Here is a 115343-nt window from a genome sequence, read left to right as displayed (position 1 = left end):
GCGACAGTTATTTCAATACCAAGGATATGAATATGAGTACCAATACGATCCGGCGCCGATGCTCAGTTGCGGCCGTCATTTATGAACTCCTTAATCCAATACCATATGGTTTTTTCTGCGCGGCGTTAATTTTTGATGTTATTTATCTCTATAGCACCAACGTTATGTGGGAAAAGAGTGCGGCCTGGTTAATTGCGCTGGGGCTTATTTTGGCCATTATTCCCCGGCTGATTAATCTTTTTCAGGTGTGGGTCGGGCAGTCATCGCCGGCCCTCTCCGCGGTGAAGATCAATTTCTGGTTAAACGTTGTTGCCATCATTTCAGCAATCCTCAACGCCTTTGTGCATAGCCGCGATGCCTACGCCGTGGCGCCGCAGAACGTGGTTTATTCTGTGATTACGGTTGTGTGCTTGCTGATCGCCACGCTGGTTTTATCCTGCAGCGGGGAAAATAGTCGAGGTGAACGCCATGAATAAATTTTTCCTGATGGTGCCGCTGGCCTTCGCACTGTCTACCGTTCTTAGCGGCTGTGATGAAAAAGCGCAACTGACGCCAGACCAGCAAATCGGCCCCGATCCCATTCTACCGAAAGCGCAGGATTTCCTCGTGCCGCCGATGCAGGTCCCTTCCGGGGTGGGCTGGAAATCAGGGATGGTCCCCAAAGTAGCGGCCGGGCTGAAAATTGAGAATATCGCCAGCGGCCTGATGCATCCGCGCCAGGTTTATGTATTACCGAACGATGACGTTCTGGTGGTAGAAAGCAATAGTCCGGGAAGCGAACCGCTGACCACGCCGAAACAGCTTATTGCCGGCATAGTAAAAAATCAGTCAGGTAAAGGCGGAAAAGGCGGTAACTCGATCACCCTGCTGCGTAAAGGCCCTGGCGGTTGGGAAAAACATCTGTTCCTTCAGCATCTGCATTCGCCTTTTGGCGTACAGCTTATCGGCGATAACCTGTACGTCGCCAATACCGACAGCATCATGCGTTTCCCTTACCAGACGGGGGAGACCTCGATTAGCGCGCCGGGAACTGAACTTGCCGATCTTCCGGATAAGATCAACCACCACTGGACCAAGGCGCTGTTAGCCAGTCCGGACGGGAAAAAGCTGTACGTCGGGGTCGGTTCGAACAGCAACATCACCGAAAATGGCATCGATGTCGAGTATCGACGAGCCAACGTGCTGGAAGTGGATGTCGCCACCGGCGCCAGCCGTATTTTCGCCAGCGGTATTCGTAACCCCACGGGCCTGCAGTGGGAACCGCATAGCGGCAAGCTCTGGGCGGTGGTCAATGAGCGCGATGAGATCGGCGCGGATCTCGTGCCTGACTATATGACGTCGGTACAGGACGGGGGATTCTACGGCTGGCCGTGGAGCTATTTTGGCCAACATGTCGATCGCCGCGCCCGACCGCCGCGTCCGGACATGGTGGCGAAAGCGATTAAGCCGGATTATGCGCTGAGTTCGCATGTGGCGCCGCTGGGGCTACTGTTCTATACCGGCGCCATGTTGCCGCAGAAGTACCAGGGCGGGGCCTTTATCAGCGAGCACGGGAGCTGGGATCGCTCGCCGCTGAACGGTTACCAGGTCTCATTCGTCGCCTTTAAAGATGGCAAGCCGGTAGGTAAACCCGAAACGGTGGTCAGCGGCTTTGTCTCCGATGATGAGAAAGAGCTGTATGGCGCCCCGGTTGGCCTGGCTCAGGACAATGAGGGCGCTCTGATCATCGCTGACGATGTCGGCAACGCCGTCTGGCGCGTGACGACCCGGTAAACACAGCGCCAGGGTAACCAGACAATGCTCTTTGTTGAAGACCGTTGCGCTGGTTATCTTTTTACCCGCGAGCGCCGGCGCGTCGGCTAAATATCTTTTGTAGGGCCGAATCCATCGCCGCTTTTTTTCGGAATGCCGTATGCCTGAATATGTCTATCTGTTCTCACAGAAACGCAGCTGCTGGTTCATCATTGCCGGCAGCGCGTTATTAATGGGCGCGTTGATGTTATTTTTTGCCGCCTGTGGCCTGATTGCCGCTGACCGCATCGGGTATGAGGAATACGCGCTATGCGGCATCGTGGTTGCCGGCATGGTCGGCGCTTATGCCCCCGAAAGCCGCCTGCGCTACGGCGCGCTGGCGCTGTGGTTTATCAGCACCTTCGAGGGGGTACGCCTCTCTCTGGAGCAGTTTCTGAGCCCGGTTTCTGCCGTGGAAGAGCTGAGTGACGGTATGCCAAAACTGCTGCCGGTCTGGCTTATATCGCTGAATGAATTTATGCACGGCAATATCCGGAATCCTATTGCCAGCAATCCCGACAGGTATTTTCTACCGGAAGAGATAGCCAAATGGCTGCTGTTATTTTTTACCTTTCATTTGGCGATCGCCATTCTGACCACATTTTCCCAACTCTCTTCTTTCAAATCCGCGCGTTGATATTTTTTAAGGAAATAATGCATATCCAAACCAGTATTCTGATTTCAATTTTGTCTAAACTCGCCAAAATATATCCATGCTGTGCGGACGAACATCGCTATCAGCAGTATGTTGCTGAGGAAGCCAGCGAGGCGATATTTATTGGTCACTTGCTGTATCTGGCAGAAAAGGGCCTGATTGAGACCGATCTGCACTGGGACCTGGAACGTCGGCAATATCAGCTGAATCCGGGCCTGTTGCGGATTAACTGTTATGGCCTCGACCTGCTGAAAGAGCAGGCAAGAGGGCTGTAGCCATGCGCCGCCGCTAAGGCGACGTTTCCCCGCGGTTTTCCGCATGAGCTGGCCAACGCCAGGGAGCAATGAGCGGCAATTTTCGCGCGCATTGCTCCGCTTCTCCTCCCCGCTGGTCGTTAGCTCCAGCCCTCCAGACGCATCGCCGAACGAATAAGACGCTGCTCTTCCAGCTCAATGTCATGGAGATTTTTTTTCACATTCATGACGTGATCGCGGGCGGCACGCTGGGCGACTTTGGGCAGCCGCTGCAGTACGGCGTGGTAAACCCGTGCGTGCTGTCTGTCGATCTGTTTTTTCTGCGCCGGACGGTGATACAGGTTATTCACGCAGGCAAATACCGAATTGAGCATCAAATCGGTCAGCGACTGGAGGGTGAAAACCAGTACCTGGTTGTGCGACGCCTGGCAAATCGCCAGGTGAAAGGCGTGATCGAGGCGGGCATGTTCAATGAGGGTAATTTCGTTGTCGCCTTCGCTGGCGGCCAGCATTTTCTCATAACATCGGGTGATCAGCACAAAATCAGCCTGAGTGCCTAGCTGGGCGGCAAGCCTGGCGGATTCCCCTTCCAGCAGCGCGCGCACGTCGAGCAGATCGTACAGGGTGCGTGGTTGAGAGTTAAACAGGTGTATGAGCGGCGTGGTGTCCTGCATTTTGTTCAGACGGGCGACGCGGGAATCGCGGCCCTGGGCGGTTTCGATAATCCCGCGGCCGCGCAGCACGGTAAGCCCTTCACGCAGAGCCGAACGGGAGAACCCGAGCTTCTCACACAGGCGACGCTCTGAAGGAAGTGGCTGTCCGACTTTTAACACGCCATCAACGATCAACCGTTCGATACTTTCCGCAACAACTTCACAAATAGGGCGACGAGTCGAGCTATGTTCATCTTTCATAAACGGACCTCGGTTGCTGGTAGGACCAATTTTGCTGTTATGTTCTTATCGTAATAGTTACATACCGGAAGTTTTATTATCACAGTCATTTAACACCAAATTAACCATTGCGCGTCAATCATTGATGAAAAAAAAGTGGTCTGACCGCCAGATAAAGTGATAGACGGCAGGTCATTCCCCACCTAAAAACTGATCGCAGAAGCAGCGGGCAAACGAACTGCTGCCACATAACACGATTACAAAGTGAACCCTACTCATGAATATCTTATACGACGAGCGCCTTGATGGCGTTTTACCCGATGTCGAGCGGACATCGGTATTGATGGCACTGCGTGAGCATGTCCCCGATCTGGATATTCTCCACACCGATGAGGAGATGATTCCCTACGAATGCGACGGCCTGAGCGCCTATCGTACGCGGCCGATGCTGGTTGTCCTGCCTAAGCGTATCGATCAGGTGATCGCTATCCTGGGTGTTTGCCATCGGCTACACGTCCCGGTGGTCACCCGCGGCGCGGGAACCGGTCTTTCCGGCGGCGCCTTGCCGCTCGAAAAGGGCGTATTGCTGGTCATGGCGCGGTTTAATGAGATCCTCGATATCAACGTCGCCGGACGCCGGGCGCGGGTACAGCCGGGCGTGCGTAATCTGGCGATTTCTCAGGCGGTTGCGCCTTACGATCTCTATTACGCTCCCGATCCCTCTTCCCAGATTGCCTGCTCTATCGGCGGTAACGTTGCGGAAAACGCCGGGGGAGTACACTGCCTGAAATATGGCCTGACCGTACATAATCTGCTCCGACTGGAAGTGTTAACCCTCGAGGGCGAGGCGCTGACGCTCGGCTCCGACGCGCTGGATTCCCCCGGTTTTGATTTACTGGCGCTGTTTACCGGTTCTGAAGGCATGCTGGGGGTGGTGACCGAAGTCACCGTTAAGCTGCTACCCAAACCGCCGGTCGCCCGGGTGCTGATGGCCAGCTTTGACTCGATCGAAAAGGCGGGTCTGGCCGTCGGCGATATTATCGCCAATGGCATCATTCCCGGCGGTCTGGAGATGATGGATAACCTCTCTATTCGCGCCGTGGAAGATTTTATTCATGCCGGCTATCCCGTCGAGGCGGAGGCCATTCTGTTATGCGAGCTCGACGGCGTGGAGTCCGACGTGCAGGAGGACTGCGAACGGGTCAACGAGATCCTGCTGCAGGCAGGCGCGACAGAGGTCCGCCTGGCGCAGGATGAAGCCGAGCGTATCCGCTTCTGGGCCGGGCGCAAGAACGCCTTCCCGGCGGTGGGGCGCATCTCGCCCGATTACTACTGTATGGACGGAACCATCCCGCGCCGCGCGCTACCGGGGGTGCTGGAAGGCATCGCCAACTTATCGCGTCGCTACGAGCTGCGGGTGGCGAACGTCTTCCACGCCGGCGATGGCAACATGCATCCCCTGATTCTGTTTGATGCCAACACGCCTGGCGAGTTCGAACGCGCAGAAATCCTCGGCGGCAAAATCCTTGAGCTTTGCGTGCAGGTGGGCGGCAGCATCACCGGCGAACACGGCGTCGGCCGTGAAAAGATCAATCAAATGTGCTCGCAGTTCAACAGCGATGAAATTACCACTTTCCATGCGGTAAAAGCGGCTTTCGACCCTGACGGTCTCCTGAACCCTGGTAAGAATATTCCCACGCTGCACCGCTGCGCAGAATTTGGCGCCATGCATGTTCATCATGGCCATCTGCCTTTTCCTGAACTGGAGCGCTTCTGATGACAGGCGAATGTAATTACAGCAAAGAGCTGCTGGAACAGGTGAACGATGCCATCGGCAATAAAACGCCGTTAGCGATTCAGGGCAGCAACAGCAAGACCTTTCTGGGGCGTGAGACTTGCGGCCAACTGCTGGATGTGCGTTATCACCGCGGCATCGTTAACTACGATCCTAAAGAGCTGGTGATTACCGCCCGCGCCGGCACGCCGCTGGCGGAAATTGAAGAGACCCTGGGCAACGCGGGGCAAATGCTGCCCTGTGAGCCGCCGCACTTTGGCGCTGGCGCAACATGGGGCGGGATGGTGGCCAGCGGCCTGGCCGGCCCGCGGCGGCCATGGAGCGGGGCGGTGCGTGATTTTGTGCTGGGGACCCGCGTCATTACCGGCCGCGGCAGGCATCTGCGCTTTGGCGGCGAGGTGATGAAAAACGTCGCCGGATACGATCTCTCGCGGCTGATGGCGGGAAGCTACGGCTGCCTCGGCGTGTTAACCGAAGTCTCCATGAAGGTGCTGCCTAAGCCACGGGCGACGATGAGCTTGCGTCTTGAGCTTAACCTGCCTGTGGCGATGGGCGAGATCGCCAAGTGGCAGCAGCAGCCGCTGCCGATCGGCGCGCTATGTTATTACGATAATGCGCTGTGGATCCGTCTGGAAGGGGGAGAAGGTTCGGTGAAAGCGGCGCGCGAGCGGCTCGGCGGCGAGACGGTCGCCAATCAGTTCTGGTGGCAGCTCCGCGAGCATCAGCTACCCTTTTTCCGCCTGCCGGCGACGCTGTGGCGAATCTCGCTGCCGATCGATGCACCGGTTATCGGCTTCCCGGGCGAGCAGCTGATCGACTGGGGCGGCGCCCTACGCTGGTTGAAATCCGACGCCGATGCAGGGCTGATTCGCCTGATGGCCGCGGAGGCGGGCGGCTACGCCACCCGTTTTAGCGCCGGCGATGGCGGCTTCTCACCGCTTGCCGCGCCGCTACTGCACTATCACCAACGGCTAAAAATGCAGCTCGACCCTCACGGCGTGTTTAATCCGGGGCGGATGTACGCGGAAATATAAGGATTAATCATGCAAACCAACCTTAATGAAGAAATGCGGCACAACGCGCGCGCCGACGAGGCGGAAAGCATCCTGCGCTCCTGCGTTCACTGCGGCTTCTGCACGGCAACCTGTCCGACCTATCAGTTATTGGGCGATGAGCTGGACGGGCCGCGTGGGCGAATTTATCTGATCAAACAGGTCCTGGAAGGTAACGAGGTCACGCTAAAAACCCAGGAGCATCTGGATCGCTGCCTGACCTGCCGTAACTGTGAAACAACCTGCCCGTCGGGCGTGCGCTATCACAATCTGCTGGATATCGGCCGCGAAATCGTCGAAGAGAAGGTGAAGCGGCCGCTGCCGGAACGCATGCTGCGGGAAGGATTGCGGCAGATCGTCCCGCGGCCGTCGGTTTTCCGCGCGCTCACCCAGGTGGGTCAGGTGTTCCGCCCGATGCTGCCCGCGGTGCTGAGGGCCAAGCTACCCGCGGCGGCGGCGGTGGCGAAAGCGCGCCCGCCGCAGCGCCATGCGCGCCGGGTACTGATGCTGGAAGGCTGCGCGCAGCCCACGCTGTCGCCCAATACCAACGCGGCGACGGCCCGGGTGCTGGACCAGCTTGGCATCAGCGTGCAGCCGATTGCCCAGGCCGGCTGCTGCGGCGCGGTGGATTATCACCTGAATGCGCAGCAGAAGGGGCTGGCGCGCGCAAGGCAGAACATTGATGCCTGGTGGCCGGGGATTGAAGCGGGGGCAGAGGCCATTTTACAAACGGCCAGCGGCTGCGGCGCTTTTGTTAAAGAGTATGGCCATCTGCTGAAAGACGATGCGCGGTACGCGGAAAAAGCGCGCCGGGTGAGCGAACTGGCGATTGATTTAGTTGAGCTGCTGCGCAATGAGCCTTTGGAAAACCTGCGCATACGCGGAGACAAAAAGCTGGCATTCCACTGCCCCTGCACGCTGCAGCATGCGCAGAAACTCAATGGCGAGGTCGAAAAGGTGCTGATCCGGCTGGGATTCAGTTTAACGGCGGTCCCGGATAGCCACCTGTGCTGCGGTTCGGCAGGCACCTATTCCATTACGCATCCCGAGCTGTCGCGTCGGTTACGGGATAACAAGATGAACGCGCTGGAAAGCGGGAAACCCGACCTGATCGTCACCGCGAATATCGGTTGTCAAACGCATCTGGCCAGCGCCGGGCGGACGCCCGTGCGCCACTGGATTGAAATGGTAGAAGAAGCCCTTGAACAGGAACAGCACAATGAAGACTAAAGCGATCCTCAGCCAGCAGCTGGCTGCCCCGATAATTGCCGCGGGCCATGAAGAAGCATTGAAACATAACTGGTCGGTTGCCCTGGCGGTGGTGGACGACGGAGGCCATCCGCTGGCGTTAACCCGCATGGATAGCTGCGCTCCAATCGCCGCCTATATCGCACAGGAGAAAGCGCGGACCGCCGCGCTGGGCCGCCGTGAAACGCAGGGATATGAAGAGATGGTGAATCATGGCCGCACCGCGTTTGTGACCGCGCCGCTATTAACCCCGCTTGCAGGCGGCGTGCCGATTATCGTTGATGGCCAGGTCATCGGCGCGGTAGGTGTGTCCGGCTTAACCGGCGCGCAGGATGCCCAGGTGGCGAAAGCGGCGGTCGCGGGTCTGGTAACGGCAACGAACGAGTCATAAGGAGCGGAATATGAGTGAGATGATAACCCAGGGCACTTTACGCGTTGACGCCGATTTTAAGCGCTTTGTTGATGAGGAGGTCCTGCCCGGCACCGCCGTGCAGCCCGCGGCGTTCTGGCGCGATATCGAGGCGTTAATCCACGACCTGACCCCGGAAAACCGCAAACTGCTGGCGGAGCGCGATCGTATTCAGGCGGCGCTGGATAACTGGCACCGCACGTTTCCCGGTCCGGTGAGCGATAAGGCCGCCTGGAAATCTTTCCTCCGCGAGCTGGGGTATCTGGTGCCGCCGCCGCCGCGCGTCGAGGTGGCGACAACCGGTATTGACGAAGAGATTAGCGGGCAGGCCGGACCGCAGCTGGTGGTGCCGGTGATGAACGCCCGCTATGCGCTGAATGCGGCGAATGCCCGTTGGGGCTCCCTGTACGATGCGCTGTACGGCAGCGACATTATTCCCCAGGAGACGACGTCCGGCAGCGGTTACGATCCGGTTCGCGGCGCGCAGGTGATCGCGTGGGTTCGCCGCTTTCTTGACGAGACGCTGCCGCTGGAAAGGGGCAGCTACCACGATGCGCTGGGCTTTACCGTGGTGCAGGGGCAATTGTGTATTCAGCTGCGTACGCAAGGCGAAACGACGTTACGCACCCCGGCGCAATTTATCGGCTATCGTGGAGAACCGGCGGACCCTGAGGTGATTTTGCTCAAGAATCACGGCTTGCATATCGAACTGCAGATTGATGCCGGGGGGCGAATCGGTCAGGGCGATCCGGCGCATATTAATGATGTGATTATCGAGTCGGCGATCAGCACCATTCTTGACTGCGAGGATTCGGTCGCCGCCGTCGATGCGCAGGATAAAATAGTGGTGTATCGCAATCTGTTGGGGCTGATGACCGGAACGCTGCGGGAGACGATCGTTAAAAATGGCCAGCAAATCGTGCGTCGGCTCCATGACGATCGCCGCTACACCGCCGCCGACGGCTCGGCCCTGACGCTGCCGGGCCGCGCTTTGCTGTTTATCCGCAACGTCGGCCATTTAATGACCACTCCCGTTATCCAGGATAGCGCTGGCCACGATATTCCGGAAGGTATCCTCGATGGCGTCATGACGGGCGCGATCGCCTTACATGACCTGCAGCGCAGGCAAAATTCGCGCGCCGGTAGCGTATATATCGTCAAACCTAAGATGCATGGCCCGCGCGAGGTGGCGTTCGCCAACCTGCTGTTTACGCGTATCGAGGCAATGCTGGGGATGGCGGAGAACACGCTGAAAATGGGGATTATGGATGAGGAGCGGCGGACATCGGTCAACCTGCGCAGCTGTATTGCCGAGGCCCGTCACCGGGTGGCGTTTATTAACACCGGCTTTCTCGACCGCACCGGGGATGAGATCCATTCGGCGATGGAGGCGGGGGCAATGCTGCGTAAAAATCAGATGAAATCGACCCCGTGGATTCAAGCCTACGAACGCAATAACGTTCTCTCCGGCCTGTTCTGCGGCTTACGCGGCCAGGCGCAGATTGGCAAAGGAATGTGGGCCATGCCCGATATGATGGCCGCGATGCTGGAACAAAAGGGCGAACAGCTGCGCGCCGGGGCCAATACCGCATGGGTGCCTTCGCCGACGGCGGCAACGCTGCATGCTCTGCATTACCACCAGATCGATGTCCGCAAGGTGCAGGCCGATATCGCAGGGGCTGATTTTAGCGCCGAGTTCGCGTCGCTGCTGGACGATCTGTTGACGGTACCCGTAGATGAAAAAGGCGGCTGGTCGGCGGAGGAGATTCAGCAAGAGCTGGATAATAACGTGCAGAGTATCCTTGGCTACGTCGTGCGCTGGGTTGAGCAGGGAATCGGCTGCTCTAAGGTGCCGGATATCCACAATGTGGCGCTGATGGAGGACCGCGCGACGCTGCGCATCTCCAGCCAGCATATCGCCAACTGGCTACGGCACGGCGTGCTGAGCCGGGAGCAGGTGCAGGCCTCGCTGGAGAATATGGCGCAAGTCGTGGATAGGCAGAATGCGGGAGACGCCGCCTATCGACCGATGGCGACGGATTTTTCCGCCTCCAGCGCGTTTAAAGCGGCCAGCGATCTGATTTTTCTCGGCGCGGAACAACCGAATGGCTATACCGAACCGCTGCTGCATGCCTGGCGTTTACGCGATAAGCAGCATGCATCGCGCTGAATAACGGATAGAGACCTCGCGGCGCCATCAATGGCGCAATAAAAAATAAAAAGCCCCCGGCGATATTCTCTGCTGGGGGTTACTGCAGATAATGCGGTAGCGCGACGATGCGCTTTTTATGCTGATGATCTGAGCGGCGAACCGCACGCTGAGGTCAAAATAAAAATAAAGAAACTCGCGCAGTTTTATTTTGTGACTGACGCCGGGTGGTATGAAGAACATGGACATCTTAATCTCCTTCTGCGCATTCGTGTGCTGAAGAACTCCTCTTACCAACATATATCAGGTGTGCTGGCAGGTATCTTTATGAGTCGTAACGGCAAAATATATTAAATTATATTTGCAGTTGCTCAGGATGCCCGAAACATACCAGGTATATAAAATAATTAGAGACTGAAAATATGCTTACCTGGAATCAAATGTATACACCGTCAGGCAGTCTGGGGGTATCAGCACTGATCGCCTTAATACCGATTATATTCTTCTTTATTGCCCTGGCGGTATTAAGATTAAAAGGTCACGTCGCCGGGACGATTACCTTAATATTATCGATGGTGATTGCGATTTATGCTTTTCATATGCCGGCCAAAATGGCGTTTGCGGCCGCTGGCTATGGCTTTTTGTACGGTCTATGGCCGATCGCCTGGATTATTATCGCCGCCGTTTTCCTGTATAAACTGACGGTGATCAGCGGCCAGTTTGATATTATTCGCAGTTCGGTACTGTCGATCACCGATGACCAGCGTCTGCAGGTTTTGCTGATCGGTTTCTCTTTCGGCGCGCTGCTGGAGGGGGCCGCCGGTTTTGGCGCACCGGTGGCGATTACCGGCGCGTTGCTGGTCGGGCTGGGGTTCAGACCCTTATACGCCGCTGGCTTATGTCTGATTGCCAATACGGCGCCGGTGGCGTTTGGCGCTCTCGGCGTGCCGATTCTGGTCGCCGGGCAGGTGACAGGGATTGATCCATTCCATATCGGCGCGATGGCCGGGCGCCAGCTCCCGCTGCTATCGGTGATGGTGCCTTTCTGGCTGATTGCGATGATGGACGGCTGGAAAGGCATTAAGGAGACATGGCCCGCGGCGCTGGTGGCCGGCGGCAGCTTTGCCGTTACGCAGTTTTTTACCTCTAACTATATTGGCCCGGAGCTGCCGGATATTACCTCGGCGCTGGTCAGCATTGTTTCACTCTCGCTGTTCCTCAAGGTCTGGCGGCCGAAAAATACCGAAGCGTCGCTGAGTATGGGACAGTCCGCCGGGGCGATGGCGCTACAGAGACCGATTTCTACCGGTCCCGTACCTTCTGAATACCATTTTGGGCAAATTCTTCGTGCCTGGTCGCCGTTTTTGATTCTCACGCTGCTGGTGACGATCTGGACGATGAAATCCTTTAAAGCGCTGTTTATTCCCGGAGGGGCGCTGTACTCCCTGGTCTTTAATTTCCAGATCCCGCATCTGCATCAGCTGGTCATGAAAACCGCGCCGATTGTCGCACAGCCAACCCCGATGGACGCGATATTCAAGTTTGATCCGCTCTCGGCCGGGGGAACCGCCATTTTTATTGCCGCGATTATCTCGATGTTTATTTTAAAGGTTGAGGTAAAAAAAGGCGTCAGGGTATTTGGCGAGACCCTGGTCAGTTTAAAATGGCCCATATGGTCGATTGGCATGGTGCTGGCCTTTGCCTTTGTGACCAACTACTCCGGGATGTCGACCACGCTGGCGCTGGTGCTGGCCGGAACGGGCGTGATGTTTCCCTTTTTCTCACCGTTCCTCGGCTGGCTGGGGGTCTTTCTTACCGGTTCTGATACCTCTTCTAACGCGCTGTTCTGCTCATTGCAGTCTACGACGGCGCAGCAGATTCATGTTTCAAATACGTTGCTGGTGGCGGCGAATACCAGCGGTGGCGTAACAGGAAAAATGATCTCTCCGCAATCCATCGCCGTCGCCTGCGCCGCGACGGGAATGGTGGGGAAGGAATCTGAACTGTTCCGTTTTACCGTTAAGCATAGCCTGATCTTCGCCTGCATTATTGGCATTATTACGTTGCTCCAGGCATATGTATTTACGGGGATGCTGGTTCATTAATGTCATACCGCGTCGGGTATTCTGCTGAAGATTACCCGACGTATTTTCGGGCTGAGTCAATTAATCCTGACTGTGTGAGTGATTTAACATCAATATGAGGTTTATATGTCTTACGATAAGCAACGTTCAGCGCTGGATTATCATCAATATCCGCTACCGGGGAAAATAAGCATTGCCCTGAGTAAACCGGCCGATAATGCCGAGCATTTAGCGCTGGCGTATAGTCCGGGCGTCGCTGAACCGGTTCGGGAAATTGCGCGGGATCCGGAAAACGCCTGGCGTTATACCGGCAAGGGCAATCAGGTGGCGGTGATTTCCAACGGTACGGCGATTCTGGGATTAGGCGATTTAGGTTCTTTGGCCAGTAAACCGGTAATGGAAGGTAAAGCGCTGCTGTTTAAACGCTTTGCCAATATTGATGCGATTGATATTGAAATTAATACCAAAGACCCGGCGCTGTTTATTCAGACCGTGGCGCAGATCGCCGATACGTTTGGCGGTATTAATTTAGAAGATATTAAAGCGCCGGAATGTTTTGAGATTGAACGGCTGTTAAAGCAATCTTGCGCCATTCCGGTGTTTCATGACGATCAGCACGGCACGGCAATTGTTACCGCCGCCGGCATGCTGAACGCGCTGGAAATTCAGGGGAAAACCCTCGCCAGCGCCAAAATTGTCTGCCTGGGCGCCGGCGCGGCGGCCATCGCCTGCATGCGGCTATTACGCCAGCTTGGCGCCCGGGCGGAGAATTTGTATATGGTCGATCGCGCCGGGGTGATCTATGCCGGGCGTGCCGGCGTTAACCGCTTCAAGGAAGAGTTTATCAATAACAGCGGCCCACGCACCCTGCGGGAGGCGATGCAGGGCGCCGATGTTTTTTTGGGGCTATCCGGAGCGGATCTGCTTGGCGCGGAGGACCTGCGCGCGATGGCGGAAAAACCGGTGGTGTTCGCCTGCTCTAACCCGGAGCCGGAAATTGCGCCAGCGCTGGCGCACGCCACGCGCAGCGATATGATTCTGGCGACCGGACGATCCGACTACCCTAACCAGGTGAATAACGTTCTCGGATTTCCGTTTATTTTTCGCGGGGCGCTGGATGTTCGTGCCCGGGATATTAACCAGCCGATGATGATTGCCGCGGTGCATGCTCTGGCGGCGTTGGCAAAAGAGCCGGTTCCGGAGGCCGTGCTGCGCAGCAGCCAAAGCGGGGCGCTGACGTTTGGGCCAGAGTATATCTTACCGAAACCGATGGATGAGCGGCTGTTGGGACGAATCGCCGGCGCGGTGGCCCAGGCCGCGGTGGCCAGCGGCGTCGCGCAGTTGGATTACCCGGCGCATTATCCGTTATAAGGTAAAAAAAGCGGCGCGAGAGCATCGCGCCGCAGCCCCATAATGGGCAAGACCCCGCAATCAGCTATCGGGCTGAGTAATAAGAATCGCCCGGAAGTCGTTAACATTAGTGCGCGTCGGTTCGGTGACAATCAGATCGCCCAGCGCGGAAAAGTAGCCGTAGCCGTTGTTGTTATCCAGCTCATGGCGCGCGCTGAGGCCGATCGATGCCGCCCGCTGCCAGCTTTGTGGCGTCATGATCGCCCCCGCGTTGTTTTCTGAACCGTCGATGCCGTCGGTGTCGCCGGCCAGCGCCCAGATCCCCGGCTGTCCTTTGAGCTCATTGGTCAGGCTTAACAGAAACTCGGCGTTGCGCCCGCCGCGCCCGCTGCCGCGCACGGTGACGCTGGTTTCACCGCCGGAAAGAATCACCGCTGGCGCGGCAATCGGCTGACCATATTTTTGAATTTGCCGCGCAATCCCCGCGTGTACGCGGGCGACTTCACGGGATTCTCCTTCCAGGTCGCCGAGGACGATCGGCGTGATGCCCGCGGCTCTGGCGTAGCTGGCGGCCGCGTCGAGGGCCATTTGCGGCGTGGCGATCAGCTGATAGTGGCTGCGCGCCAGACGCGGATCGCCGGGCTTAACGGTTTCAGATTGCGGGTCTGACAGCCACTGTTGAACGTGTTCGGGGATCTGAATGGCGTAGCGTTTGACGATCTCCAGCGCGTCAGCAGAGGTGGTGGCGTCTCCCCACGTCGGGCCGGAGGCAATAACCGCAGGGTCATCGCCAGGGACGTCGGAAATGGCGTAGGTGTAGACGCTGGCTGGCCAGCAGGCCGCCGCCAGGCGTCCTCCTTTGATGGCGGAGAGATGCTTACGCACGCAGTTTATTTCACTGATGCTGGCGCCGGAGCGTAGCAACGCTTTATTGATCTGTTTCTTATCTTCGATAGTGATGGCCGCGCAGGGAAGGGCTAGCAGCGATGAACCGCCGCCGGAAAGCAGGAAAATAACCCGGTCTTCTGCGGTGAGGCCGCTGACCATCTCTAATACGCGCCGAGCGACGCGTTCGCCGGCGTCGTCCGGGACCGGGTGCGCCGCTTCAACCACTGCAATTCGCTGGCAGCTGACGCCATGTTTATAGGGGGTCACGACCAGGCCGGTGAGCTCTCCTGGCCACTCTTCCTCCACGACGGCCGCCATCGCGGCGGCGGCTTTACCGGCGCCGATCACCAGCGTTCTGCCGCTGGCGGGAGCGGGCAGGTAGGGCTTCAGGGTCTGACGCGGATGAGCGGCGGCGATGGCGGTGGTAAATAATCCCGTGAGAAACGATTGGACATTGAAGGACATAGCGATCTCCTGTACGCGCTGCCCGACGGCTGCAGCGCGAATGGCGTCTTATTTTTACGCTTTATTTGACATGTGCCCGATGGGCGTAGGGTACGTCAGTAAGGGCTCTTCTTTCAGCAAAAGCCGGCGGGTTTCCCGCATCCGGCATACGCTTCAGGAGGAGAATTGTTGCCTATTTCTGACCGTCAATGGTGAAATTCGCCATATGTTCGAGTCCTTTTACCAGCGCCGAGTGATCCCACTCCGCGCCGCCCAGCGCAACGCAGGTGCTAAAGACCTGCTGTGCATTGGCCGTGTTGGGCAAATTCAGGCCCAGCTCTTTTGCGCCAGCCAGCGCCAGATTGAGATCCTTCTGGTGCAACGCGATACGAAACCCGGGGTTAAAGGTCCGTTTGATCATCCGCTCCCCGTGGACTTCGAGAATTTTTGATGAGGCGAACCCGCCCATCAACGCCTCGCGCACTTTGGCCGGATCGGCGCCATTTTTCGCCGCAAAAACTAACGCTTCCGCCACGGCCTGAATATTGAGCGCGACGATGATCTGGTTGGCGACTTTGGCGGTTTGTCCATCGCCGTTGCTGCCAACGTGAGTGATATTTTTGCCCATCGCCTGTAGCAGCGGTAGCGCGCGCGCAAAGGTGACCTCATCGCCGCCCACCATGATTGACAGGGTTCCGGCCTGTGCGCCGACCTCGCCGCCCGATACCGGGGCGTCGAGATAAGCGGCGCCCAGCGCGTTTACCCGGGCTGCGAACCCTTTCGTCGCGCCGGGTGAAATTGAGCTCATATCAATCACCACCTTACCGCTGCTCAGCCCCTGAGCGACGCCGCCATCGGCAAAAAGCACCTCTGCAACCTGCGGCGTATCCGGCACCATAATAATGATGAATTCGGCATCCCCGGCCACCGCTTGCGGTGTCGGCAGGGCGATGCCGTGTTCGCCCAGCAGCTCGGTGGGTGCCGGCCGGTGATGTTCAGAGAACAGCAGGGTGTGACCGGCTTTTTGCAGATTCTGCGCCATCGGTTTGCCCATGATGCCGGTTCCGATAAATCCAATACGTGCCATAATCGCGGTCTCCGTTAAGAAATAGTGTGCGTTTTCATCCAGCCCAGACCGGCTTCGGTCGTCGTGGCGGGTTTGTACTCGCAGCCGATCCATCCCTGATAGCCAATCGCTTCCAGATGGGCGAAAAGAAACGGATAATTAATTTCGCCGGTTCCCGGTTCATGCCGCCCCGGGTTATCCGCCAGCTGGACATGATTGATGAGCGTCAGGTTTTCCTGCAGCGTTCTGGCTAAATCGCCTTCCATAATCTGCATGTGATAAATGTCATACTGGATAAACAGATTAGGATGGTTAACCCGGGAGATGATTTCCAGCGCCTGGCGGGTGTGATTAAGGTAAAAACCGGGGATGTCGCGGGTATTCACCGGCTCCATAACCAGCTTGATGCCCGCCTGCGCCAGTTTGTCGGCGGCATAACGCAGGTTGTCGATAAAGGTTGTCGCGATGACCTCATCGTCGTAGCCTTGCGGCTTAATGCCGGCCAGGCAGTTAACCTGGTGATTCCCCAGAATATGGGCGTAAAGAATCGCCTGCTCGACGCCATCGCGGAACTCCGCCACCCGCTCAGGCAGGCAGGCGATGCCGCGTTCGCCGGCGTTCCAGTCGCCGGCAGGCAGGTTAAATAGCACCTGAGTGAGCCGATGCTCATCGAGCTGCGTTCTCAGCTGAGCCGCGCTGTAATCGTAGGGGAAGAGATATTCCACCCCCTTAAAACCGGCCCTGGCGGCAAGAGAAAAGCGTTCGATAAAATCTACTTCGGTAAACAACATGGACAGGTTTGCAGCAAAACGTGGCATCGTGTGCTCCTTGTTTTTACGGGTCAGAGACGCTAATCAGTTAAATGGCGGAACCGAAGTGGGCGCATCGGCCGCACTTTCCGCCAGCTCTTCAAACTCATTGATCGCGTTGATTTCCGTTCCCATCGCAATGTTGGTGACACGCTCGAGAATAATTTCCACCACCACCGGGACGCGATATTGCCGCATGAGCTCCTGCGCCTGACGCAGCGCCGCCGGAATCTCGCCGGGGTTGAATACGCGCAGCGCTTTACAGCCGAGACCCTCCACGACCGCCACGTGATCGACGCCGTAGCCGTTAATCTCCGGCGCGTTGATATTTTCAAACGACAGCTGGACGCAGTAGTCAATATCGAAGCTCCGCTGCGCCTGGCGGATGAGCCCCAGGTAGGAGTTATTGACCAGAATGTGGATATAGGGGAGGTTGAACTGTGCCCCGGCAGCCAATTCCTCGATCATAAACTGAAAGTCATAATCGCCGGACAACGCCACCACCTGGCGCTGCGGATCGGCTTTGACCACCCCCAGCGCCGCGGGAATCGTCCAGCCTAGCGGGCCGGCCTGACCACAGTTGATCCAGTGGCGCGGCCTGTAGACGTGTAAAAACTGCGCGCCTGCAATTTGCGACAAACCGATGGTGCTGACATAGCAGGTTTCCTGACCGAAGAATTTATTCATCTCTTCATAGACGCGCTGGGGTTTTACCGGCACGTTGTCGAAATGGGTTTTGCGGTGCATCGTCCGTTTACGCGCGGCGCATTCGCTGGCCCAGGCGCTGCGATCCTTGAGTTTGCCCGCGGCCTTCCATTCGCGGGCCACCTCCAGGAAACGCTCCAGGGCAGCGCCGGCATCCGAGACAATGCCAAAATCGGGGGTGAAGACCCGGCCGATTTGCGTCGGTTCGATATCGACATGAATAAAGCGGCGACCTTCGGTGTACACCTCCACCGAACCGGTATGGCGATTGGCCCAGCGGTTACCAATGCCGCACACCACATCGGCGGCCAGCAGCGTGGCGTTACCGTAGCGATGCGCGGTTTGTAATCCCACCATTCCGGCCATCAGCGGGTGATCGTCAGGGATCGTGCCCCAGCCCATAAGGGTGGGAATAACCGGAATGCCGGTCATTTCCGCAAAGGCGACCAGCTGTTCGCTGGCGTCGGCGTTGATAATACCGCCGCCGGCGACGAGCAGAGGCCGCTCGGCTGCGTTAAGCATCGCCAGCGCTTTTTCCGCCTGGGCCCGGCTTGCCGCCGGGCGGTGTACCGGTAATGGCTCATAGGTGTCGATATCGAATTCAATTTCCGCCATTTGCACATCAAACGGCAGATCGATCAGCACCGGCCCCGGACGCCCGCTGCGCATTTCGTAAAATGCCTTCTGGAAGGCGTAAGGAACCTGGCCCGGCTCCATCACCGTCGTCGCCCATTTGGTCACTGGTTTGACGATGCTGGTGATATCGACAGCCTGAAAATCTTCTTTATGCATTCTGGCGCGTGGCGCCTGGCCGGTGATACACAGCAGGGGAATCGAATCTGCGCAGGCCGAATAGAGCCCGGTGACCATATCGGTACCTGCCGGGCCGGATGTGCCGATACAGACGCCGATATTGCCGGCGTTGGTGCGGGTATAGCCCTCAGCCATGTGTGAAGCGCCTTCCACGTGACGAGCCAGTACATGGTCGATACCGCCGATTTTCTGCATCGCGGCGTACAGGGGATTAATCGCCGCGCCGGGTACGCCGAAAGCCGTATCCACCCCCTCGCGCCGCATTACCTGGACAGCGGCTTCGATTGCTCTCATTCTGGTCATGATTAACTCCTGATAGTCGATATTTTAATTATCGTCTTCAGCATAAAATAGGCTATATGTTACTTGAATGACCTAAAATCGGTTTCTGTCGATACTGGAGGTATGGGGTGGGGCGCTACACCGAGCTGAATACATTTGTGCAGGTCGCGGAGAAGGGGAGCTTTGCGGCGGCCGCTGTCAATGAAGGCGTGACCCCGGCGATTCTGGGGCGGCGGCTGGACGCGCTGGAGAGGCGGCTGGGCGTCAAGCTGATGCATCGTTCAACCCGCGGACTCAAGCTTACCGAAGCCGGCGAACGCCTGCTGGAACGCGCGAAAACCGTGCTGCATGAGTTCGATGAAGTTGAGGGCGATATCAGCAACAGCAACCTGGCGGTGAACGGGCAGCTCTCCGTATCGGCGCCGGCGGCATTTGGCCGTCGCCATATTGCGCCGCATGTCTACGCTTTCAAACAGCGCTACCCGGAGCTTAATCTTAATTTCAACTTCACCGATACGGTTCTCGATCTGGTCAATGACGGTTTTGATATGAGTATCCGTATCGGCGAGATTCTGGATCCCACCTATGTGGCGATTAAGCTATTTCCAAACCAGCGGGTGGTGTGCGGTACCCCGGAGTATTTTTCCCGCTGCGGTATGCTGCACTCGCTTGATGATTTAGCAAAACATAACTGTCTGGCCTTTAGCATGCAGGGCGGGCAACAGCGCGGCTGGACGTTTCAGAACCAGGGCCGGCAGGTGGCGATTAAGGTTCGCGGCGACCTGGCATGTAATGATGGCGAGCTTTTACTGTCGTGGGTAAAACAGGGGTTGGGGATTGGTTGGCGTTCGACCTGGGAGATTCATGGTGAACTGCAGCGCGGCGAACTCATTACGGCGCTGGATGAGTATGCGTTGCCGGCATACAACATCCAGGCCGTTTTCCCCCAGCAACGTTATCTGCCGGCGAAGGTGAGATTATTTATCGATTATCTCAAGGCGCTGTATCAGACTCCGGGGTATTGGGACAAGACTTATCCATTAATCTGAAACCGTTGTTCGGGTAGAGATAGGGATGCTGCGTGTATCGGCATGCGCAACGATACGGGAAACTGTTACCGGAACTCGCAGGCATGTCTGTTATTCCGGGGATGGTGTAATTGCAGGCTGTCCAGCTGGCTGCGCCAGCTGTCGAACCCCGGTCGGGGCTTCTCATCTCCCCCCTGGTGGGGTACAACATGCGAAAAAAAAGCCCGCACTTGCGTACGAGCTCTTCTTAAAATATGGCGGTGAGGGGGGGATTCGAACCCCCGATACGTTGCCGTATACACACTTTCCAGGCGTGCTCCTTCAGCCACTCGGACACCTCACCATATTGTCGTTCCCTTGCTGCCGGGAACGGGCGCTAATTTAGGGAAATACGTATCTCTCGTCAATCAACTTTTTCAAAAAAACGTGCGTTTAGCCAAACTTCGCGCAACTTGCTTTTTAAATGCGCGACAATCGATTTTTTTGCCACCACTCTCTTTTTATCTGACAGCAAAGTGAAATTTGTTATGCTGGCAACCTAATAGAAAACAACAAGTAAAATACGACGCTTGGCTTAGCCTGGGTAAAGCGTCAGCGATCAGGAGTCACTATGGACATTATCTTTTATCACCCGACGTTTGATACCCCGTACTGGATTGCCGAGCTGGAAAAACAGCTGCCAGGATCGCGCGTTCGCGAGTGGAAACCCGGCGACAACCACCCTGCTGACTACGCGCTGGTGTGGCATCCCCCGGTAGAGATGCTGCAGGGACGCGACCTGAAAGCCGTCTTCGCCCTGGGGGCCGGCGTTGACTCCATTCTGAGCAAACTGCGTGAGCACCCGGAAATGTTGCCGCTGTCGATTCCGCTATTCCGCCTGGAAGACACCGGCATGGGCCTGCAGATGCAAGAATATGCCGTGAGCCAGGTATTGCACTGGTTCCGCCGCTTCGATGACTATCAGGCGCTAAAACAGGAAGCTCGCTGGCAGCCGCTGGCGGACTACCGCCGTGACGAGTTTACCGTCGGGATTATGGGCGCGGGCGTACTCGGGGCGAAAGTCGCCGAGGCGCTACAGGCGTGGGACTTCCCGCTGCGTGTCTGGAGCCGGAGCCGCAAATCCTGGCCGCAGGTGCAAAGCTTTGCCGGGGCGGAGGAACTGGGGGAATTCCTCGGCGGTACGCGCGTGCTGATCAACCTGCTACCGAATACGGCGGAAACCGCCGGTATAATTAATCAGCAGCTGTTGGCGCAGCTTCCGGATAACAGCTATGTTCTCAATTTGGCCCGGGGCGTTCACGTCGTCGAAGACGATCTCCTGGCGGCGCTGAACAGCGGTAAGCTTAAAGGCGCGATGCTGGATGTCTTTAGCCGCGAACCGTTACCGGCTGACAGCCCGCTGTGGGCGCATCCTCGGGTGGCGATGACGCCGCATGTCGCGGCGGTGACGCGTCCTCAGGAAGCCATTACCTATATTGCCGGGACCATTGGCCAGCTGGAGCGGGGCGAAACGGTGAACGGGCAGGTCGATCGCCAGCGCGGATACTAAGAGAAAACCCCGCTGAGGCGGGGTTTTTGCTCATCATACGCCCTGATACCTGCTATTCTTGCCACAAACAGAGAAGGAGAATGTGATGTATCCTGTTGACCTGCACATGCATACCGTCGCCAGTACCCACGCCTACAGCACCCTGCACGATTATATTGCGGAAGCAAAGCGTAAGGGGATCAAACTTTTCGCCATTACCGACCATGGTCCGGATATGGCCGATGCGCCGCACTACTGGCATTTTGTCAATATGCGCATCTGGCCGCGGCTGGTGGACGGCGTCGGCATTTTGCGCGGGATTGAAGCCAACATTAAAAATATCCACGGCGAAATCGACTGTTCCGGCCCGATGCTCACCTCACTGGACCTGTTCATTGCGGGTTTCCACGAGCCGGTCTTTCCACCGCAGGACAAAGCGACTCATACCGAGGCGATGATCGCCGCGATGGCCAGCGGCGCGGTGCATATTATTAGCCATCCGGGTAACCCTAAATTCCCCGTCGATATCCCGGCGATTGCTGAAGCGGCGGCGAAATATCAGGTGGCGCTGGAAATCAACAACTCATCCTTCATTTCTTCCCGCGTGGGCAGCGAAGATAACTGTCGGGCCATTGCTGCCGCGGTGCGCGATGCCGGAGGTTGGGTGGCGTTGGGCTCCGATTCGCACACGGCATTTACCCTCGGTGAATTCAGAGAGTGTCGTAAAATCCTTGATGAAGTGAACTTCCCGGAGGAGCGGATCCTGAACGTTTCTCCGCGTCGGCTGCTGGATTTCCTCGAGTCTCGCGGGATGCCGGCGATTCCTGAATTTGCTGACCTTTAATTTGAACAACTGGAATAAATGAATGAACGAGTTTTCAATCCTCTGCCGCGTGCTGGGCTCTTTGTACTATCGCCAGCCGCAAGATCCGCTTCTGGTACCGCTGTTTACCCTGATTCGTGAAGGGAAACTGGCGGCGAGCTGGCCGCTGGAGCAGGATGAGCAGCTGGAGCGTCTGCAACAAAGCTGCGACGTGCAACCGCTGGCCGCGGACTACAACGCGCTGTTTGTTGGCGAAGAGTGTCGCGTTCCTCCTTATCGTAGTGCCTGGGTCGAGGGGGCGAGCGAAGCGGAAGTGCGCGGTTTCCTCAGCGCGCACGGGATCCCCACCGGAGAAGGCAACGCGGACCATATTGGCTCGTTGCTGCTGGCCGCTTCATGGCTTGAAGACCATGCCCCGGAGGATGAAAGCGAAACGCTGGAAACGCTGTTTGCCGATTACATTCTGCCATGGTGCGGCACTTTCCTCGGTAAGGTCGAGGCCCATGCCGAAACGCCATTCTGGCGCACGATGGCGCCGCTGACGCGCGATGCGATCTCGGCCATGTGGGATGAACTGCAGGAAGAAACTGAAGAATAAAGTGTGATGCATCTCGCATAATAAATGCAATTGATATTCTGATGTTGCATGTAATGTGCTCCAGATCGCATTTGAGCGCCGCGTATCTGCTATGATACGCGGCATGAACATACTTCTCGCAATCGCAATCACCACAGGCATTCTCTCCGGTATTTGGGGATGGGTGGCGGTCGCGCTCGGCCTGCTGAGCTGGGCGGGCTTTCTCGGCTGTACGGCCTATTTCGCTTGTCCGCAGGGCGGGCTGAAAGGCCTGCTGATTTCAACCTGCACGGTGATGAGTGGGGTGGTGTGGGCGCTGGTCATTATATATGGCAGTGCGCTGGCGCCGCATCTCGAGATCCTGGGCTACATGATGACCGGCGTCGTCGCCTTCCTGATGTGCATTCAGGCTCGGCAACTGCTGCTCTCTTTTGTCCCCGGTACCTTTATTGGCGCCTGTGCCACCTTTGCCGGTAACGGCGACTGGCGTGTGGTGGTGCCTTCGCTGGCGCTGGGGCTGGTATTCGGCTATGCGATGAAAAATAGCGGGCTATGGCTGGCGGCGCGAGCGCGCAAGCAGAAATCATCTCTGGGCAATGAAACGCCCGACCGGGTATAAGCTGACTCGCTCCGCACGCATAAACAGGGCCTCGGGCCCTTTTTTTTTACTCCCCGCCGTTAATGTTCCGTAACATACCCTTGCTATTCTGCACATTGATTATCAGTGACATGCGCACGCCCAGGCTTTCGTCCCAGAGGTTATCGTGCCATATTATCCGCTATGCTTTATGTAAAGACGTTTGCCGACAGGAGGCGAAATGACGGTTAAACCTGAGGTTATTCTCGGCGACATCACTACGCTGCACGTCGATGTTATCGTCAATGCCGCTAACCCCTCGCTACTTGGCGGGGGCGGGGTCGATGGCGCGATTCACCGTGCCGCCGGGCCGCAACTGCTTGCCGCCTGTCAGGTCGTTCGCCAGCAGCAAGGAGAGTGTCCGCCGGGGCATGCGGTGATTACGGCCGCGGGACAGCTGCCGGCCAGCGCGGTTATTCACGCCGTCGGGCCGGTCTGGCACGGGGGCGATCGGCAGGAGGCGGAGCTGCTGGCGGATGCCTATCGCAATAGCCTGCTGCTGGCGGCAGCAAATAACTATCGCTCGATTGCCTTCCCGGCAATCAGCACCGGCGTTTATGGTTATCCTAAGCAGGCGGCTGCGGAAATCGCCGTGCAGACGGTGAATACCTTTCTGACGCGCTACAACCCGCTGGAGCGGGTCTGTTTTGTCTGTTTTGATGAGGAAACGGCCGCTATCTACCGTCGCCTGCTGGCGCCGCAGTGAGGACGCTGGAAGGACGGGGCAGGCCGATCGCCGCCTGAAACAAGCGGACGATCGGCCTGGCTCAGCTGGTGGAAACCTGCGGTTTAGCCGCTTTTTGCTGGAACTTCCCCGAAAAAAGAAAGCGTAGCAGCGGGATGCGCAGATGAATTTCATACAGCACGACGGCAATACCCACCACGAAGATTAAACCGGCAATAAATCCTAAGGCGTTGGATTTAATCGCCGGCGCGATCCAGGCGCCGTAGAGCAGGGTCAACGGGTGGTGCACCAGATAAATAAACAGCGAAGCGTTCACAAAGTAGGTCACGCGCGCGGACTGGAAGTTGAGCAGACGGTGGCCGAGAGAAAACACCACGTTCACCATCCACAGGCCGAGCACCATGGTAATGATCGATTCGGTTTCGTACATCCAGCCCTCACCGGAGCCGTACTGCTGATTCAGGCGGTAGGCGATAAAGCCCAGCAGCGCGCCGACAAAGCACCATGGCGATGGGGTGGTGAACATCGTTTTCAGACGCTGATTGATAAACACCTGCGCGCCGAGAATAAAAAAGGGCAGGTAAAACAGCGTTTGCATGACGATAAAGTTAAACAGGCCGTTGCTGAGCAGCGGCGCATATAGCACAAACAGCGTGCGGCGGATCACTGCGTACAGCACGCCAAGCGCCAGAAAAATCATCGACAGCTGGCCTAATGTGACGGTGTCACCGAAGCGGGGGGTGCCTTCACTTCGGCGACCGGTCAGCCACTTAAAGAGCACCACGCCCAGCGAAGTCAGGACCACCAGCACCAGCAAAAACCACAGGTGCGAAATCAATTCCCACGCCAGGGTATTAAATTTGTCATAGCCCGAGAGGCTGTGCCAGCTATCGGCCTTGCCGTTGACGTACTGCAGCATAATAAACTGCGGGAGGGTCAATAGCGGAATGGCGGTCAGCATCGGAATACCTACACGCTCAACGCGCACTTTCCACCATTTTTTGAGCGGATAGCGCAGGAACAGCATGTAGGAAAAATAACCCGAAATGACGAAGAAGACCTGCATGCGGAAAGCATGAATAAAGTCGTTAAACAGGGTCAGCCCCCAGGACGGATCGACGCTATTCACATGCCAGCTGTGACTGGAATAGATCAGCGAGATGTGAAACGGAATCCCCAGCAACATCAACCATGCGCGGATGCTGTCGAAGAAATATTCACGTTGTACTGGCGTATTATTCATACAATATCACTACATTCTCAGACAATTCGTCTTATCACTCAAGGTGATAACGTTTAAATTCTCAGCAACCCTACATCAACTCTGGATAACTGTCTCCAGGATAAGTACGCAAAGTGCAAATGTGGCAGTTAACTGTCTATTACCTGCGCCGCTAAGGTGAACAAAGCAGGGATTATGTTGTCGGATTGCCTGAATTACCATTAAAATAGATCGGATCGATTTAAGCACACAAAGGGGGAAGTGCTTACTTATATGAAACTTAAACCACAGATGATGAAAATGCGCTGGTTAAGCGCAGCCGTAATGTTGTCCCTGTGTACTTCATCTGCATGGGCGTTTAGCATTGATGACGTTGCAAAAGAGGCCAAAGCGTTAGCCGGGAAAGGCTATGAAGCGCCGAAGAGTAACCTGCCCTCCGCTTTCCGCGACATGAAATACGCGGACTATCAACAGATCCAGTTTAATCACGATAAGGCTTACTGGAACAACCAGAAGACCCCGTTCAAACTTGAGTTTTATCATCAGGGCATGTATTTCGACACGCCGGTCACCATTAACGAAGTGACCGCCAGCAGCGTGCGTAAGATTAAATATAACCCGGATTACTTCAATTTTGGCAGCGTCCAGCATGACAAAGATACGGTGAAAGACCTGGGCTTCGCCGGTTTCAAAGTACTGTACCCGATCAATAGCAAAGATAAGAACGACGAAATCGTCAGCATGCTCGGCGCCAGCTACTTCCGCGTTCTGGGTCAGGGCCAGGTTTACGGGCTATCCGCTCGCGGCCTGGCTATCGATACCGCACTGCCTTCCGGCGAAGAATTCCCGCGTTTTCGTGAGTTCTGGATTGAGCGTCCAAAAGCCACGGATAAACGTTTGACGATTTATGCACTGCTGGATTCCCCACGCGCCACCGGGGCATACCGTTTTGTGATCATGCCGGGCCGCGATACTGTCGTAGACGTACAATCGAAGGTGTACCTGCGCGATAAGGTCGGCAAACTGGGCGTGGCGCCGCTGACCAGCATGTTCCTGTTCGGGCCGAATCAGCCTTCTCCGGCGACCAACTACCGTCCGGCGCTGCACGATTCTAACGGCCTGTCGATTCTGGCCGGCAACGGCGAATGGATCTGGCGTCCGCTGAATAACCCGAAACACCTGGCCGTCAGCAGCTATGCGATGGAAAATCCGCAAGGGTTTGGCCTGCTGCAGCGTGGCCGTCAGTTCTCCCGCTTTGAAGATCTCGACGATCGTTATGACCTCCGTCCAAGCGCGTGGATCACCCCGAAAGGCGATTGGGGCAAAGGGAAAATCGAACTGGTTGAAATCCCAACCAACGATGAGACGAACGATAACATCGTGGCCTACTGGACGCCGGATCAGCTGCCGGATCCGGGTAAAGAGATGAACTTTAAATACTCGATTACCTTTAGCCGCGATGAAGACAAGCTGCATTCACCGGATAACGCGTACGTTATGCAGACCCGTCGTTCCACGGGCGATGTGAAGCAGTCAAACCTGATTCGCCAGCCGGATGGCACGATTGCGTTTATCGTCGACTTCACCGGCGCTGAGATGAAAAAACTGCCGGCGGATACCCCGGTAACGGCGCAGGCGAGCATCGGCGACAACGCAGAGATCGTTGAAAATACCGTGCGTTATAACCCGGTCACCAAAGGCTGGCGTATGATTCTGCGCGTGAAGGTGAAAGATCCGAAGAAAACCACGGAAATGCGCGCTGCGCTGGTCAATGCTGACCAGACGCTGAGTGAAACCTGGAGCTATCAGCTGCCTGCCAATGAATAAGATAACGAAGTACATTGACGCGTTGCCGCTGTCGGATGCTGAAAAAGCCGCGCTTCCTGACACGAGCCTGCAAGCCGTACACGAAGCGCTGGATGCCGAACATCATACCTTTACGCGTGAAGACGATTCCCCGCTGGGGTCTGTCAAATCGCGGCTGGAGCATAGCTGGCCGGGTTCTCTGGCCGGCGATCAGCTGATTAAAGATGATGAAGGGCGTACCCAGCTGCACGCGATGCCGAAAGCGCAACGCTCCTCTATGTTCCCGGACCCCTGGCGTACCAACCCGGTTGGTCGCTTCTGGGATCGGCTGCGTGGGCGTGACGTCACGCCGCGCTATCTTTCTCGCCTGACTAAGGAAGAGCAGGAGAGCGAACAGAAGTGGCGTACCGCCGGTACCATCCGCCGCTACATCCTGCTGCTGCTGACGCTGGCGCAGACGGTAGTGGCGACCTGGTATATGAAAACCATTCTGCCGTATCAGGGTTGGGCGTTAATCAATCCGGCGGACATGGTTGGGCAGAACCTGTGGGTCTCCTTCATGCAGCTGCTGCCGTATGTGCTGCAGAGCGGGATCCTGATCCTCTTTGCGGTGCTCTTCTGCTGGGTCTCCGCGGGCTTCTGGACCGCGCTGATGGGCTTCCTGCAGCTGCTGATGGGGCGCGATAAGTACAGTATTTCCGCCTCTACCGTCGGTGATGAGCCGCTAAACCCTGAACACCGCACCGCGCTGATCATGCCTATCTGTAACGAAGACGTCGATCGGGTGTTCGCCGGGCTGCGTGCGACCTGGGAATCGGTGAAAGCGACGGGCCAACAGCAGCATTTCGACGTTTATATCCTGAGCGACAGCTACAACCCGGATATCTGCGTGGCTGAGCAGAAGGCGTGGATGGAGCTGATCGCGGAAGTGCAGGGCGAAGGGCAGATTTTCTACCGTCGCCGGCGCCGTCGTGTGAAGCGTAAAAGCGGCAACATTGATGACTTTTGCCGCCGCTGGGGCAGCCAGTATAGCTACATGGTGGTGCTGGACGCCGACTCGGTGATGACCGGTGAATGTCTGACCGGGCTGGTGCGTCTGATGGAAGCTAACCCGAACGCCGGGATTATCCAGTCATCGCCGCGCGCCTCCGGGATGGATACCCTGTATGCCCGTTGTCAGCAGTTCGCGACCCGCGTTTACGGCCCGCTGTTCACGGCCGGTCTGCACTTCTGGCAGCTTGGCGAATCGCACTACTGGGGTCACAACGCCATTATCCGCGTGAAGCCGTTTATCGAGCACTGTGCGCTGGCGCCTCTGCCGGGTGAAGGCTCCTTTGCCGGCTCGATTCTGTCGCACGACTTCGTGGAAGCCGCGCTGATGCGCCGCGCCGGTTGGGGGGTGTGGATCGCCTACGATCTGCCGGGTTCCTATGAAGAGCTGCCGCCGAACCTGCTGGATGAGCTCAAGCGCGACCGCCGCTGGTGTCACGGTAACCTGATGAACTTCCGCCTGTTCCTGGTGAAAGGCATGCACCCGGTGCACCGGGCGGTGTTCCTGACCGGCGTGATGTCCTACCTGTCGGCGCCGCTGTGGTTTATGTTCCTTGCCTTGTCGACCGCGCTGCAGGTCGTGCATGCGCTGACCGAGCCGCAGTACTTCCTGCAGCCGCGACAGCTGTTTCCGGTATGGCCGCAGTGGCGACCGGAGCTGGCCATCGCGCTGTTTGCCTCCACCATGGTGCTGCTGTTCCTGCCGAAGTTGTTGAGTATTATCCTGGTGTGGTGCAAAGGCTCGAAAGAGTACGGCGGATTTATCCGCGTCACGCTCTCTCTGCTGCTGGAGGTGCTGTTCTCCGTGCTGCTGGCCCCGGTGCGTATGCTGTTCCACACCGTGTTTGTGGTCAGCGCGTTCCTTGGCTGGGAAGTTGTCTGGAACTCTCCGCAGCGTGATGATGACTCCACGCCGTGGGGTGAATCCTTTATGCGCCACGGTTCGCAGCTGCTGCTGGGCCTGGTGTGGGCGGTGGGGATGGCGTGGTTGGATCTGCGCTTCCTGTTCTGGCTGGCGCCGATTGTCTTCTCGCTGATCCTGTCACCGTTTGTGTCGGTGATTTCCAGCCGGGCGACCGTTGGTCTGCGCACCAAACGCTGGAAGTTATTCCTGATCCCGGAAGAGTACGCGCCGCCGCAGGTACTGAAGGATACCGATGCGTATCTGACCATGAACCGTCAGCGTTCGCTGGACGATGGCTTTATGCACGCCGTGTTTAATCCATCGTTTAACGCCCTGGCGACGGCGATGGCAACCGCGCGCCACCGTCACGGCCATATCCTGGAAATTGCCCGTGAACGCCACGTCGAGCAGGCGCTGAACGAGACGCCGGACAAGCTTAATCGCGACCGTCGTCTGGTGCTGCTGAGCGACCCGGTCACTTTGTCACGCCTGCACTATCGCGTGTGGGCTGCGCCGGAGAAATACTCTTCGTGGGTAAGCGCGTATCAGCAGGTGACGCTCAACCCGCAGGCGCTGAAAATAAAGTAAGCCGTACGTGAAGGAAAATACCGGCAATATTGCCGGTATTTTTTTATCTGAGAACTGAGGTAGCAGATGAGAATTTTACTGATTATCGCCATGACGCTGGTGCTCAGCGGCTGCGGCAGCATTATTAGCCGCACGGTGCCGGGGCAGGGACACGGTAACCAGTATTACCCCGGCGTGCAGTGGGACGTGCGTGATTCGGCATGGCGCTATATCACCATTCTCGATCTGCCTTTTTCACTGGTCTTCGATACGCTTCTGTTACCGCTGGATGCCAGTCACGGGCCCTATAATTAACTAGCGTTCATCCCACTCGTCGGCGGCGGTCTGACCCTCTTCGGTGTCCAGAGAGGGTTCCAGCTGGAATTCACCTTCGTCCCATTCATGCAGCGTATTCTCTTCCAGCCACTCCTGGCGTAGTTCAATTTCGTCGTAGTCACCGTCAAACACGCTCTGTGCCGCCTCGCCGCTTAACATCGGCAGGCATTCGCCTTCCCCATCCTCGTCGGCAAAAAATTCGGCTTGCCAGGCAATATCACCGTCCTGCAACACGTACTTCTGGATATTCAACTGCTCAACGTTGGCACTCTCCTCGTCGCTATCCGGATTATTGACAAGGAACTCTTCGCGGGCCGCATCGATAGCTTCTTCGAGCGTGGCATAGAAAATCGAATCCTTTGGCATAGCTAATCCCCTAAGAAGAATGAGAAATGGTCACGATTCAATCTATAGAAGGCGCTGAGCATTGCGTCAAGGGCAACAGCCCTTGACGCAATTAATTTACCGACCGATCGCCAGGGTCCGCTTCCTGCGCGGGTTCCCCAGCAGAAGGGCGCCGCAGGCTGAGGGTGGAATAGACCGCGTTGAACAGTACCACGGCGGCCGTGACGAAAAACACGGCCCGGAAGCCATAGCTGGCGGAAACCGACGCCCCGATCAACGGGCCGGTGACGTTGCCAATATCGCGAAATGACTGGTTATAGCTGAAGATGCGCCCGGCGACCTGACTGGTGGAGTTGTAGACCAGCAGCGTTTGCACGGCAGGCAGCAGCGCCCCGTCGGCGGCACCGAGCAGAAAGCGCAAAATGCCGAGCTGCAGCGGGGTCTGGACGAAGGACATCGGAATCAACAGCAGAACGGAGAGGATCAGCGCCACGATAAGGATTTTTTCCGGCCCGATACGGTCCCCCAGCCTGCCGAGGCGCGGGGCGCTGAGCAGGGCGGCAACCCCGGGAACGGAGGCGATCATCCCACTGAGAAAGGCAATATTATTGACGTCACCGGCGAGGTCTCTGACATAGAGCGTCAGTATCGGGGCTATCGAACCGGTGGCGACCTGAATGATCATGGTGGTGACGAACAGGCTCAGTACCAGTTTCGGACTCTTCAGCGAGGAGAAGACATCCCGGGCGTGAAGCATCTCTTTTTTGTTGACCGGCTCGAAGCGTTCACGGATCAAAAACAGCGTCAGGATAAAGCATGTTAGCAGTACGCTGGCGGTGAGAAAGAAGACGCTGCGCAGCCCCCAGTGGTCAGCGAGGAAACCGCCGGCCAGCGGCCCCAACAGCGCGCCGCTGACGGCGCCCGTTGACAGGGTCCCCAGCGCCCAGCCGCTTTTCTGCCGTGGGATTTGGGTGGCAATCAGGGCGTTGGCATTCGGAACAAAGCCGCCCAACAGCCCGAGCAGGGCCCGCAGGATCAGAAACTGCCAGATATTTTGCGCCAGTCCCATCAGCAGCATGACGATGGCCATTCCAAGGGCGGAACGCAGCAGCATAATCTTGCGCCCCTTACGGTCGGCGAGACCGCCCCAGAATGGTGAAGCGACCGCGGAGAACAGGAAGGTGATGCTGAAGACCAGCCCTGACCACATATTCAGGGCGCTATGGCCGGTCACGCCAAGCTGCTCGACATAGAGCGGAAGAAAAGGCATAACCAGGCTAAACGCCGCGCCGGTTAAAAAGCAACCCAGCCAGGCGACGGTGAGATTTCGCTTCCAGTTGATCGGGGTATCAGCAGACGACATAGGCTTCCATTGGCCTGTCAGGCAGGTCAAAAAATGAAAATATGAGCCTGCTAATTATGCGCCTGAGAAATGATCATCGCAATGGGCGGGGGCGTTTAAAACCGCGGCGAGGGTCTGCGCCTCCGGCAGGTATCGGGTTGCCGGAGGGAAGGTGGTGAAAGCCATCGCGCGTTAATAGCGCGACGGGACTCCCGGCGGCCGGGTCTTAAAACGGCGATGCAGCCACATATATTGTTCCGGCGCCATCAGAATGCACTGCTCGACGATTTTGTTCATCCAGGCGGCGGTCGTTTCCGCATCATCCAGCGGCGGGTCGCACTCCGGCGGCAGAATAATCAGCTCATAGCCTTTGCCGTCAGGTTTACGCCGTGGGACGAAGGGGACAATACAGGCTTTCGACATTTTCGCCAGCATCCAGGTCCCCGATGTCGTCGCTGCCTGTTCGACGGCGAACAAAGGCACAAATACGCTGGCGCCGGGGCCGTAGTCGTGGTCCGGCGCGTACCAGAGCACGTCGCCTTTTTTCAGCGCCCGAATCATCCCCTTCAGGTCTTTACGGTCGATCATGTCCTTATTGGAACGTAAGCGTCCCCAGGTCTGCAGCCAGTCGATGACCGGATTATCATTCGGACGGTAGACGCCAATGCCCGGTTCGTTGATACCAAACATTCGCGCCCCCATCTCGAGGGTGAGAAAGTGGACGCCAATCAGCAGAATACCGCGATTTTGCGCCTGTACCGCCCGAATATGCTCGACGCCGATGGAATCAGTCCAGCGCGCAATGCGGCTGGTAGGCCAGAACCAGGCCATCCCGGTTTCCATTAACCCCATCCCGACGGATTCAAAGTTCTGCACCACCAGCCGGTGGCGTTCCTCTTCGCTCTTCTCCGGAAAGCAGAGCTCCAGGTTCCGATACGCGATTTTGGCGCGACGTTGCATAAAGCGCAGCGCCAGGCGGCCAATCGCCTTGCCAAGGCGGTAAATCAGCGGATAAGGAAGCTGAACAACCAGCCACAGCAGGCCAATACCTAGCCAAAGCAGCCAGTAGCGCGGGTGTAATAACGCCGCGGAGAATTTAGGTAAATGGGTCATCTTATACCTGTTCAATTAAGCAACTTGTTCTATTATCGCATTTTTTAGTGCATCAGCCAAAACGACTGTCCCAGGTGGCATTTATTGTTAAACGGTAGCGAAGGTGGGTGAGTGAAATGTAGCGCAAAATGTGGGGATGTAAATTAACGCCGTTTGCTATATGATGCCGGCCGTTTATTTTACTCATTTCCTATGTCGAGCAGGTACACCATGCCAGTGTTACATAACCGCATTTCAAATGAGACGTTAAAAGCGCAGATGTTAGCCGAGAGCGAACCGCGTACGACGATCTCTTTTTATAAATATTTCACCATTGTGGACCCGAAAGCGACGCGCGATGCGCTGTGGCTCGCGCTCACCGAACTAAACGTCTTTGGCCGCATCTATCTGGCCCGCGAAGGTATCAACGCGCAAATCAGCGTCCCGCAAAGCAAGGTCGAAGCTTTACGCGAGTTCCTGTACGCCTTCGATCCGGCGCTGGATGGCCTGCGCCTGAACATCGCGCTGGACGACGATGGCAAATCCTTTTGGGTGCTGCGCCTCAAAGTCCGCGATCGCATCGTGGCGGATGGGATCGACGATCCGACGTTTGATGCTTCCGACGTCGGGGATTATCTGAAGGCGGCAGAAGTCAACGCCATGCTGGATGACCCCGACGCGGTGTTTATCGACATGCGTAACCACTACGAATATGAAGTGGGGCACTTTGAGCAGGCGCTGGAAATCCCGGCGGACACCTTCCGCGAACAGCTGCCGAAAGCCGTCGAAATGATGCAGGAACATAAAGACAAAAAAATCGTCATGTACTGCACCGGGGGAATCCGCTGCGAGAAGGCCAGCGCCTGGATGAAGCATAACGGCTTCAACAAAGTCTGGCACATCGAAGGCGGTATCATCGAATATGCCCGTCGCGCGCGTGAGCAGGGGCTGCCGGTACGTTTTATCGGCAAGAACTTTGTCTTTGATGAAAGGATGGGAGAGCGCATCTCCGAGGATGTGATTGCCCATTGCCATCAGTGCGGCGCGCCGTGCGATAGCCATACCAACTGTCTGAATGACGGTTGCCATCTGCTGTTTATTCAGTGCCCGAGCTGCGCCGAAAAGTTTGCCGGATGCTGTAGCGAGGCCTGCATGGAAGAGCATAAGCTGCCCGAGGAAGAGCAGCGTAAGCTGCGGGCCGGGCGTGAAAATGGCAATAAGATCTTCAATAAGTCACGCGGTCGGCTGAACACCCGGCTGGGGATCCCGGATCCTGCGACATCAGAAAAACCATAACCAGATAAGATCGACGATCGCCAGCAGCAGCCACAGCGCGAGGTAAATCATAAAGTGCTCGCGGACGTTGTTGACCAGTAAATCATACAGGCGACGCATAAAATCTCTCTGTGATGAACGGCCTCCATCGAGGCCGTTTTTTTGTCTGTCGGTTGGCGGCCCGCCACGCGGGCGATTACGGCTGAAAGCGTGCCAGCGAGAAGGGGGCCAGGTCAAATGCCGGCGTCTCTCCGCGCGCAAACTGGGTGGCAATCTCGCCGAGCACCGGCGCAAATTTAAAGCCATGGCCGCTTAGCCCGCTAATCAACAGCGTGTCAGGGTGGCCGGGCAGCGTATCAATAATAAAGTCCTCATCCACCGTGTTGTCGTAAGTACAGGAAGCGCCGTGCAGGCAGCCGCCGATACCGGGCAGGACGTTGCGCAGGAAATTGAACGACTCGGAACCGTCCGTGGCGACTGTGCCGAACGGCGTGCGCTCCTCAGGGGCGGAGATAAGCTGCCCGCCGTTGTGCTTACCGATTTTCAGTTCATTGTCTTCTGCCGGAAAACCATAGTATTGATCGCCGTTGGGCAGTTCGCCGGTAAACGCCGGGAAGTTGTTTTTGCGACTGTAGCGGCCGTCGGCCTGGAACCAGGCAAAGATTTTACGTACCGGCTGAACCGGCAGGCCCGGAAGCAGACGCGTGACCCACGTTCCGGCGCTGACCAATAGCTTCTTGCCGCGGTAGTGGCCGTCAGCGGTTTCGATAGTCACGCCGTCCGGGTGGTGGTGAATGGCGGTAACCGGGCAGTTAAACAGCTGCGCGCAGCCTGCCTCGCGGGCGAGGCGAATCCAGGTTTCGATGGCCAGTTCGCTGCGCAATACCCCGGACGCCGGTTCGAATATTCCGCGGTAATCTTCCGGGACGCGAATCTCCGGCCAGCGGGCCATAATGGCCGGAGCATCCATCTCTTCAACATCGAGCTGAAACTGGCGGGCGCTGTGAGCGACGTTAGCGAGGAAAGGGGAATTTGCCGGGCCGAGGTTAATCACCCCGGTACGTTCAAAGACCGCCTCGCCGCTGGTGACGGCGAGCTCGTCCCACAGCTGCTGCGCGCGGAGTACCAGCGGGACATACTTTTCGCCCTCGCCATAGGCGTGGCGGATAAGACGCGTGTTGCCGTGGTGACTGCCTTCCTGATGCGGAGGCCGGTGGGCGTCGGTCATCAGGACGTTAAGTCCGGCACGGCGAGCATAATAGCCGGCGGCGGCGCCCGTGGAACCGCTACCGATAATGATGAGATCGTATTGCATGATATGTTCCGGTTTTTTGCTTTATTAGCAGGGTAATTAACAACCTGCACTTATACAAGCCCGAAAATAAATCAGGCACCCGCGGGTGCCTGTTTAGTGTGAGTATATCGATAGCGGCATAATTTTTTAATGCCTGCGGTACTCATTTGCCTGGTATTCACCTGATTCTATCTTCGCAATACCTGCTTCCAGAATAGAAATAAATTGACGTGCGACTTCCGTCGTTAGCCATAGCGTCTGGCCAATTTCAGCTTCGTTACTGCTTTCATGAGTGGGGTTTTGGTAGTGCAGGCGCAACATCATGGCATCGTAGCTATCAACGGTGCTGATGTCCCATCCGACGAGGGGATGGGTCTGGATGACTTCATTATTCTTTTCCATCATAACCCCTTATTCATATGTTAAAAGACAACAATTCTCGAGGTTTAATGCATATTTTTTGAAGCAAGTTAATTATATCAGGAGTTAAGAATAAACTCGAGAAATTAAATCCAGCGGGGCAGATCTTCCCCTGGCTGATGCTTTTTTGCGCAAATTTAGTCCCGCGGGGCATTATTTTTTAAGGAAATAATCAGAAGAATAAAGAAAAGTCTGAGTCTGCGGTAGGGATAAAAAAGCCGGGGCGACCCGGCAAAAAAAGCACAATGAGGGAGCAAATTGAATTTGCTGTATCTGACGCTCTTGCGACGGCCTGCACGCCTGGCAGAATCACCCGGCTGACTTCTGTCACCTCAGCGTGAAAACTGCGCGGGCGCTGTCAGGCTGGCCGCAAGAGTCAGGATACGTCATGGATAAACCAGTCATCAGCGCTTTCCCAGGTTTCCTGCAGGATTTCGCTTATCCGGTCTTTATCTTCTTTCAGGCCGCCAATGACGGACAAATTGTTACTGCTGGCAAAGCGCACCGTGACCTGGCTTGGGTTAGCCGGGAACTGTTGTTCAATACGCCGCGAGAGTTCGGTGTTTAGCGCTTCTAACGCGCCGCTGGGTAAAGCTGTGGATTTGGCGATAGACACTTCGATGCGCATGATGGCCCCCTGTGTAGTATACTGGTTATTTATACAGTATCAAATCTCTGTTTACAACAGGGGGCAACGCTTTTATTTTTTCATGGTCCAGCGCAGGGTTTCGCCGGCGAGGAACGGCACCAGAGTATCGTCCGGCAGCGCGATGCTGTCAGCCACGGTACTCTCTTCCCGCACCAGCTCAACGAAGGTCTCATTAACCGGCAGGCCGTAGAAGCGCGGGCCATTCAGCGAACAGAATGCTTCGAAGTGCTGCAGGGCATTCATCTCTTCAAACACCGTGGCGTAGCTGCCCAGCGCGGTTGGGGCGTTAAAGCAACCGGCGCATCCGCAGCTGGCTTCTTTACGATGACGGGCGTGCGGCGCGGAGTCGGTGCCAAGGAATGCGCGGGTAAAGCCGCTGGCGACCAGCTCACGCAGCGCCTGCTGGTGGATATTACGTTTCAGAATCGGCAGGCAATAGAGATGCGGACGTACGCCGCCAACCAGCATGTGGTTGCGGTTGAACATCAGGTGCTGCGGGGTAATGGTCGCGGCCAGCAGCTCATTGCCGTCACGGACGTACTCGGCGGCATCTTTGGTAGTGATATGTTCAAACACCACCTTCAGACCCGGTAAACGCTGACGCAGGGGTTCCATCACCGTTTCAATAAAGCGCGCTTCGCGGTCGAAGATATCGATATCCGCATGGGTCACTTCGCCGTGAACCAGCAGCGGCATCCCCAGTTTTTCCATCCGCTCAAGCACCGGCATAATGGTATCAACGCTGGTGACACCGTGGCTGGAGTTGGTGGTGGCATTGGCGGGATAGAGTTTTGCTGCCGTGAATACGCCGGCCTGGAATCCACGTTCCAGCTCCGCGGGATCGAGCGTATCGGTCAGGTAGCAGGTCATCAGCGGGGTAAAGTCATGCCCGGCGGGGACGGCATCGAGGATACGCTGGCGATAGGCGATGGCGGCGTCAACGGTGGTGACAGGTGGCACCAGATTCGGCATCACGATCGCCCGGCCATAGAACTCACTGGTGTAAGGGACGACGGTTTTCAGCATCTCGTCATCGCGCAGATGGATATGCCAGTCGTCAGGGCGGCGGATTTTCAATACCTGGGATTGTGCTGTCATGGAAGGCTCCGGCTAATAGGGTCAGTCATCAGGGCTGTTTTTGCCGGGCACTAAGGATAAGCGTAAACGTTTTCCTTTGCATCAACTTCCGTAAAAAAACGGGCGCCGCAGCGCCCGGGCTCTTAATTGGTGAACGGGATAATGATTTCTCCCGGTTTCACCTCAATACCTTTCGCATATTTTTTCGCCAGCGCCTCGCCGGTGCTGGCATCTTCACGCAGCACGTAGGCCGGCTGCTGGTTGAAGTAGCTGCGCAGGGACTGATTCAGATACGGGATCAGCGTCTGCACGACGGACTGCAGCTTTTCAGGCGCCACTTTCGCATCGACCACTTCCATCTCCTGCAGGAAGATGGCGCCTTTCTCTTTATTAAACACCGGCAGCGCCTTGAGCTTCAGATCAATGGTGGCCTTCTGGTTGCCGAATAACGAGTTCAGATCCAGATTGGCGATGCCGCTCAGCGTCACCTTGTTCGGCTCTTCCCGGCCAATAGCGCTGGTCAGATTGTGTAACTCAATATGTGCATCCGCTACGCCCGGCAGGCCGATGTCCTTGGCGAAGTGGTTACGTTTCTGCAGCGCCTGGTTAATTTCCTGCTCGCTAACGGAATATTGCGTTAGCTGGTTACAGCCGCTCAACAGGCCGCTGACGATCAGCGCGGCCACGATAAACATCTTTTTCATTGGGTTCCTTAACGGTCATGCCATGGGCTCATCCTGACATAAAGCAGCATGGCCTGCCAGCGTTGGGCGTACCAGCGGAAAATGCTGAAAATGCGTCTGACCCCGAAGGTAAAGTCAGGTACGCGATTCGAGCATCCCGGAGGTCGATCGCTTCTGACTAAATTGCCACCACAGGGCGATAAAGGTGATCAGGCCGATAATGCTCAGCATCAACCACGGCAGCTCCGGCTGGTTCACCGCTTTACCGGCGTCGAACAACCAGCCGCCGCCGGCGTAGCCAAACGCCCCGCCAAAGGCCAACCCCAGGCGGCTAAACCCCATGTAGCTGCCGCGGGCACGGGCATCGGCCAGCGATGCGCCAAGGGTTTCACGGGCCGGTTCGGCAATGATAGAACCCATGTAGAAGAGACAAATCAGCGTAAAGAGCTGCTGTAAATTGCTGGTTAAGCCAATGGGCAGCATGGCTAAGGTCATGACCAGCAGGCCGGCCATCAGCCGGTGCTCCAGACGAAAGCGCTGTTCGCTCCAGCGCGCGATGGGATACAGCAGGGTGAGCGAGAGGGTCGCTTCGATGGCATACATCCATTTCACCGCGCTGGGGGAGCCGGCGATGTCGTTGACCATAATCGGCAGCATCAGCATCACCTGAACCGCCAGCATATAATAGCCGGTGAGCGTCAGCACGTAGGTGACAAAGCGCCTGTCGCGCAGCACCCGGCCCAATCCCTCACGGACCGGCGTCTTCACCGTTGACAGTTTCCACGCCGGGAGATACCAGGCGTTGAAGGCGGCGCAGGCGACGAACAGCGCCGCCCCCACGCAGCAGACAAGGCGGAAGTCATATTGCAGCAGCCAGCTGCCGAGCAGCGCGCCGATAACCGCCCCGGCGCTGTCCTGCATCATCAGGATGGAAAAGAAGCGCCCGCGCTGATGCGGACGCACCAGTTTAACCACCAGCGCCGCGCGTGGCGGATCGAATAACGTACCGCCGAGTCCTGAGAGAATACATGAGAGCCACAGTACCCAGGGCTCATGCGCGACGGCCATCGCCGCGAAACCGCCCGCGCGCATTAACATCCCGGTGACGATCATCGGCTTGGCGCCAAAGCGATCGGCCACCGCGCCACCAAAAATGCCCAACCCCTGCTGGACCAGTTGACGCAAGCCGAGGGCAATCCCGACCATCAGCGCCGCCCAGCCCATCTGGTCGACAAAACGAATGGAGATCAGCGGAAAGACAACAAAGAAGCCGAGGACGACCAGCATGTTGTCGACTAACAGGAAATATTTACCCAGGTTCCTTGCCTGCGATACGCGGGACATTTCCCCTCCAGGGAAAAGAAAGAGTTGCCCGGATAGTGTGCGGGGAAGGCACTGACTTTCCCAGCTTCCTTGCGATAATATTTTTTTATCAAAATGCAAGATCGATAGAGTCTATTCATCGAAAAGGGGAGATGGTGCAGAAAATGGTATGTTGCTGTTTTCACACAACCGTTCAGGACAGGTATAGTGAAAGGAGCAGGGTGATAAGTCAGGGGAACAGGAGAAGGGAATGTTTGGCTATCGCAGTAACGTACCCAAGGTGCGTTTGACGACGGACAGGCTGGTGGTTCGGCTGGTTTACGATCGTGACGCCTGGCGTCTGGCCGATTATTACGCGGAGAATAAAGGGTTCTTAAAACCCTGGGAGCCGGTGCGCGACGACAGCCACTGCTACCCCTCCGGCTGGCAGGCGCGTTTGTCGATGATTTCGGAGTTTCACAAGCAGGGCTCGGCGTTCTATTTTGCGCTGCTCGACCCGGAAGAGAAAGAGATTATCGGCGTGGCGAATTTTTCTAACGTGGTACGCGGGTCGTTTCATGCCTGCTATCTCGGCTATTCCATCGGCGAGAAGTGGCAGGGGCAGGGACTGATGTTTGAAGCGCTGACCGCAGCGATTCGTTATATGCAGCGCACGCAGCATATCCATCGCATAATGGCCAACTACATGCCGCATAATCAGCGTAGCGGCGATTTACTGGCGCGTCTTGGTTTTGAAAAAGAGGGTTACGCCAAAGATTATCTGCTGATCGATGGGCAGTGGCGCGACCATGTACTGACGGCGTTGACGACAGCGGACTGGACTCCGGGTCGCTAAGGAGAAAGCATGAAATATCAGTTAACCGCACATGAAGCGCGGGTCATTGGCTGTTTGCTGGAAAAGCAGATCACCACGCCGGAACAGTACCCATTGTCGGTTAATGCGGTGGTCACCGCCTGTAATCAGAAAACCAACCGTGAACCGGTAATGTCGCTGAGCGAAAGCGATGTTCAGGAGGTTCTCGACACGCTGGTCAAACGCCATTATCTGCGCACGGTCAGCGGGTTTGGCAACCGGGTCACCAAATACGAGCAGCGCTTTTGTAATTCCGAGTTCGGCGATCTGAAGCTGACCCCGGCGGAGGTGGCGGTGGTCGCCACGCTGCTGCTGCGCGGCGCGCAGACGCCGGGCGAGCTGCGCAGCCGCGCCCAGCGAATGCATGAATTTAGCGATATGGCTGAAGTCGAGAACGTGCTCGACACGCTGGCCAGCCGTGATGACGGCCCGTTCGTCGCCCGCCTGCCGCGCGAGCCGGGGAAACGCGAGTCCCGCTATATGCATCTGTTCTGCGACGATATGGATTCGCTTATCACCGCCGTTGAGGCCGTGTCGCCGCCTACCGATGACCTTCAGAGCCGTGTTGAGGCGCTGGAAGATGAAGTGGCGGAGCTTAAAACGCGGCTGGATTCACTGCTGGCTCACCTGGGAGATTAACCGTGACGGCGACATTACGCGTGGGAGTGGTAGGGCTGGGGGGGATCGCCCAGAAGGCCTGGCTGCCGGTGCTGGGGGCGGCGGACGGCTGGACGCTGCAGGCGGCCTGGTCGCCGGGTAAAGAGAAGGCGCTACGGATCTGCGACACCTGGCGTATCCCCTATGCCGGGTCGCTGGATCGGCTGGCGGCACAGTGTGATGCGGTCTTTGTACACACTTCGACGGCCTCGCATTTTGAGGTGGTCAGCCGCTTGCTGAACGCCGGCGTGCATGTCTGCGTCGATAAACCGCTGGCCGACAAACTCAATGAGGCGGAGTCGTTAGTCGAGCTGGCGGCCCGGCGCAAGCTGACGCTGATGGTGGGCTTCAACCGCCGCTTTGCCCCGCTGTACCGCGAGCTCAAAGCGCAGCTGGAGCGTGCCGCGTCACTACGCATGGATAAACACCGCAGCGACAGCGTGGGCCACGATCTGCGCTTTACCCTGCTGGATGATTATCTGCACGTGGTGGATACCGCCCTGTGGCTGGCGGGAGGAAAAGCCCGCCTGAGCGGCGGGACGCTGCAGACCACCGCCCAGGGGGAGATGCTCTATGCTGAACATCATTTCAGCACCCCGCAGCTGGAGATCACCACCAGTATGCACCGCCGCGCCGGTAGTCAGCGCGAATGGGTGCAGGCGGTTACCGACGGCGGGCTGTATGAGGTCCGGGATATGCGTGAGTGGCAGGAAGAGCGCGGTCAGGGCGTGGTACAGCGGCCGGTGCCCGGCTGGCAAACCACGCTGGAGCAACGAGGGTTTGTCGGCTGCGCGCGTCATTTTATTGAATGCGTGCAAAATCAGACGGTTCCCGAAACGGCTGGCGAACAGGCGCTGCTGGCCCAGCGCATCGTTGATAAACTGTGGCGCGAGGCCATCAGTGAATAATTCGTTGTAACATCTGGGAGTAGTAATTCATTACGAACCCGGTAGACTATCGCCACTTTCCAGCGCCCGCTATCGCGGGCGTTTTACTTCAGGGTTGTGGAATAACACGTTAATGAACCTATTAAAATCACTGGCGGCTGTCAGTTCGATGACCATGTTTTCACGCGTTCTGGGGTTTGCGCGTGATGCTATCGTTGCCCGCATTTTTGGTGCCGGGATGACGACGGATGCCTTTTTCGTGGCTTTCAAATTACCGAATTTGCTGCGACGCATTTTCGCCGAAGGCGCCTTCTCGCAGGCCTTCGTGCCGATTCTTGCCGAATATAAAAGTAAGCAGGGCGAGGATGCGACCCGCGTCTTCGTGGCCTATGTCTCGGGTCTGCTGACGCTGGTTCTGGCGGTTGTCACGGTCCTCGGGATGCTGGCAGCGCCCTGGGTTATCACCGTGACCGCTCCAGGGTTCGTCGATAGCCCGGATAAATTTACGCTGACCACCCAGCTCCTGCGGATCACTTTTCCTTATATTCTGCTGATTTCTCTGGCATCGTTGGCCGGGGCAATTCTCAATACCTGGAACCGTTTTTCCGTTCCCGCCTTCGCGCCGACCTTCCTCAACGTCAGTATGATCGGCTTTGCGCTGTTTGCCGCGCCGTACTTTCATCCGCCGATGCTGGCGATGGCGTGGGCCGTTACCGTCGGCGGCGTGCTCCAGCTGGCCTATCAGTTGCCGCATCTGAAAAAAATCGGCATGCTGGTGCTGCCGCGCATCAACCTGAAAGATGCCGGCGCGATGCGGGTGGTCAAACAGATGGGGCCGGCGATCCTCGGCGTTTCCGTCAGCCAGATCTCCTTGATCATCAACACTATCTTCGCCTCATTTCTGGTTTCTGGTTCGGTATCGTGGATGTACTACGCGGATCGCCTGATGGAGTTTCCGTCCGGCGTGCTGGGGGTGGCGCTGGGGACGATTCTGCTGCCCTCGCTGTCCAAAAGCTTCGCCAGCGGTAACCATGACGAATATTGCCGCCTGATGGACTGGGGTCTGCGCCTGTGCTTTCTGCTGGCGTTGCCGAGCGCGGTGGCGCTGGGGATCCTCGCCAAACCGCTGACCGTCGCCCTGTTCCAGTACGGGAAGTTCAGCGCCTTCGATGCCGCCATGACCCAGCGGGCGCTGGTGGCTTACTCGGTCGGGCTGATGGGGCTGATCGTAGTGAAGGTGCTGGCGCCGGGTTTCTACTCGCGTCAGGACATTAAAACGCCGGTTAAAATCGCTATCATTACCCTGATTATGACCCAGGTGATGAACCTGATCTTTATCGGTCCGCTCAAACATGCCGGCCTGTCGCTGTCCATCGGTCTGGCGGCCTGTCTCAACGCCGGTTTACTGTACTGGCAGCTGCGTAAGCAAAAAATCTTTACCCCGCAGCCCGGCTGGTTCTCGTTCCTGCTGCGTCTGGTGATCGCGGTGCTGGTGATGTCTGCTGCGCTGCTGGGCATGATGTATATCATGCCGGAATGGTCGCAAGGCACCATGCTGTTCCGCCTTGTGCGGCTGATGGCGGTCGTGGGCGTAGGGGTCGTGGCCTATTTCGCCACTCTGCTGCTGCTGGGCTTCCGGGTGAAAGAGTTCGCCCGACGTACCGTCTGAGGACGGGACGCCGGACTGAAAGAGACCCGTTCCGCTCTGCGGAGCGGGTTTTTTATCGGGTTGCGCGCTGGGCAGACTGCAGGCGCGCGCTTTCCCGCAGGCGAATCGCAAGGGCGATGGCGCCGGCAACCACGGCCAGGATCACCACGCCGTTCCAGCCGGCCGCAACATACAGCCTGCTGCCGAGCACGGAACCGAGCGACATTCCGATAAATACCCCGGTGAACAGCAGCGCGTTCAGGCGGCCGCGGGCCTGGGGCTCCAGGCCATATACCAGGTTCTGATGGGCCACCAGGCTGGACTGCAGACCAAGATCGAAGCCGATGGCCGAGAGGCCAATCAGGATCAGCTGGCCGTGCGGCGGCAGGGCTGGCATCAGCAACATCAGAGCGAAGGAGACCGTCACCAGCGCCGCACCTAACTGGGTAACTTTTCCGGCGCCGTATTTGTCGGCCAGCCCGCCGGCCAGCGGCGCTGCCAGCGCGCCGGCCGCGCCGGCGATACCGAATCCACCGGCAACGGCGCTGCCCATCTGATAGTGGGCGAGCAGCATCACCGCCAGCGTTGACCAGAAGGCGCTGAAGGCAATGGATAAAAAGCCCTGCGCCAGCGCCGCCCGGCGCAGCGCAGGGTAGCGTTTCCAGAGCTGCGCCATGGATTTCATCAGCTGCGGGTAGCTTAACGTTGAATGAATTTCAAAGCGAGGCAGGATGCGCCACATCAGCAGGCCAATTAACGCAATACTGACCGCCGCCGCCTGATACATCACCCGCCAGCCGAACAGCGCGCCGACGAGGCCGCTGACCGTTCTGGAGAGCAGAATTCCCAGCAGCAGCCCGGTCATCACCGTCCCGACCATTTTCCCTTGTTTTCCCGCCGGCGCCAGAATCGCCGCCGCCGGCACGATATCCTGCGCCATGGTTGCCGCCATGCCGATCAGCAGGCTGACAACCAGCAGCGAAGTGAGCTGTCCGGTCAGGCTACACAGCAGCAGCAGGACTGCCAGCGCCGCGCTTTTCAGTAAGATCAGCATCCGGCGATCGTGGCGGTCGCCAAGCGGCAGCAGAAACAAGATGCCCAGCGCGTAGCCTGCCTGGGTCAGGGTAGGGACTAATCCCATCCCTTCCACGCTGAGGTGCAGGTTGGCGCCCATCAGCGGCAGCAGGGGCTGGGCATAATAAATAGAGGCGACGCTAAAGCCAGCGCCGAGAGCGAGTATAAAAATAATCCAGCCGGCCTGGCGGGTGGATAAAGGCGTCGGTGTCATGATGCAGTCCTCGAAGATGAGATGGCGCTATTCTTTCCCGATTACGGCTGGCGCGGTAGATAGCGCGGTGGTAAAACGGTTATACGTAATACGTATAGAGACAAGGATAATGAAGAGGCAGGAGCGTATAGATCGTATTGAACTGATGCGGACCTTTATTCGAATCGTTGAGGCCGGTTCGCTTTCTGCCGCCGCGCTACAGCTGAATACCACCCAGGCGACGGTGAGCCGACGCCTGCAGTCGCTGGAAAGATTGCTCGGCGCAAAGTTAATTTTGCGCACCACCCATGCCATGAAACTGACCGACGACGGCGAGCGCTGCTATCAGCACGCGCGCCAGGTGGTGGATGCGTGGATGGCGCTGGAGGACGATCTGAGTATCGCCGACGACCGTCCGGTCGGCGTCTTACGGGTGCGCGCCCCGCACGCGTTTGGCCAGCAGCAGCTGCTCGATCCGCTGGTCAGTTTCCTGCAGCGCTATCCGCAGCTGGCGGTGGAGTGGATGCTGAATGACAAAACCGTCGACTTCCTCAGTGACAATATCGATTGCGCTATTCGGGTCGGCGCCGAGGTCGATCCGGCGACGGTGTCCGTGCTGCTGGCCGAGGTGCCGCGCAGTCTGGTGGCGGCGCCGGCATTGCTTTCGCGCTACCCGGCGTTAGCCATGCCCGAGGATCTGTCACGCCTGCCGTGGGTGGCGATCAGCACCTTCTATCAGCATGAGGTGAAGCTGCAACGCCAGCAAGATAACCGGGAATTAACGTTCGGTATTGTGCCGTGCCTGAGCACCGATAGCGTTTATGTGGCCCGCAATACGGCGCTGGCGGGGCTGGGGGTGGCTATCGTATCAAGCTGGGCGGTAGCGGAAGATATTGCCGCCGGGCGGTTGATTGAGCTGTTTCCATCGTGGCGAGCATCTGCGCTGCCGGTGCATCTGGTCTATCCGTGGGCGCGGTATTATCCCACCCGTTTGCGAAAGTTCCTCGACCTGATGCGCGAGGTGATGCCGCAGGTGGCCGGGATGCAGCGGCCGGAAGGGGAATAAAAAAACCGGCCAGAGGCCGGTTTTTTTATGACGCGTCGCGCTTACTCGAGAGGCTGCGGACGGGTAGGTTCCGCGGTGGCCTGATGCGTAGCGCTGTGGCCGCCGGCAGCGCCTTTACCATCAAAGGCGAAGGCCGGGCGAACCCAATCGCTATGACGCGGTGCTTCTGGCTCATAGGCCGGAGCCGGCGCACGGGTCATCGGCGCGGTGGCATGGCGGTGAGACACGATAACGGTCTCTGCAACCGTTGCCGTGGCGACAACCGGCGCAGTTTCAGCAACCGGCGCAGTTTCAACAACCGGTGCTGTTTCAACTACTGCCGCAGTTTCCACTACCGGCGAGGCTTCAACAACTGGGGTTGTTTCCACCACCGGCGCTGCTGCAACCACTGGCGTCGGCTCGACAGCCTGCGGCGCCGAAGTCTCTTGCGCTTCAACCGCTGGCGTTTCGTCCTGCACAACAACGTTGTTTTCAGCTGTGGCTGCGCTCTCGGCGATGGCCGTTTCCGGCTCCGCTGCGGCTGACGGTTCAACTACGCTTTCAGCCGCTACAACGGTTTCTTCAGCGATAACGTCTGCTTCACTGGCCGCCGGCTGTGCCGGTTCGGCGGTAGCAGGAGCCGCTTCGCTGACCGCAGGTGCGGTAGCTTCCGCAATGACGGGTTCCACCGCGGCAACCGACGCAACGATCGGCTCGACGGTTTCGGCAACGGATGCCTGAACCTGCTGCTCTTCCTGCTGATCCTGCGGACGAACCACCGGGTAACGGATCCACACTTTACCGGACGCCATTTCCGGCGACGCGCAGGCGACGGCCAGCGGCATCGGTGACTGGGTCGGGTAACGCTCATCGCGGTAGCGACGACGACGCTGGCCGCTCACGCGCAGATGGCGCGGTGAACGACGGGAGCGACGCGGCATACCGTTGGCTTCACGAGACTCGCTGCTGTCGTCATGATCGGCAGCGGTTTCAACAACCGCAGGCAGGTCGACTTTTGCCAGCTCGGTACGCGGAGCCACAGCGTCTGGCAGAGCGACGGCGACGGTTTCCACCACCTGTTCAGTCGTTTCGACCGCGGCAGACGCGACGCGCACCTTCTGGGCGAGCTGACGCGGCTTACGACGCGCCATGGTCTGCACGCGCTCTTCCTGCTCGGTTTCCTGCTGGACAACCGGCTCCTCGCGAGTTTGTGCTTTTGCTTCCTGCGGCGCCTGACGCTTCTCGTCGTTACGACGACGGTTACGTTCGCGACGCGGCTGCTGTTCGTCGCGCGCCTTGCCTTTCTCGGCATCATCGACCGCGGTCTGGCGAGATTCACGCGGCTCGACGTTCTGCTGCTGTTTCTCGCGGCGGTTACGGCGGTTCTCCTCGCGAGATTCACGAGACTCACGGCCTTCACCATTTTCAGCACGGCTGTCGCGGTTATCACGATTATCGCGGCCTTCGCGATTATCACGACGATCGTTGCGATCGCGACGATTGTTAGCCCGCGGTTTACGCCGTTCTTGCTGGCGTTCCGGTTTCTCTTCGGCTTTTTTCTCTACCTGAGGTTCGGCCGGTTTCGCCTCTTCTGCGCCGGAGAAGATAACTTTCAGCGCGCCAAAGAAGCGAGAGAGCAGGCCCGGCTGCGCCGGTGCGGTAGCCGCAGGAGCCGCTGCCGTTTTCGCAACCGCAGGCGCCACGACAGGCGCTTCCTGCGCAGGCGCAGGCGGCACGTCCGGCATCACAAAGGTGGCCAGGGCCGGCTGCTCAGGGCGTTTACGCTCGGCGGGTTCTTCGTCAGCCGGCAGCGCCATCTCTTCTTCGTGCAGTTTCGGCAGCAGATAGCTCAGGGTTGAGGTCTCTTCGCCTTTGCGTACGCGCAGAACGGAGTAATGCGGCGTTTCCATCTGATCGTTCGGCACGATGATCACGCGCACGTCGCCCTGACGGGTTTCGATAGCGCTCACCGCCGCGCGTTTTTCGTTCAACAGGTAGGAAGCAATCGGCACGGGTACGATAGCGTGAACTTCCTGGGTGTTCTCTTTCAGCGCTTCTTCTTCAATCAGACGCAGGATAGAGAGCGACAGGGATTCGTTATCGCGCACGGTGCCGGTACCGCTACAGCGCGGGCAGACGTGATGACTGGATTCGCCCAGCGACGGGCTCAGACGCTGACGCGACATTTCGAGCAGACCAAAGCGGGAAATGTGGCTGATCTGAATACGCGCGCGGTCCTGACGGACGGCTTCGCGCAGGCGGTTTTCAACCGCACGCTGGTGACGGACCGGCGTCATGTCGATGAAGTCGATGACGATCAGACCGCCGAGGTCGCGCAGACGCAGCTGACGGGCAATCTCATCGGCCGCTTCGAGGTTGGTATTGAACGCCGTTTCTTCGATATCGCCGCCGCGGGTGGCGCGAGCGGAGTTGATGTCGATTGCGGTCAACGCTTCGGTGCTATCGATAACGATAGAACCGCCGGACGGCAGGCGAACTTCACGCTGGAAGGCGGACTCGATCTGTGACTCGATCTGATAGTGGCTGAACAGCGGGATTTCACCGGTGTACAATTTAATTTTGCTGCTGAAGTCCGGACGCCCCAGGGCGGCAATGTGCTGGCGAGCCAGCTCAAGCACTTTTGGGTTATCGATAAGGATTTCACCGATATCCTGACGCAGGTAGTCACGGAAAGCGCGCACGATGACGTTACTTTCCTGATGGATCAGGAACGGCGCCGGGCGGCTTTCAGCAGCTTTCTGGATCGCTTCCCAGTGCTTCAGACGGAAGCTCAGGTCCCACTGCAGCGCTTCGGCCGATTTGCCGACGCCTGCGGTACGCACGATAAGCCCCATGCCGTCAGGCAGCTCAAGGCTGGCCAGCGCTTCTTTCAGTTCGGTGCGGTCGTCACCCTCGATACGGCGTGAAATACCGCCTGCGCGTGGGTTATTCGGCATCAGCACCAGATAGCTACCCGCGAGGCTGATAAAGGTGGTGAGCGCGGCGCCTTTGTTGCCACGTTCTTCTTTATCAATCTGCACAATGACTTCCTGGCCTTCACGCAGCACATCCTTAATATTCGGACGACCATGGGAGTTGTAATTGGCAGGGAAGTATTCGCGGGCGATTTCTTTGAGGGGGAGGAAACCATGACGCTCGGCGCCGTAATCAACAAACGCGGCTTCAAGGCTAGGTTCAATACGGGTAATTTTGCCTTTGTAGATGTTCGCTTTTTTCTGTTCGTGCCCGGGGCTTTCGATATCCAGGTCGTACAGGCGCTGCCCATCAACAAGGGCGACGCGCAACTCTTCCTGCTGAGTTGCGTTGATTAACATTCTTTTCATCGTAACTTACTCATTATTCTTACATTGACGACTAAGCTGCGGGCAGAGTATTGCCTTACCGGGGAAAACCGATGGCCTCGTGTCTGTTTCACGTCGCCAACCTCACGGTTGTCGCGCGCTTAAGAGGCGCAGAGTGTCGGTCGCCTGTATTTCAAACGGAAACACAGCGCAATTAGCAGGGGAACAGCCTGGGATGTATCACCAGAGAAGATTCCATTTATACACGCCATTTTTCAGGTTGCTTCTGCGTTGGCTACGCTCGTTCACCCCTGTCACTGACTACTGCCAGCTCCGGGGATTCTCTCTTTCGCCGCCTTGACGCATCCTGAATAATTTTGCGTATATCTCGTCGTCTTTCACATTGCAGGCGTGGTGGCTTAACCTGCTCACCTCAATCAGCGGACTGAGAAGAGCACCCGGGAATACCCGGAGTCGACGCCTTCCTGCGACGTGAAATCCATAGAGGCCTGTACCGGTAAGGACTGCAACCCGCAGCCCGCTAACTGTCTGAAAGATCAATACGTCTTACGCCATTGCTGCGTGGATGATCGGTCAGACAAAATTGGTCATTCCGCTAATTTCTTGTTCTAACAAGATTCAACACGGAAAACGGCATCATTATTCCATTGCTAACCTTGTTATAGCAAGTTGACTTTTACCTTTTATCACCCGGTTACTCACAGTTTTTTCACCAACGCATACAGATTGTTCTAATAACAAACAAAACGACGATGAAGCATTCGATGAAAACCGGATAATGATAAATATAAGCATATAAAAATGAGTGGCGCTAATGCGTCGGGCTATTTAGAATCGCGCACCATGAAAACTGAGACTCCCACCGTAAAAATGGTTGCCATTACCGCCGATGAAGCGGGGCAACGCATCGATAACTTTTTGCGTACGCAGCTGAAGGGCGTACCGAAGAGCATGATTTATCGCATCCTGCGTAAAGGCGAGGTGCGGGTAAATAAAAAACGCGTCAAGCCGGAATACAAACTGGAGGCGGGTGACGAGGTTCGTATCCCGCCGGTTCGGGTTGCGGAACGCGAAGAGGAGGCCGTCTCCCCGCATCTGCAGAAGGTCGCGGCGCTGGCGGATGTGATTCTGTATGAAGACGACCATATTCTGGTGCTGAATAAGCCCTCCGGCACCGCGGTGCACGGCGGCAGCGGCCTGAGCTTTGGCGTTATTGAAGGTCTGCGCGCGCTGCGCCCGGAAGCGCGCTTCCTTGAGCTGGTGCACCGCCTGGACCGTGATACCTCTGGCGTACTGCTGGTGGCGAAGAAGCGTTCCGCGCTGCGCTCGCTGCATGAGCAACTGCGTGAGAAGGGGATGCAAAAGGATTACCTGGCGCTGGTGCGCGGTCAGTGGCAGTCGCACACGAAAGTGGTGCAGGCGCCGCTGCTGAAAAATATCCTGCAAAGCGGCGAGCGGATCGTTCGCGTCAGTCAGGAAGGGAAACCGTCAGAGACCCGTTTTAAGGTAGAAGAGCGCTATCCGCATGCGACGCTGGTGCGCTGTAGCCCGGTTACCGGGCGTACCCATCAGATCCGCGTCCATACGCAACATGCCGGCCATCCGATCGCCTTTGACGATCGCTACGGCGATCGTGAATTCGACAAACAGCTGGCGGGCACCGGCCTGAATCGCCTGTTCCTGCATGCTGCCGCGCTGAAGTTCACTCATCCCGGTACCGGAGAGGTGATGCGCGTTGAAGCGCCGCTCGACAACCAGCTGAAGCGCTGCCTGCAGGTTTTGCGCAATACGAAGTAACCTCCACGGCGGACGTTATGTCCGCCGCTGCCTCTCAACGCGTCGCTTCGCTGAGGCGTAGCGCGACGCTTTTCTCTTTGATGGGTAAATTGACCAGCGCGGCGAGCAGCGCCAGCGCGATATCCAGATACCATACCCAATCAAGATTGCCGTTGCGCGCCATCGCCAGGCCGCCGAGACAGGCGCCAAAGAAAGCGCCAATCTGGTGGCTGAACAACGTGAAGCCAAACAGCGTGGCCAGGTAGCGGGTGCCGAACAGCTTGCCGACAATACCGGCCGTCGGCGGCACGGTGGCGAGCCAGGTAAAGCCGATGGCGGCAGCGAAGAGATAGAAATCGAGTTCGCTTTTGTCGGAAGCCAGGAACAGGCCAATCAGCACCGCCCGTGAGGCATAGAGCACGGCAAGGATATATTTCATGCGATAGCGTTTGCCGAGCAAGCCGGCGAAGATGCTGCCTGCGATATTGCATAAGCCTATCAGCGACAGGCTGGCGGCGGAAACCGAGGCTTCGTGACCGCATAACGTGACCTCACCCGGCAGGTGGGTAGTTAAAAAGGCGACATGGAAACCGCAGGTAAGAAAGCCGATATGTAATAACAGGTAGCTGGGATTGCGGAACGCGGCATGGATCTGCTGCTTCAGTCCCGGTTCGGCTTCAGCGTGGGCTCTGGGCACCGGTTTCTGCACGCCATCGCGGCACAGCAGCCAGGCGGGGAAGAGGGTCGCCAGCGCGGCGACGGCGAGAAAAATTAACCCCGAAGCCATACCGCGCAGGCTGACAATGAGCTGTACCAGCGGGGCAAAAATAAACTGCCCCAGCGAGCCCCCGGCGTTAATCAGGCCGCTGGCCATCGATCCTTTATCCGCAGGCAGGCGGCCGGCAACGATGCCAATCAGTACGGAAAAACTGCCTGCCGCCGCCCCCGCCGGACTGAGCAGCCCCTGCGCCAGAGTGAGTGAGGAGAAGGAGGTCGCCCACAGCGTCAGCAGTTGTCCAAACGCTATCAGCAGCGCGCCGATGATCAACACCCCCAGCGCGCCGCGTTTATCGGCCCAGGCGCCGAACAGCGGCTGAAATGCTCCCCACATCAATTGGCCGATCGCCAGCGCCATGCTGACTTCAGCGATATTCATTGTCGTTTCGCCCAGCAGGGGGTGGACAAACAGACCGACGGTCTGGCGGATCCCCATCGTGATGAGCAAGATCAGACTGGCAAGCACAATGGGCAGCCACGGACGGGCAGCAGGTTTTGGCGCGAGTGAGTCCACGGGCCTTATCTATCAGTAGAGAAGAAGTAAAATGAGATTACTGGCTGGCGTGAAAAAAAGCTATGCCGACGACGGGGGCCAGAGCGGGGAGCTCAGGCCCGGGAGAATGCCGTGCTAATACAATAACGGGTTACACCCTTCGCGACGTAGCATCTGGCATAGCGCAATCAGCGGCAGGCCCACCAACGCGTTGGGATCGCGGCCTTCCAGTCGGTCGAATAACGTAATGCCCAACCCTTCGCTCTTAAAACTCCCGGCGCAGTGCAGCGGGTTTTCTTTGCGCACGTAGGCCTCTATTTCCTGCTCGCTTAAATGACGGAAATGCACGTCGAAGGGTTCGCATTCGGTTTGTAAATGCCTGTTTACGGAATTATAGAGCGCCAGTCCGGTGTAAAACGTGACAATCGTGCCGCTGGCCTTTCGTAATTGCAGCCGGGCATTTTCTTCTGTCAACGGCTTACCGGTTATTTCGCCATCAAGAACGCAAACCTGATCGGAGCCAATAATTAAATGATGAGGGTAGATTCCGGCGAGGATTTGCGCCTTCGCCTGCGCCAGGCGTACCACCAGCTGACGGGCAGATTCGCCGGGGTGGGGTGTTTCATCCACATCAGGCGCTGCGCATTCAAAAGGCATGGCCAGTTTTTCCAGCAGTATTCGCCGCCAGGGCGATGTAGACGCCAGGATAAGATCAGACATATTTTTTCATCCACATATAGCGCTTCGAAGAGCATCATTTTAAACTATGGGCCGCAATGTGTGCGAATAAATGGCGAAAGGCAACCTGAGGCTGCCTTTTTCTTTGACTCTATGACATTACAAAGTTAATATGCGCGCCCTATGCAAAAGGTAAAATTACCCCTGACTCTCGATCCGGTCCGCACGGCTCAAAAACGCCTCGATTACGAAGGTATTTATGCCCGTGAACAGGTTGAACGTGTAGCCGATTCTGTAGTCAGCGTGGACAGTGATGTGGAATGCAGCATGTCGTTCGCTATTGATAATCAGCGCCTTGCCGTTATTACCGGCGATGCAAAGGTATCAGTAACCCTCGAATGTCAGCGTTGCGGGAAACCGTTCCCCCATCATGTTCACACCACGTATTGTTTTAGCCCCGTCAGAAATGACGAACAGGCCGAAGCACTACCGGAAGCGTATGAGCCGATTGAGGTTAACGAATTCGGTGAAATCGACCTGCAGGCGCTGGTTGAGGATGAAATCATTCTCGCCCTGCCTGTAGTTCCGGTGCATGATTCTGAACACTGTGAAGTGTCCGACGCGGACATGGTCTTTGGTGAACTGCCTGAAGAGGCACAAAAACCAAACCCATTTGCCGTATTAGCCAGCTTAAAGCATAAGTAATTGAGGAGTAAGGTCCATGGCCGTACAACAGAATAAACCAACCCGTTCCAAACGTGGCATGCGTCGTTCCCATGACGCTCTGACCGCAGTCACCAGCCTGTCTGTAGACAAAACTTCTGGTGAGAAACACCTGCGTCACCACATCACTGCCGACGGTTTCTACCGCGGTCGCAAGGTTATCGCTAAGTAATCACGCACTACTCCATGGATTCCACGTGGCAAGAAGGCGCAAGCGAGAGAATCACCAGCAGCATAGCTATCACTATGCGACTGGGGTGAACAAGCGCAGTCAACATACTTGCCGCGTGAAAGACAAAGAGTAAAAGCGTGATGAAGCTTAGCGAGGATTTCCCCAGGTAACTGGGGAATAACCAAAGCGAGCAGCGACGATACCTTGACACGTCTAACCCTGGCGTTAGATGTCATGGGGGGCGATTTTGGCCCATCCGTGACAGTGCCTGCAGCACTGCAGGCACTGAACTCTAATTCGCAACTCACACTTCTTTTAGTCGGCGATCCCGACACCATCACGCCATTACTTGCCAAAGCTGATTTCGAACAACGTTCGCGTCTGCAGGTTATTCCTGCGCAGTCAGTTATTGCTAGTGATGCGCGGCCCTCGCAGGCGATCCGCAGCAGCCGCGGAAGCTCAATGCGCGTGGCGCTGGAGTTAGTGAAAGAGGGGCGGGCGCAAGCCTGCGTCAGCGCGGGGAATACCGGCGCGCTGATGGGACTGGCGAAATTGTTGCTCAAGCCCATTGAGGAGATTGAGCGTCCGGCGCTGGTGACGGTACTTCCGCATCAGCAGAAGGGCAAAACGGTGGTACTTGATTTAGGCGCCAACGTCGACTGCGATAGCACGATGCTGGTGCAGTTCGCGGTGATGGGAGCGGTACTGGCGGAAGAGGTGCTCGGGATTGAGAATCCTCGCGTCGCGCTGCTGAATATCGGCGAAGAAGAAATGAAAGGCCTCAGCAGCATTCGCGATGCCGCCGCGGTTTTGAAAACGCTGCCGTCCCTTAACTATATAGGCTATCTTGAAGCCAACGAATTATTGACGGGCAAAACCGATGTGCTGGTTTGTGATGGATTCACGGGCAACGTCACATTAAAAACTATGGAAGGTGTTGTCAGAATGTTCCTTTCGCTGCTGAAATCACAGGGTGAGGGCAAAAAACGGTCGTGGTGGCTGCTGTTATTGAAGCGTTGGTTACAAAAAAGCCTCGCCAGGCGATTCAGTCACCTCAACCCCGACCAGTATAATGGCGCCTGTCTGTTAGGATTGCGCGGTTCCGTGATTAAGAGTCACGGTGCTGCCAATCAGCGCGCCTTCAGCGTGGCGATAGAGCAGGCAGTGCAGGCGGTGCAGCGGCAGATTCCTCAGCGGATCGCCGCTCGCCTGGAATCTTTATACCCAGCAGGTTTCGAACTGCCCGCGGGCGACAGAAACGGGAACTCCCGAGCGCAAACCGGGACGAACGAAGAAGAGTGACGCCCCGGCGGTTCCAACAGGCGGGTATATTACCCAAGAGTGACTGAGCGTACATGTATACGAAGATTATTGGTACCGGCAGTTATCTGCCTGAACACGTGCGTACTAACGCCGATCTGGAAAAAATGGTAGATACGTCTGACGAGTGGATTGTCACTCGTACGGGTATCCGTGAGCGTCGTATTGCGGCACCGAATGAAACCGTTGCGACGATGGGGGTTGCCGCGGCAAAAAACGCGCTGGATATGGCGGGTGTTAAACCGGAGCAAATTGGTCTGATTATCGTTGCGACCACCTCGGGTACTCACGCGTTTCCAAGTTCGGCTTGTCAGATTCAGTCTATGCTGGGTATCAATGGCTGCCCGGCTTTTGACGTGGCCGCTGCGTGCGCGGGGTTCACTTACGCACTGAGCATCGCCGACCAATATGTGAAGAACGGCGCGGTAGACTACGCGCTGGTGATTGGCGCTGACGTGCTGGCGCGTACCTGCGATCCGACCGATCGCGGCACGATCATTATTTTTGGCGATGGCGCGGGGGCCGTCGTGCTCGGGGCTTCTGAAGAACCGGGGATTATCTCTACACATCTGCACGCGGATGGCCGCTATGGCGAGCTGTTAACGCTGCCGAACGCCGATCGCGTCGAACCGGAAAACCCGATCTATCTGACGATGGCGGGCAATGAAGTGTTTAAAGTTGCCGTGACCGAGCTGGCGCATATTGTCGATGAGACGCTGGCGGCGAATAATCTGGAGCGCAGCGCGCTGGATTGGCTGGTGCCGCATCAGGCTAACCTGCGCATCATCAGCGCGACGGCGAAGAAACTGGGGATGTCGATGGATAATGTGGTCGTGACGCTTGACCGTCACGGTAACACTTCCGCCGCCTCCGTCCCTTGTGCGCTGGATGAAGCGGTGCGCGATGGCCGCATCCAGCGTGGTCAGCTGATTCTGCTGGAAGCCTTTGGTGGCGGTTTCACCTGGGGTTCCGCGCTGGTTCGTTTTTAGGATAAGGATTTAAACATGACGCAATTTGCTTTTGTGTTCCCGGGACAGGGTTCTCAGGCGGTGGGGATGTTGTCTGATATGGCAGCGGCTTATCCGGTTATCGAAGAGACTTTCCGTGAAGCCTCCGCGGCGTTGGGTTACGATCTGTGGGCGCTTGCCCAGCAGGGCCCGGCGGAAGAACTGAATAAAACCTGGCAGACTCAGCCTGCGCTGCTGACCGCTTCCGTGGCGCTGTATCGCGTCTGGCAGCAGCAGGGCGGGAAAGCGCCTGCGCTGCTGGCAGGCCATAGCCTGGGGGAATACTCCGCGCTGGTTTGTGCCGGAGTGATTGATTTCGCCGACGCCGTGCGTCTGGTTGAAATGCGTGGCAAATTTATGCAGGAAGCGGTGCCGGAAGGTACCGGCGCCATGTCGGCAATTATCGGCCTTGACGATGCGTCTATTGCTAAAGCCTGTGAGGAGTCCGCTGAAGGTCAGGTGGTTTCTCCGGTTAACTTTAACTCTCCGGGCCAGGTGGTGATCGCCGGTAACAAAGAAGCCGTTGAACGTGCGGGGGCCGCCTGTAAAGCCGCTGGCGCCAAACGTGCGCTGCCGCTGCCGGTTAGCGTCCCGTCCCACTGCGCGCTGATGAAGCCGGCGGCGGAGAAACTGGCTGTTGAACTGCAGAAAATCACCTTTAACGCGCCGACGATTTCGGTGGTGAACAACGTTGATGTGCAATGTGAAACGGCGCCAGACGCCATTCGCGACGCGCTGATTCGCCAGCTGTACAGCCCGGTTCAGTGGACCAAAACCGTTGAGTTCATGGCTGCCCAGGGCGTAGAGCACCTGTATGAAGTGGGACCGGGTAAAGTCCTCACCGGTCTGACTAAACGTATTGTTGACACCCTGACCGCTTCTGCGCTTAACGAGCCTGCAGCGCTGTCTGCGGCGCTTGAGCAATAAAAGAGGAATACCATGAGTTTTGAAGGAAAAATCGCGCTGGTTACCGGTGCAAGTCGCGGTATCGGCCGTGCCATCGCTGAAACACTCGTCGCCCGTGGCGCGAAAGTTATCGGTACTGCCACCAGCGAGAGCGGTGCGCAGGCGATTAGCGATTATTTAGGTGCCAATGGTAAAGGTCTGCTGTTGAATGTGACCGATCCAGCATCTATCGAATCTGTTCTGGGAAATATTCGCGCAGAGTTTGGTGAAGTTGATATCCTGGTTAATAATGCCGGTATTACTCGTGATAACCTGTTAATGCGAATGAAAGATGATGAGTGGAACGATATTATCGAAACCAACCTGTCATCAGTTTTCCGTCTGTCAAAAGCAGTAATGCGCGCTATGATGAAAAAGCGTCACGGTCGCATTATTACTATCGGTTCTGTGGTCGGTACCATGGGAAATGCTGGTCAGGCCAACTACGCTGCGGCGAAAGCGGGTCTGATCGGTTTTAGTAAGTCGCTGGCACGTGAAGTCGCGTCCCGCGGTATTACCGTAAACGTTGTTGCTCCGGGCTTTATTGAAACGGACATGACGCGTGCGCTGTCTGAAGATCAGCGTGCGGGTATTCTGGCGCAAGTTCCAGCGGGTCGCCTCGGCGATGCAAAAGAAATCGCCAGTGCGGTTGCGTTCTTAGCTTCTGACGAAGCAGGTTACATCTCTGGTGAAACCCTGCACGTCAACGGCGGAATGTATATGGTCTGACCGAGATTTGCGCAAAACGCTCAGGAACCGCGCAGTCTGTGCGATCCTGAATACGGTTTTGTGCAAAATGATTTGCGTTCTGAGGCCAAACGGCCTCAAAATAGCGTAAAATCGTGGTAAGACCTGCCGGGATTTAGTTGCAAATTTTTCAACATTTTATACACTACGAAAACCATCGCGAAAGCGAGTTTTGATAGGAAATTTAAGAGTATGAGCACTATCGAAGAACGCGTTAAGAAAATTATCGGCGAACAGCTGGGCGTTAAGCAGGAAGAAGTCACCAACAATGCTTCCTTCGTTGAAGACCTGGGCGCTGATTCTCTTGACACCGTTGAGCTGGTAATGGCTCTGGAAGAAGAGTTTGATACTGAGATTCCGGACGAAGAAGCTGAGAAAATCACCACTGTTCAGGCTGCCATTGATTACATCAACGGTCACCAGGCGTAAGTGAACATCTCCAGGCGGTCATTCGACCGCCTGAGTTTTATCTTTTTTTGTCCCACAAGAATCTATTTTCCCTCCCTGGAGGACAACCGTGTCTAAGCGTCGTGTAGTTGTGACCGGACTGGGCATGTTGTCTCCTGTCGGCAATACCGTAGAGTCTACCTGGAAAGCTCTCCTTGCCGGTCAGAGTGGCATCAGCCTGATCGACCATTTCGATACTAGCGCCTATGCAACAAAATTTGCTGGCTTAGTAAAGGATTTTAACTGTGATGACATCATCTCGCGTAAAGAACAGCGCAAGATGGATGCCTTCATTCAATATGGAATTGTCGCTGGCGTTCAGGCCATGCAGGATTCTGGTCTTGAAGTAACGGAAGAGAACGCAACCCGCATCGGCGCCGCTATTGGTTCCGGTATTGGCGGGCTCGGCCTGATCGAGGAAAACCACAGTTCGTTAACGAACGGCGGACCTCGTAAGATTAGCCCGTTCTTTGTACCGTCTACAATTGTTAACATGGTGGCCGGGCATCTGACCATCATGTTTGGTCTGCGTGGACCGAGCATTTCCATCGCGACCGCTTGTACTTCTGGCGTACACAATATTGGTCAGGCTGCGCGTATGATTGCGTATGGCGATGCTGACGCAATGGTGGCCGGCGGTGCGGAAAAGGCCAGTACCCCGCTTGGCGTGGGCGGTTTTGGCGCAGCGCGCGCGCTGTCTACCCGCAACGACAATCCACATGCGGCAAGTCGTCCGTGGGATAAAGATCGCGACGGCTTTGTGCTGGGCGATGGCGCGGGTATGGTGGTGCTGGAAGAGTACGAGCACGCCAAAAAACGCGGCGCGAAAATCTACGCGGAAATCGTCGGCTTTGGTATGAGCAGCGATGCTTATCATATGACGTCTCCTCCGGAGAATGGCGCAGGCGCGGCCCTGGCGATGGTTAACGCCATTCGCGACGCCGGGATTGAACCAGGACAGATCGCTTACGTCAATGCCCACGGCACTTCGACGCCGGCAGGTGATAAAGCAGAAGCGCAGGCCGTTAAGTCTGTCTTCGGCGATGCCGCCCGTCGTGTGATGGTCAGTTCGACCAAATCAATGACCGGGCACCTGCTGGGCGCCGCCGGGGCGGTAGAGTCTATCTACTCCATCCTGGCGCTGCGCGATGGCGTGGTTCCGCCAACCATCAACCTGGATAATCCGGATGAAGGTTGTGACCTCGACTTCGTGCCGCACGAAGCGCGTCAGGTCTCCGGTATGGAGTACACCTTGTGTAACTCCTTCGGCTTTGGCGGCACCAACGGTTCGCTGATCTTTAAAAGGGTCTAAGCGCGTCAAGCTCGTTACAACGTCATGACTCAGGCCTGCATAAAATGCGGGCCTTCTTTTTTCTTCAGCTTTCTCTGCTTGTCCTGCGTATTTCATCCTGAGACACTGACGGGCCACCGATAAGGAGCCACTATGTTCTTGATTAATGGCATTGAACAGGACACCCTGGCCGCTAACGACCGGGCCATCCAGTTTGGGGATGGGTGCTTTACCACCGCACGCGTTGCGGGGCGTAAAGTACAGATGTTGCCAGCCCACCTTCGCCGTTTGCAGCAGGCCTGCGAAAAACTGATGATTCCCTACACCCGCTGGCAAACGCTGGAGGAGGAAATGCGCCGCCTGGCGCGAGCGCATGACGACGGCGTGCTTAAAGTCATTCTGACGCGCGGCGCAGGCGGACGCGGCTATAGCGGCGCGGCGTGCCAGGCTCCCACGCGGATCCTCAGCGTTTCACCTCTTCCGGCGCATTATTCCCGCTGGCGCGAAGAGGGGATTACGCTGACGCTCAGTCCGCTACGGCTGGGGCGTAATCCGGCTCTGGCAGGGCTGAAGCACCTGAACCGGCTGGAACAGGTGCTGATTCGGTCTCATCTTGAGCAGACGGATGCCGATGAGGCGCTGGTTCTTGACAGCGACGGGTGGCTTACGGAATGCTGTGCCGCGAATCTGTTCTGGCGCAAAGGAATGACGGTGTTTACGCCGCGTCTCGATCAGGCCGGAGTGAACGGTATTATGCGCCAGCATTGTCTTGCGCAGCTGGCACCATCGCCATTTCGCGTTGTCGAAGTCACAACCGGTTGTGCTGCGTTGCGTGATGCCGATGAAGTGCTGATTTGCAACGCGCTGATGCCGCTGGTGCCGGTTCGCAGCTGGGACGACACCTGTTGGTCCTCGCGAGAGCTTTATCATTTTTTAGCCCCACTGTGTGAGCTGTCTGGTTAGTCATGAAGAAAATGTTACGTTTTATCCTGCTGGTGTTAGTGGTGCTGGGCATTGCTGCAGGCGCGGGCATGTGGAAAGTTCGTCAGCTTGCCGACAGCAAGCTGCTGATTAAAGAAGAGACGATCTTTACGCTGGAAGCTGGTACCGGGCGTCTGGCCCTCGGTGAGCAGCTGTATGCCGACAAGGCGATCAACCGTCCGCGCGTCTTCCAGTGGCTGCTGCGCCTGGAACCGGAATTATCCCACTTTAAAGCCGGTACTTACCGTTTCAGCCCGCAAATGACGGTACGCGAGATGCTGCTGCTGCTGGGCAGCGGCAAAGAGGCCCAGTTCCCGCTGCGTTTTGTCGAAGGAATGCGGGTGAGTGACTACCTGCGCCAGCTGCGCGACGCCCCGTACGTCAAGCATACGCTGGCGGACGATCGCTACGAGACGGTGGCGAAGGCCCTTGATCTTGAACATGCTGACTGGGTGGAAGGATGGTTCTGGCCGGATACCTGGATGTATACCGCGAATACCAGCGATGTGGCGATCCTCAAACGCGCGTATCAGAAAATGGTCACGGAAGTCGGGAAAGCCTGGGAAGGGCGGATGGATAATCTGCCGTATAAGGATCAGAACCAGCTGCTGACCATGGCGTCGATCATTGAAAAAGAGACGGCGGTGCCCGAGGAGCGCGATCGCGTTGCGTCGGTGTTTATCAACCGCCTGCGGATCGGCATGCGTCTGCAAACTGACCCGACCGTGATTTACGGTATGGGGGAGAGCTATAATGGCAAGCTGACGCGTAAAGATCTTGAGACCCCGACGCCGTACAATACCTATGCGATCGGCGGCTTGCCGCCGGGGCCTATCGCCGTGCCGGGGGAGGCGTCGCTGAACGCCGCCGCACACCCGGCGAAGTCGGCTTATCTCTATTTTGTTGCCGATGGCAAAGGTGGGCATACCTTTAACACCAATCTGGCCAGCCATAACCGCTCGGTGCAGGATTATCTGAAAGTACTTAAGGAAAAAAATGCGCAGTAACTATATTGTTATCGAAGGCCTGGAGGGCGCAGGGAAGACCACCGCCCGCAACCTGGTGGTGGAGGCGCTGGAACAGTCAGGGGTCAGCGATCTGGTGTTTACCCGAGAGCCGGGCGGTACCATCCTTGCCGAGAAGCTGCGCAGTCTGGTGCTGGATATCCAGTCCACCGGGGATGAAGTCATTAACGACAAAGCCGAAGTGCTGATGTTTTACGCCGCCCGGGTCCAGCTGGTGGAGACGGTGATTAAGCCAGCGCTGGCTCGCGGGCAGTGGGTCATCGGCGATCGCCACGATCTGTCGACCCAGGCCTATCAGGGCGGCGGGCGCGGTATCGACCAGACCATGCTGGCTACGCTGCGCGATGCGGTATTAGGCGATTTTCGCCCGAACCTGACGCTGTATCTGGATGTGACGCCGGAGGTGGGCCTCAAGCGCGCGCGGGCGCGGGGCGATCTCGATCGTATCGAGCAAGAGTCGCTGGACTTCTTCAATCGGACCCGTGCCCGCTATCTTGAGCTGGCGGCGCAGGATCCGACTATTCATACCATCGATGCGACACAATCGCTGGAGGCCGTGGCGAACGCTATTCGTACGGTCGTCAGCCGGTGGGTCGCGGAGCAACGCGCATGAAATGGTACCCGTGGTTACGCCCGTCATTTGAACAATTAGTCGCCGGCTATCAGGCTGGACGGGGTCACCATGCGTTACTGCTTCAGGCATTGCCGGGGATGGGGGGGGGCGCGTTGATCTATGCCCTGTGCCGCTATCTGATGTGCCGGCAGCCGGAAGGGCATAAAAGCTGTGGCCATTGCCACAGCTGCCAGCTGATGCAGGCCGGTAGCCACCCCGATTACTACACCCTGGCGCCGGAAAAAGGCAAAAGCGCGCTCGGGATTGACGCCGTGCGCGACGTTAACGAAAAGCTCTACGAGCGCTCCCGCCTTGGCGGCGCCAAGGTGGTGTGGATCGGTGATGCCGCGCTGCTGACGGATGCGGCGGCGAACGCCTTATTAAAGACCCTCGAAGAGCCCCCGGAAAACACCTGGTTTTTCCTCGCCTGTCAGGAACCGGCTCGCCTGCTGGCAACGCTGCGTAGCCGCTGTCGCCTCTATCACCTGGCACCGCCGTCAGAATCCTACGGGCTGGCATGGCTGGAGCGGGAAGTGACGATGCCGCAGGATGCGCTGCTGGCGGCGCTACGCTTAAGCGCCAACGCACCTGCTGCGGCGCTGGATCTGCTGCAGGAGAGCCACTGGGCTCCCCGGCAGCAGCTTATCCAGACGCTGGCAAACGTCCTGACCCGCGGCGACTGGCTGGCGCTATTACCGATTCTGAATCATGAACAGGCGGCGGTTCGTTTGCACTGGCTGGCCTCGCTGCTGCTGGATGCTCAAAAACGGCAGCAGGGGATCACTCTGGTGAGTAACCCTGACGCCTGGACGCTGGTCAATCAACTGGCCCAGGCGCTGCCTGTTGCTCGTTTGCAGACCATTGCCCGCGACGTCAGCGCCTGCCGCGACAGTCTGCTGAACGTCGTTGGCGTCAATCGCGAACTGCTGTTAACCGAGCGCCTCCTGCGCTGGGAACATTACCTGCAACCTGGGGCGGTACTTCCCGTATCCCACCTCTGAGCGAGACATTATGTTTTTAGTCGACTCCCACTGCCATCTTGATGGCCTGGATTATCAAACGCTACATAAAAACGTGGACGATGTGCTGGCGAAAGCCGCCGCCCGTGACGTGAAGTTTTTCCTTGCCGTGGCCACGACGCTGCCGGGATACCGCGGCATGCGCGAACTGGTCGGCCAGCGCGACAACGTCGTGTTCTCCTGTGGCGTCCACCCGCTTAATCAGGATGAAGCGTACGATGTCGACGAGTTGCGCAAGCTGGCGGCGGAGGAAGGGGTAGTGGCAATGGGCGAAACCGGGCTGGATTATTTTTACACCCCGGAGACTAAACCACGCCAGCAGACCTCCTTCCGCGATCATATCCGCATTGGCCGAGAATTAAATAAGCCGGTCATCGTACACACCCGCGACGCGCGCGCCGACACGCTGGCCATTTTGCGCGAAGAAAAAGTGACGGATTGCGGCGGCGTACTACACTGTTTCACTGAGGATCGGGAGACAGCAGGTAAATTGCTGGATATGGGGTTCTATATCTCGTTTTCCGGCATTGTCACGTTCCGTAACGCCGAACAGCTGCGCGATGCCGCGCGCTATGTTCCACTCGATCGCCTGCTGGTGGAAACCGACTCGCCGTATCTGGCCCCGGTCCCGCACCGCGGCAAAGAGAACCAACCGGCGATGGTGCGCGATGTTGCCGAGTACATGGCGGTACTGAAGGGCGTTTCGCTGGAGCAGCTGGCGCAACAGACCACCGCTAATTTCGCCAGCCTGTTCCATATTGACCCCTCCCGGCTGTAACCTGCCGATCTGCCTATTATTTTAAGGCTCGTAATTAATAGCCAAAGCGAGTAAAGTTCACCGCCACAAAAGGGGCGGTGAATGGTTTTTGGCAACATCCAGATACAACTTATGTAAGTTGGTGTAAATTTTTCAACGCCGACTGATTGAAACGTGATAGCCGTCAAACAATCATTCCGCCAATTATTTTACTCTGTGTAATAAATAAAGGGCGCTTAGATGTCCTGTCCACGGCACGGTTCTCCCCCCGTGCCAATGCGTGAAAACGTAAAAAAGCACCAAATACTCAGGAGCACTCTCAATTATGTTTAAGAATGCATTTGCTAACCTGCAGAAGGTCGGTAAATCGCTGATGCTGCCGGTATCCGTACTGCCTATCGCAGGTATCTTGCTGGGCGTCGGTTCCGCAAACTTCAGCTGGCTGCCAGCCGTAGTTTCCCACGTGATGGCAGAAGCGGGCGGTTCAGTCTTTGCTAACATGCCGTTGATTTTCGCTATCGGTGTCGCGCTTGGCTTCACCAATAACGACGGTGTATCCGCACTGGCTGCGGTCGTTGCTTACGGCATCATGGTGAAAACCATGGCGGTCGTTGCGCCTCTGGTTCTGCATTTACCTGCTGAAGAAATTGCGGCGAAACATCTGGCGGATACCGGCGTACTTGGCGGTATTATCTCTGGTGCTATCGCCGCGTATATGTTTAACCGCTTCTATCGCATCAAGCTGCCTGAGTATCTGGGCTTCTTTGCGGGCAAGCGTTTTGTGCCGATTATCTCCGGTCTGGCCGCTATTTTCACCGGTGTGATCCTCTCCTTCATCTGGCCGCCGATCGGCTCTGCTATCCAGACCTTCTCCCAGTGGGCGGCTTACCAGAACCCGGTTGTGGCATTCGGTATCTACGGCTTCATTGAACGTTGCCTGGTACCGTTTGGTCTGCACCACATCTGGAACGTACCTTTCCAGATGCAGATTGGTGAATACACCAATGCGGCGGGTCAGGTCTTCCACGGCGATATCCCACGTTACATGGCAGGCGACCCGACTGCGGGTAAACTGTCCGGCGGCTTCCTGTTCAAAATGTACGGTCTGCCGGCCGCTGCTATCGCCATCTGGCACTCTGCTAAGCCAGAAAACCGCGCGAAAGTGGGCGGTATCATGATCTCCGCAGCGCTGACCTCGTTCCTGACCGGTATCACCGAGCCGATCGAGTTCTCCTTCATGTTCGTTGCGCCGATTCTGTACGTTATCCACGCCATTCTGGCCGGTCTGGCATTCCCGATCTGTATCCTGCTGGGTATGCGTGACGGGACATCGTTCTCTCACGGTCTGATCGACTTTATCGTTCTGTCTGGCAACAGCAGCAAACTGTGGCTGTTCCCGATTGTCGGTATCTGCTATGCGATCGTCTACTACGTCGTCTTCCGCGTGCTGATTAAAGCGCTGGACCTGAAAACTCCGGGTCGCGAAGATACGACTGAAGACAGCAAAGCAGGCGCGACCAGCGAAATGGCTCCGGCACTGATCGCGGCGTTCGGCGGTAAAGACAACATCACTAACCTCGATGCGTGCATCACTCGTCTGCGCGTGAGCGTCGCTGACGTGGCGAAAGTTGATCAGGCTGGCCTGAAAAAACTGGGCGCCGCAGGCGTGGTCGTTGCAGGTTCAGGCGTTCAGGCTATCTTCGGGACTAAGTCCGATAACCTGAAAACTGAAATGGATGAATACATCCGCAGCAACTAAGTTGTGATGTGGGGAGACTAAGGCAGCCGAATGGCTGCCTTTTTTACGTCCGGAAGGGCTGCGTTTCGTTAGCCGGTTTGGTCCGCTAAATAGGCGCGCGTAAAGGCAACCCCTTTACGCGCAGACGATCTGTCAGAACTGATAGCTGGCGGTGATGCTGATGTTACGCGGTTCGCCGTAAACAATAGAGCCGTCGATGTTGGTATCGTAGGTTTTGTCGAACAGGTTATTAAGATTGGCCTGTAAGGCAAAGTTTTTGCTGACCTGGTAACGGGTGAAGAGATCCACCAGCGCGTAGCTGCCCTGTTCAGCACGGAAGGTACCGTACGGCGTGTCGGTCTCTTTATAGACGCGGTTCTGCCAGTTGACGCCGCCGCCAACGGTCAGCTCGGGCATCGCCGGCAGGCGGTAGCGGGTGAACAGTTTGACGCTGGTACGCGGCAGGTTCGGGTTTACCGCCTTACCTTCGTTGTCTTCGGCAACGTAGCGGGTTGCGCCAAACGTCATCTGCCAGTTATCGCTAAGCGCGCCGTTAATTTCGAACTCGACGCCTTTACTCACCGTACCATTGACGGTTTTATAGGCGATATCGCCGCTGCTGCCGGCAATCGGCGTCCCGGTAGACTGACCCAGGTTATCCTGTTCGATGCGAAACACGGCTAGCGTGGTCGTCAGACGGCTGTCCATCCAGTCTGATTTCAGGCCAACCTCATAGTTATTCCCGGTGATAGGCGTCAGGTATTTGCCCGAGCCGTCGCGGACGTTCTGCGGCTGGAAGATTGAGGTATAGCTCGCGTATGCCGACCAGTTATCATTGATGTCGTAAACCAGTCCGGCATAAGGCGTGGTGTGATTCTTCTCGGAAGTGTAGGACAGCGTGCCGATACTCCAGTTGGTATAGCGAGCGCCAAGAATCAGGTACAGCGGGTCGGCCAGTGAAATACGCGTTGCGGCATATAAGGATTTCATGCGCGTGGTATCGTCCTGCGCCAGGCTCTGCGCATCCCAATGGGTTTCCGGGAAGCCGCCAGCGTTGTAGGCGTAGAAGCTGCCGATTTCATCCGGGAAGACGTTGGCCCATGCGCTGAAGTAGCGGTTATTTTGCTTGCTGTAGCTGCCGCCCAGCATCAGATTATGCTGTCGGCCAAACAGATCGTAGCCGCCATCGGCGAACAGATCCACGGCATCGACTTTACGTTTCCCGCTGTTCCAGCCGGTCCCGGCAACGTAGTCATAGCCTGGGCCATAGCTGCTGTATGGACCGACCAGCATGCCGGTCTCTTTATTGACATACGCATCCACGTACATTGTTTTGCTGTCGAACTTGACCTCGGAGTGGGTCGCATTCAGGGTCGCCTGCCAGGTATCCGCAAAGCGTTGCTTCAGGGTCACAAAGATTTTATTGAATTCTTTATCGTTATAGGCCCAATCCGGCGCCGTGCTGTGGGCGCGGTCATAGTGAGTTTTGCTGCCATCGGTATTCCAGCGCGGCAGCCCACCCCAGGTCGGACTGTTAACATCAATGCGTTGATATTCATAGCCTGCGGAAAGGCTGGTGGTTTCACCCAGATCGGCATCCAGGATGCCGGAGAAGAACGTTTTCTCGCTGTTGTAGCGATCAAGCCAGGAGTCATTGTTCTGGTAGCCGGCGACAATCCGCGCACGTACGTTGCCATCTTCAGTCAGCGGACTTTGCATATCCGCGACGTAGCGCTGTTTGTTCCAGCTACCGTACTCCGCTGATACGTTACCGGTGAACTCCCGGCTGGTGGCATGTTTGCGAATCATGTTGACGGAGGCCGAAGGGTTACCGGTACCGGTCATCAGGCCGTTTGCGCCGCGCACGACTTCAACACGCTCAAAGAGGGCGGTATCAGAGAGGGCGTCGCCCAGGTTCCAGCGGGATTCAAAATAAGTCGGAATACCATCGACCATATAGTTGTCTATCTCGAAACCGCGGGAGAAATAGCTGCTGCGATCGGAGTCCGCCTGGCTTTTACTGATCCCGAGCGTGTTATCCATTACGTCGCCGAGCGTTTGCAATTGCTGATCCTGCATGCGTTGTTCGCTGATAATACTGACCGACTGCGGAATATCGCGCTGGATCATCGGCATCCGGGTCCCGGCGGTGGTGGTTTTGACGCTGTAATCCTGCTGCTGCGCGTCAGAACCCGTTTCCGTTGTACCTTCTACAATGATGGTATCCTCGGCGGCGTAACCGGGAGTGGAAGAGAGCGCCAGCGCAATACCAACGGCCAGCAGGGATGGCGCGATACGCCGATCCCGGGAATGGAGAATGAGAGACATCATAAGCCCTTAATCAAAAAGTCATTGTTATGTGCCGTGGCTCTATGGCCGCGGTCGTACCTTGTCTGTAAGCGCACCGCATTCATTATGAATACAAATGAGAAATATACGCATTTGTATTTATTGTGTAAACAGAAGTAAGAAGAGGGCAGAAACGGGATTTTACCCTCCTGGCGAAAGGAGCAGGCAACGATATGATTAATCCGTCAGCAGCTAACGCCACTGCGGCATAAGAAAAAGCGCATTCAGGTTGAAAGAGGGGGAGTAACTCGCTCATACTCTTAAACGAATCCTGTGCATCCGCGTTTATCTGCAGAGGTAGGCCAGAGCACGGTATAAAAATTAATAAGGAATCAGTCATGGCAGAAGAAACGATTTTCAGCAAAATCATTCGCCGGGAGATCCCGTCGGATATTGTTTATCAGGATGAGCTGGTGACCGCTTTTCGCGACATTTCCCCGCAGGCGCCAACCCACATTCTGATTATCCCTAATATCCTGATTCCTACCGTCAACGATGTGACCACCGAACATGAACTGGCGCTGGGCCGGATGATGACCGTGGCGGCGAAAATCGCTCGTGATGAAGGCCTTGCCGACGATGGCTATCGCCTGATCGTCAACTGTAACCGCCACGGCGGCCAGGAAGTCTACCATATCCACATGCACCTGCTGGGCGGCCGCCCGCTAGGTCCCATGCTGGCACATAAAGGCTAATCGATGCGCGCAGCTCATTTCGGCACGCTTCTGGCGATAGCGCTCCTGGCCGGTTGCGGTTCTCGCGCGGAAATCCCCGTCGGCGAACAGCAGACTCTGGTGATGGAATCCAACGTGCTGGCGGCGGGAATCAGCGCCGATGCGCCGTCGGTGGCCGCTTCCGAGATTCAGGCCACCGCTACTTCCAGACTGTTTAATGAACGACAGGAGCCGATCACCGTGCATTACCGCTTCTTCTGGTATGACGTGAGAGGTCTGGAAATGCATCCGCTGGAGCCGGCCCGCAGCATTACGGTGCCCGCGCACTCTTCCGTCACCGTGTACGGCAGCGCAAATCTTCTGGGGGCGCATAAGGCCCGCCTGTATCTTTATCTGTAAGGGGTAATTGTGATGATGAAAATGGGTCGCTATGCGTTAATCGCGGCACTGGCGATATTCCTTGCCGGGTGCGTGGGGCAACGCCAGGAGCCTGCCCCCGTCGAGGAGGCGCAGCCGAAACCTCAACAGCCCGCGCAGCCGCAGCCAACGGTTCCGACCGTGCCGGCGGTACCGACCGTGCCCGCGCAGCCGGGGCCGATTGAGCACGAGCAGCAGCCTGCGCAGCCGGTACCGCGCGTGCGTCATTATGACTGGAATGCGGCGGTACAGCCGATGGTTGGGCAAATGCTGCAGGCGGGCGGGGTGAACGCCGGGAGCATTCTGCTGGTCGATAGCGTGAATAACCGCACTAACGGCACGCTAAATGCGGGTGAAGCAACCACGGCGCTGCGTAATGCGTTGAGCGGAAATGGCAAATTTACGCTGGTGTCAGCGCAGCAGCTGAGCGTGGCGAAGCAGCAGCTGGGTTTGTCGCCGCAGGACAGCCTCGGCAGCCGCAGCAAAGCGATGGGGATTGCCCGCACCGTGGGCGCCCAGTACGTGCTGTACTCTAACGCAACCGGCAACGTCAATACGCCTGAGCTGAAAATGCAACTGATGCTGGTACAAACTGGCGAGATTATCTGGTCAGGTAAAGGTGCAGTTCAGCAACAATAAGCTAACGCGCGATGAGGTTTTGTCGCGCTTTTTCCCCGGCTATTCGCCTGTCGTCGATCGGGGCCACGGTGGCCTGAGCGGCGGCAGCTGTATTATCAGCGACGGTGTCCGGCGGCTGGTGCTACGCCAGCCGCACGATCCTCAGGCGTCCGCCAGCGCATTCCTCCGGCAGTACCGTACGTTGTCTCGCCTGCCGGCGACGATTGTCCCTGCGCCACACTTCTATTCCCCCCGCTGGATGGTGGCGGAATATTGCGATGGCGAGATGAAAAGCACCCTTCCGCGCGGCCCGCAGCTGGCAGGCTTATTGTATCATCTGCACCGACAGCCGCGCCTGGGCTGGCGCATCGCGTTGGCTCCGCTGCTTGAGCAGTACTGGCTACAGTGCGATAGCGCGCGCCGTACGCCATTGTGGCTACGCTGGCATAAACGGTTGTTACGGCGCGGCGAGCCCCGCCCCTTACGCCTGGCGCCGCTACATATGGATGTGCATGCCGGCAATATCGTCCATACGAAGGGCGGGCTGCGGCTGATTGACTGGGAATACGCTGGTGATGGCGATATCGCGCTGGAGCTGGCGGCAGTGTGGGTCGAAGGGGCAGAACAGCGCCAGCTGGCGGCAGAATATGCGCGGCTGGCGCACCTCGATGCGCAACTGCTGTGGCAGCAAATTCAGCGCTGGCGTCCGTGGGTAGGGGTGCTGATGGCCGGCTGGTACGAGCGTCGTTGGCAACAGACCGGCGACCGGCAGTTTATCACGCTGGCAGATGAAACATGGTGTCAGTTAGACAAAGAACGAAAAGGATAAGAGAGGTCAGTGTGGGTCCGGTAATGTTGGATGTCGAAGGTTTTGAACTGGATGCGGAAGAGCGTGAGATTCTGGCGCATCCGTTGGTGGGCGGGCTGATTTTATTTACCCGTAACTATCACGATCCGGCGCAGCTGCGTGAGCTGGTTCGCCAGATCCGCGAGGCCTCGCGCAATCATCTGGTGGTGGCGGTCGATCAGGAGGGCGGGCGCGTGCAGCGTTTCCGCGAAGGATTTACCCATCTGCCGGCCGCACAATCTTTTGCGGCGCTGCTGGGGATGGAAGAAGGCGGCGCGCTGGCTGCCCAGGCCGGCTGGCTGATGGCCAGTGAAATGATCGCGATGGACATCGATATCAGTTTCGCTCCGGTGCTGGATGTCGGCCACATTAGCGCCGCCATTGGCGAGCGGGCTTATCATGAGGACCCGACAAAAGCGCTGACTATCGCCCGCCACTTTATTGACGGCATGCATGAAGCGGGAATGAAAACCACCGGTAAGCACTTTCCGGGGCACGGCGCGGTGAGCGCCGATTCGCATAAAGAGACGCCGCGCGACCCGCGCCCTGAAGCCGATATCCGCGCCAGGGATATGGCGGTCTTCCGCACGCTGGTGGCGGAAAACCGTCTTGATGCGATTATGCCTGCCCACGTTATCTACAGCGAGGTGGATCCGCGTCCGGCCAGCGGCTCGGCGCACTGGCTGAAGACGGTGCTGCGCGGTGAGCTGGGTTTTGACGGCGTGATTTTCTCTGACGACCTGTCGATGGAAGGGGCGGCGATCATGGGCAGCTACGCGGAACGCGGGCAGGCATCTCTGGATGCGGGTTGCGATATGATCCTGGTCTGCAATAATCGTAAGGGGGCGGTCAGCGTGCTGGATAACCTGTCGCCGATCAAAGCAGAGCGTGTTACGAAATTGTATCATAAAGGTTCATTTACCCGTCAGGAATTGCGCGACTCCGCCCGTTGGAAGAGGGTCAGCACACAGCTGGAGCAGCTCCATGCGCGTTGGCAAGAGGCGAAGTCGGCATAATGACCTGAAGGGCGTTGTTGTCTGGTGAGGATGCGATGATTATTTATTTACACGGTTTTGACTCGAACAGCCCTGGTAACCATGAGAAGGTGATGCAGCTGCAGTTTATCGATCCCGATGTGCGGTTGATAAGCTACAGTACGCGGCACCCAAAACATGATATGCAGCACCTGCTAAAAGAGGTCGATAAAATGCTGCAGCTCAACACCGACGATCGGCCGCTGATTTGCGGCGTCGGCCTGGGCGGCTACTGGGCGGAACGGATTGGTTTCCTTTGCGATATTCGCCAGGCCATTTTCAACCCGAACCTGTTTCCTGCGGAAAACATGGAAGGCAAGATCGACCGCCCGGAAGAGTATGCCGATATCGCTACCAAGTGCGTGAATAACTTCCGTGAAAAGAATCGCGATCGTTGTCTGGTGATCCTCTCCCGCCAGGATGAAGCGCTTAACAGCCAGCGTTCGGCTGATCTGCTGCATCATTATTATGAAATCATCTGGGATAGCGAGCAGAGCCATAAATTCAAAAACATCTCCCCGCACCTGCAGCGCATAAAAGCGTTTAAGACGCTTGGCTGATAGCCTCCCCCGGCCTGTTGTCTCTCCTGACAACGGGCTTTTTTTATCCATTCCGTGATTGCCCGTGCAAAAAATATGCGGTAAAACTTGATGCATATCAATTTTGGTATGACCAATGACCCGTTCATGGTATTCTCAATTCGCTGAATGGTTTCACTGCGATAACTTGTTGTTAAATAAGAGCTATTTATATAACTTTTAATTAACAATTGGTTAATACTTTTAGGGGGTCACGTGACTACGCCATTGAAAAGAATCGTAATCGTTGGTGGTGGTGCCGGCGGGCTGGAACTGGCTACTCAGTTGGGTAGAAAGCTGGGCCGTAACAAAAAAGCGAAAATCACGCTGGTGGATCGCAATCATAGCCACCTGTGGAAGCCGTTGCTGCACGAAGTGGCGACCGGTTCACTCGATGAAGGTGTAGACGCGCTGAGCTATCTGGCACATGCCCGTAACCACGGTTTCCAGTTCCAGCTTGGCTCTGTGGCGGATATCAACCGTGAAGCCAAAACCATTACCCTGTCCGAGCTGCATGACGAGAAAGGCGAGCTGCTGGTTGCCGAACGTAAGCTGCCGTATGACACCCTGGTTATGGCGCTGGGCAGTACCTCTAATGACTTCAACACCCCGGGCGTCAAAGAAAACTGTATTTTCCTTGATAACCTGCACCAGGCTCGTCGTTTCCACCAGGAAATGCTCAACCTGTTCCTGAAATACTCCGCCAACCTCGGCGCTAACGGGAAAGTGAATATTGCTATCGTCGGCGGCGGAGCGACCGGCGTTGAGCTGTCCGCTGAGTTGCACAATGCGGTGAAACAGCTGCACAGCTATGGTTACAAAGGGCTGACCAACGAAGCGCTGAACGTCACCCTGGTGGAAGCCGGCGAACGCATTCTGCCGGCGCTGCCGCCGCGTATTTCCAGCGCCGCGCATAGCGAGCTGACGAAGATTGGCGTTCGCGTGCTGACGAAAACCATGGTGACCAGCGCGGATGCTAACGGCCTGCACACCAAAGACGGCGAGTTTATTAACGCTGACCTGATGGTCTGGGCCGCCGGGATTAAAGCGCCGGACTTTATGAAAGAGATTGGCGGTCTGGAAACCAACCGTATCAATCAGCTGGTGGTGGAGCCGACGCTGCAAACGACCCGCGATGCGGATATTTACGCCATCGGCGACTGCGCCTCCTGCGCGCGTCCGGAAGGCGGATTTGTTCCGCCGCGCGCTCAGGCGGCGCACCAGATGGCGACCTGCGCCCTGCATAATATCCTGGCGCAGATGAAAGGTAAGCCGCTGAAATCCTATGCTTATAAAGATCACGGCTCGCTGGTTTCACTCTCCAACTACTCGACCGTCGGTAGCCTGATGGGCAACCTGATGCGCGGTTCAATGATGGTTGAAGGGCGTATTGCGCGCTTCGTATACATCTCTCTGTACCGTATGCATCAGATTGCGCTGCATGGTTATTGTAAAACCGGTCTGATGATGCTGGTGGGGCGTATCAACCGCATTATTCGTCCGCGTCTGAAACTGCACTGATAGCCGTTGGTTCCGTTCCCGGATTGCGCCGTCAGGCGAATCCGGGCTCGCGGACGATCCGTAAAATGCTGGCCCGGCCGAGCGCGGCGACGCCGGCGTTTCTTCAGAACATCATTCTGTTATTTCCGCTGTATCCTCTCAGATTCCTCTGAATCCCGTCCGTTTGCTACATTTCCTCGCATTTTTCATCCGCTTTCTGATTTGCAAGGTTCCCGGGTGGGCTGCAAAATTGTCTCTATCAGCAACAAGGGAGGATACCCCGTGAATAAATCAATGTTGGCGGGTATAGGGATTGGCGTGGCTGCCGCGCTGGGTGTTGCAGCTGTCGCTGGTCTGAATGTGTTAGATCGGGGCCCGCAATATGCCCAGGTGGTCTCCAGCACGCCGATAAAAGAAAGCGTGAAGACCCCGCGTCAGGAATGCCGTAACGTCACGGTAACCCATCGTCGTCCGGTGCAGGATGAAAACCGTATTGCCGGTTCCGTACTCGGCGCCGTAGCCGGTGGGGTCATCGGTCACCAGTTCGGCGGCGGTCGCGGCCGCAGCGTGGCCACCGTTGTTGGCGCGCTGGGCGGCGGTTACGCCGGTAACCAGATCCAGGGATCGATGCAGGAAGGCGATACCTACACCACCACGCAGCAGCGCTGCAAAACGGTGTACGATAAGTCGGATAAAATGCTGGGTTATGACGTCACCTATAAAATCGGCGATCAGCAGGGAAAAATCCGCATGGAGCACGATCCCGGGACGCAAATTCCGCTGGATAGCAACGGCCAGCTCATTCTGAATAACAAAGCGTAAAAAAGACGTGGAATGCGATTAGCCCCTCAGGCGCTCAGGCTGAGGGGCTTTTTTTATCAGAAGCTCACGGCATAGTTCAGACCAAAGGTGCGCCCGCGTCCTTTGTATTCATACAAAGACGGACTGCCGTAGGTCGGGCTGTACAGCAGCGGCGCGCGCTGGCCCCAGATGGTGACGTAGTCTTCATTCAGCAGGTTTTCGATGCTAAAGGTCAGCTTACCTACCGGCAACGCATAGCTGCCGATAAAGTCCACGGTGTTGTAACCGTCGAGCTTATTGCCGCCCGCATCGCTAATATCGAAGACCTGCTGAGTCTGCACGCGCAGCGACCACGGCTCCGGCGCCCAGCCGACCCAGGCGGTGGCTTTCGATGGCGAGGCGAGGGTGACGTCCCATTTCTGCCAGCTTCCGTCACTCTTCACCTGTGATTTCAGCACGTTGAAGTTAGCCCCGGTACTCCAGTCGCTATCCGCGAAGAAGTAATCGACCGCGCCTTCGACGCCGTAAATCCGCCGCTTGTCAGACTGGACGTCAATGGTCATATCGCTGCGGTTGACGACGATGGTCTTATCCGAGGTGGAGTAATAGGCCGCCAGCTGCGTACGCAGGTTATCACCGGTGTAACGCCAGCCCAGTTCGTAGGAGTTAACTTTGATCCCCTGCAGCGGCGAATCGCCGACGTTGACGCTCGACAGCAGAGGGTAGTTGCCGTTGACCGCCGCCCCGTATTGACCAATCCCGTAGTATTTCCCCGGATCCGGCAGCTCGACGCCCTGCGAGAAGTTAAACCAGGTCTGCTGACGATCGGTGAGATGGGCGACAATCCCGGCGTTAAACAGGAAGTTGTCATAGTCCGTTTTGCCGCCCGGGATGGCATCGGCAGAGTTCACTTTTCCGTTAGCGACATCCTGCTGCTGCGCGTAGCCGACAAAATCATCCACCCGGTTCTCCGTCCACTGATAGCGCACGCCGCCGCTGAGGGTGAAGATATCGTTGAGGTCATAGCTGGTTTGCAGGAACGGCGCGAGGTTGGTGATGCTGTAGCCCGGATAGCGGCCGGTAGTGTAGATCGAATCGTTGTGCAGGCCGCCGGATGCCATCGATGTGTTGAGGTCGAAGAACATCTGGTTAGCGTTAAAGGTTTCGTGATCGGCGTCGAGCCCCCAGGTCAGGTCCCACCCGTTCAGCGGTTGGCTATTGAGGGTGATTTTCGCGCCGTACTGGTCGGTATCCTGCTGTGACGCTGAGAAGCTGCTGACGGCGCCTTTACTTAGCGTCGGGAAAGGATAGAAGGTCAGCGATTCGTCGCGATAATAGACCTGGCTGACCAGATTCTGACCATAGAAGTCGGCATCGGAATATTGCAGGCTAATCAGGTGGCGTTCGGTGCTGGGCACCCGGTCGGAATTCAGACCGTCGGTGGTGTAGGCTTTACCGTCGCCGGTGACTGCCGACATGTTCTTGCCGAGGTACAGGCCGTAATCGTCACCCTGGCTTTTATAATACTGAGTGACCAGCTGCAACTGGCGGTTTTCGTCAATATCGATGGTGCCGGTGCCCATGACGTCCAGACGGTCGGAGTGCTGCAGGCCGGTTTGGGTATTATCAAGGACCAGCGCATCGTTATTGCCATCGTACCAGCCGCCGAAGCGCTGATAAGCCACCGATAAACGCCCGGAAGCGTGGTCGGTACCGCCGCTCACCGCCGCCGCCACGCGCTCATCATGATCGTTGCTGTTGGCAAATCCGCTTTTAGCGCCGAGCTCCAGATCGACCTGGCGCTCCTGCTGGCCTTTTTTGGTCACGATATTAATCAGACCGCCGGTACTGCCGCCGCCATACAGCGAGGTGGCGCCGGAAATGACTTCGATATGCTCAATATTGAACGGGTCGATGGCGTCGAGCTGGCGGCTATCGGTACGGGAGGAGTTGAGGCGCACGCCGTCGATCAGTACCACGATGGCCCGTCCACGCATGTTCATTCCGTAGTTAGTGCGCCCCTGGCTGCTGACATCGATGCCTGGAATCAACTGCGCCAGCACATCTTTAAATTCTTTCCCGCCCTGAACCTGTTGTTCAATTTCCTGGCCTTCGATAACCCAGGTCGTTTGCGCCATCTCGGCGACGGTACGGTGGGTACGGTTGGCGCTAACGATGAGGTTTTCTTCATCCGCCTGTGCGCCAAAGACGGGCAGGGCGGTAGCGAGCAGCAGTGGGTTAAGCACCCAGAGACGCTTGTTCATGCACATTCCTTTTATGAGTTAACTGCATTGTTGTTTTAAGTCATATTGTTTTAGTGCTCGATGCGGGAAGGCATCGATTGTTACAGCCTGAAATAAGCTGAAAAAATTAAATGCGAATTCTGCACGCAGTGATTATTGTTATCAATATCATTTACAACAAAATTCGTAGCTAACGATGTGAAAACATTAGAGAAAGTGGGGTTAACGGCGTAGGAAAGGGACAAACCCGATGGCGGTTACCACCGGGTGGCAAAGCAGATTAGTGCTGGAGGATTTGGGGCCACAGCCGCAGCGTGGTCTCGGCGATTTGCATCAGCTTAGCGAAATCAGCGCCTTCGCGCGCGCTGATAGACATGCCCTGCAGGACGCAGCTTAAGAACTGCGCCAGCTGCCGCACATCGCCGTTTGCCGGCAGCTCGCCGCGCAGCTGCCGCTGCTGCAGGAACCGGGTCAGCGTCTGTTCCTGCATCGCGTGTCTGGACTTAATCGTATTGGCGATATCGGTAGAAGAGGCAGCCAGCGCCGCCGAGGTGTTGATCATAAAGCACCCCGCCGGCGTATCTTTGCTGGTGAAACAGGTGGCGATGGCGGTGAAATAGTCCCGCAAGGCCTGGTCGACCGATTTTTCCTCGGCAAACAGCAGCGCTTCGTGTTTAGCGGCAAAACGCGAAATATAGCGATCCAGGACCGCGCGAAATAGCCCTTCCTTATTGACGAACTCAGCGTACAGCGTCGGAGCTTTTGCCCCGGTCGCCTCCACCAGATCGGCAAGAGAAGTTGCCTCGTAGCCGTGTTGCCAGAAAAGTGCCATGGCCTTATCCAGCGCCGCTTCCTTGTCGAACACTTTAGGTCGGCCACGGCTTTTTTTTGTGCAACTTTGAACGTCAGTTGTCATGATGCCGCTGTACCTATCTTTGTTGGTTTGTTGAAAGGGCATTATAAAAATAAACGCTGCCGGCTACCAGCACAGAACCCGCAAAAATAAATAATTCATATATATATGAATTTTAAGTTGTTTATGAATAAATGAACGGTCGTTATAAAAATCTGTTGACGTGTGATGCAGGTCACATTATTATTTACCTATCGATCGTTAAGTTAATTCTTGCGACCCTACTAAAAAAATCATCTGCATAGGTATAATAATCATGAAAAACATCAAAACGCTGACGCTAGCCGCCGTGCTGAGCTCTCTCTCTTTCGCCAGTTTTGCTGCCGTTGAAGTGCAATCTACTCCGGCTGGCCAACATAAAATTGGTACCGTTTCCGCCTCTGCCGGGACTAACCTGGGCTCGCTGGAAGACCAGCTGGCGCAGAAAGCGGAAGAAATGGGCGCCACCTCTTTCCGTATTACTTCCGTAACCGGTCCTAACACCCTGCACGGGACCGCGGTTATCTACAAATAAGTGTCGTTGTCCCCCTGTCATGCCACTGACAAAACGCGCCCTGACCCCTTTATCAGCGCGCGGTAAGTAAGCAGTACGTTATCCCCTGTTATGCCACAGACGCGAAGCGGAGCTCACCCCTTTATGGGCTCCGCGACGCGTCGCCATATCGTTTAACCTGTTCGTTTTATACCCATAAAAAACGCCTTAACGGGTCATGCTGGCCACTTAAAATGGCCAGCATATTTTTATGGTTTGTTGTGGGCTTGCGTGATGCCGGTAAACGGTGGTTTGGGCGAAGCATAGTATTTGTGGTTCGTGATGTGGAATATTCCATTCACCATGAGTCCCGCATATTTCTGTTTCCGGCGGTGCAGGTGAACGGCCCGGGGCCGGTTTCACCCGACCCTGGGGCTCACCCCTTCGGGGGCGACGTCAACGTCGTTCAAAAACTTTTGTCCATCCGACCGGCATTAGCCTCAAGCGCGGTTTTTTATTTCCATCATGACGCGCTTACAGCGCATATTCGCTGCCGCGATGGTGGCGGGTAACGTCAACCGGCATCCCTGAGCGCAGCTCGATGGCGCGGTTCATCACTTCCTGATTCGTCCCCGATGCCTGCTTAAAGGCTTCCATCGCGCTGTTCAGGATAATCGGCAAGGTCTGCGGATCGTCGTCCAGGCGTTTGGACAACGGCTGATGGATCTCGACCAGCCGCGTCCCGTCTGGCTCAACGGACACCTTCACCGGCGTGTTGATGATATTGACCTTAGTTCCTGGGGTAACTTTATTAAACAGGGTCTTGATGTCGTCGTCGCGCAGGCGGATGCAGCCGGAGCTCACGCGCATGCCGATGCCGAAGTCGGCATTGGTGCCGTGCAGCAAGTAGACCCCGCCGTAAGCCGCGAGACGAATGGCGTGATGGCCCATCGGGTTATCCGGCCCGGCAGGCACCACGGCGGGTAACTCAATCCCCATTGCTTTATAACGTGCCCGAATATTGGCGGTTGGCGTCCACGTCGGGTTAGCCCGCTTGTCGGAGACGGTGGTGACCATCGTCGGCGTCAGGGTGTCGCCGCCCAGCTGGCCGATACCGATAGGGTAGACGGTGACCTCGTTTTTGCCCGGTGGGTAATAATAGAGCCGTAGCTCGGCGAGATTAATAACCAGACCTTCGCGCGGCGCATCCGGCAGCAGAGTCTGGAGCGGAATCGTCAGCACGCTCCCGGCACGCGGAACATAGGGGTCGACGCCAGGGTTCGCCTGCAGCAACGCCAGAAAGCCGACGTTGTACTTTTTGGCGATGGCTTCCAGCGAGCCGCCGTTATTCTGCACGACATGAAACTGGTTTTGCCCGACAACCCGGCTACCGGGGGGCGGTAAAGGCCAGGTGTTGGCGCGCGCGGGGAGCGCCAGTAAGGCGGCGACGGCGATCGTCGCCAGCCAGAGTGAAATACGCGATATAGAGATTATCATAATCAGTAAGGGATTATTTTTTATGCGGAAACAGACATCAATTATCGTGGCGAGGATGTGGGGAAATCCTGGTGAATTGCAAAATATTTGTAAAGTTTACCAGATGTGTCGATGCAGGAGGGCTGGCGGAAAGAGAAGGATACGGCAGAAAACGCCGTATCCTTCGCGGAGATTATGCGGCGGCGTTCTCTTCTAACTGACGCATAAACTGACGCACCCACTCCATCCGCGTTTTACGCTCGCCGAGATCCTGCATAAACTTCAGCCGCGTTGGGCCATCCAGACGGAAGTGCTGCGGTTGTTTTTGCAGCAGGCCAATCAGCCACACCGGGTTGACGTTGTTCTTCTCGTTGAACTCAATCACTCCACCTTTTTCATTGCCTTCCAGCTTACGAATCCCGAGTTTCTGCGCCTGCTGACGCAGACGGGCGATATCCAGCAGGTTTCTCGCCGCATCCGGCAGCGGGCCGAAGCGGTCAATCAGCTCGACTTTGATCTCCTCCAGCTCGTGCTCATTCCTCGCGCTGGCAATCCGCTTATAGAACGAGAGGCGGGTATTCACATCGGGGATAAAATCGTCCGGCAGCAGTGACGGCATTCGCAGTTCGACTTCGGTCTGCTGGCTGGTGAGATCCTCCAGCGAAGGCTCGCGCCCGGCTTTCAGGGCATCAACGGCATTCTCCAGCAGCTCCATATACAGCGAGAAGCCGATGGTGGTCATCTGCCCGCTCTGGTCCTCGCCCAACAGCTCCCCGGCACCGCGGATTTCGAGGTCGTGGGTGGCCAGGGCGAATCCGGCGCCGAGATCTTCCAGCGAGGCGATCGCTTCCAGACGCTTTTGCGCATCGGTGGTCATCGCCTTAGGGTGCGGGGTCAGCAGCCAGGCATAGGCCTGATGGTGTGAACGCCCGACGCGCCCGCGCAGCTGGTGCAGCTGGGCAAGACCGAAATGGTCTGCGCGCTCGATGATAATGGTATTGGCGGTCGGGATATCGATCCCGGTCTCAATAATGGTGGTACAAACCAGTACGTTAAAGCGCTGGTGGTGGAAATCGTTCATCACCCGTTCCAGTTCGCGCTCGCGCATCTGCCCATGCCCGATGGCAACCCGCGCTTCGGGTACCAGTTCGGCGAGACGGTCCGCCGCTTTCTGGATGTTTTCCACGTCATTATAGAGATAGTAGACCTGGCCGCCGCGCAGCACTTCACGCAGAATCGCTTCGCGAACCACCAGCGAGTCGTACTCGCGGACGAAGGTTTTCACCGCCAGGCGGCGGGCAGGGGGGGTGGCGATAATAGACAGGTCGCGCATGCCGCTCATGGCCATATTCAGGGTCCGCGGAATCGGCGTGGCGGTCAGCGTCAGGATATCGACATCGGCGCGCATCGCTTTGATCCGCTCTTTGTGGCGTACGCCGAAGCGATGCTCCTCATCGACGATCAGCAGGCCGAGATCGCGCAGCTTAACTTCGCTTTGCAGCAGCTTGTGGGTCCCGATAAGAATATCGATTTTACCTTCCGCCGCCTGCTCAAGGATCTGCGCCTGCTCTTTGGCGCTACGAAAACGCGACAGCATTTCAATACGTACCGGCCAGTTGGCGAAGCGGTCGCAGAAGTTGTCGAAGTGCTGCTGAGCGAGCAGGGTGGTCGGCACCAGTACCGCGACCTGTTTATGGTTCTCTACCGCCAGGAAGGCGGCGCGCATCGCCACTTCGGTTTTCCCGAAGCCAACGTCGCCGCAGACCAGACGATCCATCGCCAGCGGCTGGCACATATCGCTGAGCACGGCGTTAATCGCCTGGGCCTGATCCGGGGTGGCCTCGAAGGGGAAACCGTCACAAAATAGCTGATATTGTTCGCGATCGTGCTTAAAGGCGAAGCCCGCTTTCGCCGCCCGCTGGGCGTAAATATCGAGCAGTTCCGCCGCCACGTCGCGGACTTTCTCTGCCGCTTTCTGCCGCGCGCGCGCCCAGGCGTCGCCGCCGAGTTTATGCAACGGCGCGCTCTCTTCCGCTCCGCCGGCATAGCGGCTAATCAGGTGCAGCGAGGAGACCGGGACATACAGTTTGGCGTCGTTGGCGTAGGTCAGCATCAGGTATTCGCCCTTGATGCCGCCAGCTTCGAGGGTGGTCATCCCGGCATAGCGGCCGACGCCGTGTTCCAGGTGCACCACCGGCTGGCCGATATGCAGCTCCGCCAGGTTGCGAATTAAGGTATCGGGGTTAATCGTCCGGCGTGAATCCTGGCGACGGCGCGCCACGCGCTCGCCCAGCAGGTCGCTTTCACAAATCAGCGCCAGATTATGCTGAGTATCGATAAACCCGTGTTCAGCCGCGCCAATCATTAAATAGCGGCCGGCGGCAGTTGCCTCTTCCAGCCGCAGTATATGTTTCGGCGCAATTTTAATCCGCCCCAGCACCTCCCCCAGCGCTTCGCGGCGGCCTTCACTCTCGACCGAGAAGATGACCGGGCCGGTAAAGGCTTCGAGAAAACGGCGCAGGTTGTCCAGCGGCGCTTTATTCTGGGCCTGAATCGAGAGATCCGGCAGCTTCTGATAGCCGAGGTTAGTATTGGCCGCTTTGTCAGCCAGCCGCTCGGTTTTTAACTGCACGCGCGGCCATTTTTTCAGCTCGCCGAACAGCTCATCGATACGCAACCACAGCTGTTCCGGCGGCAGCAGCGGGCGCATTGGGTCCACGCCGCGGCTTTCAAAGCGGGCGCGGGTTTCATTCTGGAAACGTTCAGCGCTGGCTTCCAGATCGCCGGTATTAACGATCAGGGCATTCGCCGGGAAGTAGCTGAACAGCGGCGGCAGCGGTTCATTGAAAAACAGCGGCTGCCAGTATTCGATACCGGTCGGCAGCGTGCCTTTACTGACCTGTTGATAAATATGTTCGGCGTCGCGTTTGACCTCAAAGCGATCGCGCCATTGGCTACGGAACAGCTCGATCGCGGTCTGATCGGTCGGGAACTCATGCGCGGGCAGCAGGTTGATGGCTTCCACCTCTTCCAGCGTGCGCTGGCTGTCGACGTCGAACAGACGCAGACTGTCGATTTCATCATCAAAGAAATCGAGGCGATAAGGCCGATCGCTGCCCATCGGGAACAGATCGAGCAGGGCGCCGCGGGTAGCATATTCACCATGCTCCATTACCTGATCCACGTGACGATAGCCGGCGCTATCCAGCTGCGTGCGCAGGCCGTCGCGCGACAGGCGCTGACCTTTTTTCATCACCAGCGCATGGCCGTGGAGGAAATTATGCGGGCAGACGCGCTGCATCAAGGTGCTGACCGGGACGATCAGGACGCCGCGCTGCATGGTCGGTAATTGATATAGGGTCGCCAGGCGGGAAGAGATAATGTCCTGATGCGGCGAGAAGCTGTCGTACGGCAGCGTTTCCCAGTCCGCGAGGCCGATCACCATGCTGTCGGTAAACTGGCGGATTTCATCATTCAGGCGCAGGGCATTTTGCATGTCAGGGGCGACGAGTATTACCGGTCCGCCGTGACGCTCGGCCATTTCTGCAACTAAAGTGGCGCAAGCCGCGCCGGTTAATTCGCCGAGGTGCCGCTGATCGCCGGGTTTGACCGGCAGTGAGTATCGATATTGTTGAGGCATAGCGGTTGTCAGGATCCCTTAGAGCCTATCCCATTAGGCTATTTTATTTGCCATTTGCGCCGGGCGTGTTGAAACGTCCTTCGTACGGCGTGTCGCTGCCGGAATCGAAGCGTTGCCCGCGCCAAACTGGCTGCAACAATGTACGCCTACTAAATAGGCTCCGGGTGATTCGCTCTACGATATAGGGGCAAATCGCTGATATTCAATGTCGATGATTATCCGCGATTGGCCAGAATTCGCCAACCGCAATGACGGCGGGATGTGCCGTCACGGCGAAAGATTCTGATAGATAAGCGCCGGTGAATTAAATATCTAATTGATTTATATTTACTTTTTTACCCCTTCGCGACAAAAACTTACCGTTTCAGTGATTTACGCGTTGTGCTATGCCATATATACTCGTGCATCGGCTATCAGCAACCAGATGGATTACATGTATCAACCTGCCGCACTCTTTATCGGCCTTCGCTACATGCGCGGGCGCGCAGCCGACCGCTTCGGTCGTTTCGTTTCCTGGCTTTCCACCATCGGCATTACGCTTGGCGTGATGGCGCTGGTCACCGTGCTTTCGGTCATGAACGGCTTCGAGCGTGAGCTGCAGAACAACATCCTGGGGCTGATGCCGCAGGCCATTCTTAGCGCCCAGCAGGGCTCGGTTAACCCGCAGCAGCTGCCGGAAAGCGCCGTCAAACTGCAGGGGGTCACCCGGGTCGCGCCCTTAACCACCGGGGATGTGGTACTGCAAAGCGCCCGTAGCGTGGCGGTCGGCGTGATGCTGGGGATCGATCCGGCGCAAAAAGATCCGCTGACGCCGTTCCTTGTCAATGTCAAACAAAGCGATCTGCAGGCCGGGAAATATAATGTCATTCTTGGCGAGCAGCTGGCCGGCCAGCTAGGGGTCAATCGCGGGGATCGGATCCGCGTGATGGTGCCTTCCGCCAGCCAGTTCACGCCGATGGGCCGCGTGCCCAGCCAACGTCTGTTTAACGTCATCGGCACCTTTGCCGCCAATAGCGAAGTGGACGGCTATCAGATGCTGACCAATATCGATGACGCTTCGCGCCTGATGCGCTATCCGCTGGGCAACATTACCGGCTGGCGTCTGTGGCTCAATCAGCCGCTGCAGGTCGATACCCTCAGCCAGCAGGCCCTGCCGCAGGGCACGAAGTGGCAGGACTGGCGCGAGCGTAAAGGCGAGCTGTTCCAGGCCGTGCGCATGGAAAAAAATATGATGGGTCTGCTGCTGAGTCTGATCATCGCCGTTGCCGCGTTTAACATCATCACTTCCCTGGGGATGATGGTGATGGAAAAACAGGGCGAGGTGGCGATTCTGCAAACCCTGGGGCTGACGCCGCGGCAGATTATGCTGGTGTTTATGGTGCAGGGGGCCAGCGCCGGGATAGTCGGCGCGCTGCTTGGCACCGGGCTCGGCGTGCTGCTCGCCAGCCAGTTAAATAATTTAATGCCGATTATCGGCGCGTTCCTTGACGGCGCCGCGCTGCCGGTCGCGATCGAACCGCTACAGGTGACAATTATCGCGCTGGTGGCGATGGTGCTGGCATTGTTGTCAACGTTGTATCCTTCCTGGCGCGCTGCCGCCACTCAACCCGCTGAGGCTTTACGTTATGAATAAGATCCTGCTGCAATGCGACAATCTGTGCAAACGCTATCAGGAAGGCAACGTGCAAACGGACGTGTTGCACAATGTCAGCTTCAGCATTGAAGAAGGGGAGATGATGGCGATTGTCGGGACGTCAGGTTCCGGTAAAAGTACGCTGCTGCATCTGCTCGGTGGCCTGGACACGCCGACTTCCGGCGAGGTGATCTTCTCCGGGCAGTCGATGAGCAAGCTTTCGGCCGCCGCCCGCGCCGACCTGCGCAACCGTGAGCTGGGGTTCATCTACCAGTTCCACCACCTGCTGCCCGATTTTAGCGCCCTCGAAAACGTGGCGATGCCGCTGCTGATTGGCAAACAGAAAGCCTCGGACATTGAGCGTCAGGCGAAAGCGATGCTGCATGCGGTGGGACTTGAACACCGCAGCAACCATCGCCCGTCAGAACTTTCCGGCGGTGAGCGGCAGCGCGTGGCGATTGCCCGCGCGCTGGTGAACAAGCCGCGTCTGGTGCTGGCGGATGAGCCGACCGGTAACCTTGATGCCCGCAATGCCGACAGTATTTTCCAGCTGCTGGGGGAACTGAACGTTGCCCAGCGTACCGCCTTCCTGGTGGTCACCCACGATCTGCAGCTGGCACAACGGCTGAACCGCCAGCTGGAGATGCGTGATGGTCACCTGAACGCGGAACTGACCCTGATGGGGGCCAGGTAATGACTTCTCCGTTATCGTTATTGATTGCCCTGCGCTTTAGCCGCGGGCGGCGACGCGGCGGCATGGTGTCGCTGATTTCGGTGATCTCGACAATCGGCATTGCGCTCGGGGTGGCGGTGTTAATCGTCGGCCTCAGCGCGATGAACGGTTTCGAACGCGAGCTGAATAACCGCATCCTGGCGGTGGTTCCACATGGCGAAATCGAGCCGGTCAAGCAGCCGTGGAACAACTGGAATGAGGCGCTGGCGAAGGTTGAAAAGGTGAAAGGCATTGTTGCCGCCGCGCCTTATATTAACTTTACCGGTCTGGTGGAAAGCGGCAGCAATATGCGGGCGATTCAGGTGAAAGGGGTCGATCCGCAGCAGGAGAGCCGCCTGAGCTCGCTCCCTGACTTTGTGCAGAATAATGCCTGGGCCGGCTTTAAAGCAGGCGAGCAGCAGGTCATTCTGGGGAAAGGGGTGGCGGACGCCCTGCACGTGAAGCAGGGCGACTGGGTTTCCATCATGATCCCCAATTCCGATGCCGAACATCAGCTCCTGCAGCCGAAGCGCGTCAGGCTGCATGTGAGCGGGATTTTGCAGCTGAGCGGCCAGCTCGATCACAGTTTTGCCATGATCCCGATGGTTGATGCCCAACAGTATCTCGATATGGGTAGCAGCGTGACCGGGATTGCGATTAAAGTCACCGATGTATTCCACGCCAACACGCTGGTGCGCGATGCGGGCGAGGTGACCAACAGCTACGTTTATATTAAGAGCTGGATCGGCACTTACGGGTATATGTATCGTGATATTCAGATGATCCGCGCCATCATGTACCTCGCGATGGTGCTGGTGATCGGCGTGGCCTGCTTTAACATCGTCTCCACGCTGGTGATGGCGGTGAAAGATAAGAGCGGCGATATCGCGGTGCTGCGGACCCTGGGGGCGAAAGATGGCCTGATCCGCGCGATTTTCGTCTGGTATGGCTTACTTGCCGGTTCGGTCGGTAGCCTGATCGGGGTGGTGATTGGCGTGGTGTGCGCGCTGAACCTGACCGCTATCATTAACGGCCTCGAATATCTGATTGGGCACAAATTCCTATCCGGCGACATCTATTTTATTGACTTCCTGCCGTCTGAACTGCACTGGCTGGATGTTATTTATGTGCTGGTGACGGCACTGTTGCTGAGTTTGCTGGCCAGCTGGTATCCCGCCCGCCGCGCCAGCCGCATTGACCCGGCGAGGGTGCTGAGTGGCCAGTAATTTATCGTCATAACCGGCTTTACCGGTTAACAAGAGGAATTGCTGAATGTACTACGGATTTGACATCGGCGGCAGCAAGATCGCGCTGGGCGTGTTTGATACCGAACGGCGACTACGGTGGGAAAAACGCGTCGCCACGCCGAAAGAGAGCTATGAAACGTTTCTGCAGGCGGTCGAGGCGCTGGTGCTTGAAGCGGATAGCCGCTTTGACGGCCAGGGAACGGTGGGGATAGGCATTCCGGGAATGCCGGAGACGGCGGACGGCACGCTGTATGCCGCCAACGTTCCCGCCGCCAGCGGCCGACCGCTACGCGCCGACCTGAGCGCCCGCCTGGGACGCGAAGTCCGTCTGGATAACGACGCCAACTGTTTTGTCCTCTCCGAAGCGTGGGACGATGAATTTACGCAATATCCGCTGGTGATGGGGCTGATTCTCGGCACCGGCGTCGGCGGGGGGCTTGTGCTTAACGGTAAATCGATTACCGGGCATAGCTATATTACCGGTGAGTTTGGTCATATCCGCCTGCCGGTGGATGCGCTGGAGGTGGTGGGGCGTGATTTCCCGCTTACCCGCTGCGGCTGCGGCCAACTGGGCTGCATTGAAAACTATCTCTCCGGCCGCGGCTTCGCCTGGCTGTATCAACATTTTTATCAACACGCCTTAACCTCCCCTGACATTGTCGCGCTGTGGCAGCAGAATGACGCGCGGGCGCGTGAGCACGTCGAACGCTATCTCGATCTGCTGGCGGTGTGCCTGGGGAATATTTTAACCATTGTTGACCCGGATCTGCTGGTGCTTGGCGGAGGATTGTCTAACTTTACTGCCATAAGCGAAGGGCTGGCGCAGCGCCTGCCGCGACATTTACTCCCGGTTGCCCGGGTGCCGCGCATTGAGCGCGCGCGTCACGGCGATGCCGGAGGGATGCGCGGTGCGGCCTTCCTTCATTTGACTCATTAATCACAGGGGTAGCTATGTTGTCGCGCCGCTTACATCGATTGAGCCGTTTTCGCCGCAATAAACGCCGCTTGCGTGAACGTCTGCGCCAGCGGATTTTCTTTAAAGAGGATAGGGTGGCTCCGCAAACGATGGAAAAACCAAGGGTAGTGGTGCTGACCGGCGCGGGTATTTCGGCAGAGTCCGGGATCAAAACCTTCCGCGCCGCCGATGGGCTGTGGGAAGAACATCGGGTTGAAGACGTGGCGACGCCGGAAGGTTTCGCACGCGATCCCGCGCTGGTGCAGGCGTTTTATAACGCCCGCCGCCGCCAGCTGCAGGGGCCGGACATCGCGCCCAATGCGGCGCATCAGGCGCTGGCGCGGCTGGAAGAGATATTGGGCGATCGCTTTCTGCTGGTGACGCAGAATATCGACAACCTGCACGAGCGGGCGGGGAACCGCCGGGTGATTCATATGCACGGCGAACTGCTGAAGGTGCGCTGTGCGTGGAGCGGGCAGGTGCTGGAATGGACCGGCGACGTCACGGTGGATGATAAGTGCCATTGCTGTCAGTTCCCGTCGCCGTTACGCCCGCACGTGGTCTGGTTTGGTGAGATGCCGCTGGGCATGGATGACATCTACAGCGCCCTCGCCGAGGCCGATATTTTTATCGCTATTGGCACCTCGGGGCATGTCTATCCGGCGGCGGGCTTTGTGCACGAGGCTCGTCTGCAGGGGGCCCACACGGTGGAGTTAAACCTTGAACCCAGCCAGGTGGGAAGCGAATTTGCCGAGAAACACTACGGTCCGGCAAGCCAGGTGGTCCCGGCGTTCATCGACCAGCTGTTAAAAGATCTCTGATCGCTTAACGCCGCGTTTTTTACTGCTGACGCCGACCAGCGCCGGAGGGCCGCCCGCGGGGGCGATCCGACGTTGTTCGGCCTGCGGGCCCAACCGCGTTTTACCGGCCACGGCGCCGGTCCCGTCTCTGCGGCTTTTCTGCAGCCAGCTGGCTGGTAAAAGCTATCTGCCATCACATTCCGTGCCAGAAGGCGCCGATTGTTGTGCGTGAGCGCAAAAAATTGCCCCTCTTTTTTGGTCGATTGCCCGACTTGCTGCCAGATTTAGGGATAGTTCATTTCAGACACCCTGCTATCAGCCAGTCGCGGAGTATCAGTCATGCATCAACCGATGATGTATCAGGATTTAACCACCCGGGCGTTAATCGAACACGCCGCGCGCTATCATCGCGATACGGAGATTGTCTCGGTCGCAACATCAGGGGAAAAGGAGTCCAGCAGCTGGGGGCAGGTAGCTGAAAATGCGCGGCGTCTGGCGTCGGCCATGACCCGGTTGGCGATCCCCGCGGGAGCCCGCTGTGGCACCCTGGCGTGGAATAACCGCCGCCATCCGGCGATCCGCAGCGCGGCGGCGATTGCGGCGCGCCATCGGCGCTGGGACGAGCGTCCGGTGCTGCTGTGCGTCCGGGAGGAGGGCGGTGAAATCGAAGAAGCGGAGCTGCTGGCCTGGTATCAGGAGCGGGTGCCGAAATGGCAGCTCCCTGACCGGATCCTGTTCATTGATAGTTTACCGGTCAGCGCGACCGGCAAGGTGCTGAAGAACCGGCTGCGCGCCGAATTTGGCCAGATTTTGCTGGGCGACGGGGGAGAGGCGGGCTGAATCGCACGACGTTAGTGCCGTACCTTATGCCCCCTGCGCCAGCGGCAATCAGTCAAAAAGGGCGGAGCGAAGCTCCGCCTGAAAGGATTAACGTCCGGCTTTCAGCTTCTGGTAATACTCTTCATACAGGGCGCTGGCGCTACCGACATCGTTTTGCCATTCGCCTTGCCCGATGGTTTCGGCATCCGGATAGAGCGACTTATCGTTGGCGACTTCCGGGCTTAACATCTTGCGCGCGGTGAGGTTTGGCGTCGGGTAGCCGATGGTCTCAGCTACCTGTTTTGCCACTTCGGGGCGCAGGAGGAAGTTAATTAGCTTCAGCGCACCGTCGACGTTTTTAGCATTCGCCGGAATGGCCAGACTATCCATCCAGAAGATGCCCCCCTCTTTCGGCCATACCACTTCCAGCGGGGTGCCGGACTGCCGGGCGACCCAGGCAGAACCGTTCCACACCATCCCGAGGTTCACTTCGCCTTCCATATACGGGTTCGCCGGGTTATCGGAGTTGAATGCGGCGACGTTAGGCATCAATTTTTTCAGCTCGTTGTAGGCCGCTTCAATCTCTTTCGGGTCGGTGGTGTTGCCGGAATAGCCCAGTTTGCGTAATGCAATCTGGAACACTTCCCGCGCATCGTCGGTCAGCAGCAGGCTGCTTTTATATTCCGGCTTCCACAGGTCGGCCCAGCGGGTGACGGTTTTCGGATCGATCGCCTCGCTATTGACGCCAATCGCCGTGGCTCCCCAGATATAGGGAATCGAATAATCGTTGCCGGGATCGAACGGTTTGTTCAGCATCTGCGGATCGAGGTTGCTGAAGTTCGTCAGCTTGCTTTTATCGATCTTCTGCAACATCCCTTCTTTACGCATCTTATCGACGAAATAGGTGGACGGGACCACCAGATCGTAGGCGCCGTCTTTGTAGGTTTTGAGTTTGGCGTACATGGTTTCATTCGACTCGTAAGTGGAATAGATAACCTTGATGCCGGTCTCTTTGGTGAACTGCTCCAGCAGGCCCGGCGGCACATACTCGGTCCAGTTATAGAAATAGAGCGTTTTGCTGTCGTCCGCATGCGCGGCGCTGATACCCACTGCCAGAGCGCCCGCTGCGAGCAGGTGGCGTGACCATTTTTTCATTTTAACGTCCCCTGAGTTTTATCACGTGCAATCAACTGACTGGCGATGACCATCACCAGCGACAGAACTAACAGAATGGTCGCCAGGGCGTTCACTTCCGGCGATACCCCCACTTTGACCATCGAATAGATCTTCAGCGGCAGGATCTCGTAACCGGGACCGGTCACGAACGACGAGACCACCACATCATCCATCGACAGCGTAAAGCTCAGCAGCCATCCGGCGGCGACCGCCGGCAGCGCCAGCGGCAGAATAATTTTCCGCAGAATCGTCAGCTCGCCGGCGCCAAGATCTTTCGCCGCTTCCAGCATCCGCACGTCGAACCCTTTGAGGCGCGAATAGACCGTCACCACCACGAAGGGCAGGCAGAAGGTTATGTGCGAAAACAGCAGCGACCAGAACCCCAGCTGAATGCCGATCAGCATAAACAGTACCAGCAGGGAAATTGCCATCACGATATCCGGCGACATCATCACGACGAACAGCATTCCGCTAACGAACGGCTTACCGCGAAAACGATAGCGGTAGAGGGCCACGGCGGTCAGCGAGCCGATCAGGGTCGCAAAGGTCGCCGACAGCACCGCCATGGTCAGCGAGTGCTGCGCCGCCTGCAGCAGGCTATCGTTGTTCATTAACAGGCCATACCATTTACCGGTAAAACCCTGCCAGTTAATACCGAAACGCGAACTGTTAAACGAGTTAACGATCAGAATAATAATCGGAATGTAGAGATAAGCGTAAATGGCGGTCATAAAGCCGCCGCGCAGCAGTCGACCGATCATTCGAGCTCCACCTTCTTGTTCAATAACCGCGCCGCGCGCCAGTAAATCAGCAGCATCAGGCCCATCACCAGCGTCAGCGTAATGCTGGTCGCAGCGCCAAACGGCCAGTCGCGGATATTCAGGAACTGGCTCTTAATCACGTTACCGATCAACAGGTTTTTCGCCCCGCCCATCAGGTCAGAGACGTAGAACAGGCCCATTGCCGGGAGCATCACCAGCAGGCAGCCGGCGATAATGCCCGGCATGGTCAGCGGAAGAATGATGCGGACAAAGGTTTGCAGCTTGCTGGCGCCGAGATCTTTTGCCGCTTCCAGCAGCGGGCGATCGAGCTTCTCAATGCTGGAGTACAGCGGCATGACCATAAACGGCAGCAAGATATAGACCAGGCCGATAATCACCGCCGACGGGGTATACATGATGCGCAGCGGCGTATCGATAATCCCCAGCCACAGCAGACACTCATTGAGATAGCCTTTGGTGCTGAGGAAGATTTTCAATCCGTAGATGCGGATCAGTGAGTTGGTCCAGAACGGAACGATCAGCAGAAACAGCAGCAACGGCCGCACCTTCTCCGGCAGCCGGGCCAGAAACCAGGCGAAGGGGTAGCCGAGCGCCAGGCAGGCGAGAGTTGCCAGCAGCGCCATATTCAGCGAGTGCAGCAGTACATCGTAATAGAGCGGATCCAGCAGACGCGCGTAGTTATCCAGCGTAAAGACCATTTTGACGAAACTGGCGTCGTCGCGGGTCAAAAAGCTGGTGCCGATGATCATCAGGTTGGGCAGAAACACGAATAGCACAAGCCAACCCACGATGGTGGCGATCACCCCATTCTGGAATTTACTTGTGTTCTTCATCAGCCAGCACAACCTCCCAGCTTTCTACCCAGTTAATCGCCATCTTCTGGTCCAGCGGGTGGTCAAAATCGGGGTCGTCTTCATTAAAGAATTCGCTGACCATCACCATTTTGCCGTTTTCCAGCTCGACCACCGATTCCAGGGTCATACCTTTATAGTTGCGTTCGCGGATATAGCCGATCAGGCCATCGGCATCGCTGCTGTCGTGGACCTCATCGACGCGCAGATCTTCCGGACGCAGCATAACGTTCAGCCGCTGCCCCGGAGCGACCGGGAAATTCACATAGATATTGCATTCGCGGCCTTCGACGCGGGCGCGAACGCGCTGCTCGTCAAGACGCTCAATCACCGTGGCGCTGAAAATGTTGATCTCGCCAATAAAACTGGCGACGAACAGGTTTTTGGGTTCTTCGTAGATTTCGCGCGGGGTGCCGTCCTGCTCAATTTTGCCATCGCGCATTACCACAATACGGTCAGACATGGTCAGGGCCTCTTCCTGATCGTGGGTGACGAAAACAAAGGTGATGCCGAGTTTGCGCTGCAGCGCTTTCAGCTCGTTTTGCATCTGTTTACGCAGCTTGTAATCCAGCGCCGACAGCGATTCATCCAGCAACAGCAGACGCGGTTTATTGACCACCGCCCGGGCGATAGCGACGCGCTGCTGCTGGCCGCCTGACAGCTGATGCGGCTTACGCTGGGCAAACTCCTCCAACTGGACCATGCGCAGGGCATCGAGGACGCGCGGGGTGATTTCCGCCGCCGGGGTTTTCTGCATACGCAGACCGAAGGCGACGTTTTCGAACACGCTCATGTGGGGAAACAGGGCGTAGCTTTGAAAGACGGTGTTGACGTGGCGGTTTTCCGCCGGAACATGGGTGATATCGTGGTCTTCGAGATGAATTTGCCCGCTGTCGACATTTTCCAGCCCGGCGATAAGACGAAGAACGGTGGTTTTACCGCAGCCAGAGGGGCCAAGCAGGGTGAGAAACTCACCGTTGTTGATGGTCAGATTAAGATCGGCGATGACCGTTTTACCATCAAAGCTTTTGCGAATTCCCGCCAGTTGTACCAGCGGCGAAAGCGAACGCGGTTGTATATTCAATTTTTGACTCTGTCCCATGTAGACGCAGCGGAGGACTGACCGGTGCGGGGTTTGTGGTTAACCACCTTCGGGTTGCACATAATTAATAAGGGCCAGCATTCTACGGCAAACGCTTACGATCGCCAATCCTTGTTGTATAGAGATACATAACCTTTACAACATTACGCTAGTTTATGGATTAAATTCTTATTTGCCGGGTTAAAAATGACCTGACGCAATATTTGTCTTTTCGGGCTTATGAATAATGTTGTCACAAAAGAAGAGGGTGGCTACATGGATAAATTGCTTGAGCGTTTTTTACAGTACGTTTCTTTCGACACGCAGTCGAAACCAGGCGTGCGTCAGGTTCCTGGTACGGAAGGGCAGTGGAAGCTGTTACGCGTGCTGCAGGCGCAGCTGAAAGAAATGGGTCTGGTTAACGTGACGCTAAGTGACAAAGGAACGCTGATGGCAACCCTGCCGGCAAACGTCGCCGGCGATATTCCGGCCATTGGCTTCATTTCCCACGTCGACACCGCGCCTGATTTCAGCGGTAAGAACGTTAATCCGCAAATCGTGGAAAACTACCGCGGCGGCGATATCGCCCTCGGGATCGGCGATGAGGTACTTTCGCCGGTGATGTTCCCGGTGCTGCATCAGCTGCTGGGGCAAACCTTGATTACCACTGACGGTAAAACCCTGCTGGGCGCCGATGACAAGGCGGGTGTTGCCGAGATCATGACCGCGCTGGCGACGCTGCAGGCGAAAAATATTCCTCATGGTGATATCCGCGTCGCCTTCACCCCGGACGAAGAGGTGGGGAAAGGGGCGAAATATTTCGACGTCGCCGCCTTTGATGCCCGCTGGGCCTACACCGTTGACGGCGGTGGCGTGGGGGAACTGGAGTTCGAAAACTTCAACGCGGCGTCGGTGACTATCAAGATCGTAGGGAATAATGTCCATCCGGGCACGGCTAAAGGGGTGATGGTAAATGCGCTCTCGCTGGCGGCGCGCATTCATGCCGAAGTGCCCGCCGATGAAGCCCCGGAAACCACCGCCGGCTATGAAGGGTTTTACCATCTGACGAGTATAAAAGGGACGGTCGACCGCGCCGAGATGCATTACATCATCCGCGATTTTGAGCGCAAACAGTTTGAAGCCCGCAAACGCAAAATGATGGAGATTGCTAAAAAGGTGGGTAAGGGGCTGCACCCGGATTGCTATATTGAGCTGGCCATTGAGGACAGTTACTACAATATGCATGAAAAAGTGATGGCGCATCCGCACGTGGTGGAGATTGCCCGCCAGGCGATGGTGGATTGCGATATTGCGCCGCAGATGAAGCCGATTCGCGGCGGTACCGACGGAGCCCAGCTTTCCTTTATGGGGTTGCCGTGCCCGAACCTGTTTACCGGCGGGTATAACTATCATGGCAAACATGAGTTCATCACTCTGGAAGGGATGGAGAAGGCGGTACAGGTCATTGTGCGCATTGCCGAGCTGACGGCGCAGCGCGGTGGCTGAGAGATTTCCCGGGTGGCGCTACGTTTGTGCGGGCTACATAACGGCATTAAAGCAGTCGGATAGCGCTGTACCTGTAGCCCGGCTAAGGCGCAGCGCGCCGCAAGCCGGGGGGCGGAGGTTAGTCTTCGAAGAACCAGTAGCCGCTGTTAACCAGCGCGGCCAGCATCGCGAGGAACGACGGGTCTTCCAGCGCATCGCCGAAATGATCTGCGTTCAGCGACAGATGCGTTGCCAGGGCGTCCAGAGCCGGGCGATGCGGCGAGTTAATCTGCTCGCCGTTGACGAACACTTCGCCGTCAATACGCAGCACGCGCAGCCCGCCAAGGCGTACCAGCTTGTCACCCTGTTGCAGGGCGTCGTAAATCTCATCGGGCTGATACGGCGGCTCCGCCGGGGCGACGTCCAGCTCATGCCGGGACTGGGTAATAAACTCGCCAAACCATTGCTTAAAATGTTCTGGCTGGTTAATTAGCCCCAGCATCATGTCCCGCAGACGATCCAGCTCAACCGGTAATATATCCGCCGGATGGTCGCGCGCAGGTACGTCCGGATCGGCATAGCGCTGGCTGCCCAGTTCACGCTGCAGAATATAATCGGCAAAGCCGCTGAACAGCTCACGGGCGTTCGGCGAACGATAGCCCACCGAATAGTTCAGCGAGTTTTCCAGCGAATAGCCCTCATGCGGGAAACCCGGCGGAATATAGAGAATGTCGCCCGGTTCCATCTCTTCGTCGATAATGGCCTCGAACGGATCGACCTGCAGCAGGTCCGGGTGCGGACAGTGCTGTTTCATCGGCACTTTTTCACCTACGCGCCAGCGGCGGCGACCGGTACCCTGGATGATAAAGACGTCGTACTGATCGAGATGAGGCCCCACGCCGCCGCCGGGCACAGAGAAGGAGATCATCAGATCGTCAATACGCCAGTCCGGCAGGGCGCGGAAGGGGCGCATCAGCGCCGCCGTCGGCTCATGCCAGTTATTGACCGCCTGTACCAGCAGCGACCAGTTGTTCTCGCTCAGGTGATCGTAGCTTTCAAACGGACCGTGGCTGACCTGCCATTTTCCGTCCTGATGGCTGACCAGGCGGCTGTCGACTTCACTTTCCATCGCCAGCCCGGCCAGTTCGTCCGGGCTAATGGGATCGACGAAATTGGCGAAGCCGCGCTTCAGTACCACCGGGCGTTTTTGCCAGTAGCGTTCGATAAAGTCAGGCCAGTTAAGCGTTAATTGATAATCCATTTTTTTTATTCCACAGCAGGTGTCTGTTTGGGATTATACACGTCATCCTTCAAACTGCCTCTTTGTTGGCGGTGATTGTGCTCCCCGCTCACAAGTTGCCGCTTGCTATGGGAACGGCTCGCTTAGCTTTCCGCATCATCCGGCAGCTGGTGGCCAAAAATCACCTCCATACAGGCTCCGCCAAGCAGGCTATCTCCGGTGAGGATATCGCCATCGTACTGCTCGACGATATCCCGTGCGACGGCCAGCCCCACCCCCTGACCGGGACGTAGCGTATCGGCACGTTGCCCGCGGTCAAACACGGCGCTACGCTGGCTGCGGGGAATGCCTGGACCGTCATCTTCCACCAGAATATGCAGATGATTGTCGTTGCTCTGGCGCACGGAAACTTCGACAAACTCCAGACAATATTTACAGGCGTTATCCAGCACGTTACCCATCACTTCCATAAAATCATTCTGCTCGCCGACAAAACTGATTTCCGGCGAGATATCGAGGGTGATGTTAACCCCTTTGCGCTGATAAACCTTGTTCAGCGCCGACGTTAGCTTGTCGAGCAGCGGAGCGATCGGGTGCAGCTCGCGGCTCAGCAGGGTTCCGCCGCCGCGCATGCTGGCGCGGTGCAGATAGTAGCCGATTTGCTGTGAGATGCGGCTGATCTGTTCGAGCATCACCGGCTCCGCCTCATTGACGCCAATCTTCTCGCTGCGCAAGGAGCGTAGCGTGCTTTGCAGCACCGCCAGCGGCGTTTTCAGGCTATGAGTGAGATCGGTCAGCGTGGTGCGGTACTTGTCATAGCGTTCACGCTCGCTTTTCAGCAGCCGGTTGAGATTGCTGACCAGCCGCGTCAGTTCGCGGGTGGTGTCCGGATTGAGCATTTCACGATGGTGCTCCTCCAGCTCGCGAACCTCTTTCGCCAGCGATTCAATAGGACGCAGGCTCCACCATGCCGCGACCCACAGCAGCGGAATCACCAGCAGCAGATTGGCGACCAGCACGTAAACAAACCAGCTCCAGACCATGTAGGAACGTTTAAGCTCGACCGGAATGGTGTCGACCACCACGATACTCAGCTGCGGCATCTTATCGGTTGCCGGATAGATATTGATCGCCACCGAGTGGGTCATTTCCGAACCGTCGTCCTGCTGGCGGAGGGCATCGAGCTCCTCCTGTACCTGGTGGTTATTGCGCAGCAGCATGCTGCTGCTGCCGACGTCGGACTCGATCTCGTGAAAGCCGTTGCTTTTCAGCCATTCGGGTTGAATGCGTTTTGCCAGCCACGCGACATCGTGCTGCATCCACAGCAGTTTGCCTTTGGCATCGTAAATCAGCGTGACCGTCGGGCTCTGCATGTTGAGATTTTCAGGAATATCGACGTCAATGCGGTTGTTTTCCCACTTCGCCAGCATATAGAACAGGTTGCTCTCGCCGCGCAGCAGGCGGAATGTCGTTTTATCAAAGCTGACGCTGTAGCCGACTAACGCCACCATGCCGTAGGCCAGCGAAAGCACCAGCACCACGGCAGCCGTCGCCAGCAGAAAGCGAACGCGCAGGGAAAGCGGCAAAATATGCCGTAGCGGACCTTTCATCCGCGCAGTTCAAAGAGATAGCCCTGGCCGCGCACCGTAGTAATGACGTCATGCGGATGTTGGGACTGGATTTTTTTCCGCAGTCGCCCCATCAGCACGTCAATAGTGTGGCTCTCGCGCAGCTCGGCATCGGGATACAGCTGTAGCATCAGCGAATCTTTACTGACCACTTTGCCGCGGTTGCGGATCAGCGTTTCCATAATGGTGTATTCAAACGCCGTCAGCTTAATCGGCCGATCGTTGATCGACAGCTCGCGGCGCGATAAATCGACCTGGAAAGGGGGAAGGGAGATCACCTGCGATGCCAGACCGCTGTTACGACGCAGCAGCGCCTGCATTCGGGCGGCGACCTCTTCAATGTGGAACGGCTTGGTGACGTAATCGTCCGCCCCGGCGCTCAGCACTTCGACTTTATCCTGCCAGCCCTCGCGCGCGGTCAGCACCAGCACCGGAACCGAGACCTCGTGGCTACGCCAGCGGCGAATAAGTGACAGGCCATCTTCATCAGGCAGGCCCAGATCGACAATGGCGATATCCGGCACGTGTTCGCCCAGGTAATAATCCGCTTCCCTGGCGTCTTCTGCGGCATCGACCTGGTGGCCTAACTCCTGGAGCTGAACTTTCAGGTGATGGCGCAGTAAAGCGTTATCCTCAACGACGAGTACGCGCATGCCTTTTCTCCCTTTCATTTTCGTTTTGAGTAGTGTAGCGCTGATTATCTATACTGAGTTTAAACAGCTGTTAATGAACGGCTTTCTTTGTCACTCAGCCAGCCGCCCCATTTCGGTCATCCTTTCATTCGACAACAAAAAAGGGATGCCTGCGGTGGGGATATATTGGCAAGTTTAGCCCCACGTTGCCAGCCATACGAGCGCCCGGCCGAATAAACCATCGAAGATGCGCCTGGCGTCAGGGATGAGACGGAATATGTGCCAGCGCTTTTGGTTGACCCTGGCAACGTGTTTTACCTGCGTATTTTGCCCCTTCGTAGCGGCTTAAGAACCGGCCAAACCGAGACTGCGTGAAAAAAGATGGCATGGAAATGACGCCAGAACGCCAGGCGGCGCTGGAGTGGACGAGGCTATGCGGATAGCCCATAGGGCATTGGCGATGCGAAGTCGGCGATGGTCAGCGTCAGTCTCGCCGTTGATGGCGGTAAGTAACCCTCTTTCCGGGGGAAAGAGGGTCGGGAGAGGCTTACTTCAGTTCGTCAACCAGGGTGGCCGCGCGGCCGATGTAGTTGGCCGGGGTCATCGCTTTGAGACGAACTTTTTCGTCTTCCGGCAGCGGCAGGCTGTCGATGAACTGCTGCATACCTTCGGCATCAACGCGCTTACCGCGGGTCAGCTCTTTCAGCTTCTCGTACGGTTTTTCGATGCCGTAGCGGCGCATCACGGTCTGAATCGGCTCCGCCAGCACTTCCCAGTTATGGTCCAGTTCGTCCAGCAGACGATCGCCATTCAGCTCCAGTTTGCTGACGCCTTTAAGGGTGGACTGGTATGCGATCAGCGCATAGCCAATACCCACGCCGAGGTTACGCAGGACGGTTGAGTCCGTCAGGTCGCGTTGCCAGCGGGAGACCGGCAGTTTGCTGGCGAGGTGCTGCATCACGGCGTTGGCCAGGCCCAGGTTGCCTTCGGAGTTCTCGAAGTCGATCGGGTTAACCTTATGCGGCATGGTGGAAGAACCGATTTCACCGGCGATGGTTTTCTGCTTGAAGTGGTTAAGCGCGATATAACCCCAGACGTCGCGATCGAAATCGATCAGGATGGTGTTGAAGCGCGCGATGCAGTCGAACAGCTCGGCGATGTAATCATGCGGCTCAATCTGCGTGGTGTACGGGTTCCACTGGATCCCCAGCGAGGTGACGAACTCTTCGCTGAACTGATGCCAGTCCACTTCCGGGTACGCGGCGATGTGGGCGTTATAGTTGCCGACCGCGCCGTTGATTTTGCCCAGAATTTCCACCTGGTTCAGCTGGCGATACTGACGCTCCATGCGATAAGCGACGTTTGCCATCTCTTTACCCATCGTCGACGGCGTCGCCGGCTGGCCGTGAGTACGGGACAGCAGCGGAACGTCGCGATACTGAATCGCCAGCGCTTTCACCGCGTCAATCAGCTGGCGCCAGTAAGGCAGCACCACTTCATCACGTGCGGTTTTCAGCATCAGGGCGTGGGAGAGGTTGTTGATATCCTCGGAGGTGCAGGCAAAGTGAATGAACTCGGAGACCGCGTGCAGTTCGGCGATATCGACCACTTTTTCCTTGAGGAAATATTCTACCGCTTTCACATCGTGGTTGGTGGTGCGCTCGATGGTTTTGATGCGCTGCGCATCTTCAACGCTGAAGTCAGCAACGATTTTATCAAGGAAACCGTTTGCGTCGGCAGCAAAAGCAGGAACTTCCTTGATCGCTGCGTGCGCGGCTAATTTCTGCAGCCAACGTACTTCAACCTGTACACGGAATTTCAGCAAACCGAATTCGCTGAAAATACCGCGCAGCGCGCTGACTTTATCGCCGTAGCGTCCATCGACAGGGGAAACGGCGGTCAGTGAGGATAATTCCATAGATCACAACTCCGGGGTTAAATGAGCAAGAATTTGTTTGGCCTGGTTAACCAGACGATTACGAGAAAACATGAGCTGCATCCGCCCGCCGCCTACCTGGTGCCAGAGCACGGCGGCGCGAATGCCTGCCAGCAGCGAGGCGCGCACTTTCGCCTGTACCTGCGGGCTTTGCAACACGGCGGGGGAGCCGGTTACCTGAATACGCGGGCCCAGCGGACTGATGACGTCAACGTAGATCCCCGCCATGGCGCTGAGCAGCGTTTCTGATTGCAGATCGAAATGCTCCAGCTGACGACGCAGGCCGGCGATGCGGTTACCGAGGGTATCCATCGCCCCTTTGCTGCCGTCAAGCTTACGTTCCAGCACCATCAGACTTAAAGTGTAGCGGGTCAGCTCGGCGTTGAGGCCCTGACGACTGCCGCTATTGAGCACGCCGAGCAGCGTTTCCAGCCCGAGGCGAAGATTGGCTTCACTGCCACCGAACACCGCCAGCGTTGAATCCGGGTTGAGATCGATGATGCTGTTCAGCGAAACGTGCAGGGCGTCGCTATCGCAATGTCCCTGATGCGCCAGTTGCTGAACCAGACGGGCGGCCTGGCAAATACCTGCCAGCGCCAACGTGATGTCATAATAATTCTTCGCCACACATACTCCTTGTAGACCGCCGGCGATGGGCTGAGCCGCGCCGGCGGTAAAAACCGTCTGTCAGGACTGCAGCGGCAGGCGCTGTTCGATGACGCCGCCGCCGAGACACACTTCGCCGCTATAGAAGACCGCTGACTGGCCCGGCGTAACCGCCGCGACCGGTTCATCAAAGATGACTTCGATACGCTCATCATCCAGGGCATTCACGGTGCATGGGATATCGGTCTGGCGATAGCGGGTTTTCACCGTACAACGCAGGGTGCCTGTCACCGGCTCGCGATCGACCCAATGCAGCTGCTGAGCAATCAGGCCCGCGGACATCAGACGCGGGTGATCGTGGCCTTGAGCCACAACCAGGATATTGTTTTCGACGTCTTTATCGACAACGTACCATGGGTCTTCACTTCCTTCTTTGGTCCCGCCGATGCCGAGGCCCTTGCGTTGACCAAGGGTATGGTACATCAGGCCCTGATGCTCGCCGATGTCGTCGCCGTCGACGGTGACAATTTTGCCAGGCTGAGCCGGGAGGTAGCGGCCAAGGAACTCGCGGAATTTGCGTTCACCGATAAAGCAGATACCGGTGGAATCTTTTTTCCTGGCGGTGATAAGGTCCAGCTCTTCGGCAATTTTGCGCACCTGCGGCTTTTCCAGCTCGCCAACCGGGAACAGGCTTTGGGCGATCTGCTCATGGCCGAGGGTGTACAGGAAGTAGCTCTGATCTTTATTGCCATCCAGGCCGCGCAGCAGCCGGCTCTTACCGTCAACGTCGGCACGGCGCACGTAGTGGCCGGTGGCGATATAGTCAGCGCCGAGATCTTCGGCGGCAAATTCGAGGAAGGCCTTAAATTTGATCTCTTTGTTGCACAGAATATCCGGGTTCGGCGTGCGCCCGGCTTTATATTCCGCCAGGAACAGTTCAAACACGTTGTCCCAGTATTCTGCGGCAAAGTTAACGGTGTGAAGCTCAATCCCGAGCTTATCGCAGACGGCTTGCGCGTCGGCGAGGTCGGCAGCGGCGGTGCAGTATTCCTCACCGTCGTCTTCCTCCCAGTTCTTCATGAACAGGCCTTCTACCTTATAGCCTTGCTGAAGCAGCAACCAGGCAGAAACAGAGGAATCGACGCCGCCGGACATGCCGACGATCACTTTTTTTTGGCTTTCTGACATTGGAATATTCACCACATTGAACTTCAAGGCGGCATATTCTAGCACGCACTAGCGGCTCAGGCACCCCCCTGGTGCGGCCAGTTGAACGCACCGATCAACGACAGCGGATAACGTGAGTCCTGTTGGTAGCTGCGGATACTCTCGGCAACCAGTTGCGAACGCAGGTTCGGGGCATTGAGGATCTCATCGGCGGTCAGCCACAGGCAGCGATCGATATCGCTGTCGTGCGGTTGTGTGGCGCACATATCGTTAAGTTCAATGGCGAACAGGAAACGTAAAAACGGCGTCTGGTCCGGGGCGATCCACTGATGCAGGCGGATAAAGTGCTGCGGCGTGGCGCGGATGCCGGTCTCTTCCCACAGTTCGCGCTCTGCGGCCTCGACCAACGTTTCATCCGCTTCCAGGTGGCCCGCGGGCTGGTTCCACAGCGCTTTGCCGTTAATGGTTTCCTCAACGACCAGAAATTTGCCTTTCGCCTGTACCACGCAGGCGACGGTGACGTGTGGTTTAAACATAGGCATCCTTATTAAAGCGGCTTATTTATGTGGGCGTACATCGCATCCAGCTGTTTCAGACGCTGGTCATAGGCGGTTGTCAGGCAGGATACGTTCCCGCCGCACTGCTGGCGTTTCTTGAGCCAGCTTTGCTGCGCGTCCTGAATGGCGCCGCGACCGCCCATGGCGAGCAGTCCTTGCAGAAACTGGTATTTGGTGGCCATTTCAACATCTTTATCGTTTAGCGAAAGATGGGCGCAAATGGCCTTTTCATCCGCCGCGCGGGCCTTCTGGCAATCAAAGCTCGCCGCGCCGGCGGCGAGTGGGATAAGCAGCGCGAGGGTCAAGAGCAGGGGCTTCATGGCTTATTCTCCTGCGGGATCTCCCGCCATTGGCCGTTGTTGAGGCCGTCCAGCGTATAGCCGCCCATGGCGTAACGGATCAGGCGCAGCGTGGGGTAGCCCACGTGCGCGGTCATGCGCCGTACCTGACGGTTGCGGCCTTCGTAAAGGGTGATTTTCAGCCAGCTGGTGGGAATCGCTTTTCGCTCGCGGACAGGCGGATGGCGCGGCCATAGCCAGTCGGGTTCCGCCACCCGTTCAACCCCGGCGGGCAGGGTGGGGCCATCGTTGAGGGTGATACCGTCACGCAGCGCGGCCAGCGCCTCCGACGTGGGTTCGCCTTCGACCTGCACGTAGTAAATCTTGCCGGTACGCTTACCCGGTTGGGTGAGTTTCGCCTGCAGCGCGCCATCGTTGGTCAGCACCAGTAATCCTTCGCTATCGCGATCCAGGCGACCCGCCGCGTAGACGCCGGCAACCGTAATAAAATCTTTCAGCGTGCGGCGCCCGGCTTCGTCAGTAAATTGCGGCAACACATCATAGGGTTTATTGAACAAGATCACGCGTTTTGGCCGGTGTTCTTTGCGTTGTCTGGCGACTTGTTGTGAGCTGAATCGCTCAACGCGATGTTTTCTAAATGAAGTTTTGTGCATGGTATTTTCAGATCATGGCAATTGCCGCATTATAGCCTAATTACGAATGCCTTTCATGGACGCAAACATTCAGGTAGTATTGACATGCTCATCACAATTTTTTAACAAAAATATTGCTCAAACTGATTCGCGCTACTAGAAGGCGGCACGGACGCGAATCTCCGGTTAACGGGATGACCCGGTGGCGGGAGTGGGCGGATAAAGCCAACGCTCGGTTAGTGTGAAAAGGAAGAGCAGAACCAGAAGCGCTCGAAGGAGAGGTTAATGGAAAGCAAAGTAGTAGTTCCGGCGGAAGGTCAAAAAATCACCCTGCAAGATGGCAAACTGAACGTCCCTAATAACCCGATCATCCCGTTTATCGAGGGTGATGGTATCGGTGTTGACGTGACCCCAGCGATGCTGAAAGTGGTGGATGCCGCCGTTGAGAAAGCCTATAAAGGCGAGCGTAAAATTTCCTGGATGGAAATTTACACCGGCGAAAAATCGACCCAGGTTTACGGTCAGGACGTCTGGCTGCCAGCCGAAACGCTTGATCTGATTCGTGACTATCGTGTTGCTATCAAAGGCCCTCTGACGACGCCAGTTGGCGGCGGCATCCGTTCTCTGAACGTTGCGCTGCGCCAGGAACTGGACCTCTATGTCTGCCTGCGTCCGGTGCGTTACTACCAGGGTACCCCGAGCCCGGTTAAACACCCTGAACTGACCGATATGGTTATCTTCCGTGAAAACTCCGAAGATATCTATGCGGGTATCGAGTGGAAAGCGGACTCTGCGGATGCAGAAAAAGTGATCAAATTCCTGCGTGATGAGATGGGCGTGAAGAAAATTCGCTTCCCGGAACATTGCGGTATCGGCATCAAGCCGTGCTCTGAAGAAGGCACCAAACGCCTGGTTCGCGCGGCTATCGAATACGTGATCACCAACGATCGCGATTCGCTGACCCTGGTACACAAAGGCAACATCATGAAGTTCACCGAAGGCGCGTTTAAAGACTGGGGTTACCAGCTGATTCGCGAAGAGTTCGGCGGCGAACTGATTGACGGCGGCCCGTGGCAGAAGATCAAGAACCCGAACACCGGTAAAGAGATCATCATCAAAGACGTTATCGCTGACGCCTTCCTGCAGCAAATTCTGCTGCGTCCGGCGGAATATGACGTTATTGCCTGTATGAACCTGAACGGCGACTACATCTCTGACGCCCTGGCGGCGCAGGTTGGCGGCATCGGTATTGCTCCGGGCGCTAACATCGGTGACGAATGTGCGCTGTTTGAAGCGACCCACGGTACCGCACCGAAATATGCCGGACAGGACAAAGTGAACCCAGGTTCCATTATCCTTTCCGCCGAGATGATGCTGCGCCACATGCAGTGGTTCGAAGCCGCAGACCTGATCGTTAAAGGCATGGAAGGCGCTATCGCCGCCAAGACCGTGACCTATGACTTTGAACGTCTGATGGAAGGCGCTAAACTGCTGAAATGTAGCGAGTTTGGCGACGCGATCATCGAAAACATGTAATCAGCGATCGCTGATTAACTACAAACGGGAGCCGATCGGTTCCCGTTTTTTTCGCCGACGTTGTTCGCCAGCATGCTGCTCGCGAAACCGTACTCAGGCCTGGCCGCGGCACCGCTTCCCACGCTATTCTGCGCGGTATCCAAAACAGGAACTACTCATTGCCCCATTGATTCAGAAACGTCGCTATCTCATCAATACGTCGCGCGTCGATCCCGGCCTCAAGGGCCATTTCTTGCTGCGCATCTTCACTGATTTCCTCGTTATTCATTAAACGGGTAATCAGCAGCTGAAAATAGCGCGCCAGGGGGGAACGTTCTGACTCGCTCACCGGCTCTGCGGCTTCCGTCGCATACTCATCGGCAATATCATAATATTTCAGCGGTACTTCATTATTCATTCGTCATCTCCAGGATTCAGGTTTACGTCAGTTTGCCGGCGGGGGAAGGACATATATACGGCGCGCTGCCCGCATGATTTCAGACTTTGAGCAGTTTTACCGTAGCATCGATGTCTATCTCATCTTCCGAGAAGATTAACGTCGTTCCCTGGAAGGTAGTGATCGCCAGTTTTTTCAACGAACGCATTTCACCCGGCTGAGCAGCAGCTTTCGGCTTGATGCTACTCATCAGTATGCCGACAGACAGCACCGCATTTTCTTTATCAATGCGGGCGTTGGCAGGCACCTCTTCGCGGTAAACCAGGTAAGACTTGATTGACGTGAGCTTAAGGCGCTCGCCCGCGATATAGATATATTTGCTTTCCGGTATCACTTTTACAGCGTAGGCAGACAAGCCTTTGTTATTGGTAGTGGGCTCGAAAGTCACCGCCGCCTCTTTCTTAATCAGCTCAGGGTTGGCAACCTTAATCACATGAAAATAACGGTTATCCCCATTTTCATCTTTGATAAATCCAAAACCTTTATCTTTAAACCACGTTGTGATCGTTCCGTTCATCGCCATTACCGCCTGGTTAATCGTTTATCTACTCAGTTTTTTGCAGCGCGCAGTGTAAAGCACAATGCCTGCGCAGACTACGTCTTTGGCTTAAGTCTGGATGATAAATTTCCGATGCGCGAGGGAGCATCAGATGAATGCATTAATTCCAGACCCGAATAGTTTCCTCGAACAATTACGTTGACAGGTTTTAGTAGTATGATCAAAACTAAACCGTACAGTTCATATTTGCTGTGAATTTGATGATTTTACTGAGGGCATGCCGGTATGTGCAGCCTTTAACCACAACGTAAGGATTTAAACATGATGACGTTCAGGCAAATCAGTGGGCTGGCGGCTGTCGGTATTTCCCTGCTCATCGCAGGGTGTGCCGGTAATCAACCCGTGCGTTACAGTGGCATCGACTCGGCTTCTAAGCTGACGACAAACACCGATGATAATGCCGATCGCATTCCCTGGCGTTATTCGCCTCTGGTCGACTGGCGTAAGTACAACAACATCATTATCGATCCGGTGCAGATTTATCAGGGTAACGACGGGCAGTTTGACGATATGGCGCAGGCCGATCGCCATGCTCTTGCCGCGTACATGCAAGTGGAGTTCAGCAAAACATTAAGCACACGCTTTAAAGAAGTCAGCAAGCCTGCTGCGAACACCTTGCATCTGAAGTTAACGCTGACGGGGGCGGATACCACGCCACAGGTGGTGGGAACCTTCACTAAATTCGACCTGGCAGGCGGCCCCTACAATATCGTGCAATCGGTGCGTGGTGGCAGGGGACTGATGAGCGGCTCGGTGGATTATGCCGTCGAAATTTATGACGCCAACAGCCATGAACTACTGAAAGCCTACGTTGCCAGGCAGTATCCAAATGCCATGAATATCTCCGCCACTATCGGCTCGCTGAGCGCCGCTGAAGTGGGTATTGAGAAAGGTGCGCAAGAACTGGCGGAAATGCTCCGGTAGCCGCAGCCACCCCGCTCACAGCCGGAAGCTTACTCTGAACCGGCTGTGACTTTTCTCATGAGTCATCTCCGGGCGATACGGTGTTATGAAGACATTCCCGCATCTGACCCTCTGCCCGCACTGCGACAGTGTTTACCTGACACTGCCTTGTGCGCCGGGGGAAATCGCACTCTGCTAGCGTTGTTACGCTGTGTTATGGCGTGGACGCAGGAGAGTGCCCGGTCATGTATTGCCTCTGCTGTTGACGGCGACCATGACCTTAGTTCTGGCCTGTATCTTCCCGGTGATGTCCGTTGGATTTTACGGGATGGCAAATGACATCACCCTGTGGAATGCGGCATGGGCGCTGACTGCTGACGACGGCAACCCCCTTGTCGCTGTCTGTACCGTTTTCCTTCTGGTTATCGCGCCTTTTTTGCAGATAGCGCTGACGGCCTGGCTGCTGAGCTTTGCGCGTTTCGCGCGTCCGGCGCCTGCGTTTATCTTCACCATGAAAGCGCTCAAATGGCTGCATCCCTGGAACATGATGGAAGTGGGCGTGCTGGGATTTCTGGTGGCGGGTATAAAACTTTCGTCACTCCTGGACGTCTCCGTGGGGCCGGGCGGCTGGGCGCTGGCCGTCTCCTGCCTGCTGGTTGTCTTCATCAACAGTCATGACCTGCGTCCACTGTGGGATCTGCTTTCGGTCGAGGAGAAGGGTCGTGACGATTGAAGCGCCTTTTGCTCGCCAGATTCAGGTGTGCCGTTGCCCTCTGTGTAGCCTGGTGTGGGCCGACAACACGACGTACGGCGAGCGTGAAAAATGTCCTCGCTGTCACACGGCGTTGCCCAATCGCCAGGCCGGGTATCCACTCCTGAGCTGGGCGCTGCTGTTAACCGCCATGATCCTGTATGTGCCCGCCAATATGTTCCCGGTGATGCACACAACGTTTCTTGGTCATGGCAGTGAAAGTACCATCCTGTCCGGGGTAGTGGCCTTCTGGCGAAGTGGTTCATGGGGTATCGCGGCGATCATCTTTATTGCCAGCGTGGTGGTTCCCTGTCTGAAATTTCTGGCACTGAGTGTGTTGCTGATCTCAACGTCCCGTAAGAGCCGTTGGGCCAGACGAGAACGGGCCGGACTTTACCGGATGACCGAGTGGATTGGCTGTTGGTCGATGCTGGATGTAGTGGTGGTGGTGTGTGGTCTGCTCCGGTTTCATGCGCTCAGTGAGGCCGAGCCCCGGAGCGGGACTATGTTTTTCGGCCTCGTGGTCATGCTAACCATGCTCTGCGCGCTGAGTTTTGAACCAAAAACATTATGGAAAGATAAGCAATGACGCGTCCTGTTATTACCATGAGAACTGTAATTCACCCCAAGAATATTGTTATATGATTACATTTATCGAAAGTGTAATCAAAATTAATTCGGATGTATTAAAAGCCCTTTTATAGAATTTTCCATTCTGACTCCAGCCACAGATGACCTTCTCATCATAAACATCAAGAACCGTCATCATCGTGAATCGTTTTTTTCTTCTTACAGTCATTCCAGTTAAGAACATGATATTATCCTGACTGAATAACATTATGCTCAGGTGAGAGAAGAATTGTATTTATAAAAAACTCATTTGACTTTCTGAGGTTTTCAATTTTTGGTTTTACTTTCCCGTATAATCTCATTCCTTCCAGCATCATAAACAGGCTCTCCGCCATAACGCTGGCAGGATAGTCTGCCCGAAATGTTCCTTTTTTCTGCCCTTTCAGCAAAATTCGGGTCAGACGTGTTATCAGACCGGAGAACATGTATTCAATCAGATTATGGACATCTTCATCGCCTGGCAGAAGTTCACTGGCGGCAGCAATAGAAAAACATCCCCTGGTTCCCTCAGGTCCAGCGGTAACCTGAGCGAAAAACTCCAGAGTTTGTGCGAGAGCGACTTCAGGTTCCTGCTCTGTTTCTCGCTGTGTAAGGCGGGCAAGCCCTGCATCCATGTACTGGCGCAGCGCGGCGAGGAAAATCGCGCGCTTATCCGGGTAAAGTTTATAAATGCTTGCACTGGCCAGCCCGGATTTCTCTTTAAGATCAGCGATTGACGTAGCCCTGTAACCATTCTCCCAGAATAGCAGCTGCGCTACGTTAAGAAATTCAGTGGGATCAAACTCCCGAGGTCTGCCGACGTTTCGTTTCATGATTCTTCTTCACTAATTGTAGATTGATCAATCTACAATAATAAGTGGCATATCGTAAAGTGATTTTTTGAAGAAATTTATGACAGTTTTGATCGGCCTTCAGAGAAATAAAACAGGTGGTGTATGGGTCTGAAGTCCAATGGAACGGAAGCATACGTTAATAACATAACCATATGATTTTATGTCTATAAAATCCAGATGACGCTTATCTCATGAAAGCACGCGGCAGAGCATTCCAGTCTGCCGTATATTCCGGGCTCAGCATTTCTCTGAGCATCGCGAAACCAGCATCGATACCCTGGCCAGCAAAAAAACACGGCCCTTACCGGCGCGGTTAATCCGATCGACGGCATTCATCAGGGCTTCGCTGTCCGGGCGGGGGGCATATTCATCAAACAGATTCGGTTGTGCTTCACGGCCGGAAAAATCGGCCAGCATGATACCGGCCTTTGCGTACCGGTAGCCGTCACGCCAGATGCACGCAAGCGCACGCTGAGCGGCGGCAATGATGTCCCGGCTGTCCTGAGTGGCCACCGGTAACGTCTCCGTCGCCTGGCTAAGGCCAGCGCCACCAGGGCGCACCATGCCAGATGGGCCGATTTTTCTGTCAGATTCACTGCGGGCTTTTTTCCTTTGTTTAGGGGGCTGAATGTATCTTAACCGGAAGCGGGTTTTATCCGGAATGTGCTCGAGAAACTCCCTCAACCGACAGGCGACATTGATCTCAATACCGCCATTTTTACGCGCGAGATGATTGCGCATGGGCTGCGGGCGCAGGCCACGCCCAGCAGTCTGCTAACGGGGCAATTTTACATCTCGCTCGATTTTTTTGCGGATGCGCCCAGGGTGGACTTTGACGCGACAAAGTGTCCGGTTGAACTGCCGACGGTGAAGGGAGGGCTGACAATCCATCAGGATCAGCTCACGGGGATCGCCGCGAAAATCAATAAAATGCCGCTCGATGAGATTGGGAACAACATGAACAAGACTCTGGTGGAACTGCATAAAACCCTGCGGATGGTGAACAATCAGTCTTTGCCCGCCGCCAACCATCTGATGCAACAGACGCAGCAAACGACACAGGACGCGCAAAACCTGCTGGCGAAAGATTCCCCGTTGATGATTACTCTCCTGCAATCCTTACAGGAGGCGACGCGAACGCTGCGAGCCGTGCGCAGCCTGACAAACCAGCTGGATCGCCGCCCGGAATCGTTGCTACAGGGCCGCGCTGCAGATGCGGTGCTGAACAATGCCCGTCCACTGAAGGAAGGAGAGCGGCCATGAAAACGGTTTTATCATTGCTCATCGGCGTTTCGTTTGTGCTGGCAGGGTGTGCATCTCCCCAGGTGCGCTACCACACGCTGGTCAATGCTGACCCCGTTTCCGGCGCCGTCGCGGCGCCCGATTTTGTGATTGATCTGCTACCCGTTGGGGATCCGGCGCAGATGTTTACCGCCTGGCAGCGTGTGGTTGAGCGTCTGGCAAGACAGATAGGACAGACCGCGACGGGATGGGTGGCGACGGGCACGGCAGCGTGTCTTCGCGACTAGACTGACTCCACCCTCAAAAGATCGGGTTCGATGTGACGAATCCGGTCTTGATATGCCGCTGGCAGGGCAGGAGAGGTGCTACACCGGCTTGTTAACTGCGCCATCCAGAAAGAGTCGTACACCATTCATAACCATCTCACTGACTTTTTCGTCAGAAAAATCGGGCATATCACGCAAGAAAAACAAGACCTCGGTTTCCGCTTTGATCAGCGACGTAAACTGGATGGCACGAAGCATCGGGTTCGACGGTGTCAGTTCACCCCGTTCCATCGCCGCTTTCATCTCCTGCGCCAGCGCCTCCATGCTTTGCCGGATGCCGGATTCCAGAAACAGTTGTCCGATATCGGAATGACCCGCTTCCCCCAATACAACGCGGTAGATCTGCAGCGCCTGGTTATCGCATGCCACCACCCGCAGCATATCTTCCCCAAAGCGGGTGAGCTTTTGTTCCAGGGAGAGCGTCTGGTTTTCCGGCTGAGTCAGCCCGTTCGCCGCTTCGGTGAGAAACCTGGCGCTGTAATTGCGCACAACTGTTTCAAATAACGCCTCTTTTGACGAGAAGTATTTATAGAGCGTGGCCTTGGAGCCACCGGCGCGTCTGGCCACTTCATCCATTGAGGCACGCTCGTACCCAATCTCCAGAAACACCTCGGCGGCGGCGGCTACGATCCCCTCGCGGCGCGCTTGCGTCAGTACTTTCATGTAGAACCCTTAACTGATTAAAAAGTGATGTTTAAAGATAACTATACCGTACGGTACTTACGTTATTATGCCATGCTCGCGCGTTGAATGCCTCGACGGGGATCGCTTAATGGGTATCGGTTACATCCGCCCCGCATCCGGCATTGTTGTCACGTCTGCTGGTGGAAACGTCGCTTAACAGATATTTATATATTAAAAATCATAGGATTAAGATAGTATAATAAGAAGGGATACCGCAGTGCTGGGTAAAATACCGGGTTCGGGTGTTACCGAGCATCTTCATTTTACGCTCTCGCGAACTTCCTTTTCAGATAATGATGAACCATGGGCGAAAGATGAAACGGACAGCTGCGCTGAGTTTGGGACCGATCCTCGCCGTACCGGCACTGGCTATCGATATGCCGCCGCCTGCACCCATCATCTTTACGCCGTGCGTCCGACAAATGAACGTTCCTGCGTGCAAACGTCGCTTCAGGAATTGCGCGTATCGCCTGAGGTTCTCCCTCTGCTGCGCCAGCGGTTTTCCGCGCTAAAAATAGACGGCTGCCGATGGGCGGCCGCTTGTTTTGTTATCTCCGAATGGTAAGGTTGCCATATCACCCGTAACCCAATGTAGTAAATGAAAATATTACTTGTCAGACATGGTGAAACAGAGTGGAACCGCGTCGGCCGCCTGCAGGGGCATCGCGATAGTCCGGTGAGCGAACGCGGGCGTCAGCAAATCGCGGCGCTGATCGATGCCCTGAAGGGCGAGAACATCGAGCGGGTCGTCTCTTCTACCGCGGGTAGAGCCGCAGCGGCGGCGATGCAGATAGCGGCGCATTTTGCCTGTGCGATCCGCTTTGATCCCCGGCTGATTGAACGTGGTTTGGGGCCACTGGAGGGAACGGTCGGCAATCAGCTTAATGCAGACCAGCAAAGGCTGTTTGATGCCATTTATTCTGGGCATCCGCAGGTGACCCCCGAAGGCGGTGAGTCGCTGATTGATGCGGCAGGCAGAACGATGGCCGCGCTGCTTGATATCGGCAGGTCGACGGATGACTGCGTGTGCGTGGTCTCCCATGGACAGGTGATCCAGGCGGTTATCGCCACCCTCCACGGTCAGGGGCCGGAGAATTTTCAACAATACGGGCACCTGAACGGCAGCTACTCGATTCTGCAATCTGCCGACGGGAAGTTGTCCCTGGTAAAATGGGGGATAGCGACCCATCTGCTGAACAGGGGATAAGGCTCTTATCCCCTGATGACCATTAAACCGCGCTTAGTCGCCGAACATCACCGTCCGGCAGCCCGGTGCATATATCACAACCAGTGCAAGGTGGAATGCAGCAGATGAGCGCCGGGAAGGGCTACCACGGGATGGTGCCGCCGATGCTGATCGATTCGGAGCCAAAATTGGGCGACTCACCGCGCTGGATACGATTTCGTTCTTCCCTTGTCGGTTTATACGTTTCGAGCTGGCCCGGTTTGCCGGTGGGGGATTGGCTGCAGCTCAGCCCCTGACAAATTCTGAACGCCTCCGGTGCATCCTCGCCATCCGGCGAAATCCCCCCGTCAGAACACGCCGCCAGAAAAATACACAGGCCTGCGGTGAGTATGCATTTCGTCTTCATAAATCATCCTTTGAGTAAAAGCCCACGGTGAAGTGCTCCATGTGGGCAAATGATGCAAAAAAAGTAAAATATACAGCGGGTTGGTAGCATGTATTGGCATATGATAATAATTATCATTTGTGCTGTAAATCGAATTTATATCGTAGGTTAATGAATTAAAAAGGTTTTAATGGGGGAGTGTCGGAAGGAAGTGTGTGGGGGCGAAGCTAATGTGGCTGAAGAACGCGGCGACCTGACCGGCAGGAGGAGGCGATCGCTCCCCCTGCGGAATCCGCATCAGTCGGTCTTCAGCATACCGAAACTGACAATTCTCGAGCGGCCTTGCTCCTTGGCGCGATAGAGCGCGGCATCCGCGGCGCGCAGCAGGCTGTCGCTTTGCGCGTGCTGCGGGAAGCTGGCGATGCCGATAGAGACATCGATCTGGCCGATGTCGTCAGGGCCATAGCGTAAGGTCAGATTGCGTACGTTGTTATAAATCTCCTGCGCGCAGGCCTGTGCGGGCTCTTCAGGGGTGGCCAGCAATACCAGAAACTCCTCTCCGCCATAGCGAAACGCCATACCGGTATCGCGGACCGCGCGCTGCACAATCGCGGCCACGTTTTTGATCACCAGATCGCCCGCTTCATGACCATATTGATCGTTGATCGCTTTAAAGTGATCGATGTCGATCATCAGGCAGCTCAGCGGAGTGTTGTTATGGATCGCCAGATTAATTTGCGTATGCAGGGCATCATCCAGATGGTGACGATTGCGCAACCCGGTGAGCGAGTCAAACAGCGCTTTTTCCAGTAATGCGCTGCGCAGGCGCTGATTGGCCAGCGCCAGGCCCAGCGCTTCGGCCATCAGTTCCAGATAGGCGCGGGAAGGGGCCGTGGCCGCGGTCACGTTGCTAAAGGAGAGCAGACCGATGGCTTCGCCCTGGGCAATCATAGGTACGCAAAGCGATTGAGCGCCGTCTGATTCAGGCAGGTGATAGCAGGCGATGTCCGGTTCACCATTAACCGGAGGATGACTCTGCCCACGACGCACGGCCCAGCAGTTATCGGGATAAAAAACCGCAGGTTCGTCGGGAGGAGAAAGCCACCCGGCGACGCAGCGCATCTGCCAGGGATCGGCGTCGAGAATATAGAGTCGCCCCGGTACGCCGGGGGCGATATTGGGGGCGAAGAGTTCGGCGACCTTAATGACATCCTCGTAGGATTCGCAGCCTTGCAGGCGCTGCGTCATGCGGGCCAGCAGTTCCCGAATCGCCCAGTCGGCGTCCCGCTCTTGCTCAAGACGCTGACGCGCCAGCCCATTTTCGCGGAAAATGCGAATCGCCTGGGCCATATCGCCAATTTCATCGATCTGGGTGAAATGCGGCGGCTCGACGGCATAATCCTGCGATGCAAGCCGCTGCACGACATCGCTTAAGCGAACCACCGGATACAGTACCCGGCGCTGCAAAATAAAACCGAGCACAAACAGAAACATCAACGCCGTCAGGCCGACCATCAGTTCTGATAACCTGCGCCAGGTATGCGATTTTTCAGTGGCCTGGACGATGGCGCTGTTGGCCCGACCTTCCAGCATGAGCCGGAAGTGATCGATCTGCGTCTGAACCCGGTCCAGTTCCTGTTCATAGGGTTTACCGTAGAGCAGATTGACGGCCTCTTTTTCTGCCCCGCGGGCGACGTTGTTGAGCGCCGCCTGCTGTTCATCCTGCAGATCATCCGCAACCTGTAGTCCGTCGCGCAGCAGAGCCAGCTCCTGGGGCGTCGCGCCCCGATCTTTGAGCTTCGCCAGACGGCGCTCAATCGAGGTCAGTGAACCAGCCTTCTGGCGGTACTCCTGCAAAACCTGCGGATTTTTGTTAATAACATAGGCTCGCGCAAGATCTGAAAGCGCCCAGGCATCGGTTTCCACCGCTTCGGTCAACCCATCGAATACCTGTCGCTGTTGTACCGCCTGGCGTTCAGCCGTCTCCGCGTTAGAAGCCATCAGCATCGCAATGCCGGAGGTAATAGTCAGGCAAACGGTGATCCCGTAGGCCCAGTTGGTCATGGTGGCGATTCTCACCGTTTTTTCCTTGCGTGCAGATGAATAAAGGATGTTTTTTTTAATTATAGAGCCCTGACCTGCCCGCGGACGGCGGGGGCTAGCGGCATTTTTTACCGATAATGCGGCGGTACAGCGATGCCGCATGCTGGCGTAAGGCGCAAAAGACATCTTTATCCAGCGCGCCATTTATAACATCGTTCTCTATCAGCTGTAACGCCTCCTGATAAGGCATCGCGATGCGATAGGGGCGATCTTCGGTCAGCGCGGTAAAAATGTCGGCAATGGCGATGATGCGATCGGGGAGCTGAAGGTAATCCTGATTCAGATGCAGGGGATAACCGCTGCCATCGAGCTTTTCGTGATGGTTCGCCGCCCAGTTTATGATGTCGCCAAGTTCGTTAAAGGCGCTGAGAATTTCGCCGGTCATATAACTATGCTCGCGCACCGCAAGCCGTTCTGCGGGGGTGAGTTC

Annotated in this window: 109 protein-coding genes, 1 tRNA gene and 2 pseudogenes (1 of these 112 cut by a window edge); 65 read left to right on the top strand and 47 right to left on the bottom strand. The window is 56.7% G+C overall.

Annotated elements, in window-relative coordinates; all coding sequences use genetic code 11:
- Positions 1-32: 32 nt before the first annotated feature.
- The 4 genes from EDF73_RS05805 to EDF73_RS05790 all read left to right on the top strand — a co-directional run bounded on the left by EDF73_RS05805 (position 33) and on the right by EDF73_RS05790 (position 2721).
- Complete coding sequence (locus tag EDF73_RS05805; RefSeq protein WP_132726984.1) at positions 33-476, top strand: DUF2231 domain-containing protein; 444 nt, start codon at positions 33-35, stop codon at positions 474-476.
- Positions 469-1773 (top strand): sorbosone dehydrogenase family protein, encoded by a 1305-nt coding sequence (locus EDF73_RS05800; RefSeq protein ID WP_132726981.1) that lies wholly within the window; start codon positions 469-471, stop codon positions 1771-1773. Before EDF73_RS05805 ends, EDF73_RS05800 begins: the two co-directional genes overlap by 8 nt.
- Before the next feature lie 139 nt (positions 1774-1912).
- A complete protein-coding gene (locus EDF73_RS05795; protein ID WP_132726978.1) occupies positions 1913-2428 on the top strand; it encodes a hypothetical protein in 516 nt (171 codons plus the stop codon).
- 17 nt (positions 2429-2445) lie between these two features.
- The gene (locus EDF73_RS05790) at positions 2446-2721 is read left to right on the top strand and encodes a hypothetical protein (RefSeq protein WP_132726975.1); all 276 of its coding nucleotides are present in this window, start codon (positions 2446-2448) and stop codon (positions 2719-2721) included.
- A 119-nt stretch (positions 2722-2840) separates the two neighbouring features.
- Here the strand turns inward: EDF73_RS05790 and glcC are convergent, their stop codons facing one another.
- Positions 2841-3614, bottom strand: a complete 774-nt coding sequence (glcC, locus tag EDF73_RS05785; protein WP_132726973.1) for a transcriptional regulator GlcC — start codon at positions 3612-3614, stop codon at positions 2841-2843.
- A 256-nt stretch (positions 3615-3870) separates the two neighbouring features.
- Here glcC and glcD point away from each other — a divergent pair, with 256 nt between their 5' ends.
- The 7 genes from glcD to EDF73_RS05750 all read left to right on the top strand — a co-directional run bounded on the left by glcD (position 3871) and on the right by EDF73_RS05750 (position 13701).
- Positions 3871-5370: a glycolate oxidase subunit GlcD gene (gene glcD / locus EDF73_RS05780; protein WP_132726970.1), complete on the top strand. Its 1500-nt coding sequence runs from the start codon at positions 3871-3873 to the stop codon at positions 5368-5370.
- Positions 5370-6422, top strand: a complete 1053-nt coding sequence (gene glcE / locus EDF73_RS05775; protein WP_132726968.1) for a glycolate oxidase subunit GlcE — start codon at positions 5370-5372, stop codon at positions 6420-6422. The genes glcD and glcE overlap by 1 nt, the downstream gene beginning before the upstream one ends.
- 9 nt (positions 6423-6431) lie before the next feature.
- On the top strand, positions 6432-7670 hold the full coding sequence (gene glcF / locus EDF73_RS05770) for a glycolate oxidase subunit GlcF (RefSeq protein WP_132726965.1): 1239 nt from the start codon (positions 6432-6434) through the stop codon (positions 7668-7670).
- Positions 7660-8079, top strand: coding sequence for a heme-binding protein (locus tag EDF73_RS05765; RefSeq protein WP_132726963.1), 420 nt, complete (start codon positions 7660-7662; stop codon positions 8077-8079). The genes glcF and EDF73_RS05765 overlap by 11 nt, the downstream gene beginning before the upstream one ends.
- A gap of 10 nt (positions 8080-8089) precedes the next feature.
- A complete protein-coding gene (gene glcB / locus EDF73_RS05760; RefSeq protein ID WP_132726960.1) occupies positions 8090-10267 on the top strand; it encodes a malate synthase G in 2178 nt (725 codons plus the stop codon).
- Between the two features lie 401 nt (positions 10268-10668).
- Positions 10669-12351 (top strand): glycolate permease GlcA, encoded by a 1683-nt coding sequence (gene glcA, locus EDF73_RS05755; RefSeq protein WP_132726957.1) that lies wholly within the window; start codon positions 10669-10671, stop codon positions 12349-12351.
- A 105-nt stretch (positions 12352-12456) separates the two neighbouring features.
- On the top strand, positions 12457-13701 hold the full coding sequence (locus tag EDF73_RS05750) for a malic enzyme-like NAD(P)-binding protein (RefSeq protein ID WP_132726954.1): 1245 nt from the start codon (positions 12457-12459) through the stop codon (positions 13699-13701).
- Between the two features lie 60 nt (positions 13702-13761).
- Here the strand turns inward: EDF73_RS05750 and EDF73_RS05745 are convergent, their stop codons facing one another.
- The 4 genes from EDF73_RS05745 to gcl form a co-directional block, all read right to left on the bottom strand.
- Complete coding sequence (locus tag EDF73_RS05745) at positions 13762-15033, bottom strand: glycerate kinase (protein ID WP_132726952.1); 1272 nt, start codon at positions 15031-15033, stop codon at positions 13762-13764.
- Between the two features lie 172 nt (positions 15034-15205).
- On the bottom strand, positions 15206-16099 hold the full coding sequence (locus EDF73_RS05740) for a 2-hydroxy-3-oxopropionate reductase (RefSeq protein WP_132726949.1): 894 nt from the start codon (positions 16097-16099) through the stop codon (positions 15206-15208).
- 14 nt (positions 16100-16113) lie between these two features.
- Positions 16114-16896, bottom strand: a complete 783-nt coding sequence (hyi, locus tag EDF73_RS05735) for a hydroxypyruvate isomerase (RefSeq protein ID WP_132726947.1) — start codon at positions 16894-16896, stop codon at positions 16114-16116.
- Positions 16897-16932: 36 nt separating this feature from the next.
- Positions 16933-18708, bottom strand: coding sequence for a glyoxylate carboligase (gene gcl / locus EDF73_RS05730; protein WP_132726944.1), 1776 nt, complete (start codon positions 18706-18708; stop codon positions 16933-16935).
- Between the two features lie 107 nt (positions 18709-18815).
- Between gcl and EDF73_RS05725 the strand changes: the two genes are divergently transcribed.
- Entirely contained in the window at positions 18816-19736 is a 921-nt protein-coding gene (locus tag EDF73_RS05725; RefSeq protein ID WP_132726942.1) for a LysR family transcriptional regulator, read from the top strand.
- Positions 19737-19970: 234 nt separating this feature from the next.
- On the opposite strand, the gene EDF73_RS05720 is transcribed toward EDF73_RS05725, so the two are convergent.
- Positions 19971-20058: transfer RNA gene (locus EDF73_RS05720), tRNA-Ser, on the bottom strand.
- Between the two features lie 267 nt (positions 20059-20325).
- On the opposite strand from EDF73_RS05720, the gene ghrA reads away from it, so the two are divergent.
- The 5 genes from ghrA (at position 20326) to ymdB (ending at position 23986) form a co-directional block, all read left to right on the top strand.
- A complete protein-coding gene (ghrA, locus tag EDF73_RS05715; protein WP_132726940.1) occupies positions 20326-21264 on the top strand; it encodes a glyoxylate/hydroxypyruvate reductase GhrA in 939 nt (312 codons plus the stop codon).
- Between the two features lie 85 nt (positions 21265-21349).
- Entirely contained in the window at positions 21350-22087 is a 738-nt protein-coding gene (locus tag EDF73_RS05710) for a phosphatase (protein ID WP_132726937.1), read from the top strand.
- 22 nt (positions 22088-22109) lie between these two features.
- Positions 22110-22664 (top strand): molecular chaperone, encoded by a 555-nt coding sequence (locus EDF73_RS05705; protein WP_132726935.1) that lies wholly within the window; start codon positions 22110-22112, stop codon positions 22662-22664.
- Positions 22665-22767: 103 nt separating this feature from the next.
- Positions 22768-23262 (top strand): DUF1097 domain-containing protein, encoded by a 495-nt coding sequence (locus tag EDF73_RS05700; protein WP_132726932.1) that lies wholly within the window; start codon positions 22768-22770, stop codon positions 23260-23262.
- A 199-nt stretch (positions 23263-23461) separates the two neighbouring features.
- The gene (gene ymdB, locus EDF73_RS05695; RefSeq protein WP_132726930.1) at positions 23462-23986 is read left to right on the top strand and encodes an O-acetyl-ADP-ribose deacetylase; all 525 of its coding nucleotides are present in this window, start codon (positions 23462-23464) and stop codon (positions 23984-23986) included.
- Positions 23987-24047: 61 nt separating this feature from the next.
- On the opposite strand, the gene mdoC is transcribed toward ymdB, so the two are convergent.
- The gene (mdoC, locus tag EDF73_RS05690) at positions 24048-25208 is read right to left on the bottom strand and encodes a glucans biosynthesis protein MdoC (protein ID WP_132726927.1); all 1161 of its coding nucleotides are present in this window, start codon (positions 25206-25208) and stop codon (positions 24048-24050) included.
- Positions 25209-25460: 252 nt separating this feature from the next.
- Between mdoC and mdoG the strand changes: the two genes are divergently transcribed.
- The 3 genes from mdoG to EDF73_RS05675 all read left to right on the top strand — a co-directional run bounded on the left by mdoG (position 25461) and on the right by EDF73_RS05675 (position 29829).
- Entirely contained in the window at positions 25461-27014 is a 1554-nt protein-coding gene (gene mdoG, locus EDF73_RS05685) for a glucans biosynthesis protein MdoG (protein ID WP_165905655.1), read from the top strand.
- Positions 27007-29535 carry a glucans biosynthesis glucosyltransferase MdoH gene (mdoH, locus tag EDF73_RS05680; protein WP_132726925.1) on the top strand — a complete coding sequence of 843 codons (2529 nt, stop codon included), beginning with the start codon at positions 27007-27009 and terminating at the stop codon, positions 29533-29535. Before mdoG ends, mdoH begins: the two co-directional genes overlap by 8 nt.
- Before the next feature lie 66 nt (positions 29536-29601).
- Positions 29602-29829, top strand: coding sequence for a YceK/YidQ family lipoprotein (locus tag EDF73_RS05675; protein ID WP_132726922.1), 228 nt, complete (start codon positions 29602-29604; stop codon positions 29827-29829).
- Here EDF73_RS05675 and EDF73_RS05670 read toward each other — a convergent pair whose 3' ends face one another.
- The 3 genes from EDF73_RS05670 to EDF73_RS05660 all read right to left on the bottom strand — a co-directional run bounded on the left by EDF73_RS05670 (position 29830) and on the right by EDF73_RS05660 (position 32650).
- Complete coding sequence (locus EDF73_RS05670) at positions 29830-30216, bottom strand: MysB family protein (RefSeq protein WP_132726920.1); 387 nt, start codon at positions 30214-30216, stop codon at positions 29830-29832.
- Positions 30217-30307: 91 nt separating this feature from the next.
- A complete protein-coding gene (mdtG, locus tag EDF73_RS05665; RefSeq protein ID WP_132726918.1) occupies positions 30308-31558 on the bottom strand; it encodes a multidrug efflux MFS transporter MdtG in 1251 nt (416 codons plus the stop codon).
- A 171-nt stretch (positions 31559-31729) separates the two neighbouring features.
- Positions 31730-32650: a Kdo(2)-lipid IV(A) acyltransferase gene (locus EDF73_RS05660; RefSeq protein ID WP_132726915.1), complete on the bottom strand. Its 921-nt coding sequence runs from the start codon at positions 32648-32650 to the stop codon at positions 31730-31732.
- Positions 32651-32860: 210 nt separating this feature from the next.
- Here EDF73_RS05660 and EDF73_RS05655 point away from each other — a divergent pair, with 210 nt between their 5' ends.
- A complete protein-coding gene (locus tag EDF73_RS05655) occupies positions 32861-33925 on the top strand; it encodes a rhodanese-related sulfurtransferase (protein WP_132726912.1) in 1065 nt (354 codons plus the stop codon).
- Here the strand turns inward: EDF73_RS05655 and EDF73_RS05650 are convergent.
- The 7 genes from EDF73_RS05650 to mdtH form a co-directional block, all read right to left on the bottom strand.
- On the bottom strand, positions 33911-34024 hold the full coding sequence (locus tag EDF73_RS05650) for a YceO family protein (protein ID WP_004860490.1): 114 nt from the start codon (positions 34022-34024) through the stop codon (positions 33911-33913). The two genes, EDF73_RS05655 and EDF73_RS05650, sit on opposite strands and share 15 nt — an antisense overlap.
- 76 nt (positions 34025-34100) lie before the next feature.
- A complete protein-coding gene (gene solA / locus EDF73_RS05645; RefSeq protein ID WP_132726909.1) occupies positions 34101-35219 on the bottom strand; it encodes an N-methyl-L-tryptophan oxidase in 1119 nt (372 codons plus the stop codon).
- A 126-nt stretch (positions 35220-35345) separates the two neighbouring features.
- The gene (gene bssS, locus EDF73_RS05640) at positions 35346-35600 is read right to left on the bottom strand and encodes a biofilm formation regulator BssS (protein ID WP_132728101.1); all 255 of its coding nucleotides are present in this window, start codon (positions 35598-35600) and stop codon (positions 35346-35348) included.
- A 394-nt stretch (positions 35601-35994) separates the two neighbouring features.
- Entirely contained in the window at positions 35995-36246 is a 252-nt protein-coding gene (gene dinI, locus EDF73_RS05635) for a DNA damage-inducible protein I (protein ID WP_132726906.1), read from the bottom strand.
- Between the two features lie 72 nt (positions 36247-36318).
- Complete coding sequence (pyrC, locus tag EDF73_RS05630) at positions 36319-37365, bottom strand: dihydroorotase (RefSeq protein ID WP_132726903.1); 1047 nt, start codon at positions 37363-37365, stop codon at positions 36319-36321.
- A gap of 122 nt (positions 37366-37487) precedes the next feature.
- Entirely contained in the window at positions 37488-38048 is a 561-nt protein-coding gene (locus tag EDF73_RS05625) for a lipoprotein (protein WP_132726900.1), read from the bottom strand.
- A gap of 114 nt (positions 38049-38162) precedes the next feature.
- On the bottom strand, positions 38163-39371 hold the full coding sequence (gene mdtH / locus EDF73_RS05620; protein ID WP_132726898.1) for a multidrug efflux MFS transporter MdtH: 1209 nt from the start codon (positions 39369-39371) through the stop codon (positions 38163-38165).
- Between the two features lie 229 nt (positions 39372-39600).
- Between mdtH and rimJ the strand changes: the two genes are divergently transcribed.
- The 4 genes from rimJ (at position 39601) to murJ (ending at position 43416) form a co-directional block, all read left to right on the top strand.
- The gene (rimJ, locus tag EDF73_RS05615) at positions 39601-40185 is read left to right on the top strand and encodes a ribosomal protein S5-alanine N-acetyltransferase (protein WP_132726895.1); all 585 of its coding nucleotides are present in this window, start codon (positions 39601-39603) and stop codon (positions 40183-40185) included.
- A gap of 9 nt (positions 40186-40194) precedes the next feature.
- A complete protein-coding gene (locus EDF73_RS05610) occupies positions 40195-40842 on the top strand; it encodes a YceH family protein (protein ID WP_132726892.1) in 648 nt (215 codons plus the stop codon).
- 2 nt (positions 40843-40844) lie between these two features.
- On the top strand, positions 40845-41768 hold the full coding sequence (locus tag EDF73_RS05605; RefSeq protein WP_132726889.1) for a Gfo/Idh/MocA family oxidoreductase: 924 nt from the start codon (positions 40845-40847) through the stop codon (positions 41766-41768).
- Positions 41769-41880: 112 nt separating this feature from the next.
- Positions 41881-43416, top strand: a complete 1536-nt coding sequence (murJ, locus tag EDF73_RS05600; protein ID WP_132726886.1) for a murein biosynthesis integral membrane protein MurJ — start codon at positions 41881-41883, stop codon at positions 43414-43416.
- A gap of 52 nt (positions 43417-43468) precedes the next feature.
- On the opposite strand, the gene EDF73_RS05595 is transcribed toward murJ, so the two are convergent.
- Entirely contained in the window at positions 43469-44683 is a 1215-nt protein-coding gene (locus EDF73_RS05595) for an MFS transporter (protein WP_132726883.1), read from the bottom strand.
- Between the two features lie 16 nt (positions 44684-44699).
- Between EDF73_RS05595 and EDF73_RS05590 the strand changes: the two genes are divergently transcribed.
- Positions 44700-45728 carry a LysR family transcriptional regulator gene (locus tag EDF73_RS05590; protein WP_207896615.1) on the top strand — a complete coding sequence of 343 codons (1029 nt, stop codon included), beginning with the start codon at positions 44700-44702 and terminating at the stop codon, positions 45726-45728.
- 41 nt (positions 45729-45769) lie between these two features.
- Here the strand turns inward: EDF73_RS05590 and rne are convergent, their stop codons facing one another.
- The gene (gene rne / locus EDF73_RS05585; protein WP_132726877.1) at positions 45770-49051 is read right to left on the bottom strand and encodes a ribonuclease E; all 3282 of its coding nucleotides are present in this window, start codon (positions 49049-49051) and stop codon (positions 45770-45772) included.
- 822 nt (positions 49052-49873) lie between these two features.
- On the opposite strand from rne, the gene rluC reads away from it, so the two are divergent.
- Entirely contained in the window at positions 49874-50827 is a 954-nt protein-coding gene (gene rluC, locus EDF73_RS05575) for a 23S rRNA pseudouridine(955/2504/2580) synthase RluC (RefSeq protein WP_132726874.1), read from the top strand.
- 34 nt (positions 50828-50861) lie between these two features.
- Here rluC and EDF73_RS05570 read toward each other — a convergent pair whose 3' ends face one another.
- Together EDF73_RS05570 and EDF73_RS05565 are read right to left on the bottom strand one after the other, a co-directional pair.
- Positions 50862-52097: an MFS transporter gene (locus EDF73_RS05570; protein ID WP_207896591.1), complete on the bottom strand. Its 1236-nt coding sequence runs from the start codon at positions 52095-52097 to the stop codon at positions 50862-50864.
- A gap of 114 nt (positions 52098-52211) precedes the next feature.
- The gene (locus tag EDF73_RS05565; RefSeq protein WP_132726871.1) at positions 52212-52796 is read right to left on the bottom strand and encodes a nucleoside triphosphate pyrophosphatase; all 585 of its coding nucleotides are present in this window, start codon (positions 52794-52796) and stop codon (positions 52212-52214) included.
- 141 nt (positions 52797-52937) lie between these two features.
- Here EDF73_RS05565 and yceD point away from each other — a divergent pair, with 141 nt between their 5' ends.
- The 14 genes from yceD (at position 52938) to ptsG (ending at position 65560) form a co-directional block, all read left to right on the top strand.
- Positions 52938-53459: a 23S rRNA accumulation protein YceD gene (gene yceD, locus EDF73_RS05560; RefSeq protein WP_132726868.1), complete on the top strand. Its 522-nt coding sequence runs from the start codon at positions 52938-52940 to the stop codon at positions 53457-53459.
- Positions 53460-53475: 16 nt separating this feature from the next.
- Positions 53476-53649, top strand: coding sequence for a 50S ribosomal protein L32 (gene rpmF, locus EDF73_RS05555; protein WP_000290724.1), 174 nt, complete (start codon positions 53476-53478; stop codon positions 53647-53649).
- Positions 53650-53853: 204 nt separating this feature from the next.
- Positions 53854-54951: a phosphate acyltransferase PlsX gene (plsX, locus tag EDF73_RS05550; protein WP_132726865.1), complete on the top strand. Its 1098-nt coding sequence runs from the start codon at positions 53854-53856 to the stop codon at positions 54949-54951.
- Between the two features lie 53 nt (positions 54952-55004).
- Positions 55005-55958: a beta-ketoacyl-ACP synthase III gene (locus tag EDF73_RS05545; RefSeq protein WP_132726862.1), complete on the top strand. Its 954-nt coding sequence runs from the start codon at positions 55005-55007 to the stop codon at positions 55956-55958.
- A 15-nt stretch (positions 55959-55973) separates the two neighbouring features.
- Positions 55974-56903, top strand: a complete 930-nt coding sequence (gene fabD, locus EDF73_RS05540) for an ACP S-malonyltransferase (protein WP_132726859.1) — start codon at positions 55974-55976, stop codon at positions 56901-56903.
- Between the two features lie 12 nt (positions 56904-56915).
- Positions 56916-57650: a 3-oxoacyl-ACP reductase FabG gene (gene fabG, locus EDF73_RS05535; RefSeq protein ID WP_132726856.1), complete on the top strand. Its 735-nt coding sequence runs from the start codon at positions 56916-56918 to the stop codon at positions 57648-57650.
- A 210-nt stretch (positions 57651-57860) separates the two neighbouring features.
- Positions 57861-58097 (top strand): acyl carrier protein, encoded by a 237-nt coding sequence (gene acpP, locus EDF73_RS05530; RefSeq protein ID WP_000103754.1) that lies wholly within the window; start codon positions 57861-57863, stop codon positions 58095-58097.
- Positions 58098-58185: 88 nt separating this feature from the next.
- Entirely contained in the window at positions 58186-59427 is a 1242-nt protein-coding gene (gene fabF, locus EDF73_RS05525) for a beta-ketoacyl-ACP synthase II (RefSeq protein ID WP_132726854.1), read from the top strand.
- A gap of 132 nt (positions 59428-59559) precedes the next feature.
- Positions 59560-60369, top strand: coding sequence for an aminodeoxychorismate lyase (pabC, locus tag EDF73_RS05520; RefSeq protein ID WP_132726851.1), 810 nt, complete (start codon positions 59560-59562; stop codon positions 60367-60369).
- A 2-nt stretch (positions 60370-60371) separates the two neighbouring features.
- Positions 60372-61394, top strand: a complete 1023-nt coding sequence (gene yceG, locus EDF73_RS05515; RefSeq protein ID WP_132726848.1) for a cell division protein YceG — start codon at positions 60372-60374, stop codon at positions 61392-61394.
- A complete protein-coding gene (gene tmk, locus EDF73_RS05510) occupies positions 61384-62025 on the top strand; it encodes a dTMP kinase (protein WP_132726845.1) in 642 nt (213 codons plus the stop codon). The genes yceG and tmk overlap by 11 nt, the downstream gene beginning before the upstream one ends.
- Positions 62022-63026 carry a DNA polymerase III subunit delta' gene (gene holB, locus EDF73_RS05505; protein WP_132726842.1) on the top strand — a complete coding sequence of 335 codons (1005 nt, stop codon included), beginning with the start codon at positions 62022-62024 and terminating at the stop codon, positions 63024-63026. The genes tmk and holB overlap by 4 nt, the downstream gene beginning before the upstream one ends.
- 10 nt (positions 63027-63036) lie before the next feature.
- Entirely contained in the window at positions 63037-63822 is a 786-nt protein-coding gene (locus tag EDF73_RS05500; protein ID WP_132726839.1) for a metal-dependent hydrolase, read from the top strand.
- A gap of 304 nt (positions 63823-64126) precedes the next feature.
- Positions 64127-65560, top strand: coding sequence for a PTS glucose transporter subunit IIBC (gene ptsG / locus EDF73_RS05495; RefSeq protein WP_132726836.1), 1434 nt, complete (start codon positions 64127-64129; stop codon positions 65558-65560).
- Positions 65561-65692: 132 nt separating this feature from the next.
- On the opposite strand, the gene fhuE is transcribed toward ptsG, so the two are convergent.
- Positions 65693-67867 (bottom strand): ferric-rhodotorulic acid/ferric-coprogen receptor FhuE, encoded by a 2175-nt coding sequence (gene fhuE, locus EDF73_RS05490; protein ID WP_132728097.1) that lies wholly within the window; start codon positions 67865-67867, stop codon positions 65693-65695.
- A 359-nt stretch (positions 67868-68226) separates the two neighbouring features.
- Between fhuE and hinT the strand changes: the two genes are divergently transcribed.
- The 8 genes from hinT (at position 68227) to EDF73_RS05440 (ending at position 74378) form a co-directional block, all read left to right on the top strand.
- Positions 68227-68583 carry a purine nucleoside phosphoramidase gene (hinT, locus tag EDF73_RS05480; protein ID WP_041144975.1) on the top strand — a complete coding sequence of 119 codons (357 nt, stop codon included), beginning with the start codon at positions 68227-68229 and terminating at the stop codon, positions 68581-68583.
- Positions 68584-68586: 3 nt separating this feature from the next.
- Entirely contained in the window at positions 68587-68961 is a 375-nt protein-coding gene (locus EDF73_RS05475; protein WP_132726830.1) for a YcfL family protein, read from the top strand.
- 21 nt (positions 68962-68982) lie between these two features.
- A complete protein-coding gene (lpoB, locus tag EDF73_RS05470) occupies positions 68983-69618 on the top strand; it encodes a penicillin-binding protein activator LpoB (protein ID WP_165905672.1) in 636 nt (211 codons plus the stop codon).
- The gene (thiK, locus tag EDF73_RS05465; RefSeq protein ID WP_132726824.1) at positions 69599-70426 is read left to right on the top strand and encodes a thiamine kinase; all 828 of its coding nucleotides are present in this window, start codon (positions 69599-69601) and stop codon (positions 70424-70426) included. The genes lpoB and thiK overlap by 20 nt, the downstream gene beginning before the upstream one ends.
- Positions 70427-70449: 23 nt before the next feature.
- Positions 70450-71460 carry a beta-N-acetylhexosaminidase gene (nagZ, locus tag EDF73_RS05460; protein WP_165905653.1) on the top strand — a complete coding sequence of 337 codons (1011 nt, stop codon included), beginning with the start codon at positions 70450-70452 and terminating at the stop codon, positions 71458-71460.
- Positions 71461-71495: 35 nt separating this feature from the next.
- Positions 71496-72038 (top strand): alpha/beta hydrolase YcfP, encoded by a 543-nt coding sequence (gene ycfP / locus EDF73_RS05455; RefSeq protein ID WP_132726818.1) that lies wholly within the window; start codon positions 71496-71498, stop codon positions 72036-72038.
- A 234-nt stretch (positions 72039-72272) separates the two neighbouring features.
- The gene (locus EDF73_RS05445; RefSeq protein ID WP_132726812.1) at positions 72273-73577 is read left to right on the top strand and encodes an NAD(P)/FAD-dependent oxidoreductase; all 1305 of its coding nucleotides are present in this window, start codon (positions 72273-72275) and stop codon (positions 73575-73577) included.
- A 261-nt stretch (positions 73578-73838) separates the two neighbouring features.
- Positions 73839-74378 carry a glycine zipper 2TM domain-containing protein gene (locus tag EDF73_RS05440; protein WP_132726809.1) on the top strand — a complete coding sequence of 180 codons (540 nt, stop codon included), beginning with the start codon at positions 73839-73841 and terminating at the stop codon, positions 74376-74378.
- 56 nt (positions 74379-74434) lie between these two features.
- On the opposite strand, the gene EDF73_RS05435 is transcribed toward EDF73_RS05440, so the two are convergent.
- Positions 74435-76621: a TonB-dependent siderophore receptor gene (locus EDF73_RS05435; protein WP_132726807.1), complete on the bottom strand. Its 2187-nt coding sequence runs from the start codon at positions 76619-76621 to the stop codon at positions 74435-74437.
- A gap of 259 nt (positions 76622-76880) precedes the next feature.
- Positions 76881-77516, bottom strand: a complete 636-nt coding sequence (locus EDF73_RS05430; RefSeq protein ID WP_132726804.1) for a TetR/AcrR family transcriptional regulator — start codon at positions 77514-77516, stop codon at positions 76881-76883.
- Between the two features lie 253 nt (positions 77517-77769).
- Between EDF73_RS05430 and bhsA the strand changes: the two genes are divergently transcribed.
- Positions 77770-78027, top strand: a complete 258-nt coding sequence (bhsA, locus tag EDF73_RS05425; RefSeq protein WP_004860548.1) for a multiple stress resistance protein BhsA — start codon at positions 77770-77772, stop codon at positions 78025-78027.
- Between the two features lie 492 nt (positions 78028-78519).
- On the opposite strand, the gene EDF73_RS05420 is transcribed toward bhsA, so the two are convergent.
- On the bottom strand, positions 78520-79482 hold the full coding sequence (locus EDF73_RS05420) for a L,D-transpeptidase family protein (RefSeq protein WP_165905652.1): 963 nt from the start codon (positions 79480-79482) through the stop codon (positions 78520-78522).
- Between the two features lie 172 nt (positions 79483-79654).
- Positions 79655-83101 (bottom strand): transcription-repair coupling factor, encoded by a 3447-nt coding sequence (gene mfd / locus EDF73_RS05415; protein WP_132726801.1) that lies wholly within the window; start codon positions 83099-83101, stop codon positions 79655-79657.
- Between the two features lie 433 nt (positions 83102-83534).
- Here mfd and lolC point away from each other — a divergent pair, with 433 nt between their 5' ends.
- The 6 genes and pseudogenes from lolC to EDF73_RS05385 form a co-directional block, all read left to right on the top strand.
- Positions 83535-84734 carry a lipoprotein-releasing ABC transporter permease subunit LolC gene (gene lolC / locus EDF73_RS05410; RefSeq protein ID WP_132726798.1) on the top strand — a complete coding sequence of 400 codons (1200 nt, stop codon included), beginning with the start codon at positions 83535-83537 and terminating at the stop codon, positions 84732-84734.
- Complete coding sequence (gene lolD / locus EDF73_RS05405; protein ID WP_132726796.1) at positions 84727-85428, top strand: lipoprotein-releasing ABC transporter ATP-binding protein LolD; 702 nt, start codon at positions 84727-84729, stop codon at positions 85426-85428. The genes lolC and lolD overlap by 8 nt, the downstream gene beginning before the upstream one ends.
- Complete coding sequence (lolE, locus tag EDF73_RS05400; protein ID WP_132726793.1) at positions 85428-86672, top strand: lipoprotein-releasing ABC transporter permease subunit LolE; 1245 nt, start codon at positions 85428-85430, stop codon at positions 86670-86672. The genes lolD and lolE overlap by 1 nt, the downstream gene beginning before the upstream one ends.
- A 46-nt stretch (positions 86673-86718) precedes the next feature.
- A complete protein-coding gene (gene nagK, locus EDF73_RS05395; protein ID WP_132726790.1) occupies positions 86719-87630 on the top strand; it encodes an N-acetylglucosamine kinase in 912 nt (303 codons plus the stop codon).
- Positions 87631-87644: 14 nt separating this feature from the next.
- Positions 87645-88469 (top strand): Sir2 family NAD+-dependent deacetylase, encoded by an 825-nt coding sequence (gene cobB, locus EDF73_RS05390; protein WP_132726787.1) that lies wholly within the window; start codon positions 87645-87647, stop codon positions 88467-88469.
- 546 nt (positions 88470-89015) lie between these two features.
- A pseudogene (locus EDF73_RS05385) lies at positions 89016-89288 on the top strand (long-chain fatty acid--CoA ligase); the annotation flags it as partial.
- A gap of 87 nt (positions 89289-89375) precedes the next feature.
- Here the strand turns inward: EDF73_RS05385 and potD are convergent.
- From potD to potA, 4 genes are read right to left on the bottom strand one after another with little or no spacing between them, the layout of a single operon-like run.
- The gene (gene potD / locus EDF73_RS05380) at positions 89376-90422 is read right to left on the bottom strand and encodes a spermidine/putrescine ABC transporter substrate-binding protein PotD (protein ID WP_132726784.1); all 1047 of its coding nucleotides are present in this window, start codon (positions 90420-90422) and stop codon (positions 89376-89378) included.
- The gene (gene potC, locus EDF73_RS05375) at positions 90419-91204 is read right to left on the bottom strand and encodes a spermidine/putrescine ABC transporter permease PotC (protein WP_132726781.1); all 786 of its coding nucleotides are present in this window, start codon (positions 91202-91204) and stop codon (positions 90419-90421) included. The genes potD and potC overlap by 4 nt, the downstream gene beginning before the upstream one ends.
- Positions 91201-92058, bottom strand: a complete 858-nt coding sequence (gene potB, locus EDF73_RS05370; RefSeq protein ID WP_132726778.1) for a spermidine/putrescine ABC transporter permease PotB — start codon at positions 92056-92058, stop codon at positions 91201-91203. Before potB ends, potC begins: the two co-directional genes overlap by 4 nt.
- Positions 92042-93178 carry a spermidine/putrescine ABC transporter ATP-binding protein PotA gene (gene potA / locus EDF73_RS05365; protein WP_132726775.1) on the bottom strand — a complete coding sequence of 379 codons (1137 nt, stop codon included), beginning with the start codon at positions 93176-93178 and terminating at the stop codon, positions 92042-92044. The genes potB and potA overlap by 17 nt, the downstream gene beginning before the upstream one ends.
- 255 nt (positions 93179-93433) lie before the next feature.
- Here potA and pepT point away from each other — a divergent pair, with 255 nt between their 5' ends.
- Positions 93434-94663, top strand: a complete 1230-nt coding sequence (gene pepT / locus EDF73_RS05360) for a peptidase T (RefSeq protein WP_132726773.1) — start codon at positions 93434-93436, stop codon at positions 94661-94663.
- A gap of 118 nt (positions 94664-94781) precedes the next feature.
- Here the strand turns inward: pepT and EDF73_RS05355 are convergent, their stop codons facing one another.
- From EDF73_RS05355 to rluE, 9 genes are all read right to left on the bottom strand, one after another.
- Positions 94782-95903, bottom strand: a complete 1122-nt coding sequence (locus EDF73_RS05355) for a cupin domain-containing protein (RefSeq protein ID WP_132726770.1) — start codon at positions 95901-95903, stop codon at positions 94782-94784.
- 122 nt (positions 95904-96025) lie between these two features.
- On the bottom strand, positions 96026-97492 hold the full coding sequence (phoQ, locus tag EDF73_RS05350; RefSeq protein ID WP_132726767.1) for a two-component system sensor histidine kinase PhoQ: 1467 nt from the start codon (positions 97490-97492) through the stop codon (positions 96026-96028).
- Positions 97489-98163: a two-component system response regulator PhoP gene (gene phoP / locus EDF73_RS05345; RefSeq protein ID WP_132726764.1), complete on the bottom strand. Its 675-nt coding sequence runs from the start codon at positions 98161-98163 to the stop codon at positions 97489-97491. Before phoP ends, phoQ begins: the two co-directional genes overlap by 4 nt.
- A 526-nt stretch (positions 98164-98689) precedes the next feature.
- The gene (purB, locus tag EDF73_RS05340; protein ID WP_132726760.1) at positions 98690-100060 is read right to left on the bottom strand and encodes an adenylosuccinate lyase; all 1371 of its coding nucleotides are present in this window, start codon (positions 100058-100060) and stop codon (positions 98690-98692) included.
- A gap of 3 nt (positions 100061-100063) precedes the next feature.
- Positions 100064-100705 (bottom strand): high frequency lysogenization protein HflD, encoded by a 642-nt coding sequence (hflD, locus tag EDF73_RS05335; RefSeq protein WP_004860640.1) that lies wholly within the window; start codon positions 100703-100705, stop codon positions 100064-100066.
- 60 nt (positions 100706-100765) lie between these two features.
- Positions 100766-101872, bottom strand: a complete 1107-nt coding sequence (mnmA, locus tag EDF73_RS05330) for a tRNA 2-thiouridine(34) synthase MnmA (RefSeq protein WP_165905651.1) — start codon at positions 101870-101872, stop codon at positions 100766-100768.
- 56 nt (positions 101873-101928) lie between these two features.
- Positions 101929-102387, bottom strand: a complete 459-nt coding sequence (locus EDF73_RS05325; RefSeq protein ID WP_132726754.1) for an NUDIX hydrolase — start codon at positions 102385-102387, stop codon at positions 101929-101931.
- An 11-nt stretch (positions 102388-102398) separates the two neighbouring features.
- Entirely contained in the window at positions 102399-102728 is a 330-nt protein-coding gene (locus EDF73_RS05320) for a hypothetical protein (protein ID WP_132726751.1), read from the bottom strand.
- The gene (gene rluE / locus EDF73_RS05315) at positions 102725-103360 is read right to left on the bottom strand and encodes a 23S rRNA pseudouridine(2457) synthase RluE (protein WP_132726748.1); all 636 of its coding nucleotides are present in this window, start codon (positions 103358-103360) and stop codon (positions 102725-102727) included. The genes EDF73_RS05320 and rluE overlap by 4 nt, the downstream gene beginning before the upstream one ends.
- Positions 103361-103624: 264 nt before the next feature.
- On the opposite strand from rluE, the gene icd reads away from it, so the two are divergent.
- On the top strand, positions 103625-104875 hold the full coding sequence (gene icd, locus EDF73_RS05310) for an NADP-dependent isocitrate dehydrogenase (protein WP_132726746.1): 1251 nt from the start codon (positions 103625-103627) through the stop codon (positions 104873-104875).
- Positions 104876-105026: 151 nt separating this feature from the next.
- Here icd and EDF73_RS05305 read toward each other — a convergent pair whose 3' ends face one another.
- Positions 105027-105272 (bottom strand): YmjA family protein, encoded by a 246-nt coding sequence (locus tag EDF73_RS05305; RefSeq protein WP_132726743.1) that lies wholly within the window; start codon positions 105270-105272, stop codon positions 105027-105029.
- Positions 105273-105351: 79 nt separating this feature from the next.
- Positions 105352-105834: a cold shock domain-containing protein gene (locus EDF73_RS05300; RefSeq protein WP_132726740.1), complete on the bottom strand. Its 483-nt coding sequence runs from the start codon at positions 105832-105834 to the stop codon at positions 105352-105354.
- Positions 105835-106131: 297 nt separating this feature from the next.
- Between EDF73_RS05300 and EDF73_RS05295 the strand changes: the two genes are divergently transcribed.
- From EDF73_RS05295 to EDF73_RS05285, 3 genes are all read left to right on the top strand, one after another.
- Positions 106132-106794 (top strand): DUF3313 domain-containing protein, encoded by a 663-nt coding sequence (locus EDF73_RS05295; protein WP_132726737.1) that lies wholly within the window; start codon positions 106132-106134, stop codon positions 106792-106794.
- 214 nt (positions 106795-107008) lie between these two features.
- Positions 107009-107506, top strand: a complete 498-nt coding sequence (locus EDF73_RS05290) for a paraquat-inducible protein A (RefSeq protein WP_243655202.1) — start codon at positions 107009-107011, stop codon at positions 107504-107506.
- Entirely contained in the window at positions 107502-108113 is a 612-nt protein-coding gene (locus EDF73_RS05285; protein WP_132728094.1) for a paraquat-inducible protein A, read from the top strand. The genes EDF73_RS05290 and EDF73_RS05285 overlap by 5 nt, the downstream gene beginning before the upstream one ends.
- Before the next feature lie 229 nt (positions 108114-108342).
- Here the strand turns inward: EDF73_RS05285 and EDF73_RS05280 are convergent, their stop codons facing one another.
- Complete coding sequence (locus tag EDF73_RS05280; RefSeq protein ID WP_132726734.1) at positions 108343-108966, bottom strand: TetR/AcrR family transcriptional regulator; 624 nt, start codon at positions 108964-108966, stop codon at positions 108343-108345.
- 205 nt (positions 108967-109171) lie between these two features.
- Positions 109172-109518, bottom strand: a pseudogene (locus tag EDF73_RS27630) (DUF4113 domain-containing protein); the annotation flags it as partial.
- A gap of 132 nt (positions 109519-109650) precedes the next feature.
- Between EDF73_RS27630 and EDF73_RS05270 the strand changes: the two are divergent.
- The gene (locus EDF73_RS05270) at positions 109651-110250 is read left to right on the top strand and encodes a hypothetical protein (protein ID WP_165905643.1); all 600 of its coding nucleotides are present in this window, start codon (positions 109651-109653) and stop codon (positions 110248-110250) included.
- Positions 110247-110516, top strand: coding sequence for a hypothetical protein (locus EDF73_RS05265; RefSeq protein WP_132726728.1), 270 nt, complete (start codon positions 110247-110249; stop codon positions 110514-110516). The genes EDF73_RS05270 and EDF73_RS05265 overlap by 4 nt, the downstream gene beginning before the upstream one ends.
- Positions 110517-110594: 78 nt before the next feature.
- On the opposite strand, the gene EDF73_RS05260 is transcribed toward EDF73_RS05265, so the two are convergent.
- The gene (locus EDF73_RS05260) at positions 110595-111218 is read right to left on the bottom strand and encodes a TetR/AcrR family transcriptional regulator (protein WP_132726724.1); all 624 of its coding nucleotides are present in this window, start codon (positions 111216-111218) and stop codon (positions 110595-110597) included.
- Positions 111219-111456: 238 nt separating this feature from the next.
- Between EDF73_RS05260 and EDF73_RS05255 the strand changes: the two genes are divergently transcribed.
- A complete protein-coding gene (locus tag EDF73_RS05255) occupies positions 111457-111804 on the top strand; it encodes a hypothetical protein (RefSeq protein ID WP_132726721.1) in 348 nt (115 codons plus the stop codon).
- Between the two features lie 33 nt (positions 111805-111837).
- Positions 111838-112446, top strand: a complete 609-nt coding sequence (locus EDF73_RS05250; protein ID WP_132726718.1) for a histidine phosphatase family protein — start codon at positions 111838-111840, stop codon at positions 112444-112446.
- 121 nt (positions 112447-112567) lie between these two features.
- Here EDF73_RS05250 and EDF73_RS05245 read toward each other — a convergent pair whose 3' ends face one another.
- The 3 genes from EDF73_RS05245 to EDF73_RS05235 all read right to left on the bottom strand — a co-directional run.
- A complete protein-coding gene (locus EDF73_RS05245; protein WP_132726715.1) occupies positions 112568-112831 on the bottom strand; it encodes a hypothetical protein in 264 nt (87 codons plus the stop codon).
- 276 nt (positions 112832-113107) lie between these two features.
- On the bottom strand, positions 113108-114889 hold the full coding sequence (locus EDF73_RS05240) for a sensor domain-containing diguanylate cyclase (protein WP_132726713.1): 1782 nt from the start codon (positions 114887-114889) through the stop codon (positions 113108-113110).
- Between the two features lie 79 nt (positions 114890-114968).
- Positions 114969-115343: the end of an HD domain-containing phosphohydrolase gene (locus EDF73_RS05235; protein ID WP_132726710.1), read on the bottom strand. Its footprint extends 813 nt past the window's final position; the window shows 375 of its 1188 coding nt (coding positions 814-1188); the start codon falls outside the window, past its right edge; it ends in the stop codon at positions 114969-114971.

The sequence above is a fragment of the Klebsiella sp. BIGb0138 genome (assembly GCF_004342285.1).
GTDB lineage: Bacteria > Pseudomonadota > Gammaproteobacteria > Enterobacterales > Enterobacteriaceae > Klebsiella.
This window is presented reverse-complemented; position numbering and strand designations above follow the sequence as displayed.

What these genes read in the sequence shown, in the direction of transcription:
- EDF73_RS05795 (WP_132726978.1), top strand. Translation starts at nt 1,913, where the DNA reads ATGCCTGAATATGTCTATCTGTTCTCACAGAAACGCAGCTGCTGGTTC.
- mdtH (WP_132726898.1), bottom strand. Translation starts at nt 39,371, where the DNA reads ATGTCCCGCGTATCGCAGGCAAGGAACCTGGGTAAATATTTCCTGTTA.
- glcF (WP_132726965.1), top strand. Translation starts at nt 6,432, where the DNA reads ATGCAAACCAACCTTAATGAAGAAATGCGGCACAACGCGCGCGCCGAC.
- EDF73_RS05280 (WP_132726734.1), bottom strand. Translation starts at nt 108,966, where the DNA reads ATGAAACGAAACGTCGGCAGACCTCGGGAGTTTGATCCCACTGAATTT.
- EDF73_RS05700 (WP_132726932.1), top strand. Translation starts at nt 22,768, where the DNA reads ATGAACATACTTCTCGCAATCGCAATCACCACAGGCATTCTCTCCGGT.
- lolD (WP_132726796.1), top strand. Translation starts at nt 84,727, where the DNA reads ATGAATAAGATCCTGCTGCAATGCGACAATCTGTGCAAACGCTATCAG.
- rluC (WP_132726874.1), top strand. Translation starts at nt 49,874, where the DNA reads ATGAAAACTGAGACTCCCACCGTAAAAATGGTTGCCATTACCGCCGAT.
- potB (WP_132726778.1), bottom strand. Translation starts at nt 92,058, where the DNA reads ATGAAGAACACAAGTAAATTCCAGAATGGGGTGATCGCCACCATCGTG.
- phoP (WP_132726764.1), bottom strand. Translation starts at nt 98,163, where the DNA reads ATGCGCGTACTCGTCGTTGAGGATAACGCTTTACTGCGCCATCACCTG.
- EDF73_RS05500 (WP_132726839.1), top strand. Translation starts at nt 63,037, where the DNA reads ATGTTTTTAGTCGACTCCCACTGCCATCTTGATGGCCTGGATTATCAA.
- EDF73_RS05565 (WP_132726871.1), bottom strand. Translation starts at nt 52,796, where the DNA reads ATGTCTGATCTTATCCTGGCGTCTACATCGCCCTGGCGGCGAATACTG.
- EDF73_RS05475 (WP_132726830.1), top strand. Translation starts at nt 68,587, where the DNA reads ATGCGCGCAGCTCATTTCGGCACGCTTCTGGCGATAGCGCTCCTGGCC.
- EDF73_RS05655 (WP_132726912.1), top strand. Translation starts at nt 32,861, where the DNA reads ATGCCAGTGTTACATAACCGCATTTCAAATGAGACGTTAAAAGCGCAG.
- bssS (WP_132728101.1), bottom strand. Translation starts at nt 35,600, where the DNA reads ATGGAAAAGAATAATGAAGTCATCCAGACCCATCCCCTCGTCGGATGG.
- glcA (WP_132726957.1), top strand. Translation starts at nt 10,669, where the DNA reads ATGCTTACCTGGAATCAAATGTATACACCGTCAGGCAGTCTGGGGGTA.
- solA (WP_132726909.1), bottom strand. Translation starts at nt 35,219, where the DNA reads ATGCAATACGATCTCATCATTATCGGTAGCGGTTCCACGGGCGCCGCC.
- fhuE (WP_132728097.1), bottom strand. Translation starts at nt 67,867, where the DNA reads ATGTCTCTCATTCTCCATTCCCGGGATCGGCGTATCGCGCCATCCCTG.
- dinI (WP_132726906.1), bottom strand. Translation starts at nt 36,246, where the DNA reads ATGCGCATCGAAGTGTCTATCGCCAAATCCACAGCTTTACCCAGCGGC.
- phoQ (WP_132726767.1), bottom strand. Translation starts at nt 97,492, where the DNA reads ATGAAAGGTCCGCTACGGCATATTTTGCCGCTTTCCCTGCGCGTTCGC.
- pepT (WP_132726773.1), top strand. Translation starts at nt 93,434, where the DNA reads ATGGATAAATTGCTTGAGCGTTTTTTACAGTACGTTTCTTTCGACACG.
- rne (WP_132726877.1), bottom strand. Translation starts at nt 49,051, where the DNA reads ATGAAAAGAATGTTAATCAACGCAACTCAGCAGGAAGAGTTGCGCGTC.
- ptsG (WP_132726836.1), top strand. Translation starts at nt 64,127, where the DNA reads ATGTTTAAGAATGCATTTGCTAACCTGCAGAAGGTCGGTAAATCGCTG.
- EDF73_RS05650 (WP_004860490.1), bottom strand. Translation starts at nt 34,024, where the DNA reads ATGCGTCGCCTGTATGATTTACTGGTCAACAACGTCCGCGAGCACTTT.
- nagZ (WP_165905653.1), top strand. Translation starts at nt 70,450, where the DNA reads ATGTTGGATGTCGAAGGTTTTGAACTGGATGCGGAAGAGCGTGAGATT.
- mnmA (WP_165905651.1), bottom strand. Translation starts at nt 101,872, where the DNA reads ATGTCAGAAAGCCAAAAAAAAGTGATCGTCGGCATGTCCGGCGGCGTC.
- EDF73_RS05320 (WP_132726751.1), bottom strand. Translation starts at nt 102,728, where the DNA reads ATGAAGCCCCTGCTCTTGACCCTCGCGCTGCTTATCCCACTCGCCGCC.
- pabC (WP_132726851.1), top strand. Translation starts at nt 59,560, where the DNA reads ATGTTCTTGATTAATGGCATTGAACAGGACACCCTGGCCGCTAACGAC.
- EDF73_RS05430 (WP_132726804.1), bottom strand. Translation starts at nt 77,516, where the DNA reads ATGACAACTGACGTTCAAAGTTGCACAAAAAAAAGCCGTGGCCGACCT.
- potD (WP_132726784.1), bottom strand. Translation starts at nt 90,422, where the DNA reads ATGAAAAAATGGTCACGCCACCTGCTCGCAGCGGGCGCTCTGGCAGTG.
- EDF73_RS05250 (WP_132726718.1), top strand. Translation starts at nt 111,838, where the DNA reads ATGAAAATATTACTTGTCAGACATGGTGAAACAGAGTGGAACCGCGTC.
- EDF73_RS05800 (WP_132726981.1), top strand. Translation starts at nt 469, where the DNA reads ATGAATAAATTTTTCCTGATGGTGCCGCTGGCCTTCGCACTGTCTACC.
- EDF73_RS05710 (WP_132726937.1), top strand. Translation starts at nt 21,350, where the DNA reads ATGTATCCTGTTGACCTGCACATGCATACCGTCGCCAGTACCCACGCC.
- holB (WP_132726842.1), top strand. Translation starts at nt 62,022, where the DNA reads ATGAAATGGTACCCGTGGTTACGCCCGTCATTTGAACAATTAGTCGCC.
- hyi (WP_132726947.1), bottom strand. Translation starts at nt 16,896, where the DNA reads ATGCCACGTTTTGCTGCAAACCTGTCCATGTTGTTTACCGAAGTAGAT.
- cobB (WP_132726787.1), top strand. Translation starts at nt 87,645, where the DNA reads ATGTTGTCGCGCCGCTTACATCGATTGAGCCGTTTTCGCCGCAATAAA.
- rpmF (WP_000290724.1), top strand. Translation starts at nt 53,476, where the DNA reads ATGGCCGTACAACAGAATAAACCAACCCGTTCCAAACGTGGCATGCGT.
- EDF73_RS05745 (WP_132726952.1), bottom strand. Translation starts at nt 15,033, where the DNA reads ATGTCCTTCAATGTCCAATCGTTTCTCACGGGATTATTTACCACCGCC.
- EDF73_RS05750 (WP_132726954.1), top strand. Translation starts at nt 12,457, where the DNA reads ATGTCTTACGATAAGCAACGTTCAGCGCTGGATTATCATCAATATCCG.
- tmk (WP_132726845.1), top strand. Translation starts at nt 61,384, where the DNA reads ATGCGCAGTAACTATATTGTTATCGAAGGCCTGGAGGGCGCAGGGAAG.
- mfd (WP_132726801.1), bottom strand. Translation starts at nt 83,101, where the DNA reads ATGCCTCAACAATATCGATACTCACTGCCGGTCAAACCCGGCGATCAG.
- glcC (WP_132726973.1), bottom strand. Translation starts at nt 3,614, where the DNA reads ATGAAAGATGAACATAGCTCGACTCGTCGCCCTATTTGTGAAGTTGTT.
- mdoH (WP_132726925.1), top strand. Translation starts at nt 27,007, where the DNA reads ATGAATAAGATAACGAAGTACATTGACGCGTTGCCGCTGTCGGATGCT.
- potC (WP_132726781.1), bottom strand. Translation starts at nt 91,204, where the DNA reads ATGATCGGTCGACTGCTGCGCGGCGGCTTTATGACCGCCATTTACGCT.
- EDF73_RS05590 (WP_207896615.1), top strand. Translation starts at nt 44,700, where the DNA reads ATGAGATGGCGCTATTCTTTCCCGATTACGGCTGGCGCGGTAGATAGC.
- EDF73_RS05305 (WP_132726743.1), bottom strand. Translation starts at nt 105,272, where the DNA reads ATGAATAATGAAGTACCGCTGAAATATTATGATATTGCCGATGAGTAT.
- ymdB (WP_132726930.1), top strand. Translation starts at nt 23,462, where the DNA reads ATGACGGTTAAACCTGAGGTTATTCTCGGCGACATCACTACGCTGCAC.
- EDF73_RS05295 (WP_132726737.1), top strand. Translation starts at nt 106,132, where the DNA reads ATGATGACGTTCAGGCAAATCAGTGGGCTGGCGGCTGTCGGTATTTCC.
- lpoB (WP_165905672.1), top strand. Translation starts at nt 68,983, where the DNA reads ATGGGTCGCTATGCGTTAATCGCGGCACTGGCGATATTCCTTGCCGGG.
- EDF73_RS05805 (WP_132726984.1), top strand. Translation starts at nt 33, where the DNA reads ATGAGTACCAATACGATCCGGCGCCGATGCTCAGTTGCGGCCGTCATT.
- EDF73_RS05595 (WP_132726883.1), bottom strand. Translation starts at nt 44,683, where the DNA reads ATGACACCGACGCCTTTATCCACCCGCCAGGCCGGCTGGATTATTTTT.
- pyrC (WP_132726903.1), bottom strand. Translation starts at nt 37,365, where the DNA reads ATGACAGCACAATCCCAGGTATTGAAAATCCGCCGCCCTGACGACTGG.
- lolC (WP_132726798.1), top strand. Translation starts at nt 83,535, where the DNA reads ATGTATCAACCTGCCGCACTCTTTATCGGCCTTCGCTACATGCGCGGG.
- EDF73_RS05300 (WP_132726740.1), bottom strand. Translation starts at nt 105,834, where the DNA reads ATGGCGATGAACGGAACGATCACAACGTGGTTTAAAGATAAAGGTTTT.
- yceG (WP_132726848.1), top strand. Translation starts at nt 60,372, where the DNA reads ATGAAGAAAATGTTACGTTTTATCCTGCTGGTGTTAGTGGTGCTGGGC.
- gcl (WP_132726944.1), bottom strand. Translation starts at nt 18,708, where the DNA reads ATGACCAGAATGAGAGCAATCGAAGCCGCTGTCCAGGTAATGCGGCGC.
- EDF73_RS05660 (WP_132726915.1), bottom strand. Translation starts at nt 32,650, where the DNA reads ATGACCCATTTACCTAAATTCTCCGCGGCGTTATTACACCCGCGCTAC.
- ghrA (WP_132726940.1), top strand. Translation starts at nt 20,326, where the DNA reads ATGGACATTATCTTTTATCACCCGACGTTTGATACCCCGTACTGGATT.
- rluE (WP_132726748.1), bottom strand. Translation starts at nt 103,360, where the DNA reads ATGCACAAAACTTCATTTAGAAAACATCGCGTTGAGCGATTCAGCTCA.
- yceD (WP_132726868.1), top strand. Translation starts at nt 52,938, where the DNA reads ATGCAAAAGGTAAAATTACCCCTGACTCTCGATCCGGTCCGCACGGCT.
- potA (WP_132726775.1), bottom strand. Translation starts at nt 93,178, where the DNA reads ATGGGACAGAGTCAAAAATTGAATATACAACCGCGTTCGCTTTCGCCG.
- EDF73_RS05610 (WP_132726892.1), top strand. Translation starts at nt 40,195, where the DNA reads ATGAAATATCAGTTAACCGCACATGAAGCGCGGGTCATTGGCTGTTTG.
- EDF73_RS05325 (WP_132726754.1), bottom strand. Translation starts at nt 102,387, where the DNA reads ATGTTTAAACCACACGTCACCGTCGCCTGCGTGGTACAGGCGAAAGGC.
- EDF73_RS05675 (WP_132726922.1), top strand. Translation starts at nt 29,602, where the DNA reads ATGAGAATTTTACTGATTATCGCCATGACGCTGGTGCTCAGCGGCTGC.
- fabG (WP_132726856.1), top strand. Translation starts at nt 56,916, where the DNA reads ATGAGTTTTGAAGGAAAAATCGCGCTGGTTACCGGTGCAAGTCGCGGT.
- mdoG (WP_165905655.1), top strand. Translation starts at nt 25,461, where the DNA reads ATGAAACTTAAACCACAGATGATGAAAATGCGCTGGTTAAGCGCAGCC.
- glcB (WP_132726960.1), top strand. Translation starts at nt 8,090, where the DNA reads ATGAGTGAGATGATAACCCAGGGCACTTTACGCGTTGACGCCGATTTT.
- EDF73_RS05545 (WP_132726862.1), top strand. Translation starts at nt 55,005, where the DNA reads ATGTATACGAAGATTATTGGTACCGGCAGTTATCTGCCTGAACACGTG.
- EDF73_RS05355 (WP_132726770.1), bottom strand. Translation starts at nt 95,903, where the DNA reads ATGGATTATCAATTAACGCTTAACTGGCCTGACTTTATCGAACGCTAC.
- icd (WP_132726746.1), top strand. Translation starts at nt 103,625, where the DNA reads ATGGAAAGCAAAGTAGTAGTTCCGGCGGAAGGTCAAAAAATCACCCTG.
- mdoC (WP_132726927.1), bottom strand. Translation starts at nt 25,208, where the DNA reads ATGAATAATACGCCAGTACAACGTGAATATTTCTTCGACAGCATCCGC.
- EDF73_RS05245 (WP_132726715.1), bottom strand. Translation starts at nt 112,831, where the DNA reads ATGAAGACGAAATGCATACTCACCGCAGGCCTGTGTATTTTTCTGGCG.
- EDF73_RS05260 (WP_132726724.1), bottom strand. Translation starts at nt 111,218, where the DNA reads ATGAAAGTACTGACGCAAGCGCGCCGCGAGGGGATCGTAGCCGCCGCC.
- lolE (WP_132726793.1), top strand. Translation starts at nt 85,428, where the DNA reads ATGACTTCTCCGTTATCGTTATTGATTGCCCTGCGCTTTAGCCGCGGG.
- EDF73_RS05435 (WP_132726807.1), bottom strand. Translation starts at nt 76,621, where the DNA reads ATGAACAAGCGTCTCTGGGTGCTTAACCCACTGCTGCTCGCTACCGCC.
- glcD (WP_132726970.1), top strand. Translation starts at nt 3,871, where the DNA reads ATGAATATCTTATACGACGAGCGCCTTGATGGCGTTTTACCCGATGTC.
- EDF73_RS05670 (WP_132726920.1), bottom strand. Translation starts at nt 30,216, where the DNA reads ATGCCAAAGGATTCGATTTTCTATGCCACGCTCGAAGAAGCTATCGAT.
- murJ (WP_132726886.1), top strand. Translation starts at nt 41,881, where the DNA reads ATGAACCTATTAAAATCACTGGCGGCTGTCAGTTCGATGACCATGTTT.
- hinT (WP_041144975.1), top strand. Translation starts at nt 68,227, where the DNA reads ATGGCAGAAGAAACGATTTTCAGCAAAATCATTCGCCGGGAGATCCCG.
- EDF73_RS05705 (WP_132726935.1), top strand. Translation starts at nt 22,110, where the DNA reads ATGAACGAGTTTTCAATCCTCTGCCGCGTGCTGGGCTCTTTGTACTAT.
- glcE (WP_132726968.1), top strand. Translation starts at nt 5,370, where the DNA reads ATGACAGGCGAATGTAATTACAGCAAAGAGCTGCTGGAACAGGTGAAC.
- mdtG (WP_132726918.1), bottom strand. Translation starts at nt 31,558, where the DNA reads ATGTCGTCTGCTGATACCCCGATCAACTGGAAGCGAAATCTCACCGTC.
- ycfP (WP_132726818.1), top strand. Translation starts at nt 71,496, where the DNA reads ATGATTATTTATTTACACGGTTTTGACTCGAACAGCCCTGGTAACCAT.
- EDF73_RS05790 (WP_132726975.1), top strand. Translation starts at nt 2,446, where the DNA reads ATGCATATCCAAACCAGTATTCTGATTTCAATTTTGTCTAAACTCGCC.
- EDF73_RS05625 (WP_132726900.1), bottom strand. Translation starts at nt 38,048, where the DNA reads ATGAAAAAGATGTTTATCGTGGCCGCGCTGATCGTCAGCGGCCTGTTG.
- EDF73_RS05420 (WP_165905652.1), bottom strand. Translation starts at nt 79,482, where the DNA reads ATGATAATCTCTATATCGCGTATTTCACTCTGGCTGGCGACGATCGCC.
- bhsA (WP_004860548.1), top strand. Translation starts at nt 77,770, where the DNA reads ATGAAAAACATCAAAACGCTGACGCTAGCCGCCGTGCTGAGCTCTCTC.
- purB (WP_132726760.1), bottom strand. Translation starts at nt 100,060, where the DNA reads ATGGAATTATCCTCACTGACCGCCGTTTCCCCTGTCGATGGACGCTAC.
- nagK (WP_132726790.1), top strand. Translation starts at nt 86,719, where the DNA reads ATGTACTACGGATTTGACATCGGCGGCAGCAAGATCGCGCTGGGCGTG.
- EDF73_RS05740 (WP_132726949.1), bottom strand. Translation starts at nt 16,099, where the DNA reads ATGGCACGTATTGGATTTATCGGAACCGGCATCATGGGCAAACCGATG.
- acpP (WP_000103754.1), top strand. Translation starts at nt 57,861, where the DNA reads ATGAGCACTATCGAAGAACGCGTTAAGAAAATTATCGGCGAACAGCTG.
- EDF73_RS05265 (WP_132726728.1), top strand. Translation starts at nt 110,247, where the DNA reads ATGAAAACGGTTTTATCATTGCTCATCGGCGTTTCGTTTGTGCTGGCA.
- rimJ (WP_132726895.1), top strand. Translation starts at nt 39,601, where the DNA reads ATGTTTGGCTATCGCAGTAACGTACCCAAGGTGCGTTTGACGACGGAC.
- EDF73_RS05765 (WP_132726963.1), top strand. Translation starts at nt 7,660, where the DNA reads ATGAAGACTAAAGCGATCCTCAGCCAGCAGCTGGCTGCCCCGATAATT.
- fabD (WP_132726859.1), top strand. Translation starts at nt 55,974, where the DNA reads ATGACGCAATTTGCTTTTGTGTTCCCGGGACAGGGTTCTCAGGCGGTG.